Consider the following 113,695-nt stretch of genomic DNA (forward strand, 5'->3'; position numbering starts at 1 on the left):
GCATCGAAGCTGCCGCGCTAATTCTCGGGCGCATTGCTGTTGGGATGGCTATTGCACTGGTTGCCATCGCGGCCATCGATGCACCCATTCAGATTGGATTGCGCAATGCGCGGCTTCGCATGAGCAAACAACAGGTCCGCGATGAGCATCGCGAGTCCGAACACTCTCCCGAGATACGACAGCAAATTCATGCCAAGCGCGCCGCGCTCATGGATCAGTCCGCACGCAAGGCGATCAAAGAAGCCACTGTCATTCTTGTCAATCCGACGTCCTTTGCTGTGGCCTTGCGGTATCGGCCGGGTGAGGATGCCGCGCCCATTGTTGTCGCTCGCGCTCGCGCAGAGGCGGCGGCAGCACTGCGTGAGCTCGCCCGCAACGAAGACGTGCCGATCTTGAGCTATCCCGTACTGACACGTGCTCTTTATTTCACAAGTCGGTCGGGTCAGGTTATCGACGAAAAGCTCTATCGTTCTGTCGCAACCGTCCTTGCGTTCGTCTTCGGCCTCGGCGCAGCGATGGACGCCAGCCGCATCCCGCCCGAGATCGATGTGCCCGATGACCTTCGCTATAGCGCCGATGGTATGCGCTCCACTTAAGAAATCGCCGGGGACGCCGTTATATGCATCAGTGCCTGTGACGCGAGATGTGCGATGCCCCCGATGAACGTCAATAATGTTAATGCCAAGACCGTGTGGAGCGACGCGATCGAGACAACGCTTCACGAGCTCGATGCATTGATGATCGCGATCCGATACTCGGAAGTTTCGCTGGAGGCGCGCGCCGCCCTGGTCGTCGATATCATGGAAATGCGCCACGCGCTCGGGCTTGAGAAGCTCCAACTGATCAGAAAGGATATTTGAGCTATGGCAACGTCACCCTCGATCCTGACCACGCTCGGCGTGGGCTCGGGCATCGACACCAAAGCGCTTGTTGCCAATCTCGCGGCAGCAGCGCGCGCCAATCGCGACACGGTGCTAACCAGCGCAGTCACCAGCAACACGGCCAAGATTTCCTCACTCGCGACGATCACGTCTTCGCTGGCGGCGTTTGCCAGTACGTTTGACGTTGATTCACAGGACGCGACAGTAAGCACGGCGAAAATAGCCCAGGAATTTGTGGCCGGCTTTAACGCGTTACGAGCCATGATTGCGACCGCTACCGTAGTCGGTGCCACGCCTGCAGATTCGGGACCTCTGCTGGGGACAATGGCCTTCGAAGTGCGGCACGAGCGCTTGCCGCACTTCCGCAAACGGTGCTTGCGGGAGGCACGACGGCCAAGTCTCTTAACGATCTGGGGATTGCGACCAACCGCGATGGTTCTCTACGGCTTGATGCAACCAAGCTTAACACTGCAATCGCGACTGATCCGAATGGCGTTCGCGCTATGTTGACCGCTGCGGGGGGCCTCGATCAGGCGCTCGGGACGGTCACGACCGCTCTGACAGCCAATGACGGCGTGTTGGGCATTAGTACGGCACGCTACACGAGGATGGCTGGAACACTGAAAACCCAGCAGGATCAGGTCAACACCGACAATGCAGCGTTGATTGATCGATTGACGGCATCCTTTACCGAAATGGACAAGGCGGTTGCGCTTATCAAATCGAGCCAAGCTTACCTCACGCAGCAGATCGCGTCCTGGAACAGCACGAAGTGAGTGCTCGTGCCATTGAGACTTATCGGGAAATCTCGGCTGCCGGTCGGATCGAGGGTGCTCAGCCGGGTCAGCTTATCATGACCTTATTCGAGGAACTGATCGATTGTATCGATAATATGTATGGTGCAATTTTGTCAGGGCGACCCCTTCGCCGCGACGTAGCTCGAAACCGTGCGGATGTCATTCTCATGTCGATGGAAACCGGGACGAATGCCGATGCAGGCGTCTTGTCGAAGCGCATGGTCTCGATCTACAGCGGTATCCGTGCTTTGCTGCAGCGTGCAGTTGTCGAAAGCAATGTCGAGCATATTGTTGAAGCGCGAAGTAGGTTGCAGCCAATAGTTGAGGCTTGGCGCGCGATTGTCTGATTATCAGATCAAGGCGAACTGAGTCCCATGTTATCGAGTTCAGATGCGGCAATCGCTGCGTTTGGATTAAGACGAGATGCCCCAAAGTGGCCGCTTGGCGGTCGCAAGGCTAATATGCGATAAAATTCAGTATGCGATGTTGAGGTTCCGCCCGTCGATGCCGCCGAACGCCAAATATATGCTCAGGTGCGAAAAAGTGCGGAAAGAGCTTCGATGCCGGCGAGAAGACTGCCGAAACATATGGCGCATCCAAGCGTGATGGCCATGATCAGAAGTAAGCGTTCTCCCACCGTGGCATCAAAAACCTTGACCCCAGTCCCCGCACCTTCGGAACCAACCTGAAGCATGGCCATGTCAAGGTCAAACGGGATATGATCTTCGCGGAGATAGTGCCGTCCCGGGTCGGCCAGCCGCGACAGATCCAGCGAGGAAGCTGGTGCAAAGTCGCGGAGGCTTGCGAGTGATGACGGCGTTGAAAACTCGCGTTCCCGCATCGCGTTGCGGACGATTCTGGCCGCTTGAAGCCGCGAACCAACGCCCAGCTTGGCCTTTCCCGCATCAATGTGGTTCTTGACGGTATTGGGTGCCAACCCCAATGCCCGAGCAATTTCCTTGGTGTCCATATGATCAAGCACAAGCAACAGGCATTCGCGTTGGCGGTCGGTCAGTCGTGTAACGGCGCTTATGGTCACGTACTGCCTGACCATTTCTTTTTGAGCATTAGAAGCGGATCCCAGGCCATGTGATCGCTCACTAGCCAGATCACCCCTGCTGCTGCAATCACTATGCCCGAAGCGGCCACGTTGTTTAGCCAGGACAGGTGAAGGTCGCTCAGTCGTGCGAGCGCGACACTCAGTTCCGCTGTGATAATTGACTGCCAAAATTTCATATAATGTTGCCCAAAAGCCCCCGCTGACACCATTTTGATTAACAGATTTAACAAAGATTAAATAAGAAGGCTATTCATAAAATACTATCGAAAAATTGACGGATGCTCATAGGTAAAGGCTTGACTGTATTCCTAATTTGGAAATCATGATTTCCCAGATTTTTGGGGCGTATCTGATTTCTATCGTTGCTTTAATGTGAGAAAATGATCCAAAATGGATAAAACTGTTGATCATATGGGGTTTATCATCAGATCAGGTTTATACGAGCCCTTACACGCGCACGAACAGAGGGGCCTGCCAAATATCAGGAAATAAACACCGCTAAAAACGATTGCGGATGTTGCAAACTATTGTCGCCGGATCAGTCTGATCGGTGGCGCTTTCCGGAAAGCCGGCTAGTTCAGCCTGACTGAATATTCGAGCGTGATACTCGGTTGACCAAAGGCTGTTGCACCCGCCATCGAACCTGTTGGCGCAATTCGAAGATCGCGAACCGCTGCATCATACCCGTTCGCATCAGGAGCAGGTGCGTACGTGAACGGTGAGCCTCCGCCTGGATGCGCCGAATAGGAAACGTCAGTCGCCGGATTAAAAGCAAGCCCGCTTGACGGCGTTCCATCCATGAATTGAACTTTTGGAGAAGCGACGGACAAAACAACACCTTCCGGAACCGGGTCAGTAATCACAATAGTGCCGCCGTCGATCGGCGTTGTCCCTGTGTTCGTGATGGTAATCGAATAGTGCACGATCGCACCTGGTATTGCCTTGGGATTGTTAGTGCCGTTTACCGGATCCGAAATTACGCGGGCGTTTTTCACTGCCGTCAGTACTGCGGCCGCCGATTTTGGCGTGTTCATGGTTGTACATCCAATGTCATCACCATGGCCTGGGGTGACCAGGGCCGGAAGCGTAGTAGGCGATGTCGTCGGGGATCCGCAGGTGGCCGCCATCGCCGAGATCGCAGGTAGAGCCGTCAAGGCTAAACCGCATTTGCTGATGATTATAAAGCGAGCCAGTGGCGCGCGCCATTCTGCGATAATATGAACGCTGGCTCGAACGGATTTCAAGATGACCGTCAATATCAATGCGATGCCTCCAACTGTTTTACGGTGCTCATGGACAACGGAACAGTAAAGCGGAGCTTCACCCATATCGGACTAGTTGTCTTGCACCGCACGGCACAATGGCCGCGCTATCTAATAACGGCAGCATGGCAGTTCTCTTTAACGCCACGAGCTCCCGCACCTCGGCAGTCAATTGAATATAAGGTGAAATCAACGCGCGAGCGGAGGGCACAGGTTATTTTGCGTATCTATTAGCATAATCGAAGGCGTGCCGTTGATGCCGACTGACTGACATACCGGCGTCAGCATATGGGGGGCTTAGCCGGTGGCGACCAGATTGACACTGGAGACTGGCAGTTGCGCCGACCAACTTCGAGGTGAGGACGTTCGCACGCGAGCAGGGGCTGGCAGGGCCTTGCTGCTGCCAAACATGAGGTCGCCACGGTGGTCGTCATCCAACGATCAACGACGGACGGGTCGATCACGTCACCGCCGCACTCAATGCTGGCGCCAGCAAGGCGTCTGTATGCCGCGCCTGTAAAGTGCTACGTTCTAGGCGCGAGCGCATAGAATGGTCATCCGCTGCGAAGGAAAATTCGTGCCGGTCAGACTCCCACTGCCTTGCGCAGCGCCGACGATCATGAAAGTCATCCGCCAGCCGAACGGTGACCGTTCTATACGCGTGACGGTTCCGATCACCGAGCGTTGATGAGGATCAATGTTCTGATTTGCAGTGCATAGCCATGGGCGTGCCCGTTTCCGAGTTGCAAATTGTCGCTAACTAACGGTTATCAGGGCAAACAGGCGGCAGCTTTGCAATCAATCGCCGTTACGGTCTTGATGTTATTGGCCGCCATTGCGCCTGCAATCGCTGTTGCTCAGTCTACTGGCCTTGAGGACCATGTTGGGTGCATATGCCGGGCAAGACTTCAACGTGGGGAAAAGCATTTTTTGCCTAAATGGTCGGGTCGATTGACAATCGATACCCTAAGCCGGGTTCGGTCAGAATGAACCTGGGATCGCTCGGATCTTCCTCAATCTTTTGTCTCAGCAGACCGATATAGACACGTAAATATTGGGTATCGGCGGCCCCTTCGGGCCAGCCAGCCTCTAAGAGCCGCTTGTGCGTCACGACTTGGCCGCCGCTTCGTGCCAGCGTGACAAGCACATCATATTCTTTTGGCGACAGTTTGATGGGTTGGCCTTCGATTGTGACATGACACGCGGAAAAATCGATCATCAGCGGGCCCGATCGATAGGCGTTACCATCGGTATGGACAGCCGTACGTCTGCGAAAGGATGCCCTGATTCGGGCCATAAGTTCGCCGATCTCAAAGGGTTTATCGACGTAATCGTCTGCACCATCATCGAGCGCCGCGATTTTCTCAGCCTCCTGATGGCGAGCTGAAATCACGATGATCGGAACATCACGGCGCAAGCGAAGGCGCTGGATGACTTTCTTGCCATCAAGATCAGGAAGTCCAAGATCCAGAAGAATAAGGTCGGGTGCGTAAGTGTCGTCGGCGACGAGAGCGGCGCGTCCATTGATGGCGGTCGTGACCTTGTAACCTGCAGCGCACAAGACAGGCTCAAGAACCGCCAGCAGAGAGGGCTCATCGTCGACGATGAGGATGTGACGCCTGTTCACGTGTGTTGTTCTGCCAAGGGAAGGCGAATGACAATTTGAGTGCCGTGTCCCTCGATTCCTGGGATGTGAGCCGATATTCGGCCCCCCATCGCTTCGACAAAGCCATTGGCAATGGCGAGCCCAAGACCACTGCCACGTGGCGATGGCTCGACCCGTGCAACGCGTACGAAGCGTTCGAACACCCGCTTCAGATCGGTCACCGGGATGCCTTTGCCCTCGTCCGTCACGCTTACGACGCAAGCATCATTCTCTTGGGCTGCCGACACATGAATTCGGCTGCCATCGTCACTGTACAAAATTGCATTCTCCATCACATTGATAAGCACCAGTTCGAAAAGTGCCGTGTCAGCAACAACGGTCAGATTTGGATCTGCGGATTTCGTAATGACCCGCGAGCCGGCGCGGGATTTCAGGTGCACGATTGCGGCGCCAATCATATCCGCAACGCTCAGCGTTTGCAGTTGCGTAGAGACATGTCCCGCTTCCAATCGACTCATTTCGAGCAAGTTTGCGGTATAACGATTTAGGCGCTCGCATTCGGCGACAATGCCGCGAAGTAACGTTGAGCGGGTGGCGTCATCCAGCCGGTCACGAAATTCGATCAGGCTGGAGGCCGACGCGCTAATCGCAGTGAGGGGTGTCCGAAAATCATGGCTGACCGACGATAGTAGTGCGGTCTTGAGTTCCTCTGTCCGCTCTGCGGCTCGCCGTTCGGCGAGCCCGCGCGATAGCGCCGCGCGCTCGATTGCGAGCGCTATGATATTCCCCAGCGCCGCAATAAATTCTGGAGCGGGACGATGACTGTCCAGGCCTGTAGCAACCATTACCCCGATAGGCCCATAGCTACCGTTGAGGCGCCGAGCCAGAATAGTCCCGTCTTTGCACTCGCCCTGAACGAGCGCCGACCGCGCGATTGCAGCCGAGTTGTCGATTTCCGTTGGGCCGACGGCGCACAGCGTACCGTCCGCCAACTCAAAAATATCCAACATAACTCCCAACTGATCGGGGGCGACTCGGGTGACGATCGATGCCACGTCCTCGACGCGGACCGCCGATTGCAGCGCCTCGCTTGTTGCCAGCAATCCTGTCAGGTGACCGTTACTGACGCGCGCAGCACGCGCTCGATCATTGAGACGCCCGGCGAGAACCCCGGTAACGACGGCACACAGGTTGAAAACAAGCAGAGTGGCGACATCGCTGCCACTTGCGAGCCTGAAGGTAAGGACTGGCTCAGCAAGGTAAAAATTGAAGAGGAGAAAGGCGGCAATCGACGCCAGAAGAGCCGCGGCCAAACCGCAAACTGCGCCTGCAATGGTAATGCCCAGAACGAATATGAGGGCTGATGCAACTTCGCCAAGATCGGGTTTGGCTGCGATCCCTGCTCCCAAAGAGGCGGCAACGATAAGCAGCGTGGCTAAGAATTCGCTGCCACCCAGATGGAGATTCAACGCGGTCCAGAAGGGTCGTATGGACTTGGTGGCTCCAATCGTCGTGGCGTTCACATCAAATACTTTCTGGTCTGCAGCGGCGAACTAAGGTTGGAAGGCCATAAACCCGCCGCTGCAGTGAGTGTCCAGCGGTATACCTCGGAGCGGAGGTGTTCGGGCCCCGCTGGAACGCCTTCATTCTGGGATCACCGCAGGCGTCAGTCCATGCATATAAAAGCTATAATAACGCCCGTCGTTATCTGGACGTAATCGCTTCCCTGCTGAAAAGGGGAGGTCGTTGGTGCGCATATATATGCTTTGGCTAGTCACGCTCGGGTTTACCATTTCGGGCTGCGCAAAGAAGGCGCATATTGCGATGAACATGGGGCCGCCTGTCACACGGGACAGGCAGGCGACGTCGTCGCTTGGCGTCAGAAAGCTTTGGTTGATGCCGCTGGTGCCGACCGTGTTTTGTTTGAACTCGATTCTACCACGCTAACGGCCCAAGCCAGAGCCATCCTAAGGCGACAGGTTCGCTGGCTTGTAGAAAATCCCGAGGTTGCCTTCACGATCGAGGGCCATGCCGACGAGCACGGTACGCGAAATTACAACCTTGCGCTTGGCGATCGCCGTGCAACCTCGGTTGCCAGCTTTATGTCAGGGCTGGGTATCTCGACCAGCCGCCTGCAAACCGTTTCTTACGGGAAAGAAAGGCCGGAAGCGACGGGGGCTGATGAAGCCTCATTCGCTCAGAACAGACGCGCTGTCAGTGTCGTTCTCAGTTCAGTGGAGTTCTGAATATGGATTTCCGAAACTGGATAGCGATTGGCGCTATGGGAATTTCCGCTGCAGCTTTGGCTGCATGCGGGGGACGACCACAGACGTAGACTCGATTTCGTTCAATAAAAATGCTGAATATGAGGAGGTCACATCAGAGACGAGCTCACTTCAGCCCTTGGTCAAACTTAATCGTCGCTATCTTTGCCGGGACGCTCGCATCGTTCAGGTCAGCTTTATGGATGACGATGTATCCGCCGAACTCGAAACCAAGAACAATACAGAAATCGTCGTGTTGACCGCCGCCGTAAGTGGCGGAATGGATTTTACAGGGCACGGGTATGTCTTGAATGGAAGTGGCGAAGAGATAACGTTTAAACGTCCGGGGCAACCGAGCACCCAGTGCAAGGCCAGTTGATCAAGCCTTTGGGGTTGATATGGTTTCATGTCGGGAAAGCGACGATTGCGTCGCGGTGGCTCGATACGCATCTATGATAACTTAGGAGCAGACCTCACGCTTTCCAAATTGGTGTTGTAGGAGTTGAGTTCTGGAAACGGTGTCTATTGTCTTGATCCTGCTGCTGGCGGTTGTCATCAGCAGTGCTGTTTCGCGCATGCTACCGGTGTCGATCCCGACGCCGCTTGTGCAAATCGCCTTAGGCGCGCTGATCGGACTCGGCGTCAATCAGCGTGTGGAGCTTGATCCAGAGCTGTTCCTTCTCCTTTTCCTGCCGCCGCTGCTGTTTCTGGATGGCTGGCGAATACCCAAGGATGAATTGCTCAAGGATCTTTCAACAGTCGTCGAACTGGCGCTTGGCCTCGTTCTGTTGACGGTCGTGGGTATGGGCTTCCTGATCCACTGGATGATCCCGGCAATGCCGCTGGCAGTCGCATTTGCGCTTGCGGCGGTCATTTCGCCAACGGACCCGATCGCCGTTTCCGCAATCGCCGCACGTGTGCCGATCCCCAAACGGATGATGCATATTCTCGAAGGCGAATCCCTTCTGAACGACGCATCCGGGTTGGTCTGCCTGCGTTTCGCGATTGCTGCTGCCCTTACAGGCAGCTTTTCGGCCTCGCAGGCGGCGCTGAGCTTCCTGTGGATGGCGGTCATTGGAATCGGCGTGGGGGTTGTACTGACGCTGGTCGTCACGCGCGCCAAGGCCTGGGTTTCCGAGCGCTTCGGTGAGGAAACCGGATCGCAGATCCTGATCAGTCTGCTTATTCCATTCGGATCGTACCTGCTCGCCGAACATTTCCATGCTTCGGGGATTCTCGCTGCAGTGGCTGCGGGTGTGACGATGAGTTTTGCCGAAATATCACGACAGGCGCTCGCTATGACGCGGATGGGTCGTAATTCGGTGTGGGACACAATCCAGTTTGCCGCAAACGGGATCATCTTCGTCCTTCTCGGAGAGCAGCTCCCAGGGATACTTTCAGGCCTTGACGAGACGGTGCAGATGACCGGGCACGCCAACCCATGGTGGCTGGCCTTTTACGTCGGCGCGATCATGGTCGGGCTGGCTGTTCTTCGCTTCATCTGGGTCTGGGTGTCGCTGCGGATCACGTTGCTCCGTCAAGCGCAGAACGGAGCAACACCACCGAGAGCGCCGTGGCGTCTGGTGGCCACAATGTCGTTTGCCGGCGTGCGTGGTGCAATCACCTTGGCGGGTGTGCTCACGCTGCCGCTCGTAATGGGTGATGGAACGCCCTTTCCCGGTCGCGAGCTTGCCATATTTTTGGCCACCGGTGTGATATTGCTGTCGCTCGTGATGGCCAGCGTGGTGCTTCCAATATTGCTTTGTGATCTGAAGATGCCGGCCGAACCCTCAAAGCAAGCCGAGGAGAACAAGGCGCGGATTGCGGCCGCTGAAGCTGCGATCAATCTTCGGGCTGATTATGAAGTTCGTGACTGGGGAGCTACGCTTTCTGTTTTTGTGACAAACGCGTTCAATAAACATTATCAAATTGCGGGGATCGCTCAGCCAAATACTGGCGGTATTGCAGCCGGCATTACCGGTGAACCGCGCATGATGGACGTTGGCTTCCGCAAAGCCTTTGGCAGCGAATAGCTTGATTTCGGCAATCCGCGAGCAGCCGAGTGGCGCTCGCGGATTGCCGGCTGCTTACTCCCAGCCAAGGCGGCCGATGACGTTGGTGGTGCCACGCTGGTTCTGCATCACGACGTGTCGCATGCCATCTTCCGTATCGCCTGCCGTACAGGTCAGGATATCGCCCGGATGCGCGATCGCCCTGTAACTAAGATTGATGCGGTTCAGGCGCTTACCTTCAGGAGCGATTTTCTTGCCCAGTCGGGCGATGAAATTCGCGAGGTTCCAGCCCACGATCAGCGTCGAGGGGAGTCCCTCGGAACGGGCGTAGGGGACATCCCAGTGGATACGATGGACCGCCCAAATCGCCGCGTTGAACAGGAACGACTGGATCATGTCGGGCTGGACGATCAGTTGGTCCGGCCCAGCCTGGGGAAGGTTTGCGATGACCTCCGACTGGATGATAGGTCCTGCCGAGCCTGAAGCCTCAATTGCTGGCGGGGGAGGTCGTAAGATCAGGGTGGAAATGAGCGTCTCGATCTTATCGCCGCTGTCATTAATAAATGCCTGCTCGCTGCGGACGATCGCCATGGGGCCCGTCTTGCCCTCGCGCTCCTCCATCGACAGTACCGTGCGGCGCTCCTCGATGACCTCTCCCGCGCGGGCCAATCGGTGGATGGTCCAGTCCTGTCCGCCAAGCATCGTTTGCAGATGACCGAGTCCGGGCGGGGCCGCGTCGTCGTACTGACCGTCGGAAAGAAATCCGGACCGCGGCGGGATTGGTCGCGTCGTCAGCGCGGGAAAGGTTGGTGGCGCGACAATGCTGGCATACCCCAGGGCCCGGGCAGCCGCCTCATCATGATGCTCGGCGCCGACTTCCCCAATTCCCGAACAGAACTTGGCGATGTCGGTCGCGGTGACGATTCCGCGACGCATGCGCACGACGCGGCCGATCGGTGCTCGTGCTTCCTCGGTTAACAAACTATTGACCATAAAACTCTCCCTTAAGAGTTTTTAAGAGCGGAATGTTAGGGTATCCGTCAACAAGGAATTCGATGAACGTCTGCAATCAGATGCAGAGCCGACTGGTGCATGTTGATAGCCGCACTGTAGCAATCCAAGCGCTCCGGCGCCTCGCTTCATTGCTGCTGGCACGTAGGGGCCCAGCGATCGCCGGTCGTCACACCACCTGTCACTGGCGATCGCGCAAAGGCTTATAAATTTTGTGCCTGTTTGCCGGCTGGTTCAATGGTTGCCAAACCAACACACCTTCGTCAGCTTGCCGCCAGTGAAACTTTAGGGTCGGACTGGAAGGTTGCCCATTCCCTAGCAAGCGCCGCTGAACGCATCATCAAGGAAGACGCACATGGCTACCATTGGTTATGTCACCCTGACCGAAACCGGTTCATTCAAGGGCTCAAAACGCTCACCATCACAGCCGACATGTGGCGAACTCCGGCAAGTCCCGTGACGTACAGCCCGACTATAAGGTTCTTGTCGGTGATATCGAAATCGGTGCGGGGTGGCTCCGGCGTTCTGAAACGACGGGCAATGACTATGTCTCGCTGAGCATTGCCGCACCCGAGTTCGGGCCCCGTCGGCTTTATGCCAACCTCGGTCGCGCTCCAGGCGACGATGACAATCGCTTTGCGATTATCTGGAATGCCGGAGACTAAAAGGTGAGTGGCCCGACCTCTTCGGAGGTCGGGCCACTATTCTCGAAGCATCCAAACACGAGAGCTTCGTAATAGGAGCAAGGTGACTGCAATCCCGAACGACTCTGCAGACCCTCTTTACCTGGTAGGGCCGTACCATTGCTTCCGATTTGCGGCCATACAAGGCTCTCTATCGGCTTCCTGCCGCACGACGCGCGCCCGCAGCGGCTTCCACCTGCGGGCGCAGGTCGCGCTTCACCACCTTGCCGGTCGCGTTGACCGGCAGTTCGTCGAGCACCAGTATCGTGCGCGGCACTTTGTTGTTCGCCAGCCGGTCGCGGCACCATGTCTCCAGTTCTTCGGGCGTTGCCGTGGTGCCGGGGCGGAACGAGACTGCGGCCGCGATATCCTCGCCCAGAACGTCGTGCGGCACGCCAAGGACGGCGGCGTCCTTGACCGATGGATGGTCGTGCAGGACGTTTTCGATCTCGATCGGCGTGATGTTATAGCCACCCCGGATGATGAGTTCCTTTGACCGGCCGCTGATAATCAGGTCGCCGTCGCCATCCACGAAACCAAGGTCGCCGGTCTTCGTCCAGCCGCCGGTAAAGCCCTGTGCGGTGGCCGCATCGTCGCGCCAGTATCGGCGGGGGTTGGATTGCAGACCGTAAATTTCGCCGACCACCATCGGCGCAACGACCTGACCGGCGTCGTCGCGTACCTGCATATGGGGTGGCAGTTTGCCGACGCAGCCGGGTTTCAGGACTTCCTTGCCGCGTGTCGAAATACTCGCCCCGCCTTCTGACATGCCGTAACTGTTGCGGATGCTGGCGTTCGGCCATAGTGCCATCGCCCGCACGACCGAGTCATTGGGCAGCGGCGCAGTTCCTGTCATCAGGTAACGCACACTGGAGAAATCGGTGGTCGCGGCGTCGGGATGATCGAGGATCAGGCGCAACATCGTGGGCACGAGATAAACCGTCATCGGCCGCTTTTCCGCGACAAGTTTCAGGAATCCGGCGGGGTCGAAACGTGGCTGCGTGAACGTCGTGGCAGCTCCCCGCAACGGCAGAATCAACACACCCAGATTTCCGCCCGAACCGGTAAACGGCAGCGCATGAAGCGTCGAGGTCGAACGATCGCGCTCAAGCCCGGTGCGGACCGGCCCAAGCAGATCGGGATGAGTAACGACAACGCCCTTGATCTTTCCGGTCGTGCCCGATGTCCCGAGTATCTCTGCATCGGCAGCCGGATCGAAAGCTTGCTGGTCGGGCAATGCGGCGATGTCGCGCGGCATCGCATCGGTCTGCCAGATTGCGTCCAGCGTCACGCCGTCCAACTGTCCCGCCTGATCCGTAATCGCAAAGCGTGGCTCGATCAGCGCGGCATAGTCGGCCACTTCCTGTGGCGACAGACGCGTGTTGACCGGAACGACGATGCCGCCGGCGCGCAAAACCGCCAGCACCGCGACCGCCATCTCAACCGCATTGGCATTGCTGATCGGCAGGAAAACACGGTCGCCGGTGACCAGTCCCGCTGCGACCAGACCGCCGCCGATCTCGTCGGCCTCGCGATCCCATTGCGCAAACGTCAGCACGCGCCTTGTGTCATCATGGGCAACGGCTTCGCCCATCGTTTCGGCACGGACCCGCAGGACATCGGTAATTCGTTTGATTTCAGTAATTATTATTCCTGTCTTGCGGCTCAATCGCGCTTTGCAAAAATTCCGTTCAGCGCAGCGACGAGTCCAACGGGTTGTTCGATCATGATGTGATGGTGGCTGAGTGGTACTGTAACCGCCGCATGGCAGCGGGGCATATTTTCCAGAAACGATGCGATTTCAGCCGGGCCAACGACTTCGCTGTCGGCTGCATGGACGAAGTCGACTGGCAGGTCCAGCCCGCGAATATCGTCACGCAAACGCTCTGTGTGAAACGAACGCAGCGTTTCCGGGTCGAATTTCCAGCGCCAGTCCCCATCGTCTTCGCGCATCGAATTTTCCGCAAGATAACTGACGATGCGCGGCACAGGCCATGTGCCCGGTGGGATCAGACGATAACGGTCGATGGCTTCGGCGCGGCTCGCATAGGTGCGTTCGGATACCTCCAGTTTACCTTTTTCGATCTCGCCGCGAAAAACGTGCGCGTCGATGATGACCGCACGCTCGACCCGTTCGGGGGCAAGCGATGCCGCGTATAATGCCGCGACTGCCCCAAAGCTGTGCGCCGCCAGCGTAACCCGGTCCATTCCGGCCGCCTGTGCCACGGCAAGAATTTCCCGGCCATATTGGCGGCGGAAATATTCAGGTCGCCGGTCACTGTCCCCCATGCCGGTAAAGTCCAGCGCGGCGACACGAAACCGGTCGGTGAAATGCGGCGCGATATGGTCCCACCAGCGCGCGTGGGCGAGGAAGCCGTGGACAAAGATCAATCCCGGCTTGTCGGTCGCATCCAGTCCCCATCCGCGATACCGCACCGTCGCGCCTTCGACTTCGACCTCATGCACATCTGCGGTTTGCGCCCATGCCGCGTCGAGCCAGCGATCGAGCGGCGTGGTATCCGGCATCGGTGAACCGGGCATCAGGCGCGATTCTCGTGCGAAAGGTTGCTGCCCAGCGAACGCCCTGCCTCGATATCCCGCCGGATCGCATCCGACTTGCCCAGCGCCATCGCGATCGCATCGTCACCAAGGGCGATACGGAGTGGAGGATCGGCGGCGTCGGCGAGTTTCAGCATGGCTTGTGCAAACTTTGCGGGGTCGCCCGGCTCGGTGCCGCCCATGCTGCTGATCCGGCTTTGCACTTTACCGACCGAACGTTCGTAATCGGCAATTGTGGAGGTGCTTTTCGAATGTTCGCGGATGAGCAAATTGGTTCGAAATGCACCCGGCTCGACGATCGTTACCGCGATACCCAGCGGGCCGACTTCGGCTGCCAGCGCCTCTGACATACCCTCGAGTGCAAATTTGCTGGCGCTGTACAGGCCGACCCACGGCACGCCAATGATGCCGCCACCCGAACTGATGTTGATGATGCGGCCTTTGCCACGTCCCCGCATCGCGGGCAGGGCGGCCTGAATGACATGCAGAGGACCGAGCAGATTGACCTCGAACAGCGCACGCACTGCTTCAGGGTCGACTTCCTCGACATATGCTTCCAGCGCGTTTCCGGCATTGTTGACGACGATGTCGATCCCGCCGGTTTCACGCTCTGCGGTGGCAACGGCGGCAAACATTGCGTCGCGGTCGCTGACATCGGCGAGAATCGCTTTCGCACGGCCAAGGGCCGATGTTTCAAAGGTGCGTGCGGCTTCGGCGTTCCGCAAAACGCCGACAACACAGTCACCGCGTGCGATGGCTGCTGCGGCAAGTGCCTGTCCAAGGCCGCTGCCGACGCCTGTAATAAACCAGTTCATGCTCATGTCTTTCCAAAGCGGCGCTCAGCCCTTTCAGGTGATTTTGCAATCATGCCAAGAGCATTTTCGAAGCAGGTAGAATTACCTGCTGGCTTGGAAAACGCGTCAAATCTAGTGTTCGCTTTGGAAAATTTTCGGGTCGTCCGTCGCCGGAATGATAAATCGCTCCGGCGACGCCCCCGTTTAGCTCAGCGTCAGTAGTTGAAACCAAGGCTGAGCCCGACCTCGCGTGGCGGGGCATAGCCGGCCAGGAAACCCGCGGAACTGCTCAGACCATTAACGATATACGCCTTGTTGCCGATGTTGCGGCCGTAAATGCCGATGCGAACGCCGTCGATCTTATAGCCGGCCTGCGCCGTAAATATTGCATAGGCGGGCTGGCGGATAATGCCGGTGATGTCGTGAAATACCGAGCTGGAAAAGCTGACGGTGCCGCTGGCATCGAACTTGCCGTCATCATAAGTCAATGTGCCGCTGGCCGTGACCTTTGGCGTGCGGCTCAGCCGTAACCCCGACGCATTGAACACGATTGGCTCGAAACTACCGCAACCGCCGCCGGGTGCGCAATTGAATGGAGGCATGGTGGTATCGAACGGAATGCGCGTGGTCGATGAACCCGAAGCGTTCGGGAAGTCGAGGTATTTGGCAACCGGTATCCACGATGCGGTTCCACGGAACGTCACATGATCGGCGAGTTTTGCGCTGGTGTCGAAATCGAAACCAAAGATGCGAACTGGCCCCGTGTTGGTGACGATGGTGGCAAGCCCGGTGAAGGTCTGTTCCTGCTTGTTCCTGTAATCATAGTAAAAGAACGATCCGTTGAAGGTCAGCCCGGCCGTCGCGTATTTTACACCGGCTTCATAAGAATAGATTTTTTCGGGCTGGACCGGCGCGAATTGCGGGACGCTCGCATTGTTCGAAGCGCCCGTCAGGCCGCTTTTGAAACCGATCGAGAAAGTTCCGTACACGTTCAGCGCGTTGGTCAATTCATAGCGCGCCGAAACCCGCGGCGTCAGGCTGTTGAACGTCTTTTGCAACACTGGGGACACCGGGATGGTCGAGACGTCCTCATGCGGTTCGTGGCTAAAGCGAAGGCCGAGGATGAACGATAGTGGATCGCTGGGCTGGATGGTCGCTTCGCCGTAAGCCGCATAGGATTTCGTCTGGAATGCGAATTGCTGGACGGTGATCGGGAACGTTCCCGGTGGTGCGAATGGTGCCAGATCATTCTGGATTTTCCCGACCGTCGCGCCCTTTGCATTGTAATAATATAGGCCGGTAACAAAGCTCAATATGCCCATCTTTTCCGATGCGAAGTTCAGCTCTTGCGAAATCTCACGGTTGCTGACTGCAAAGTAATAGTCGAGGCATGCAAAATTGAATGAGCAAGGCAGCGTGCCATAAGCACCGGCAATCGACGTTGCCGGATTCAGGGCTTTTGTATTATTATAGCCGGTGAGCGAGGTCAGCGTACCAAAGCCGGTATCGACCTTCACCTGGGCGCTAAACCCATATTGCTTCAGCAGCGCCTTGTCCGCTCCAAGCGGATCGTCTTCGTGCGCCGTATGCCATGGCTGCGTTGGAACGACTGCGCCCGGATAGGCTCCGGCTGCGCTCAGGCCGTTCACAGGCGTTTGCGGCACGGATTCATTGTTATCGACATAATAGGCGCCAAGCGTGATATCGACTTTGTCACTGGGAACGATCAGCAATTTGGCGCGGCCGTTGACCTTGCGGATCGGCGCACTCTGATTGCCGGTCCGGTCGTCGGTCCAATACCCCGGTGTATAGGTATATCCGCCCGAAATGCTGGCAGCGACGACGTCGCTGATGATCGGCCCGCTGACGAAGGCGCGGGCGCTGACACGTTCGGCGGAATGGCTGCCACCGTTGCCGGTGTAATAGCCGGCGTCGAGCGCAAAGCTGGCGGTCGGTTTGAAACTGGGTGCGCGGGTAAAGATCTGGATCGCGCCGCCGGTTGCGTTACGCCCGAAAAGTGTACCTTGCGGTCCTTTCAGCACTTCGATCCGCTCGATATCGGGAAGTTCATTGCCGAGTGCGGCCTGCGTCGCCTGATAAATGCCGTCGATATAAAGCGCGTTGGGGTTTTCCGAACCCGATGTGCTGAGCAAGGTCGATACGCCACGGATCGACGGTTGCGCCACCGTTCCCTGACCTGAGAATGTGAATCCCGAAACGATGTTCTGCACGTCGCGCAGGGTGGTCACGCCTGCTTTGGAAAGCGTGTCGGCGGAAACCGCCGTGATGGTCAGCGGAACATCCTGAAGCCGTTGTTCGCGGCGTTGTGCGGTGACGACGATTTCGTCCAGTCCGGGGCCTGCGGCCTGGGCTGTCTGATCGACGGGCGCTGGTGCGGCAGGCGGGGTTTGCGCATGGGCGGCGGTTGGCATCGCAATCAGACTCGCGGTGGCAAGAGTCTGTGCAGCGGACGTGAATATCCTGTTGGTCATTCGTCTTCCTCTCTCTGATGATACCCGGCTCAAAACCGGTTTTTATTATTCAGTGATGCTGGATGGCCGTTCTGGGCCGCATTCTCCATAAAAGCTAGTTTTATCGCTTGTTTTATACAAGCGTGAACTTCTTATTAAATGCGACCAACGCCATTGTCACTCTCTAAATTTTATCGGTTAAGCGCGTCACTTTACAAAAATAAAACATTGATTGAAAACCGCGATGCCGACACATTGGGTGAAATACAAATTTGGAGAGGTCATGCCGCGCCATCAATTCTATGCCGAAGATCAGCCATCGGCTTTTACGTTCGTTCAGGTCGCATGGGTCGTCGACGACCTGATCGCGACGGCGCATAATTTTGCCCGTATCTGGGGGCGGGGCCGTTCCATGTCATGCGATCGCGTAACCCCGACATGACCTATCGCGGGGTAAAGGTTGAACCCGACGTTACGCTGGCGGTTGCGCAGATGGGGCCGGTCCAGATCGAGCTGATCGAACAGCGGTGCGATACGCCGACAATCTACACGCGTGAGCTAAAGGCTAAGGGCGGCGTGCACCATATGTGCACCTTCGCGGTCGATTATGATGCCGCACTCGCCCATTATGAGTCCAATAACTGCCCGTTAGTCAGCGAAATCCGCATGTCGGATGGCAATCGTGTGGGGTATTTCGACACGCGTGAAACGCTTGGCGTCATTACCGAAGTTTGTGAGGAAAATGCGGGGCTTAGGGCGGCTTTGGCAAAGGTTGCGGCGACCTGCGCAGCATGGGACGGCACCGACCCGGTCCGTATCCTGACGCGTGATGGCTATAAGGTGCCGGCATGACCATCCGCGACCCGGCTGCTGAATGGGAATCCTTCTGCGAACAGCTAAAAAACGCCGGAAAAGCGTTGTTTCGCGCCGATCGCCCCGACGATGCACTGACCGATGCAGAGGGATTGCGACACCTCGCGCGACTGTCCCGGATCGCACTCGAACGCAGTCTTGAACATGTCGATTCCCAGTTTCCCACGATATTCCAGATCGTCGACGAAACCCGAAAATTTGGCTGCGATAATCCCGACACAATTTACCAGGTCGCAAAGCTCGACGGTCGCGGCAGCTATCGACTTTCCGGCACCCGCGGCACCGTCGATTACCTCAGTTTCACCACCTCGAGCGGCAGTCACGCAAAGGAGGGCGCGGTCACGCAGACCGGCTTCCTCGACAACAAGGCGCTGGCGGTCGGGCCCGATGGGCAGTTCGAGATTATTCTGTCGGCTACGCAACCAGCATCAGGCAACTGGCTGGCGATGACGCAAGCAACCAGCAACCTGTCGATCCGCCAGACGTTCCTCGACCGCCGCCGCGAAGTGCGTGCCGACCTGACGATTACGCGCCTCGGGCAGTCGGCGGTTCCGGCACCGATCGACTATGCCGGTACGGTGTCGGCGCTGGGCGAAGCGCATGGCTTTGTGCACTATTGCGCGACACTGTTCCCCGACTGGACGCACAGCTACCTCGGCCACATCAACGCCCTCCCGTCCGCCGATCAGGAGGCATGCCTGCGCGCAGGGGGCGATCCCAATATCTATTTCTATCGCTCGGTCTGGTCACTGGCCGAAGACGAAGCGCTGGTGATCCGAATTCCGCGCCTGCCCGAGTGTGAAAGCTGGAATTTGCAGGTCGATAATTTCTGGCAGGAATCCATGGACTACCGATATTTCCGCAGCCACATCAATAAACACATCGCTCACTACGAACCCGACGGCAGCGTAATCGCGATCATCGCGCATCGGGATCCGGGCAAGCCGAACTGGCTGGACACGGCCCACCACCGGATCGGCCACTTTGCGATGCGCTACATCCGCGCGAACGAGCATATCGACCCGGAAACGCGGCTGTGCACGTTCGATACGATCGACGCGGCCATTGCGGAACTGAGCGCCGACTAATCCGAAATTAGATGCGCAGTCCGGGTCGGGGCGGCGTGAATGGGCCGCCAGCGATGGTCTGCGCAATGGTCATCCACTTCGCCGCGCCGTCGCCTTGCACCACAAGCGACGTGTCCTCGATGTTGCGACGCTGGGTGACCACGAGTGCAAACTGCTCGGCCGTCCCGTAGATGCGTTCGACAGCCTGTGCGTCACCCCAGTGCCAAACTTCACCGCCGGGACTGGACAGGGAAACTTCAGGCGCCGTCGGTACGTCGAGTCCGTTTATATCGAACGCAAAGCGACGGGTGCGGACGCCGAAATCGACGACTTGCCGAATTCGGTCGGCGTTGATGCGCTTCACTCCGAACGTGTCGTAAACGTCCTGACCATAACACCAAACCTCCATCTGTCGTGCCGCGAAGAGGCGACTGATCCGCATGGGTGGACCGAACCAGTCAATCTTTTCATCGGTGTCGAACGTCAGAGCGGCAGTTTCCAAAGCCAGACGCCCAGTGCGCCAGGGGACAGGAGGTCACGGTCAGACGCTATGCCGACGCGCTGGCGTTCATAGGTTTTCAGGCGCGCAAAAACAGGAGCTTCCAACGGTTCGCCGGGAACCGAAGTCGAGGTCGCGCTCATCATCGCTTTGCTCGCCAGATCGAAAGTATCGCGATCGGTCAGGGTGAGCAGCGCGTCGCAATCGACCGATATCAAATGGCGCACGACGTCCGAAGCCGACCAATCGGCAAAGGGCGTCGTGCGTTCCCACTCGCCTTCGCCGAGGTTGGTCAGGAACCCGTCGAGTTCGCTTGCCTCATCGAGAAAGTCGGTAAGCGCATGTTCCACCGCACTCTGATTACTCGCCCTCTCACCCGCAGCGACGAGCACGTCAGGCCTCAAGACCGATGAGGTTCGCTATGTTCGAACGCATGATCCGCCGGGTCATCGCCGTGTCGCCATGCGCGATCAGCTTGTTTGCGAAATCGAGAGGTTCGGCGAGCCCCTCTGGATGCGGCCAGTCCGAACCGAACAACACTTGCCCCTCGCCGATCAGCGCGGCCAGTTCGACCGGATCTTCTTCGAAAAAGGGACAGAAATAGAAGTTCTTCTTCAACACCTCAGCGGGTTTACACGTTACCGGACCTCCAAGCCCTGCTTGTCCACGCGTCTGGAATGCCGCTTTGTTCATCCGTTTCATCAACCCCTTAACCCAATCGGAGCCGTTTTCGACGCTCAGGATCTTGAGTTTCGGAAACCGGTCGAAAAGGTTGTTCAGGATTAAATTGGCAATCGTGTCCTCCATCGCCGGAGAAGCCAGATACACCTGAAATGGTGATGTGTACTGGAGTGGTGGGCGTGGTGCTTCACCCCATTGCGTGCCCCACAACTCGTGGTAACCGGCATCGCCGATATGGAAGGTGAGGGGGACATCTGCCTCCTCGACCATCGCCCAGAAACGGTCGCATGACGGGTCCGCGACCGATGCGCCATAGACCGGCCCGCGTTTCATATGCAGCATTTTCGCGCCGAGTTTCAGGACGCGTTCTAACTCCGCACACGCCTGATCAACGTCGACAAGGGATAGCATCGGCGCGGCATAGATCCGTCCATCGCCGCCAAAGCCCCAGTCTTCCTCAAGCCAGCGATTGAATGCGCGCAGCCCGGCGTAAAGCGCATCGACATCATCGTGCATTTCATGTTCGACGGCGACACCCACGCTCGGGAACAGCAATGTCGCCTCGATACCCTGCTTGTCCATCAGGGCAATCCGCGCATCGCGATTCATCATCGCGGGATGGTCGTGCGCGTTGATGACTTCGGTCTGGTGCCAGCCCTCCTCGTCGTCGATCAGCCCCTGGAAAAAGTCGGCGCGACTGCCGGGCATTCCAGTGAAATCGGTCTGCGTGACCTTCATCATGCCAAGCTTTTTATCACCGTAGAAAAGCCGCCCCAGCCCGTCGCGCTCATCCACGCGGACATTGATTGCGCGATTGCTGAAACGCGATTCCAGATGGCGGGTAAACGCATCGTGCGGTTCATAATAATGACCATCGGAATCAATAGCGCGATAGCCGAGGGTTTCGGCTTGCGGAGCGGTCGTCATAGCATCTGTTCCATTGATAATTGCGGTCATTCGGCTGCTGCCCGCGCTCGTTCGGCGCTATAGGCTTTGCGGGTCGTATCCGGGATGGTCATCGGATTCTCAGCGGTGATGCGACCTTTTTCGGCCGACCACAGATAGTTGAGCTTGAGAAAGCTGTATTTCCAAACCCCGTCGATGCGCCGGTATTTTTCTTCATAAAGCGCGACCAGAAGGAGCGGGTTGGTATGCGCTTCCCGAAGAGTCAGGTCGAGGAGATACCATGTTCCCTCAGCCTCGTTTCCAGTCACCGCCAGGCGTGGATTGGTGACGACGTGCATGGCGGTAAATTGCGGCATATCGCGATAGGCGCGGCCATAGCCTTTTCGGATCGCGTCCTGTCCCTCCATCTTTCCCCATGGGCCGGTATCGATAATGCCATCGGCGCAGAAAAGGTCCGCCAGCGCATCGGGATTCGATGTTTCGAGATTCCATGCAAAGCTGTGCCGCAGTTCGCGAATCTCCTCCTTGGCGAGAAGGGTCTCGATATCCATCACAATAATTCCTCTCCGCCCGTCGATCCGGCTGTTACAAAACTATACAGCGATAGAAACATTGTTTTCAAGATGTTTCAACATGCTATATGCACGGCATCGAAGCTCTTTTTGCAATGCGATGGCGGGGAGGGTAGCAACGCCGCGGCAACAGGGGAGCGCAATGGGCATCGGTCTTGAAGACAAAGGCGCGAGCAAGGGTGATCTTGCACGAAGCAACATAAAAAACACGGCCCGGCATCTGTTCGCACGCTATGGAATCGACACGGTCACCATCCGCGATATCGCAAAGGCGGCGGGGCAGCGAAATGGCGGTTCGGTGAATTATTACTTCCGGTCGAAGGAAGATTTGATCCGAGAAATCATCGACGATGCCGCCCGCTATCGCGATGTTTTGAGTGGGGGTCGGCTGGATGAAATGGAGGCATCGGGCGCACCGATGACGATCCGTGGCCTGTTGAAAGCGAACTTCCTGCCTGCGGATGTTGACGATCTGGAGGAAATGCGGCTGTTCACGATGCTGCAAACCTATCGCCGCGATCTCATGCATACCCAGATTCCCAATCGCTGGGATGGATCATTCCAACGCTGCGTCACCCTGCTGCGACCGCTTCTGCCCGACTATAGTGAAGCCGTACTGCGTCAGCGCCTCTATTTCCTGGTGCCCTATATGTGGACGTTCCTTGCGACGCGTGAGGCGATCGAAGGACAGGCCGAATTCTGGAAAGAGTTTTGGGCCGATCCGGCGGCGATCGAGGGGTTGTTCGACACGGCAGAGGCGATACTCATTGCCCTGCCATCGCAGGAAACACAGGCTGCAATGTCCGCCGTTTGAGTTTCTAGCCGCCGATCCATGCAGCCAGTCGCCGGTGCGTGGCTGCACTGAGTATCTCGATGATGCCGGCATCGGGGAGCAGAAAATAACCCGATCCGCCACCGTCGTTCCCCAGCAGTCTTTTGCCTCCCGTCTTTTCGATGTCGCGACAGAGGCTTTCGTCGTCGTCGCTCCAGTAGCAATAGTGATGTGCCCGTGTTTCGTCGGCATCGCTCCAGATTGTGCCTGGCACCGCTTCGATCAGCTCGACGCGCGGGTTCCCGCCGATCGAATGCGCGATATGAAGATCAAGGGTCTGCGGCTGGCCTTTGAGAACAAGGTCGAGGGTGACGAATCCGGCATCCTTCCAACGTACGTCGCGCCCTGCGGAAAGGGCATGTTTTGCCGATGCCATGTCGGCCACAACCAGTCCGATATGAGCGAATGTCGCGCGCGCCGTCAGCAGGGCGGTGGCTGAAGAAGGAGCCAGTTCTGGCCATTGGATAGCGCATATCGTCACCGGCCATCCTTTAGCGCCACCCCGACGGATTCGTAAAACGCAAATGTGGTGGCGGGTTACTTGACAGTCGGGGCTGCAATCATAGAACAGTAAAACAACGAATTAAAACACTGACTGAGACTCGCGATAAAAGCGTCCGGTTGAATTGGAGACAGGATGGCTGACAATTTCGCGCTCGATACGCTTATGGCGGAGGCGCAATCGCGTTCAGGTTTGGCTGACTTCGGCGACCCTGCATTTCGCGAGCCGGCTGCGATTTTTGCGCACTCGCTCGATGAGGAAGCAAACCTCAGCGCGCAGGGGCGAACGGGGATGCGCGAGACGGTGATTGGCTATCTTTGCGACCGGTTGAAGATGGAAGAATGGTATCGTCGCGTCCCCGAAATTGCCGACGAAGACCTTGGCGACCCGCTGGTCATTGTCGGTCTGCCGCGAACCGGGACCACCATGCTATACCGTATGCTTGCGGCAGCCCCCGGCTTTGCCGTGCCGCTCCATTATGAAGCCGCATCGGTGTCGCCTGCGTTCAACTGGAACTTCGATCGCGCCGCCGACCCGCGCGTGGGCGTTGCTGAAACCCGGATCGCGGGAATGCTGGCAGCGGTGCCGGAAATTGCGTCGATCTATCCCTATGAGGCGCTGGCTCCCGAAGAGGATATCTACCTTTACGGCGCGTCGTTCGTCTCGACTTCGATGCAAAGTGTGGCTCGTGTGCCGAGCTATGAACGCTGGTTCGATACAGCCGACAAGGCTCCCGCCTATCGCTATCTGATCCGCGCACTGAAACTGCTCCAGTGGCAGCGGAAACGGTCAGGCGCTCACCATGCGACACGCTGGCTGTTGAAGACGCCCGATCACATCCACAGTCTGGATGCGTTGTTACAGGCGTTTCCGGGCGCGAAGATTATCCAGACGCACCGCGATCCGGTCGACACGATTCCGTCGATCAGCAGCTTTATTCGCGCGCTCCACCGCCTGAGTGCCGCGACCGTCGATTCAGAGGGGCTGGGCCGCGAATGGTGCCGGATGTTTGCCCGCAGCATGAATCATGCGGTCGAGGTTCGGGCAGCGCATCCCAACCATTTCCTCGATATCCTCTATGCCGACACCGTGGCCGATCCGCGCGGCGTGGCAGAGCGTGTATTCGCGTTTCTGGGCGAGGGTCTGGACGACGACGCATGGGCGGAAATGGGCAAATGGCGGGACGCCAACCAGCGTGAGGCGCGCCCGAGTCACCATTACACGCTCGAGGAGTTCGGCCTTTCGCCAGCCCATGTGAAGCACGCATTCGCCGATTACCGACAGAGCTTTTTAGGACTTGAGCCATGATCCTCGCGAACAAAGTTACAATCATCAGTGGCATCGGTCCGGGCCTTGGCACTGCACTGGCCGAAATCGCGGCAGCCGAAGGGGCAAGCGTTGCAATATGTGCGCGGACACCGGCCAAACTCGCCGCTTGCGAGGCCGCCATCGGTGGCTCGGCACGCGTTCTTTCAGTCCCCACCGATATTACCGACCCGGCGCAATGCGCGGCGTTTGCGGACAAGGTGATGGCTGTCTTCGGGCGCATCGATGTCCTGATCAACAGCGCCTATGTCACCGGCGAATATGGCCCGGTATTGAGTGTCGATCTGGACGAATGGCGAAAGGCGCTCGACGTCAATCTGTTCGGGACGATGAATATGACGCGGGCCGTGGTGCCGCATATGACCGCAGGCGGTGGTGGTTCCATCGTCAACGTCAACACAAAGGTTGCGCGGATGCCGCAGGATACGCTGGGCGGATATGCCGTGTCGAAAGCCGCACTCCGCATGGCAACCACGCAACTTGCAAAGGAACTGCATGGGACGGGGGTACGGATCAATTCGGCATTTCCTGGCTGGATGTGGGGCAAAACCGTCGCCGACGGGCTGCAAGAGGTCGCCGACCAGCGCGGCGTCAGCGTGGAACAGGTCCGTGACGAGATCGCCAAGGCCATCCCGATCGGACGAATGCCTGAGGACCGCGAGGTCGCAAAGGCGATCATCGCGCTCGCCTCCGACTATTTCACCGCGACGACCGGCGCGTGTGTGGATTTGTCCGGCGGTGAGTATATGCCGCTGTGACGGACGCTCTTTTGCGCTGGCAGATCGGTGATGTCCGCATCACGCGCATTGCCGAAGGACAGATTGATTTGCCGAGCCAGATGCTGTTCCCGGCGTCGGATGCCGGTGAGCTGGCTGCGATGGACTGGCTGAAACCGCATTTCCTCAATGCCGACGGGACGTTGACGCTCAGCATTCACGCGCTGCTGATCGAAACCCCGGCACTGCGGATCGTGGTCGATACCTGCATGGGCAACGACAAGCCGCGGGAATATAGCGGCAACCTGCTTTCAACCGATTTTCTGGACCGGTTCCGCGCCTCGGGAGTATCGCCGGATATGGTGGACGTAGTGCTGTGTACGCATTTGCACAGTGATCATGTCGGATGGAATACGATGTGGACCGGCGATCGTTGGGTGCCCACTTTCCCCAACGCCCGTTATCTGTTCGGTGCCAAGGAATATGCGTATTGGAAAGACAATCCGCAGACGGACGACGACCGCGCCTTGTTTGCCGATTCATTGCTTCCCATTGTCGAGGCCGATTTGGCGGACTTCGTGGCGTGCAATCATTGTCTTTGTCCGGAGGTGTCGTTGCTCCCCACCCCCGGCCATACGCCCGGCCATGTCAGCGTGATGATCGAATCGCAGGGCCAGCGCGCGATGATTACCGGCGATGCGACTCATCACCCCTGCCAGTGGACACGGACCGAATGGGCGTCGCTTGTGGATGTGGATGTCGCCGGCTCGACCGCAACGCGCAAACATTTGTGCGAACAGTTCGCGGACGAACCTGTGCTCGTGATCGGCACGCATTATCCCGCACCGACGGCAGGCCATGTCGTGCGCGATGCCAGCGGATTTCGCTTCGTTGCGTAAGCCATTACTGACAACCTGAATTTCGAAAGATGACAGAGGCTTCAGCCAGCGAACCGCGACGACTGCAAAAAAGAGGATGGCCGTCAGTGAATGTATCGAACGACCGCGACAATATAGCCAAAAACGCCGCACTCGCCGGTCTTCGCGTGGTGGATTTCTCCGTTCAGCGCACGGGCTCGCAGGTGAGCCAGTTGCTTGCCGATTTCGGGGCCGAGGTGATTCAGATCGAACCCAAAGGGGGCAGCCCCCTTCGTGCCGAGCGAGCGTGGCCGTTCTGGGGGCGGGGAAAGCGCAGTATAGAGCTTGATCTGAAGGATGCCGCCGACCTCGTAGTCGCGCAATCGCTTGCGGCCAACGCCGATATCGTGGTCGAGACGTTTCGCCCCGGTGTCGCCGACAGGCTCGGTATTGGTTATGCCACCCTGTCTGCACGGAACCCAGACCTCATATTTGCCTCGATCAGCGGTTTTGGCAGCGACGGGCCGCTTGCCGGGCTTCAGGGTTATGAAGCCGTTATCGCTGCAAAACTTGGCGTGTTCTGGGCGTTGACCGACATGGCGCCGATACCAGGACGGCCCGCATTTTGTTCGGCAGCTTATGCGTCCTATCCCGCCAGCCAACTGGCCTTGCAGGGCATTTTCGCGGCACTTCTGGCGCGTGAGAATGGCGGCGGCGGGCAGCATATCGAAACGACGCTGGCGCAGGGTCTGACCGTCCACGACACATTCAACTGGTTCGCGCGCGTCGTGGCGACCCGTTATGGCGACGGCTTCAAACAAATGCCGCGCGTGCATGAAGGCGTGCCGACCGGCGACCTTTCGTTTCGGCTCCTGATTGCGCTGACCAAGGACGGGCGCTGGCTGCAATTCTCGCAGACCACGAACAAGCTGTTCCGGGCGATGATGAAGATGTTTGGCCTCGAATGGATGTTCGAAGATCCCAAATGGGAGAGCGCCCCGGCATTCGATAGCCACGAACAGCGCAAGGAGTTCTGGGAGCTGTTGTTGAATATCGTGCGGGGAAAGACGGCGGCAGAATGGGCTGCGCTATTCGATGACGATCCCAACGTATGGGCAGAGATGTTCAGGCGCGGCAGCGAGTTGCTCGACCATCCGCAAATGGTCTGGAACGATATGGTCGCGTCGGTCGATGTGCCGGATGGACCGCCGGTCCGTAACCTCGGCGCGCTTGTCCGAATGGAGGGCACGCCTGCCGTGGTCGATGGCATCGCTCCGGTTTCGGGTTTGCACGACGCCGCAATCCGCGCCGAGGCTGCATCGCCCACTATGCCCGCGCCTGCTCCGACAAGTGCTGCCAACACCCCGTGCGCCGCGCCGCTCGCGGGTATCACGATCATCGAACTCGGCACTTATTATGCGGCCCCTTATGGTGCGACGCTGCTGGCCGATCTCGGCGCGCGGGTCATCAAGCTCGAACAGCTCGACGGCGATCCGCATCGTTTCATGCTGCCTTTCCCCGAGCTGGCGGGCATGAAAGTCCTGCAGGGCAAGGAAAGCGTGGCGGTCGATCTGTCGAGTGCAGAGGGCCGTGCCGTAGCACACAAGATCATCGCCGAAGCCGATATCGTGCTTCAGTCCTTCCGCGCAGGGGTTGCAAAGCGGCTGGGTCTCGACGCTGACACGTTGATGGCGCTCAATCCCGGCCTGATCTACCTGAACGCGCCCGGCTATGGAGAGGACGGTCCATGCGGTCACCGGCCCGCCTTTGCGCCGACGATCGGCGCGTGTGCGGGCATGGCATGGCGAAATGCCGAAGCAACGATTCCAGATCGCGCGAATTTGACCCTCGACGAGGTCAAGGAGGTCGCGATCCGATTGAGCGCGGCCGTCATGGGCGTCGGCAATTCCGACGGATTGTCGAGCGTATCGACCGCAACCGCCATGCTATTGGGTCTGGTCGCGCGTGCACGCGGGGCGGGTGGACAGCAAATGTTGACCTCTATGCTGTCGAGCACGGCGCACGCATTGTCCGAAGTCATGATCGACTATGACGGTGCCCCGCCCGCGCCAACCGCAGATTCCGGCCTCCTCGGCTTTTCTGCGCTTTACCGGCTGTATCAGGCGTCGGACGACTGGGTGTTCCTGGCTGCGCCCAGCGCGCGTGAATGGGGTCGACTAATAGCGAGCCTGCCTGGTGGCGCAGCTTTGGCGAGCGATGCGCGCTTTGCATCGGTAGAGTCCCGTGCCGCAAACGACAGTCTGTTGTCCGAAGCGCTGGCCGCTATTTTCATCACGCAAACGGCCGACGAATGGGAAACGACATTGCGGGCGGCGGACGTCGCGTGCGTCAAATGCGCGCCCGGCCCGGTCGAGGCCAATTATCTCGATGAAGGCAGCGTCGGGCAGGTTCAGGGCTTCGTCGCCGCTACTACCCATCCGATACTCGATGAAATCCCGCGCCTTGCCGCACTCATCCGGTTTTCGCACTCGACCACCAAAGTCCGGGGCGCTGGCGTTTGCGGACAGGACACCGCCGCTGTCCTCGCCGAATTTGGTTATGCGGAGAACCATGTCTCCGAAATGGTCGGGGCTGGCGTGGTCCTTTGTGCATGAGCAGCACAACCGACCACGCGCCCTGTTCGCATCAATCGTGGAAAATGGTCGCCTGATCCAGCGTCGCACGCACCGTCCGCGCGGCGTTTGCGGGGTGGGTTGTATCTTCATAGCCAAACGACAGGCCGAACAGCAGCAGCATATCCTCTGGCACCGCTAACTGGTCGCGGACCACATCGGCATAGTGACTGAGCGCGCCCTGTGCGCACGACCCGAGACCCTGCGCGGTTATCGCCAGCATCAGCGACTGGGCATACATGCCGCAATCGGCCGCCTCGCGCATTCCGGCCCAGCGTGGCATGAAAATAAAGGCGGCGTGCGGCGCATCGAAGAATCGAAAGTTGCGCAGGAATGAATCGGTGCGGGCCGCCACGTCCTCGCGGGCCACACCGGTCGCCGCGAACAGCGCCTTGGCCGCACCGATCTGGCGGACGCGATATTCGCCGGGATAGCCGCCGGTCAGCGGAAAATCAGGGGACGGCTGAGCGCCGCTTTTCGCACGGTCGTACAATGCGGTCCGCATCCGTTCTGCCGAATCGCCTGAGACGACGTGCACGACCCACGGCTGGACGTTGCAGTTCGATGGAGCCTGTTGCGCGGTTGCAAAGATGCTCTGGAGAGTGGCCGGGTCCACCGGACTTTGATCGAAGCCGCGCACCGACCGGCGCTCGTGCATCAACTGGTCCAGCGTCTCGAATTTACCCGGTGCGGCTTGCATTGCATGTCTCCATTTCATCGTGCGGCGCGTGTTCCGCGAGCATTTGTCACGGGCTCGTTGGTTCATCACGCCATGTTTCGCAACGCCCAATCCGATTTTGGCTTGCATAGATAACGCCATTATCTATGGTGAAACGCGAACTCAATACCGCAACCAGTTCGACTCGGTGGCTGAAACGACGCCGTTGAATTTCGATTACGAAGAAAGTCGCAATAACTCATGTCGATGCCAAAATTGTTCGAAGGTCGCCTGTCCGTACCGGTCATCGCCTCGCCGCTGTTCATCATCTCGCAGCCCGAACTGGTGATCGCCGAATGTCGCGCGGGCGTGGTCGGGTCGTTCCCGTCGCTGAACGCGCGCCCCTCTGGCACGTTTGAGGACTGGCTGAAGCGGTTGCGCAGCGAACTGACCGATCAGGACGCGCCGTTTGCGGTCAATCTGATCGTTCACCGCACGAACGAACGGCTCGAGGAAGATCTGGCGCTCTGCGTCAAATATCAGGTGCCGATGGTCATCACTTCACTCGGGGCGCGGGTCGATCTCAATGAAGCGATCCACAGCTATGGTGGCCTTGTTTTCCATGACGTGATCGACAATTTCTTTGCGCGTAAGGCCATTGAAAAGGGTGCGGACGGGCTTGTCGCAGTCGCAGCGGGAGCAGGGGGCCATGCCGGCACCATCTCACCTTTTGCGCTGGTGCAGGAAATTCGTACCTGGTTCGATGGCCCGCTGGCGCTTTCGGGGTCGATCTCGACCGGCGACGCAGTCGCAGCCGCGCGCGCGCTCGGTGCCGATTTCGGCTATATCGGATCGGCATTCATCGCGACCGAGGAAGCCAATGCCGCGCCCGGTTACAAACAAATGATCGTGGACAGCGCCGCAGACGACATCGTTTACTCCAATCTGTTCACCGGTGTGCATGGCAATTACCTGAAGCCGAGCATCCTCGCCGCCGGTCTCGATCCCGATGCGCTAGCGGTCTCGGACCCGTCGAAAATGGATTTCGGCGCACTCACCGAAGGCACAAAGGCGTGGCGCGATATCTGGGGCTGCGGGCAGGGCATCGGCGCGGTCGAAAAAGTCGTTCCGGCGGCCGAACTCATCGCCCGTCTGGGCCGTGAATATCGCGCGGCGCTGGCACGGCTGGCCGCTTAAGCCCGACGCTCACGCCGCGCTGCCGGTCCCAGCGCACTATGGACGATCCGCCGGACCATATCCCGGCGGATCGTCTCGAACGACGGCGCATCACGCGTGAGTTTTCCCGCCATTTGCAGCGAGATAATCCCATGTAACGCGGCCCAGAACGTATAGGCCAGCAGTTCGGGATCGGTGTCCAGCGCCCCTTCGGCAACCATCGTTTCGACGTAGCGGATCATGTTCGCCCGCCCGCGCGCGTTGGCGGTATCCAGTTCGGGATACTGGCCGAATTCGGCCTGCGACAATTCGAAGATCAGGCGATAGGCTTCGGGGTTCTGAAACGCGAAGTCGACATAAGCATTGCCCACTTCGCGCGATCGTGACCAGATGTCGCCCGGTCCCTCCATCGCCGCCTCCAGACGGTCGGACAGCCGGTCGAACGCCGCCGTCCGCGCCGCCGCAAGGATCGCGTCCTTATTCTCGAAATAGCGGTATAGCGCGGTCGCACTCCACCCCAGAGCGCGCGCAATGCTGTGCATCGACACCCGTTCCATGCCCAGTTCGACGGCCTGCCGCTCGGCAACCCGCACGATCTTGTCGCGCGCTTCATGTATCTGGGTTTCGGTCAGCAGCACGGCCATTATACCGTGATAGATAATGGCGTTATCTCATGAAAGCGAAAACTGCTTTTCCCTCATGCGCCATTGCTAGCCCAGTAACGGTCGCGAACTTCCTTCTTGTGAAGTTTGCCCGTGGCGGCGCGGGGCAGCTCCCCGTCGAAATCAACCGTCTTCGGGCACTTGTAATGCGACAGTCGTCCCCGACACCATTCGATCAATTCGGCCGCCAGTTCCGGGCCTGCGCGGCTTGCGTCGATTGGCTGCACGACGGCCTTCACCGCCTCCCCCATTTCAGCGTCCGGCACGCCGATCACGGCGACATCGGCAACGGCGGGGTGGCCCAATAATATGTTTTCCGCTTCCTGCGGATAGATATTCACGCCGCCCGAGATAATCATGAACGCGCGACGGTCGGTCAGGTACAGATAGCCGCCCTCATCCACATAACCGATGTCGCCATAGGTTCGCCAGGTCGGGTGGCGCGGATTGGCGGCGTCGGCGGTTTTCTGCGAGTCTTTGTGATAATCGAAGGTCACATCGCTCTCGATATAGACGGCCCCAATCTCGCCCGTAGCCACTTCGTCGCCGTCGTCGTCGCAAATATGGAGGATGCCGTGCGTGGCACGGCCGACCGAACCCGGATGATCGAGCCATTCCTGAGACGTGATACAGGTGCGCCCGAACCCTTCCGAACCGCTATAATATTCATCGAGGATCGGGCCGAGCCATTCGATCATCCCGCGCTTAGTGTCCGGCGCGCACGGGCTACCAGCATGGACGATCGTGCGTAGCGACGAGAGGTCGTATTTGGCGCGCGTTTCCACCGGCAGGCGCAGCATCCGAACAAACATCGTCGGTACCATTTGCGCATGGGTGATCCGACAGCGTGCGATCGCCGCAAGCGTCGCTTCTGGATCAAAACGTGACATCAGCACGACGGTGGCCCCGATCCGCTGGCAGGTCAGACTGAACAGCAATGGGGCGGCGTGATAAAGCGGCGCAGGCGAAAAAAAGACACTGTCTTTATCGACGCCATAACTGGTGCTCAGCCAGGCCTCATACGGGTGATCGTCCTGTATCGTGCCCGTGCGGGAGGCATGGCGGATACCCTTTGGTTTGCCGGTTGTGCCTGACGAATAGAGCATCGGCTTGCCGGGCGCTTCGTCGGCAATCGGCGTGTCCGGCATCCGTCCTGCGGCGTCATCCCATACCTCGGCCCCGGCAATCGGACTGCCAAGGACAAGGATTGGCGGACCATCGCGCATGTTCGCCGCCAGAGCGGCAACCTCCGCGCCGATTGCGGTCGAAGCGACCACGGCCCGCGCATCGCTGTCACGAACGATGAACTCAGCTTCGGCGGCCGTAAGCTTGGTCGAAATCGGTGCAAACGAAAGCCCGGCGCGTTCGGCTGCCCAGCTTACCATCAGAAATTCGGGTCGGTTGTCGCACCAAATCGCGACGGTATCGCCGGTCGCCAGTCCCATCGACCGGAACAGTTGCGCGCCCCGGTTGGACTGACGCTCAAGCTCGTCATAGCGCATAGTCTGGCCGGTTTCGGCCATCACAGTGGCGGCATGGTCCGGTCGTCTCGCAGCCCAGATACTCGGATGCATTTTTCTCTCCAGCGTCCCGTCACAGGAATTCTATTTGTTTCGCTGATACCATCATTTATGGGCAGGCGCGCAACAGTGATCGCTACATCGGCGCGACGCGGCAGGATTAGGATTTACATGGCTGACTATCGCAATATTCTGGTCGAAACGCACGGTTCGATAGAGGTATTGACGCTAAATCGGCCGGACGTGCTGAATGCGGTGTCACCTGAAATGGCGACCGAACTGACGGATTATTTCGGTGGCCTGCATGAACGCCTCGACGTCAGAGCGGTCGTGCTGCGCGCCGCTGGCCGCGCATTCTGCGCCGGACTGGATATCAAGGCGTGGCCGCTTCCCGAAGGCGCAACGATGGTCGTCCATATGGCACGCACGCAGAAAATGATGGGCGATATCATGCGGAAAATGCGCAGTTGCCCGCAGCCGATTGTCGCGCTGGGACAGGGGGCTGCGTGTGGTGCAGGCTTTTCGATGATGCTCGCCTCCGATGTGCGGTTCGGTGCGCCCAGCCTCCGCATGAACGCGGCCTATATCAAGATCGGCCTTGGCGGCTGCGATATCGGATCGAGCTATTTCCTGCCGCGTCTGGTCGGCGTTTCGATCGCTTCCGAACTGATCCTGACCGGTCGCTTCATCAATGCCGAGCGCGCGCTGCGGGTTGGTTTGTTGAGCGATGTGGTGGACGAGGACAGATTGCTCGAAACCGGCCTCGAACTGGCCGAAGAGATGGTCGCGAACTCGCCCATCGGCCTGCGCATGTCGAAAGAGGCGCTGAACTTTAACGTCGATGCCCAGAGCCTCGACGCGGCGATGGCGCTCGAGGATCGCCAGCAGATCATGCTGACCGCGACGCAGGATCATATCGAGGCGATGCAGGCTTTCGTTGAAAAGCGCCCGCCAGTTTACACCGGTAACTAGGATCATATCTATGACAGAACGCGTCACAATCTCTGTCGAAAACGGGGTCGCGGACGTCCGGTTCGCACGGCCTGATAAACTGAACGCTCTCGACCAGGCACAGTTTGAGGCTATTGGCGGAGCGATCGACCGGCTGACCGCGATGAAGGACATCCGCTGCGTCGTCCTGTCCGGCGAGGGCAGGGGCTTTTGTGCAGGCGTCGATCTCGAAAGCCTCGCCAGTAACCCTGCGTTGCGCGACTTGATGCCGCGCACCCACGGTGAGGCCAATGTCTTTCAGCATATCGCATGGGGCTGGCGGACGCTGCCGGTGCCGGTGATTGCCGCCGTCCACGGATTCGCGTTCGGCGCGGGGTTCCAGATCATGCTCGGGGCAGACATTCGCATCGCGACGCCCGATGCCCAGCTTTCGATGATGGAGGTGCGCTGGGGCCTTGCTCCCGATGTTGCGGGAATCGCGCTGCTGCGTGGGCTGGTCCGCACCGACGTGGCGCGTGAACTTACTTATACCGCGCGCAAGATGAGCGGCGACGAAGGGTTGGTCCTTGGCATCGTCACTCATGTCCATGCCGACCCATATACGCGGGCCATGACACTGGCGCGCGCGATTGCCGCCAACAGCCCCGACGCGGTCCGTGCGAGCAAACGGCTTTTCAACCTTTCGGTCGAGGCGGGTTCGGGGCCAATTCTGCTTGCCGAATCGGAGGAACAGCAAATCCTTCTGGCTTCCGCCAACCATGCCGAAACCATTGCGGCAGCCAGCGAAAAGCGTGCGCCGGTCTTCAAAGACTGAACAACGCTAACCTGGGTTACCATGTCCCTGTTGCGCATCGCGCGCGACCACGGCAAAGACGCTTTCAACCATCAGCAAGTTTTTCGGAGCGATATCATGAGCAACGTTGGCACATTCACAGTCGAGGACGGCATCGGCGTTATCTCGATCGATTCGCCACCCGTGAACGCGCTCGGCATCAACGTCCGTCGCGCGCTGGATGAGGGGTTCCGCAAATTCACTGCGGACGATTCGATCAAGGCTATCGTCCTGATCTGCGGCGGTCGCACCTTCTTTGCGGGTGCCGACATCAGCGAATTCGGCAAACCGATGCAGGAGCCGGGTCTGGCCGATGTGTTCGACATCATCGAAAACGGCACCAAGCCGGTCGTCGCCGCAATCCACGGCACAGCGCTTGGCGGCGGTTATGAACTGGCACTGATCTGTAACTACCGCATCGCCGTACCTTCGGCGAAAGTCGGCCTGCCCGAGGTCAACCTCGGCCTGCTGCCGGGCGCAGGCGGCACACAGCGCCTGCCACGCATCGTCGGCGTCGAAACCGCGCTCCAGATCATGACGACCGGCGCGCCCGTTCCCGCCAAAAAGGCGTTCGAACTTGGCATGATCGACGCCCTCGCCGAAGAGGGCAAGCTTAAGGAAGACGCCGTCGCCTTCGCACGCAAGCTGGTTGCCGAGGGCAAGAAGCCTGTCCGTGTCCGCGACCGTCAGGACAAGGTTGAGCCATCGCGCGGCCATCCCGAAATCTACGACGCCTTCCGCGCCAAGAACGCACGTGCGTTCCGCGGCTTCAAGGCACCGTGGAACATCATCAAGGCAATCGAAGCATCCGCTGAGCTTGATTTCGATGCGGGCATGGTTCGCGAAGGCGAATTGTTCCGTGACCTGATGGAAGGCACTGAAGCACTCGCCCAGCGCACCTATTTCTTCGCCGAGCGCGAAACCGCAAAAGTCCCGGACGTTCCCGCCGACACGCCGATCATTCCCGTAAAGTCGGTTGGCATCATCGGTGCCGGCACAATGGGCGGCGGCATCACGATGAACTTCCTGAATGCCGGTATTCCCGTCACTTTGGTCGAAATGACGCAGGAAGCGCTCGATCGCGGCGTCGGTGTGATCCGCAAGAATTACGAGAACACCGCCAAAAAGGGTCGCATGACCGCTGAACAGGTCGAGCAGCGCATGGCTCTCGTCACGCCCGTTCTCGGACTGGAGGCACTGGCGAACGTCGATCTGGTGATCGAGGCCGTGTTCGAAGAAATGGGCGTCAAGAAAGACGTTTTCGGCAAGCTCGACAAAATCTGCAAGCAGGGCGCGATCCTCGCATCGAATACATCGTTCCTCGACCTGGACGAAATTGCTGCGGCGACATCGCGTCCGGAATGGGTCGTCGGCCTGCACTTCTTCTCACCCGCCAACGTCATGCGGCTTCTCGAAGTGGTGCGCGGTGCAAAGACGTCTAACAGCGTCGTCTCCACCGCGATGAAACTTGCCAAGACGATTTCCAAGGTTCCCGTCCTCAGCCGCGTGTGCAACGGCTTCATCGCCAATCGGATCATGTCGCAGCGTGGCCGTCAGTCGGACGCGCTGGTATTCGAAGGCCCAACGCCTGCTGAGATCGACAAGGCGATCTATGACTATGGCTTTGCGATGGGACCGTTCCAGATGATCGATCTGGTCGGGCTCGACGTAATCGGCCGGGGCGAAACCGAACGCACCGTGCGCGGCGACCTGGTAAAAATGGACCGCCTCGGCCAGAAGAAGAACGGCGGCTATTACGACTATGACGAAAAGCGTAACGCGACGCCGTCACCGATCGCCGCTGGTTTGATCGCTGACATCGCCAAGTCGAAAGGCATCAACAGCAGCGGCTCGATCCCGGCGGACGAGATCGTCGCGCGCCTGCTTTATCCTGTCGTCAACGAAGGTGCCAAGGTACTGGAAGAGGGCATCGCCATCCGCGCGTCGGATGTCGATGTCGCCGCGATCCTTGGCTATGGCTGGCCCGTCTATACCGGCGGCCCAATGTTCTGGGCCGACACAATTGGCCTGCCAAAGATTGTTGCCGGACTGGAAGCGATGGGTATCGAGCCTTCGAAACTGCTGAAATCGATGGCAGCCGAGGGCAAGACCTTCACGAGGGGCTGACCCCACACCATATCCGTTCCGACGCTTGAAGGCCTGGCGCCAATATTTCAGCGAAGGAACGGATATGCCGATACCCCTGAAAATTGATTTCGTTTCAGATGTCGTCTGCCCCTGGTGTGTGATCGGACTGTTTGGGCTGGAAACGGCGCTGAAAAACGTCGGCGATCTGGTCGATGCGACGATCGCGTTCCAGCCCTTTGAATTGAATCCCGACATGCCATCGGGCGGGCAGGACATTTCCGAACATATCGCTGAGAAATACGGAGCCGACGCCGCGCGTTCGACGGTGAACCGTGACGCTATTCGGGATCGTGCCGCCGCCCTTGGTTTTGCGATGAACTTTCGCAGCGGCGCACGCATCTACAATAGTTTCGACGCCCACCGACTGCTTTATTGGGCTGGGACCAAGGGGCGGCAGGTAGAGGTGCAGCACGCGCTGTTCGCCGCCTATTTCACAAACGGCCGTGATATCGCGGACGCGGACACCCTGGTCGAAGCGGCTTATACAGCGGGCCTCAACCCCATCGCCGCCCGCACCATCCTCAACAACGGCACCTACGCCGACGAAGTGCGTAGCGAAGAGCGCCGCTGGAGGCAGGAGGGTGTTACCGCCGTACCGACCATCGTCATCAACGATCGCTATTTCATTTCGGGCGGGCAGGAATCGGCGACATTCGAGCGCGCGCTCCGTAGCATCGCCGCCGACCTTACGCCGAAATAAGCGTCGCCCGCGCGCGTTTGCGAAGGAGCCATGCGGTCGCGAACGCCGCCAGACCGCCGAGCAGCAACCCCGAATGCGCGATCAGCAGCGAATAGCGCACAGCCCCCTGACCATAAATGGGCTGAAATGCGTCATTCAATGCGCCGACCACCAATGGACCAAGACCGATCCCCATTATCGTCATGCAAAATGCCACGATCGCCATCACCATCGCCCTCATCCGGGGCGGTGCCAATGTGAGTGCGACTGTATAAACGGGCGGCAGCCAGCCGGTCATCAGGAGATGGCCGATGAAAAGTCCCCAGAGCGAACTCGTCGTGTCGGGAGCAAGCGTAAACCAGATGCTGAAAGGTAATGAAACCAGCGCGAAACAGCCTGAGACGATCATATAGGTCGAAAGATTGCCCTTGGCGGTCCGGTCGGACAATTGCCCCGCAAGCAGGTTGCCCAGGAAAAGGCCGGACGCGATGACCAGCCCCATCCATTTGCCGACCTCCAGCGTATTCATGTCGTGGACGCGCATGAAGAATGCCGGGGTCCAGGCCAGCAACGAATAGCCGGTGAAAGCATTGCAGATTGCCACGACGAGCAGCAACAGCATTGCAGGCGTCTGGAAAAAGAACTGGGCAATTTCTTTTGCGGTCGGTGCAACACCGATTTCCTGAAGGACACCATCCGACATGCCGCGCGGGGGTTCGGTGACGGTAAAAATCATCACAACCGCCAGTATCAGCCCTGGGAGTCCTACGACGATAAAGGCCGTTCGCCAGTCGAACGCCTGATTGAGCCAGCCACCGAAAAACAGGCCAAATGCAATCCCGATGGATTGCGCCGCCAGCAGGATGCTGATCACCCGCCCGCGCTGCGACACCGGATAAAGGTCGGCGATCATCGATTGCGATGCCGGATAGGCACCGGCCTCTCCGCCCGCAACGCCCATGCGCGCAAGGATCAGCTGGATATAGGATGTGACTATGCCGCAACATGCGGTCGCCACACTCCATACGGTAAGGCACGCGGCGACCAGCGTCCGCCGGTTCCCGCGATCGGCGATCCGGGCGAGCGGAAAACCGGCGGTGACATAGAAAACGGCAAAGGCAACACCGGACAACAGGCCCATCGCCGTGTCGGTGACTTGCAGATCGTGTTTAATCGGCTCGAGCAGGATCGACAGAATCTGCCGGTCGATAAAATTGAAAACGCCGACAAGGCACAGGATGAAAAGAGTATAATGACGTTTGCGTGCCGTCCAGAACACCGCCTGACCCGGCGTTGTGTTCTTGTCCTGATCGTTCATCCTGCTCTCCCAAGCCGACCTAATTATCGACCTAGGCAACCACGTTAGCGATCTTCAGGCAAGTGTTATCGACGCCGGGAGCTGCCCAGCGTCGATGATTGATAATAACAGTCAGCGTGGCGCCATGCGGATTGCCCCGTCTAGGCGGATGACTTCGCCGTTCAGCATCGGATTCTGGACGATGGATTCGACCAACTGAGCGTATTCTTCGGGCTTGCCGAGGCGGCTTGGATGCGGAACCTGCTGGCCGAGCGAAATCCGCGCGGGCTCGGGCAGGCCCATCAGCAATGGTGTCAGGAACAGGCCGGGTGCAATCGTCATCACGCGAATGTTGCTCTGCGCCAGATCGCGCGCAATCGGCAACGTCATGCCAACGATGCCACCCTTTGATGCCGAATAGGCGGCCTGTCCGACCTGTCCGTCATAGGCGGCGACCGACGCCGTGTTGATGATGACCCCACGTTCTTCGCCGATCACGTCCGCGGTCATCAGGCGGGCGGCAAATTTTGAGATCGTGTTGAAACTGCCGATCAGATTGACTTCGACGACCTTGCGGAAAAGATCGAGCGAATGCGGCACGTTTTCGCGGCCGACGGTCTTCATCGCGCTGCCGATACCGGCACAGTTTATAAGGATGCGCGCGATGCCGTTCACAGCTTCGGCTACTGCGATGCCTTCGTTAACGCTATCCTCGTCGGAGACGTTCACCTTGAAGAAACTGCCGCCGATCTGCGCCGCATGTTCGCGGCCGACGGTTTCGTTCAGGTCGAAAATGGCGACCTTTGCACCCGCCGCAGCAAGGCGCGCAGCCGTCGCGCCGCCAAGGCCCGATGCGCCGCCCGTGACGATCGCCGCAATTCCGTTCAGGTCCATCTATTTTCTCCGCTTAAAATGTGCCGCCGCTGTTAGCGTGGCGGGGGAGGGCGCGCAAACGCCCGTTCGTGATGCATCGGGCTGGGACGAATTCAGCGCCGCCGCCTGGCTACAGGGCGCGTGCGATTACCATGCGCAGGATGTCGGACGTGCCCTCGTAGATCTGGCAGACCCGGACATCGCGATAGATTTTCGCGACACCATATTCCTCGAGATAGCCGTAACCGCCCAACGTCTGAAGCGCGCCGGAACAGACCAGTTCGGCCGTTTCCGACGCGAATAGCTTGGCCATCGACGCTTCGGTCAAACAGGGCAGTCCCGCATCCTTCAGGCTGGCCGCGTGAAGGACGAGCTGACGCGACGCCTCCAGCTTCGCGGCCAGATCAGCGAGTCGGAAACCGACTGCCTGATGCTCGACGATCGCCTTGCCCATCGAACGGCGGTCCTTGGCATAGCCGACCGCGATTTCCAGCGCGGCCTGCGCCATGCCAACGCATTGCGCCGCGATGCCGATGCGCCCGGCTTCGAGATTGGATAGCGCGAGCCGATAGCCTTCGCCCTCGATGCCAAAAAGCAGCGCGTCTTCGAGGAAAACATCTTCGAACCGCAGCGCGCAGGTGTCCGATGCGGCCTGTCCCATCTTATGCTCGACTTTATCGACGAAATAGCCGGGGGCATCGGTGGGCACGAGAAAGGCAGAAATGCCCTTTTTTCCTGCGTCGGGATCGGTCACAGCAATCACCATTGCGACACCTGCGATCCGACCCGACGTGATGAATTGTTTGGTCCCGTTCAGCCGCCAACCACCATCGACCCGCGTGGCGCGCGTGCGGATCGCCGACGCGTCCGACCCGGCATCGGTTTCGGTAAGCGCGAATGCCCCGATCATCTTTCCACTGGTCAGCGAGGGCAGGAAACGCGCCTTTTGCGCGTCGGTGCCGTAGCGCAGGATACCGGAAACCAGCAGGCTGTTCTGGATCGAAACGATGGTGGACAATGCGCCATCGGCAGCCGCTATTTCCATCAGCGCCAGCGCATAAGAGATATAGTCTGCACCTGCGCCGCCTGCTTCTTCGGGCGCGGTCATGCCCATCAGGCCCAGGGCGGCCAGCTCCACGAACAATGCGGGTGGGTAACTGCCCGCCGCTTCGTATGACGCACTGTTGGGACGGATCTGTTCCTGCGCAAAGCTGCGAACGGCGTCTTTGATTGCCAATTGAGTTTCTGAAAGCACCATTTTCGCTACGCCCTGGAATTGTTTTCTCGATTGGCCTTGTCACGCCGCGCGCTTCTGCGTCAACAAAGAGAGCGAGGACAGTTTGCATGAGCAATAAAATTCGAATTGCATTCAATGGGCTGTCGAATCCGCTGCGCGAATGCGCCATGGTCGTTTCGACAGGGAGAAATTGAAATAACCGAGCCATTGAATGCCACCGTGACCACGGCTCCCCGCGTACAGGTGGGATAGGCGAGCCGCTGCGCACGCCGCTTTTCCGACGGATATGGAGCGCCAGCCTGTTGTCCAACCTCGGCCTGATGATTCAGGCGGTCGGCGCGGCATGGTCGATGATCCAGTTGACCACGGACGCATCGATGGTCGCGCTGGTGCAAACCGCGTTGATGTTGCCGATCATGCTGATCTCTATCCCCGCGGGTGCGATTGCCGACATGTACGACCGGCGCAAAGTTGGCCTGTTCGCACTTTCGGTTTCGCTGGCCGGGGCGACGGCATTGTCGGTTGTTACGGCGCTGGGTCTCATCACGCCCTGGGGATTGCTCGGCTTCTGCTTCCTGATCGGAACCGGCATGGCGCTGTTCGGCCCGGCGTGGCAGGCCTCGGTCAGCGAACAGGTGCCGGCACATACGTTGCCGCAAGCCATCGCGCTGAATTCGATCAGCTATAATATCGCGCGCAGCTTTGGTCCGGCGATCGGTGGCATTATCGTTGCTGCGGCGGGGGCGGTGGCTGCGTTTACGGCAAACGCACTTCTCTATGTGCCGCTGCTGATCGTCCTTCTGCTCTGGCGGCGCATCCAGCTTCCGTCGCGCTTGCCACCCGAACGGCTCCATCGTGCGATCTCCTCGGGCTTTCGGTATGTCATCCATTCGCCCTCGATTCGCATCGTTCTCTGGCGCACGCTGGCAACTGGTGTTGCAGGCGGGTCGGTGTCGGCTTTGATGCCGCTGGTTGCCCGCGATCTGCTTCACGGCAACGCGGAAACCTATGGCTTGATCCTCGGCACGTTCGGTATTGGCGCCGTTGCGGGTGCGCTCAATATCGGTCGGCTTCGTCAATCTCTGAGTGGCGAACAGGTCGTCAGCATCAGTGCGCTGGTCATGGCGGCGGCGATCGCGGTCGAAGCGTTTAGCAAATCCGTATTGCTGACCGGCATCGTGCTGATCGCGGCGGGTGCCGCCTGGATGATCAGCGTGACGGTTTTCAACATCGCGATTCAACTGTCCGCGCCTCGCTGGGTTGCCGGGCGTACGCTTGCCGCTTATCAGGCCTCGATCTGCGGTGGGATCGCGTTCGGAAGCTGGCTGTGGGGAACAATCGCACAAAGTCACGGTGCCAGCGTCGCGTTGCTCGCCTCGGCGGGATTGATGGTGCTGACGCCTTTGCTGGGGCGCTGGCTGCCGATGCCGGCCGCCAGTGACGGCGATAAAGAAGCCATCGATATGGGCGCGCCCGATGTCGCGCTCGCCCTGACCGCGCGCAGCGGGCCAATCGTTGTGGAAATCGAATATTGCGTGAAGCCGGATGAAGCCCGTGCATTTTATGGCGTCATGCAAAAGGTGCAGCTGACGCGCCATCGCAACGGCGCGTATAACTGGTCGATCGCGCGCGATATTTCGGAACCGGCGCTATGGACGGAACGGTTTCATTGCCCGACCTGGCTCGATTATCTGCGCCTGCGCAGTCGCCACACCGGCGATGAAATCGAAATCCAGCAGGCCGCCGAGCACTTCCACAGCGGCGATGCACCATTGCGCGTGCGGCGCAGGCTGGAACGGCCATTCGGGTCGGTGCGCTGGAAGGACGAAGCTCCCGATGCGGGTCAGACCGAGGTCTTGCCGATTACGGCCACATAATCGCGGGCGCTGTCACAGGCGCCCGCAATCTGTTTCTTCAGGCGATGCTGACAGTTTTATAACGCAGGAACTCGTCGATCCCGGCGCGTCCGCCTTCCTTGCCGAACCCCGAAACGCCTAGGCCACCGAATGGCGTAAACGGATGGATCTGCTGTGCGCCGTTGACATAGACGCCACCCGATTTCAGGCGCTCGGCCAGCGTCAGGGCGCGCTTCAGATTGTCGGTCTGGATATAGGCGGCCAGGCCATATTTCGTGCTGTTGGCAATGCGCACAGCCTCATCCTCGTCCGAGAATTTCAGGACGAGCAGGACAGGCCCGAAAATCTCGACCTGCGCTATTTCACTGGCTGGGTCGACATCCGTGATGATCGTCGGTTCGATATAGTTCAGCCCTTCGAGCGGCCCGCCGCAACGCTGGCCGCCCAGAACGATCTTGCCCGACCCCTCCGAACGAACCCGATCGAGCATACCCATGATGCGGGTCACGGCCGCGCTGTTGATCAACGGCCCGACGCGCACGCCCTCTGCCATCGGGTCGCCGACCTTATATCCATTGGTGATCGCGATGAGTTTTTGCACGACCTCATCATGGATCGATTCATGCACCATAAGGCGAGTGGGGAGCGAGCATCCCTGCCCGGCCATGACCCCAATCGTCCATTGAATCGCGCGTTCGCAGGCCGCGTCGATGTCGGTGTCGGGGAACAACAGACTGGCCGATTTGCCACCCAGTTCCAGAACGGCGGGCTTCATCTGTTCAGCGCACATCGCGAGGATTTTGCGCGCCGCAATGGGACCGCCAGTGAAGCTGATCTTCTCGACATCCTCATGCCGGACAAGCGCCTCGCCAGCGTCGATACCACCGGGCAACAGCGAGAACACGCCGTCGGGAATGCCTGCTTCACGGACCAGTCGTGCGTAAAAATCGGGAGCAAAGGGCGTCAGTTCGGCAGGCTTCACGATCACGCAATTGCCGGCGGCCAGCGCAGGCGCGACCTTCATGCCGAGTGAGATCAGCGGGCCGTTCCAGGTGATAATGATCCCGATGATGCCATAGGGTTCGGGTGCCGAATAGGAAAACGTCCCACGCGTGTCGAAGGTCGAATACATTTGCCCGTCGAGCTTGTCGCACCAACCGGCATAATAGTCGTGCCAATCGGCGGACAGCGTCGCCATATGCATACCGGACGGCAGCGGCGTGCCCCCATCGAGAGCACCAAGCCGGGCGAACTCAGCAACATTCTCACGCACAAGCCTGCCGAGTTTGGCGATCGCATCGCGGCGGCGTTCGGGGGTCCAGCGGCGCCACTCTTCCTTGACGGCGAGCGCACGTTCGACCGCGAGATCGACCTCTTTTGCACCAGCCAGCGGGATCGTCGCCTGCGCGATGCCGGTCACGGGGTTGAGATGGGTGTACGTACCCCCCGAACCTTCTGAATAATCGTCGTTACCGATACGCAGGAGTGCGCTGGGGGCGGGGGCGTCAGTCATTCTTCTCTCCTAAAGGGGGAGGCCTGCTCTTAACGACGGCGCTCCGTTTGCTCAGGCCAGATTGGCTGCGCACACCAACGATGTCAACAGCCATTTACATATGTCTCGTGGACGCCGGCCGCGCGTGCGCACCTACAGCGGACCACGCTGTTTTGCTTGACTTGAGCGTCCCGCAAAAGGATGCCTTAGCGACAATGACCCAAGCCGTTCAGTCACCTGCGCACCCAGAAGCGACTCCCCGTGTCATGCGGCCTCGCAACGCCGTGGATACCCGCGCACGTATCCTGACAGCGGCGCGACGGGTCTTTGCCATCCGCGATTATACACAGGCCCGGATCAGCGACATCGCTGCCGAAGCCGATGTGAATCAGGCGCTCGTTATCCGTTATTTCGGATCGAAAGAGCAGTTGTTCGAAACGGCGCTGGACTCAGTGCTCAGCGAACTGCCCTCGCATGGGCAATATGAGTTTCCGGGGCTGGCACAGAGTATCGTTGCGCATCTGACCGACGAAAGTGACACTCTCCCCGATCCTTTGCCGATGGTGATCCACGCCACATCCGACCCTCTGGCGCAGGCGATTGCGCGACGGATGATGCAGGAAAAGGTTGTCATGCCATTGGCAAATTGGCTCGGTGGAGACGATGGCGAAGTCCGCGCCGCTGCGATCCTTTCGCTCTGCGCCGGGTTCTTCACTTACCGCCATTTGCTCCCGCTCACACCATTTGTCGGTGCGGTGGACCCAATCGCGCGCCACTGGCTGGAACGCGCGCTCGAAGATGTCCTGAACGGATCGCACCGTGCCCTCATGTCGCAATAGCCGTTATGTAAACCGTCCTTGACTTTGACTTGGGCACCCTTAGCCTGAAACCAGATCGATCCAGACGGACGGCGGGAGAGAGGGTATGTCAGGCGTTACAAATCCCGCAATCCGGGACCGCAGCCGCGTCGGTTTCATCGGACTTGGCAATCAGGGCGCGCCGATTGCGGAGCGCATCGCGCGGGCCGACTATGATTTGACTCTATGGGCACGTCGCCCCGAAAGCCTGCAAATCCTTGCGGGCAAGGCAAAGGTCGCTGGCTCGATCACCGAACTTGCCGCCAGTGTCGATATCCTGTGCATTTGCGTCGTAGACGATGCCGGCGTCCGCGATGTTTGCGACGCGGCGCTGGTGGCGATGACACCGGGCAGCATGATCGCCATCGTGTCGACGGTTCATCCCGATACCTGTCGTTCCATCGGCAAAGCGGCGGCTTTGCGTAGGATCGCTGTCATCGACGCACCCGTCAGCGGCGGGGCCATTGCTGCGCTTGCAGGAACGCTGACGGTGATGATGGGCGGCAGTCAGGCCGACTGCGCGCGCTTTGCTCCCCTTGCCGAAACCTTTGCCTCGCTCGTCGTGCGACTGGGTGAAATCGGATCGGGGCAGGCGGCCAAACTGATTAACAACGCCCTGCTTACGGCGAACCTGATGCTCGCGCACGAAGCAGCATTTTGCGGCAGCGTTCTGGGTCTCGAATCCGCCGCCCTGTCGCGCGTGATTGCGGCAAGCAGCGGCAACAGCGAAGCTCATGCGATTTTGTCGCGCCTGCCCGATCTACAGTCGTTCGCGCACGGTGCCAGACTGCTGGCAAAAGACGTCGATTTGTTCGCGGCACTCCTCACGCGAGAGGGTGGCACCGCTGAACATATCGTCGGCGAAGCATCCGCCTTTCTCTCAATCTTCGACCCGGCATCATCCGATCCAAAGGGAACACCATGACCGATTATAAACCCCCCATCATGACGCCCGAACAGCGCGAACAATATGGACGCGACTGGTTTCAGTACACGATGACCACGCCCGCGCCGCCATCGGACAGCCCTTATCGTCAGGCCGGGATCGCCAATTTCGTGTTCGGCGAAATGTGGTCGCGTCCGGGGCTGGATATGCGCACGCGTCGCTGGATCACGCTCGCTTGCGTCGGTGCCGCCGACACCGTCGTCCCGATCACCGCGCACGTCTATGCGGCAATGAAAAGCGGCGACATCAGCTATGACGAGATGATGGAATTCGTCGTCCACTTTGCGGTCTATTCGGGCTGGCCGAAAGCGTCGATCATGGAACAGGTCATCCGCGACCAATGGGCGCGGATCGAGGGAGAGGGTGGCGTCGTATCGCTGACCAAGCCCGCCGTGCCGGGCGAATGACTTTATTCTCGGGGAATACCGCACTGATAACCGGCGCGGCGAGCGGCATCGGGCGTGGTGCGGCCCATGCTTTCGCCCGGCGGGGTGCACGCCTGATCCTCGCCGATATCGACGAGGCCGGCGTTGCAGCGACGGCGGCAAGCATCGTGGATCTGGGGGGGAGGCGATCGCCGTTGCCGTCGATGTCGGGCGCGACGATGCCATCGACCATGTGCTGGATACTGTTTACGGTCGGTTCGGCGACATCGATATTCTGATGAACAATGTCGGCGTCCTCGCCTCTGGCAAACCAGAAGATATCCCGATCAGCGAATGGGAACGCATTCTGAACCTCAACCTGATGTCGGCCATTCGCGCCATTCATCAACTGATCCCCGGCATGATTGCGCGCGGGCACGGACACATCATCAATACCGCTTCGTTTGCCGGGCTGTTTCCCTATGCGTGGGATCGCCTGCCCTATGTCGCCAGCAAGGCGGCGATGATCGGCGTTTCAGAAGGGCTGTCCCTTTATCTTCAGCCACAGGGTGTCGGTGTGACATGCCTGTGTCCCGGTCCCGTTCGAACCGCGATCGGCAGCACGATCCGTTCATGGACCCCCGGCATCGCGCCGCGCGGGCCGGGTGCGCAATATGCCGTGATGGAACCGGATGCAGTCGGCGATCTGCTTGCCGACGCGGTCGAGGCGAACCGTTTTTTCGTTCCCACCGACGAACAGGTCCGCGAACCGATGCTGCGCCGTGCCGACAATCCCGATCTTTTCCTGACAGGCCAGATCGCGTTGCTTGCAGGATCACCTGGTTAGCTATGTCGTCTGGACACCTGTAGGTTTTGCGGTATCAGGATTTATGACCAGTAATTCCGAAATCGGCGCTGTGGCGCACGCAGAAATCCGTGATGCAGTTCAGCGGCTCGTCGCAGATTTTCCCGGCGAATACTGGCGCAAACTCGACCGTGATCGGGAATATCCCACCGAATTCGTGTCTGCGCTGACGACGGCCGGATATCTCGGAATGTTGATCCCAGAGGAGTTTGGCGGGTCTGGCCTTGGCTTGTCGGCCGCCTGCGCCGTTCTGGAGGAAATCCACCGCGCCGGTGCAAATGGCGGTGCCGCTCATGCCCAAATGTACACGATGGGTGCCATTTTACGCCACGGCAGTCCTGAACAAAAAGCGCGCTATCTTCCCGATATTGCGTCGGGTAAATTGCGGTTGCAGGCTTTCGGCGTCACCGAACCCGGTGCTGGCACCGACACCACGCGGATCAGCACTTCGGCGCGCCGCGATGGCGATGATTATGTCGTAAGCGGCCAGAAAATCTGGATCAGCCGCGCCGAACATTCCGACCTGCTTCTGCTGCTGTGCCGGACATCGCCGCGCGACGCATCGGCCAAGGCTTCGGACGGGATGAGCCTGCTCCTCGTCGACATGCGTGAGGCGATTGGCAATGGACTGACGATTCAGCCCATCCGCACGATGCTGAACCACGCGACGACCGCATTGTTCTTTGACGAGCTTCGCGTACCCGTCGCCAATCGCATCGGTGTCGAGGGCAAGGGCTTCAAATACGTTCTCGACGGCATGAATGCCGAACGGATTTTGATCGCGGCGGAATGTATCGGCGACGGACGGTTTTTCATCGAACGCGCCGCTGCCTATGCCGGAGAACGCGAAGTTTTCGGACGCGCAATCGGCCAGAATCAGGGAATACAGTTCCCGATCGCCCGCGCGCATGTCCAGATCTCGGCTGCGGCACTGATGGTCGACAAGGCGGCTGCCATGTTCGAAGCCGGGCAGCCTTGCGGGAGCGAGGCGAACATGGCGAAAATGCTGGCATCCGAGGCAAGCTGGTATGCCGCCGATATGTGTATTCAAACGCACGGCGGCTTTGGTTTTGCCGAGGAATATGACATCGAACGCAAGTTCCGCGAGACGCGACTTTATCAGGTCGCGCCGATCTCGACCAACCTGATCCTCAGCCATGTCGCAACGCATGTCCTCGGGCTGCCCAAATCGTTTTGACTTAACGCCATGCTGTCCGAATAAAGAAACCGTGGTGAACTTGCGCCAAAGCTTCCGTCAGTCGGCATTATGAAGCGCGCGCTATCGGCTGCGACCCGCTGGGTTGACGAAATTGCGGTCCGAAGCGCGACAATCGGCAATGCCGTGAAAATGGACCCGTCTGCGGTCTTCGACCGGTCGGAAGCCGTTTCCCTGGGAGAACCTGGTGTGCGGTCAGCCAATAACAGCGCACGGATGATCCGGGCGGCCAACGGATGGCTGGCCCTTAATCTGGCGCGCGAAAGTGATTCCGAACTGATGCCCGCATGGCTGGCCGGACGGCGGGCCGTCGAACAAGACGTCGAAGACCTGATCGAGCAAGGCGCGTTGCTGGGTCTGCCCGTGGCGCGGGTCGGTGAAGCATTTCCGGCGACAAATCTGATCAGGAAAATGGCGGCGGGCGGCGTCCCAAACAGGCATCGGTTACGCGTTGTCGATCTGTCGAGCTTGTGGGCAGGACCGCTCTGCGGCAGTGTGTTTGCGGCAATGGGCGCGGATGTCGTCAAGGTCGAAAGCATCACGCGGCCCGACACGACCGCGACCTCTGCGCCTGCGTTCGATGTCCGGTTGAACGGCGGCAAGGAACGTGTCGCACTGGATTTCCACGGCCCCGAATTGCGCGCGCGGCTTCATGGGGCCGACGTGATTATCAGCAGCGCCCGACGGCGGGTTTTCGATAAGGGCGATCTTGCTCCCGAAAGACTGTTTGCACTCAACCCCGCGCTGATCTGGGTCGCGATCAGCGGTTATGGCTGGACGGGTTCACAGACAAACCGCGTTGCATTCGGCGACGACGCGGCTGCTGCGGGCGGACTGGTGCGCTGGACCGCGGGCGGTGCGCCGCGCTTCATTGGCGACGCTCTGGCCGATCCGCTGACGGGACTTGCCGCCGCCACAGCTGCGCTGGATGCAGTCGCACGGGGCGGGGGATTCATGGTCGATGCGGCCATGGCGGGCATCGCCGCATCGGTTGCCGCATGAACAACCTGCTGATCCGCAACGTCGAAATCGAAGGGCGCAACGGGCTGGATGTCCGTATCGAAAACGGACTGATCGCCGCCATCGCCCCTAATCTGTCGGGCCCGGGGAAAATTCTCGACGGGCGGGGCGGGGCACTGATCCCTGGTTTGATCGACCATCATATCCACCTTCTTGCCACCGCAGCGGCTGAATCCTCGCTCGATCTGTCCAATTGTGACAATATTAACGACATAATACGCGCAATAAGGGCCGCTTGCGCGCGTTTAGCCCCCGGCGAATGGCTGCGCGCGATCCGATTGCCCGTAAAAATGGCGGAAACCCTCGACCGCCACACTCTCGACAGCGCCGCTCCCCACCATCCCGCGAGAGCACTCGATCGCACTGGTGCACTCTGGATTCTGAACAGCAAAGCCCTGCAAATCGTCGGCGAAAACAGCCCGGAACTCGAACGCGACCAGTCCGGCCAAGCAACAGGACGCCTCTGGCGCGGCGACGCATGGCTACGCACGCGGATCGGTGTTTCTCCCCCATCACTTGCGGCCCTCGGCCAAAAACTGGCGGCCCTTGGCATCACGGAAGTCACCGACGCCAGCGCGGGAAACGATGCTGCCGTAGCCGAGCTTCTGACGGCCGCGATGCCGCAACGGGTTCTCGCGATGAGCCGCGGCCGGATCGAAGGCGCGACGGCACCCGTGAAAATTCTGCTGGATGAGCGTGACTTGCCGCCCTTCGATCAACTCATTGCGTGGATCAAAGAAGCACGGGCATGGAACCGCCCGGTCGCTGTGCATTGCGTGACGGCGGCCGAACTGGGTCTGGTCCTCGCCGTGTTTCAGGATGCGGGTGCGCTGCCCGGTGATCGTATTGAACATGGCGGTGTTATCCCGGCAGCGGCGATCCCGGAGATCGCGGGGCTTGGACTTCGAGTGGTAACCCAGTCGAATTTCATCAGTGCACACGGCGATCGCTATTTGACCGATGTGGATGCGGCAGATCGGAACGACTTGTATCGTTGCGCGTCATTGATGGCAGCAGGCATTCCTGTCGCTGGCAGTTCGGACGCGCCTTATGGGTCGATCGATTGCTGGGCCGCGATGAAAACGGCGACGACAAGACGGACGCGTGCAGGCATCATTCTGGGTGCCGAGGAGGCCGTGCCGCCCCGGACCGCCCTAAACCTTTATCTGGGTGCGCAGATTGATCCCGGTGGCCTGCCGCGTCGCGTAACGCACGGTGCAATTGCTGACCTGTGCCTGTTACGAACCGGACTTGCGGACGCCTTGTCTATGTTGAGCGCCGCAAACGTCGCGGCCACGATCATTGAGGGGCGCATCGTCTGGCGACCGCAACGTTCTTGAAAGGCACACAGGTGATTGAATTTCCTACAGGGGAGACTTTATCCAACGAAGTAGGACGTGGCGCAGATACTCAGGCTGGAGCGGTTTTTCGGATGTACGGGCTAGGCCGTAGACTCATAAGCGCGGAGCCACAGGCGCATTGAGGCGAGTTTGACCATGGCGATGAAATTGTCGGCGAGCTTGTCGTAGCGGGTGGCGATGCGTCGGAAGTGCTTGAGCTTGCTGAAGAAGCGCTCGACCTGATTGCGCTCGCGATAGAGCGTCTTCGAGAAGCAGGGGCGCCACTTGCGGTTCGACTTTGCCGGGATGTTCGGCACCGCGCCCTGGCTCTCGATCAGGTCGCGGATGGCGTTGCCATCGTAAGCCTTGTCGCCGAGCACGATGGTGCGCGGATCAAGCCGGTCGAGCAGGGTCAGCGCGGCGGGAGCATCGTGCGCTTGCCCCGCGCTCAGGCCGAGCCGGATCGGCAGGCCTTGCCGGTCGACGACCGCGTGGATCTTGGTCGTGAGACCGCCCCGGGAGCGACCGAGACAATGATCTCGACCCCCCTTTTTGCCGTCGCAGCCTGCTGGTGCGCCCGGATGGAAGTGCTGTCGATCATCTGGATGTCGCCATCAAAGGCCGCCGTGATCGCGTCCATCAGCCGGTCCCACACGCCCGCCTTTCGCCAGCGCACAAAGCGATTGTAGCAGGTCGTCCTCGGCCCATAGCGTTCGGGCAGGTCGCGCCACGGCGCACCCGAACGCAGCACCCAAAAAATGCCGTTCAGAACGCGCCGATCATCAACACGCGGCACACCCCTCGGCTTGTTCGGCAACAGCGGTGCGAGTACGCGCCATTCGAAATCGGTCAAATCATAGCGGCTCATGCCGCGACTCTGAATCAGATCAACGCCGCTTTGGGAATCCCGTTTATGGGTTCACGACCTAGTTGCCGTGGCCACCTAGAAACGCCACGATCACCCCATGAAGGGCGCCGCGGCCGGGATAGCGGAAGCCGAGGATGAGACCGATGATGCCACCATCGCTCAAGCCTACCACCGACACTTTGCGGATATGCATAGCGTCGAGGACCGCGATGACGTCGGATGTCATCTGCTCATAACTGAGAGGCGTCGCAGAGATCCCGCTCCGTCCGTGACCACGATTATCCATGACGATCACCTCGTGGTTGTCGGCGAGACGCGGCACTTCGAAGCCCCATGACTCAGATGATGCGAAGCCGCCGTGCAACAGGATGACCGGCGAACCGCCACGGTGGTTGAACGCGGCGTAATAAAGTCGCGCGCCGTTGCTGTTCACAAAGCCGCTTTGCTCTGGCTTCGGGAGCGACAGGACTTCCGGCACGGTTGCCCACAGCGGTGGCATTATGTTGAAGAAATCGGTCTTCATAGCGGCTGGTAAGCTGGTGAGACGAGACGCCATGGGCGTCAGCAGGATTTGGAACCTGTGACCCCTGCCTTCGAAGGGTCCAAAAAAGGCCACTTATACAGGGGAAACCGTGGAAAAGAGGGCGCAAATAACCCCCAAAACATCCAAAAAAGGGGCATTTCCAATCCCAGTGCAATCCCAGAATTACCCAGCGCCGTGGTAAAGGAACGAAGTCCTTGGCGGTATCTGAGTGCTTGATGCTCAAGGGTCCAGTTTCCATGGCCCTTGAGTGCGGCTCTGAGTTTGTCGCCTGCATAAGCCTAACTTCATCAACCAGAGCCGCGGTTACCAATCTTAAATGCTTGGAGTTCAGCCGTCTTGCACACAAATGTGTGATTCCGATTGGTCACCGGCGGGGACATTGCCTCGCCGGTGACCTTGGAACTCACTTAATAGAATTGCGCAACGCCACCATGACGTGAGCATGTTCCCGAGCGATGCGCGGAATGACTGTACGTGTTGTCGCGGCACTTGGCCGTCGCACCATCAGGTCCCCGACCTGCGGTTGCCTGTCCTGTTGGTGCACGTGGCGCAGCTGACGGGGCAGGTGCGGCCGCTGTAGGACGGGGTGAAGGACGTGCGGCTGGAGCTGGCGCTGCAGCTACGCCTTTGCATGCCGCTTTGTTCGCATTGCCGGCTTTCGAACAATCATAGTTCATGGTGCGCGTGGTCTTGGGTGCTACCGCTGGTGTTGATGCGGGCGGAGCTTTTGGTGCTGCCGGAGTGGCACCCTTGCACGCGGCCTTGTTGGCATTTCCTGCCTTCGTGCAATCATAATTGCGCGCGCTGGCTGGCGTAGCGGCAAGGGCAAGCGGTAAAAGAAGGGCGGAAATTGCGCCGAGAATGATCCGTTTCATTATGTTTCTCCCTGAACGACGCAGCGATCATGACTGGTTCGACTGCTCGAAGCAATTGAGAGCTAAAGTCAAAACTATACAAGTAGAACTAAAGCCAGCGAGACACGCCGCCGTGGTGAGAACAGGTGCCGCGGTGGTTCTAGCTAAAACTCCAGCTGTTATCGCGACATTGAGTGCTGGCGCCGCGAGGAGTATTTGCCGCCTTGATTGGGCGATGCACGCGGTGACCGCTGCGCGCGGTGTAATATGCGTTCGCTGAAGATCGGTCGGAGTTTTGACCATGATGATGCGAGACGCGTGCGACGCTGGAAATAGGCGCGAGTACCGTCAGCACTGCAACCAGCGACAGGATAAGCTTCATTCATGAGATCCGTTGAGCCGCACATGTTGTGCAAAAATTTCTGGCAAGCACTGCGCGACCTCTTTCCAGACGATTATATCGCCTGCATTCCCACTCACTTCGGCTTCAGCGAGCCGGATTGCGACCGCCGCCTCAACCCGATCGCCGTGTGTGGAAATCATCATGCTTGCAAGCGAGCGAAACTCCCATTTCGCAACGGCCATTTCAATCTCCGTCGTAATAGATTCGTCTCAGCATTGTCGCTCAGATACGAACTCGACACGATCGTTTGCGATGTAAGATCCCGCGAAATGCAGTTCCTGAGACGTCGCGTATTAGGCGGGTTTGGCGCCTGGCGAACCGCACTTGGCGAACTTGCCCTTGGCATCCCTGCAGCGTGCAGCCTTCACAGGCGCTTTCGGTGGACACTTAACGAACTTTCCGTGATCTCGGCAGGGAGCGGCAAAAGACGGCGTGGATAATAGTGCGACGGCAACAGCAGCAGCAAAAGCAAAACGCATTAAGTTTCTCCCAAGTGAACGATTGGGAGAATGGCGGTGGGTCATTAAAAGCGCAAGCGCATAAGCCCCGTCAGTATTCCGTGGGCAAAAGCACCCCCAATTAGGAACCAACACCATTTAGCTAAAATGGATATGCGGGGACGGATTAAAAAATGATCGGCACGTTCGGATGGAGCGCGAGAAATTCGTTTGGCCCTCTCCGCCGACAACACGATTTTCAATAATCTGATGAATTAAAGCCAATAGACTATGTGGTCAAATATATTGACTGCGCCGCAAAAATGAATAACAGTTTTGCGACAGAGCCCACATGAGTGGGCCGGATAGGGGGAGGTTAACTCGATGAAGTTGATATTTTGCAGTTCGTCGTGCGCGGCGCTTGCCGCCGCACTTTTAGGTCCCGCAACCGCAAAGGCTCAAAATGCGGCAGCCAGTGCGCCAAATTCCGCCGAGACTACTACCGCTTCAACAGCATCTGAAGCTTCACGTACCAGCCTTGACGACATCGTGGTCACAGCTCGAAAGGTGGCCGAAAATCTACAGGACATTCCTGTCGCAGTTACGGCCTATACCGGCGCCGGACTCACCCAGCAAAATGCGGTTCGTATTCCGGATATTGCGAGACTGACGCCCGGCTTCACGCTGAAGATCGCCAGTTCCACGCCGGTCGCAATCAACCTGCAAATTCGAGGCCAGTATCAGAGCGATGTGCTTGCCACCCTTGACCCTTCGGTCGGGACGTATGTCGACGGCCTTTACTGGGGACGAGCCTATGGGCTGACTGCCGATTTGCTCGATGTTCGCAGCGCACAGGTCTTGCGAGGACCACAGGGTACGCTTTTCGGACGCAATACCACCGGTGGCGCGATTTTGATGGAAACGAACAACCCGAATTTCGACGGAATTAGTGGTAAAGTCGCGGCGACTTATGGTCGGTTTAACGAGCGGTCGATAACGGGAATTTTAAATGTACCGCTGATCGATGACCGTCTGGCCATCCGTGGAGCGGTGACCGCGACAAAGCGCGATGGATTCTATCACGAGCTCAACACTGGCACCGATATGGCAAATCGGAACAGCTGGACCGGTCGCTTGAAAATTCTCGGCAAAGTGACCGATAATTTAAGCGTGCTGCTTAGTGGAGAGCATTTTCATACCGATTTTCAAGCCCGTCCTTTCCAGACCGGCTATATCAGTCCAAGTTCCGCCGCCAATCTCGAAGCTTATTTTGAAACGTTCGGGCCCGCAGCGCCCGCCGTTGCTGCCCCCGGCGGATACACGCTCTTTCAGAACTACATTAATTCGGTGGCCGGAACCGATAACGTTCGATTGAATTCCTTGATGCCCGCCTTCGCCACGACGAACACTGTCAGCGCAACGATTAACCTCGACACTTTCTTTGGCGCGGTGAAATTTATTGGCGGATATCGCGGTGTCAAGGCGGCAACGACCAATGACCTTGAAGGGTCGCCCTTCAACATTGTGACATCAACCGGGGCGCAAGATCTGAAGCAATATTCAGGTGAATTGCAGATAACCGGTAAGGCATTTCAGGATTTCCTCGATTTCTCTTCAGGCATTTTTTACTTCAAAGAGAGTGGTATAGATCAATCTCGTGCCATTTTCCTGCCTAGTCTCTCCGCCCAACAAACTGCGACGCTGTATGTCGGAGACGTATCTACAAATAGCATGGGGATTTACGGGCAGGGCACTGCGCACTTCACCGACAAAATTTCCTTCACTGGCGGTCTGCGCTATTCAGTTGAAGACAAGGGCATTGTCCTTACGAATCGAGTTGTTCTTGCTAATGCACCCGGCTCTCTCATTTCTTGTGCAATCACCGGAGCCGATCCGATCACATGCCGAGCTGCCCGGCGCGACAGCTTTGATGGTATCTCTTATACTGCTGGTCTGAATTATCAGTTCAATCCCGCGATTCTGGTTTATGCCAAAACAAGCAAAGGCTTTCGCTCAGGTGGAGAAAATTTGCGCGCTGCGGGCGGTCTGAGCAGCTTTGTGCCTTTTCAACCTGAAACCGCGCGAGAGCACGAGGCAGGTTTTAAAACCGAGTTCTTTGAACGACGCGTACGCCTGAACGTAGCTGCCTTTCTCAGCAATGTGAGCAATATTCAGCGGAATACGATTGTTACTACCGCCGCCGGTACAGCAACGATTGTCGGAAACGCGGGCAAGGCGCGTTTTTATGGTGGAGAGGCCGAACTGACGGCGCTTTTGTTTGACGGTTTTACTCTCTCGGCCAACGGCGCTCACGTCAAACCCGAGTATAAAAGTTACCTTGATCCAGGAACAGGGTTCGATCGTTCGCGCGAACGCTTCGAACAGGTTGCGCAATGGACTTTCAGCGTCGCAGGTACTTATGAAAAGGAATTCGACCTCGGTCGTATGACACTTAATGCCAATTACTCGTGGCAGGGAAAGACTCCGATCGCTGCATTCAACTATTATGTCGATAGCACCGGTATATATCATGATGCCACCGACGGCGCAGTGCTTTCTGCCAGGGACGCCATTGCGACCAAGGCGGCGAGCACGCTGGCAGCAGGTGGAACGCTCAACGCGCGTGCCGCGATTGGGTTGATGGATAACCGGCTGGAACTGGCAATATTTGGCCGCAATGTCCTGAATCGCCGGGTTAATGAGAACGCGCTGCTATTCAGCGCACCGCTTAGCATTGTCAGCGTCCAGCGTAACGACCCAGCCACCTATGGTGTAACAGTGAGCTACAGCTTCGGCGCCAAATAGTCCGGCTTAATACCGTACCTTGTGGCGGTGTCTCCTATCCTGCCGAAGACATCGGACAATGACGGCATATTGCGTGCGGTGTGCCGTCATTGTCCCAATTTCAAAGATGGGCAACGCCGATTTGGTTGTCGAATATCGGCGTCGGAAAACGGTTTATCTGTAGATATTTACGCTGGTTGCGATAGCCGAATGGGCATTAAAAACGGGTTCTCTGCAGTGATGAAAATGATAGTGTCCCTGATTGATCGGCTCAATGCGCCTGATGGCGCAAACATAATATATGCAGACTGCGACACCTATCGGGAGGCGTCTAGGACAGAATATTGCATGCGGGTTGAATCCGTTGCAGCGAAATTTGGTGCAGGCCTCGCGAAAGATTGTCCTTCGCAAAGGCTCGCGGCTCTGGATCGCTAAGTCCGCAGGGCGCCTTGTTAGGACGAAAATCAGTCCGGTATCTTGGCCGATCGGTTGTTACAAGCCATTGGATCGTCGAGAATATAGTCGATAATGTCCGGCCGCTCAGCCTGCCAACCGAGTTCGGCACGCGACCGGGGACTGCGAGATCGACTTGATGCTCCCATAACGATTACGGCCGCGAACTTCCCCCAAAGCTCGATGGCTTCGTCCATCGTGATGCTTCGCGTTTCGCAGCCCAGTCGACGGCCCACGAACTCCGCCATGCACCGATTGTTCAATTCACCACCGACAGCATGATACAAGGCGCCCGCAACACCCTTGTCCACAATCTGACTATAGAGCTTTGCTAGATCATAGACATTAACGTTGGAATAGAGATTAAGGCCCGTCCCAATGTAGCACGCGCTACCCGTTTTTAGCACGGACTGCACGATCAACTCTATATGTGGACTCTGACCATCTCCCCACACCATTGGTGGTCGCGCGACGATTCCACGCACTCCGATAGCCACTGATGCGCGCACCAGATTTTCGGATTCTACGCGCATGGCTATAGATCTGGGTGGGTCGATTGGATCATCTTCGGCAAAGCTGTCTTCGCTCCAGATTCCCTTTGTTCGCTGTCCGAGCACCCCTGTGCCCGACGTCATGATCAAAGTCTTTCCCGAGTTCCGATATCCCTCGATCAACGCACCGATCGTCCGGTATTCTTCTTCGAGCGTGAGCTGGGCCGCGAAAATTGTGGCATCGGCGCTTCTGGCGACATGGATAAGGTCTTCGGTGGCTGCGATGTCGCCAACGAAAGGCTGGTACCCTTCCGCTGAAACTTTCGCCGCAGCTGCATCACTGCGGGCAAAGCCAATGATCTCGTGACCATTGGCCGCCAATTTGCGCGCTACGTGCGAGCCAATATAGCCCGTTGCCCCTATCATGAAAACTCGCATGCAAATTCCCGTACGATAAATGATGCGTCGACTGGGTCGGTGCCGAGCCAGTCGGGCAAATGGATTGCGTTGGATCGGGATCCTGGGGCGTCGTTTCGCTTACCCCAGGATCTTTAACGTCGGTGACTGCGTTGTCTGCGCCAGTCTCGCATCTGCCCGAAAGATTACCCGGTCATCTGCTCGACTGGCAGCGATCGCTCGATCATTCCATAGGCTTCCTCACCGTCCCAAGTGTAGAGGGCGCCGCCCTGATGAAACGGAAGTGCCATTCCAGATACAATGCCGCCGGGTGCCCAGTCGCCAAACATAGGCTTGTCCTTTGCAATGAACGTCGTGTCATGAGTTATGCCATCAATCCGTGTAAGGCCCGCTTCTGTTTCGATAACGAGACCGACGGGGCCGCCATGCGGGATGATGCTTGTCATCCATGGGGCTTCGATCACCTTGCCGTAGGTTTTCTTTTCGCCGTCAAACAGAAATGCCTCGCTATAGGCGGCCGTTCCATCCGACCTTGGCGGGAACGCGAGAATTCCAAACGCCTTCCCGCTTGGAAATAATGCCGACTGCCAGCAATGTCCCGGAAAGGCACCGACATTCCTTACTCCGGTCCGGCGAATCCTGAGACCTGTACCGCTGAAGTCGATTGCATCATCGCCCTCGATCTCCACGCGACCGCTGCAACGGAACAACTGTTCGTGCCGGTGTCCCCCGACAGCCCCAACTGCCAGAGCTGTGGATGTGTCGCCTTGCTGAGCGGCCTGTTCGCCCGGTGTCCAGGGCGGGCAGGCCATTATAGCGTCTATGCTAATCCGGACGCGACGATCGGTGCCGCCGACCACGCCTTCGATCTGACGCGCAACGGTTGATTCATATGCCGACCCATCAAACCGCATTTTCCAGCGCCGCAGAGGCTCGACGATCTCGAACGTTAGCGGACCTGCATTGAGAGTGACAATCTGTCCCTCGACGCGCTTGGGCGTATCCGGGCGGAAGCCGCCTGCACCAATCAGCACTCGGCCGCCGGGAAAGGCTATATTAGCCTCAATGCCTCGGTAATTCCATTCCTCGGCTACCGCTTCAATGACGAACCTGGGCAGGCCAAAACGACCCTGATCATCCGAAATCCACATAGAAACGCTCTCGCGCATCTCCGGATCTTCAGGCTGCGCGATGGGGAAATCGAAAGCGGGTTCGTATCCGCCAGTCAAATCTAAGGTCGGCATACTCGTTCCTATAGTCGTTTATTTTGGACCCAGGCGTCCGCTGGGAAGTCTGAAGATTGTTACAACTTTACTGATCGGTCAAGAGCGACGTGTCGGGCGTCGTCTCGGCGCGTCAGAAAACGTTGGTTCAGTTGTTCTAGACAAGTGCGAAATCTTTCACGAAAGCTTCCCGCATGATCAAGAAAGCTTCAACACGCGATCGCATTCTCGACGCAGCGACCGCTTCGTTCTGGAAGCAAGGTTACCACGCCGTTTCGGTGGATGTGATTTGTGCTGCCGCAGGCGTTCAAAAAGGGAGCTTCTATCACGCATTTCCTTCAAAAGCGGATCTGCTGCTCACGGCATTGGTTAGAGTAAGGGATGCAGATCGTAGCGAAATCGAGCGCATATATGCTACCGACGAGCCCATCATGGATAAATTTCATAAGCATATGGAATGGTTTGGCGCAGCGCAGCGCCGGTTAAAGGCAAAATACGGTTTTGTGCCCGGAACTTTTAATATGGTTCTGGATATCAATGTTCCTGCCTCGGTTCTGGAAACCGTGCGTGCTGGGCACGCGACACATCTACAGCTGGTAGAAGACACTATCAGCGAAATCCTGGTGGCCAAAGAGTCGCGACCTTATTGTAAATGGCTGGCATCGATTATCGACAGTTTGATACACGGATTGATGATCGATAGCCGTCTCAAGAACTCTCTCAGCGGCTTCGACACGTTCCCGGAATCTGTTTTTGCCCTTATTGGAATTGGCGAGGCGCCAGTGGCGGCATACAGCGATGTGACTGCGATATCGACCGTCGTCAGCTAGTTTCCCCGGCCATCGGCCTCCGGCGTTCAAAACGATTGACTAATCAGTAAAGCAATTCGAAACTGACAAAAAGTCAGGCTGAGGAAATCAATATGCTGTCAGGCCATCGCATTCTTATCACTGGGGTAACCGGGCGCATCGGGGGAGCAATCGCCGCCGCCCTGGCCCCCACTAACACAGTCATTGGTCTGGCAAGATACGGTCGCGTAGGCGCGCTGGACGATGTCAAAAGTCTCGGCGTAACGCCCGTGATTGGTGATTTTGCACGCGGTTCGCTTGACGACGTACCGCACAATGTCGATTACGTCCTGCATGTGGCAGCAGATATACGGCCCGCCAGCGCGGTAGACGGTATGATCGACAACGCCGACGGTGCGGCTCGTCTCATGGGTCATTGTCGCGCTGCCCGAGCATTTCTGCACGTATCGGCAAGTAGCGTTTACGCCCAGAATGCTGATCCGTATCATGTGTATCCTGAAAGTTCGGATCTTGGCGGCGGCTTCGGTGGACAATATTCCGCGACCAAGCTGGCTGGGGAAGGGGCAGTTCGCGCCGCTGCCGCGCTGCTCAACTTGCCGACAATAATTTGCCGCCAGAATGTTCAGTATGGGGGATTGGGGGTGGATGCGGGGCTGATCGATCGTTTTCTCGATCATTTCGTAGAAACGGGGGAGGTTTATCTTCCGCTGGAGGGGCCGCTGATTATCGGACCTATTCACGAGGACGATATTGTGAGCCTAGTCGAGCCTTCTCTGGCTGCTGCTGCTGTCCCTGCCCATATCCTAAACTGGGGCGGCGACGAGTTGGTTGATTGGCAGGAGCTTTTCGATTTCGTCGGCGATCTGATTGGTAAGTCGCCAAAGTTCATTCGTAAGGCAGAGTTCAACTTTCCAAACTATTACCCCGATCCAACCGCACGGCGGGCGCTCACTGGTCCCTGCAAAGTATCATGGCGAGACGGCATTCGCCGCACACTTGAATTGCGCCACCCCGGCATCGCACTGACGGCATTGACCGAACAATAAAGGAAAGAGACATGCAGGGCGGACCTAAAATCAAGCATCTTGATGATATTCCATGGGAAGAAATGTTGCGCTTTCGACTGCGGGACGGGACGATCGCTTCGATCTGGGAAAAATGGATCGAACTGTCGCCGCGCTACATTGCATTCTACAATAAATGGGACCCTGGCGCGATGACCGCAAACCATGGGCATCATGGGGATCACATCAACCTTATACTCCAGGGTGAGATTCGTTGTGGCGATATCGTCTGTCGTGAAGGCACGCATATCATGCTCGAATATGGCGATACCTTCGGTCCCTGGGTGGCGGGTCCCGAAGGGTGTACGCTTTATGGTTTCGTGGCCGGAGAAGGTTCATCGTTTCAGGGCGATCCCGAACTTTGGGAGGAGTGCCTCAAAGCTCATGGAGCCGAGATGCTCCCTGTCCCTATGCCAAAGCGGATGCCGCCCTGGTGGACCGCCAAGATGCGGACATCGTCGATGATCAACTGGGTTGAGGACGATCCCACTTAGGCCGAATGTCATCATGATTGGCTTACGCGCCGATGCCGTTATAGATCTGCGCTAGACCGATCAGTCAAATATTGTTATCGGATCGTCAAGCAGGGCGACGATACGTCGACTCTGCCGTCTTGAGTGGAGATGGACGGATGAGCGGAACGGATACCATACAAGCGCTGCCCGAGAACGTGTCTCTTACACATCTCGAACGGCTTGAAGCTGAAAGCATTCATATTCTTCGAGAAGTGGTTGCCGAGTGCGAGCGACCGGTCATGTTATATTCTGTCGGCAAAGACAGCGCCGTCATGCTTCATCTCGCCCGCAAGGCGTTTTACCCATCGCCTCCGCCTTTTCCGTTGCTTCACGTCGATACGACCTGGAAGTTCAAGGCGATGTACGATCTGCGCGACAAGATGGCCGCTGACAGCGGCATGGAATTGCTCGTCTACCATAATCCCGAAGCCGCCGAGAGAGGCATCAACCCATTCGATCATGGCTCACTACATACCGATATGTGGAAAACCGAAGGGCTGAAGCAGGCGCTGGATAAGTTCGGATTTGACGCAGCTTTCGGTGGAGCAAGACGAGACGAGGAAAAGAGTCGGGCGAAAGAACGCGTCTTTTCTTTTCGTTCAGCGAACCACCGCTGGGATCCAAAGAGCCAGCGGCCAGAACTGTGGAATCTCTACAACGCACGCAAGAACAAAGGGGAGAGCATACGGATATTTCCGATCTCGAACTGGACCGAACTCGATATCTGGCAATATATTCACCTCGAGAATATCCCCATCGTACCTCTCTACCTAGCCGCGCCGCGCCCCACGGTGGAACGCGACGGAATGCTTATCATGGTCGATGATGATCGTTTTCCCCTGAATGAAGGGGAACAGCCTGTGATGCGGTCAATCCGTTTTCGCACGCTCGGCTGTTATCCGCTTACCGGTGCCGTCGAAAGTGAGGCCAAAACGCTGCCGCAGATTATCCAGGAAATGCTTCTGACCAAGACGTCGGAGCGGCAGGGCAGGGCGATCGACCGCGACGCAGGCGACGGGTCGATGGAAAAGAAGAAACAGGAAGGATATTTCTGAGATGGCAACCGTGGTCAAATCCTCATCCTACCAAACCCAGGATCTCATCTCCGAAGACATCGACGCGTATCTCGAGCAGCATCAGCACAAAACGCTGCTGCGATTCATCACATGCGGTTCGGTCGACGACGGCAAATCCACGCTGATCGGCCGCTTGCTTTACGACAGCAAAATGATCTTCGAAGATCAACTGGCGGCTCTCGAAAGTGATTCCAAGCGGATCGGAACACAGGGGCAGAATATCGATTTTGCCCTTCTGGTGGATGGCCTGGCGGCAGAGCGCGAACAGGGCATTACGATCGACGTGGCATACCGCTTCTTTGCAACCGAGAAGCGCAAATTCATCGTTGCCGATACACCCGGTCACGAACAATATACGCGCAACATGGTAACCGGAGCGTCTACGGCCGACCTCGCCGTAATCCTGGTTGATGCGCGAAAAGGCTTGCTTACCCAAACGCGGCGTCACAGCTATCTTGCGCACCTGATCGGTATCCGAAATATCGTTCTTGCGGTAAATAAGATGGATCTGATCGATTATGATCAGGCGCGATATGATGCCATCGTCGAGGACTATAAGGCATTTGCAGCATCGATAGGGATCGCTGCGTTCACGCCGATCCCGATCTCCGGATTTGTGGGTGACAACATCACCAGTCGATCAGAAAACACCCCATGGCATTTTGGGCCGGTGCTGATGGATCATCTCGAAACCGTAGAACTTGACCTTACAACCGCGCGTGCGGAACGATTTCGAATGCCAGTACAATGGGTCAACCGCCCGAACCTCGATTTTCGGGGGTTTTCCGGTCTTATCGCCGCCGGTACGATCCGGCCTGGCGATACGGTGCGGGTTTTGCCGTCAGGCCGGACATCCACCGTCGGCCGCATCGTGACCAAAAATGGCGACCTGACCTCCGCCGTTGCCGGGCAGTCGGTAACTCTCACTCTAAATGACGAAATTGATTGTTCTCGCGGCGATGTGCTCAGCATCGCTGATAATCCGCCCGAGGTTGCCGATCAGTTCGAGGCGACGATCGTGTGGATGGCTGACGAGGCGATGCTACCCGGTCGATCTTATTGGCTGAAGCTCGCGACCCAGACGGTGACGGCGAGTGTTCATGCGCCAAAATATCAGGTGAACGTTAACACGATGGAGCACCTGGCGGCCAAGACACTGGAGCTCAACGCAATCGGTGTCGTCAATCTGCAGACCGAGCGGCCCATCATCTTCGAGTCCTACGATGCGAACAGAACGCTCGGTGGGTTTATTCTCGTCGATAAAATGACGAACGCAACCGTGGCGGCGGGGATGATCCATTTCGCATTGCGACGGGCGCAAAATGTCCATTGGCAAGCTCTTGACGTAACCCGGGACAAGCATGCGAGCCTGAAGAATCAGAAGCCTGCCGTACTCTGGTTCACTGGTCTCTCGGGCGCCGGAAAATCGACGATTGCGAACCTCGTCGAGAAAAAGCTTGTTCACATGAATCGTCACACGTTTCTGCTGGATGGTGACAATATCCGTCACGGCCTCAATCGCGATCTGGGCTTCACCGATGCGGATCGCGTTGAAAATATTCGTCGGGTTGGTGAAGTTGCCAAGCTGATGACCGACGCGGGCCTTGTTGTGATAACCGCCTTCATCTCGCCATTCCGTGCCGAGCGCCAGATGGTTCGGGAGATGATGGGATCTGGAGAATTTATCGAGGTACACATTGATACGCCACTCGCCGATGCGGAAGCGCGGGATGTAAAGGGATTGTACAAAAAGGCTCGCAGTGGTGATCTTGCCAACTTCACAGGCATCGATAGTCCCTACGAAGCTCCTGTGCGTCCCGAAATTCGCATCGATACGACGCTTCTAACCGCTGAGCAGGCTGCGGATCTCATCGTCGAGGAGTTATTGAAATGAGCGGTCAAACCGACACGGAGCTTGCGCGTCATATTGCGGAAACAGCCGGGAGACTTTTGCTCGAGTTACAGAAATCCCGATTGTTTGAGGGAAAGACCCTGGGCAAAGCCGGAGACCGTATTGCCAATGCTTTCATTATGGAGGCACTGGCCGTTCAACGGCCCGCAGACGCGGTCCTCTCGGAGGAAGAAGTTAACGATAGCGCGCGCTGCTCGCAGAGCCGCGTATGGATTGTCGACCCACTCGACGGGACGCGCGAATATGGTGAAGGCCGCACCGATTGGGCAGTTCATGTTGCTCTGGCGCTCGACGGTCGCCCGTCGATCGGCGCTGTGGCACTCCCGGGACTCGATCTAACATTGTGTTCAGGTCGCCCTGAGGTTCTTCCAGCAACGCCCTCAAAGCTTCGCATGCTCGTCAGTCGGACACGCCCGGCAGCCGAAGCGCTTGCCGTCGCAAAAACACTCGACGCAGAATTGATCCCGATGGGTTCGGCAGGCGCGAAGGCGATGGCAATCGTCCGCGGCGAAGCCGATATCTATCTTCATTCAGGAGGGCAGTACGAATGGGACAATTGCGCGCCCGCTGCTGTGGCACTCGCCGCCGGTCTGCATGTGTCGAGGATAGATGGCTCACCCTTGTCTTATAACAATCAAAATCCTTATTTGCCGGACTTGCTCGTTTGTCCAAAAGCAATTGCAGTGCAGATTCTTGAGTTACTGACCGAACCCAAGCCAGCGTGAAGATGGCGGTGCTGGCTAAGAGTTTTTAAGCGTCGCGGTCGTAGCAGTGGGATGCAGTGTCGTGAGCAGCTCTTCCGAGGCATCCCAAAGGGATTGCGCCGCATCGTCATCCAGCACCGCCGGGTCAAAACCAGTCCACGGATGAGTATTCGCATCCATCGGATTCGCTAGACGGCAATCTTCGAGAATTAATCCACTGCGCCCTAGAAGTTCGGGAGCAATTGCCGCCCAAACCGATGTTGCGGCAGCCTGTTCGACCGTTTTCATGGCCGGGTTGGGATTGCCATCGGCATCGACGAATCCGATGGCCTTGATCAGGTCTTCACCGTGAAAGCGCTGCAGTCCCGTCAACGCGGAGCCCGGCAGAACGGCGTTGGCGGTAACCTTATTGCCCATACGCCGTTGCCATTCGCGACAAAAGAGAAGGTTCGCGGTTTTGGATTCGCCATAGGCGGCAAGATCATTGCGGTCGCGTTGCTGCCATTGCAGATCGTCCAGTCGTAATGGCCGGTTTTTATGCGCGGCCGAACTCAGCACGATTACGCGGCCCTGACCCCGGACAAGCGTCTTTTCCAGCATCTTGGCGAGAAGAAAATGCCCGAGGTGATTGGTTGCAAACCGGACATCCAAACCGTTCGGAAGATGCCATTGTGGCGTCTTCGAAACGCCAGCATTGGCAACGAATATAGCAAGCTCATTCACTGTCGCGAGAACGTTTCGGGCGAACGCGGCGACCGAATCCATATCTGCAAGATCCAGTGCACCCACCCGCACTTCACAGCCGAAATCGGCGCGCAACGCGCTTGAGAGTGCAGAAGCGGACGATGGATTTCGAACTCCGAGAAACAAATGGCAACCGGCGACGGCGAGCCCTCGAGCGGTTTCAATGCCGAGGCCCGAGGACGCCCCGGTGATGAGCGCCCACTTTCCCGGCAGCGCGCCCGTTTCGCCGACTTGCTTGGCCGTCGTTTCTCGGTCGAAGTGGGACATCATTGTGATTATCGGGCCGGCTCTTCGAGCAGATCCGCAAAACGATGCCGATACTCGGGCATCAATCCCTTAAGCGCTGCCTTGTCGAGCCCGAACTCCTCTGGCGTATATTTGTGAGCGCCATGCTTACCCTGGGGATTATCGCCGATATGGTGCTCGATACGGTTGGCATGCTCCGACGAAAACGGCAGGCCGAAATGATCGTATATGCGCCGCACAGTTCCGACAGGATCAAGCACAGTGTCTCTATAAGCAATGTCGATGACGCGATCATCGATGGCTTTCGTCTCGCGCGCGATCGTCCCGCGTTCAAGGTGGGCGCCAAATAGCTCGAGAGCAATCCGGCCTGTTTCCTTCTTGTCTATCCCGGGGCGCAGCATGGATTGAATGGTCCAGATGAGACTCGCAACTGACGCGATCGTACGAACTGGATCACGATGAGTCTGAACGATACAGGCATCGGGATACACGCCAACAAGCTGTTCGAGATCAAGTAGGTGCTGTGGTTCTTTCAGGATCCAACGGCCCTTGGGACCACGCCATTGGAGTTGCTGGAGCGCGCGCTTATGCGTGCGATAGACGCCATCCGGCTTTGTTACCGAGAGCCAATGTGAATAATCAGGAACAGAAAAGCTGGCGACAAAGCGTGAGCAGACGAAGCTCAACGCCAAAAAGCTCAGACAGTCCGCTGGAAGTGTCGCGCCCCATGGATGCATCGATCGAAGGATGGGCATCGCCTCGAGGCGCGCGTCAATCTCTGCCTGAGTTTGCGCAATCCGGAAATCAGTCGCGTATGTAGCGGCTTCGGGTGCCGGCCATGGGCGAGCAGACTCCCACTCAAGTGGCGCGCGGCCAGCGGGATCGAGCGCGCACAGGTCGTGAAGAATGGTGGTTCCTGTTCGCGGCAATCCTGTAAGGATCAGCGGTCGTTCGATCACCTGTGTGACGATCTCAGGGTATAGTCGTTCATCTTCAACGAAATGGAGACGTGTGCTGAGCAAATCGATGATCTGGGATTCCAGCGCGGCCCTGCCGAATTCGGGCAGTTCGGCTGAAGCGATCGCTTCGATCAATTTCGCCAAACCCACCCGGAAGGCGTCGTCCGTTCCCCAGTTCGATAAATCCGTGGCCGCTTCCGCGCGCGCTAAAGCATCCTCGACGTTTAAGATCATCCTGTCATTCTCCTGCGTGTTATTGCGTGCGGTTGTCATCCCGAGAGCTCGCACATTCCAAAGCCTTCCTCGCCGTCCCAAAGGAACCGAGCACAGGATTGGCTCATGATTTTTTCAGCATCTTTCACCAGCCCGTGACCCGAAGCGAACGCGCCTGTTCCGCCGCCCGCCTTGCGCGTGCCGCCTTTGTCGCTTCCCCAGCCGCCGAGAGGGATCCAGGTGGTGTGAAAGTTCGTGCCCTCGATACGGATCGTTTCGCTAAGCGCGTCCAACTCGACGACATAGCTACGATCGTTCGGGTCGCGTGAAAGCGTCGGTGCCGCTTGAATGGTGGCACGGATTATCTTTCCGCCGTTCGCGATATAGGCCTCGCTAAAATACGCCTCACCGCTGAGCGTATAGAGGATTTTGAGCCCGAAGCCCCGGCCGCTGGAAAAGTGGCCGGTGAGCCACGCGTGAGAGCCCATGCCAGTAGTGTCGCGGGGACCGCGGACATGGCCGCGCAGGCCAACGCCAGCAAAATCGAATGTTTCACCGGCAACCGAAACGCTGCCCAGGCCATGTAATATTTGTTCGTATTTCCCGAGCATCACGCCTTTGGAAATCATCGCGGGACCCTGAAGACTGAACGGGCCAGTCGAGAGGGGGATGATCCACGGTTCGGTAATGGTTTCTGCTTCGATTGCGACTTCGACCCTCACCTCAGGGCCGCCCGCGACGAACCCTGCACGTTCGGCGGTTTCTGTGAGTTCGGATGCTGTGCTTTTCCAGCTAAAATTCCAGCGTTCGAATGGCTTGACGCAATGGTAGCGCAGACTCGAACCGCCGGGATACTCAGCGCGATCGTACGTCCCTTTGGAGTGGGTAATGTAGGTGCGCCCGTCCGGTAGGAACAGGCTCGCACGCTCCCGCGCAATGCCGTCGCGAAGATAATAGAGGTGCATGTTGACGCCGAGACGCCGAGCGCCATCGACGAGCCACACATTATAAGTTTCGAATGTGTCTGGATCCGGGTGGCCCGTTACCAAAGCCAGATCGAGGCTGGGATCAAGTCCGCCATCGTGATGCGATCCAACGTTCATTCACCCAACTCCCTCTGATGCGAAAGCCGCAAACCCGGTGTGTCCCAGTCGGCTGTGAGAACCACGCCGGATTGCAAGCAGGTGACATAGGCTGTTCGCATTTCGTCGCCCCCAAAACAAATGTTTGAGGGGCCGGCCGCGGGGGTTGGAAACCTTTCCAGCAAACCATCGGGCGAAATTCTCACCACCAGGTCATTGTGCGGGCAAGCAATGCAAATGTATCCATTTTCCTGGATAGCCAGCGAATCCATAGCCAGAGTGGCATCTTCGAAAACGATCTCCGAAGCGCCGTCAGGCGATGTGCAAAGGGCGCCGGGTTCTGCGATAGCGAAACTCCACAATCGTCCTCGGCTTGTTTCCGATACATAGAGCCTGTCGCCGCGCGGGCTAAGACCGATGCCATTTGGCCGCTGCAAATCGCGGCCCATGTCCTGGATCGATCGGCCGTCGGTCGTGGCGTAGTAAACCCGTCCAGGCTCAGGCCCCGCCCGCCGCAGACTGCCATAGTCGGTGAAGTAAAATCCGCCATTTTGATCGAAAACGATATCGTTGGGAGCGATAAGCGCTACCCCATCACAATGATCGTAAAGGATCGCGAAACTGCCAGTTTGAAGGTCAACAACCTGAATGCATCCGGAGGGAGGCACATTAAGGTCGCTATCCTTATGAGCGGCAAGACAGACGAGATCTTCCCGGGTTAGTCCGCCATTGTTGGCGACATAACATTGACCGTCCGGCCCAATGGCAGCGCCGTTTGGCCCTCGTCCCAACTGAGCAACAAGATGCAGATTACCCGATCGGGTAATGGCCGTCAGCCGCCCGGCAAGCACCTCGACGCACATCAGGCTGCCATCCGACAGCGCAATAGGGCCCTCGGCAAAGGAAAGCCCTTCAGCGAACGTGCGAAACTGCATCACTAAGGTGTCCGGTGGACGGACAGGAGTTTCGGCATCTCGATCGCTCTCCGCGTGCGCCCTCGATTCAGGACATCTTAACGGCACCCTTCATGATGGTAGACCGATCAGTCAACTTATTTCTGGGAAAATGGTATTCGGACATTCCTCGGCTTTCACCCATTTAACGTTCTGCGAGCATCATTTTGCCGATGTGGCGGCCTGCAGCCATTGCCGGCGCGTTTGTATTGCCGGAGGGAAGCTCGGGAAAAATCGACGTATCGACGACGCGTAGCCCGGAGATGCCACGTACACGTGCCGCTGGATCGGTCACAGCGGCATCGTCCGAGCCCATCCGGCACGTGCCTGATACGTGAAAGGCCGTGCCGCCGTTGTCGTAATAATAATCGAGAATTGCGTCATCGCTCTCGACTGATCGACCGGGAGCCAGTTCCTCGATCACCATTGAGGCGATCGCAGGCTGCGCCATAATCTTGCGAAGGGATCGAACCATCGCCACCGCTGTCGCGCGATCCAGCGGATCGTTGAGATAATTTGCCGTGATCGCCGGTGGGATGTCGGGGTCGGCGGATGCGATCTGAATTTCACCGCGCGAGCGCGGATGCATCGGATATCCGCCGACCGTAAACCCGGGCTCCTTATCCAGCACGAGACCCTTTGGTCCCTTACCCATCGAGTATAGGCCGACCCCAATCTGACAATCCGGGCGGGCAAGCGCGGGATCCGTTTTTATGTAACCGATCAATTCCTGAGCCGCGTGCGTCATCGGTCCCGAATGCGCAACCGCGTACCTTAGAACATTCCAGAGCAGCTTCAGTCCTGCAAACTCGCTGTTCAAACTGCCGCCCGTTACCCGATACTTGGTCTGCAGATAGAAATGTTCCTGCAGATTCTGTCCAACTTCCGGTAAATCGTGCACCACTTCGATGCCGAAGCCTTGAAGGATTTTGGCATTTCCAACGCCGGAAAGTTGGAGCAGCTTGGGCGACTGGATCGCGCCTGCCGACAATATGACTTCTCGGTTCGCCAGTATACGACGTTCACCGCTCTTGTCGCGAACGTCTATCCCAATCGCCTTGCGACCTTCGAACACGATCCGCAGGACGTCTGTATCGGCAGAAACGGTCAGGTTCGGGCGAGACATGGCGGGGTGCAGAAAGGCCTTTGAAGCACTCTGCCGTCGGCCTTGCCAGATATTGCGGGTCTGATAAGCGATGCCGCCAGCGGGCGACGCGTTTGTATCGTCGACGCGCGGAATCCCAGCCTGACCTGCTGCTTCGATCACCGCTTCGCACAGCTCGGCACCGACTGCGTCGCGAGGGTGGGGCGTTAGCCGAAGCGGACCGCCGACACCGCGCTCTGAGGTTGCTCCAAGCTGATGATCTTCCATCGCCAGAAAATGCGGAAAGATATCATCCCATGCCCATCCCGTGCAGCCGAGTTCAGCCCACCGGTCATAGTCCGAGGCAAAGCCGCGTGCGTAAATCATGCCGTTGACCGAACTGGAACCGCCGATTGCGCGACCCTTTACCCAAACCTCGCTGCCTCGGTTGCCGCCACGATTTACGCCATAAGACCAGACATGCGGGTTCCCGGGCATGAGCAGTTTGCCAATCCCACGCGGCATGTCGATCAGAAAACTTCGATCCATGGGGCCGCTCTCGACAACCAGAACCGAATTGGAGGGGGTACTAGACAGTTCGGATGCGAGCACGCAGCCCGAAGAACCTGCACCGACGATGATATAGTCTACTCGATCAATCATTGTGTCGCATCTTGTTGCCGCACAAACACGAGGGCTGCGCGGTGGAGAGGAAATCGGAAGTTCGAAGCAAGATGGTGCAAACCATCAAAAGTGCAGTGCGAGCAAATAAGGGGGCTTTAGGCATCCCATTCAAGGTCGAGACACCTGTTTACCGAAAGCCCGCCTTGAGGCGAGGCGGGACGAACGCGCCAAGGCGGATAGGCGCAGCCCTTCGTGCGGGGCGACGGAATGCTCGCGCTGCAAGAGGGGAGCCTGTGCAACAGCGTGACCAAGCGAATATCTCATCGTCGGCCATCTCGCGTTAGGTGCTTTATAGCCCATTTCTTTTTTGCGCTCTTCAACCGACTGATTCTATCAATCCGAGATCGCGAACCGCGACCGGAAAAGGGACTTTGTTCTTATTCAGCAGGCATTGTATCCCCGCGATGCGCAACTCTGCGCATTTGCAGTGCAGCCCCCATAAATAATGTGCCTGCCAGCGCGGATAACAAGACCATAAGGCCAAGTGCATGAGTTAAGGGGAATGGATCGCCGGCCCCTTTCAGCCAGTCGCTGAGCAGGCCAATCGATAAAGGTCCTAAACCGCCGCCAACAATGTTGCAGAGAATAAAAATCACTGCCAGCGCTCGTGCGCGCACTGACGAGGGCGCAAGGTTGAGGCAGAATCCAAATGCCGGGCCATAATAGCTCGAAAGCAGAATTGAATAGGGAACAAGCGCGATGAGGGTCATGGTGCCGGAACCGCTCATCAGTGCGATGGCCAGACAAGGAGTGCCCGCCAGCGCGGCGAGACCGGCGATCGCAAGCAGGCGTCGATCGTCGCCATCCGCCTGGAAACGAGCAGCGAGGCCGCCCAACAGGGTGCCAATGATTCCGCCGCCGCCAAGCACCAAACCGAGACCCATGCCAGCCTCGGCGATCGGAACAGCCCTCTCCCGAATGAGCAACACCGAGGCCCACGCTCCGACTCCCAGCACCACCATACTGGCCACGACCATAGCGGCGACCGTCATTGCGATCTCAGGCTTTATAAACCATCGAACAATTCTGCGCGCCGGTGCCAGTTCGGTTCCTTGACCACCGCTCTCTACGTGACGCGCAGGATTGCGGAGCGCGACCATCAGAATCAAGGCGAGGAGAATCCCTGGCAGACCGATCGCCATCAGAGCCCATCGCCAGCCCCATATACTGCTTACTTTGCCTGCAATTGCTGATCCAACGAGCACACCGATCGGCGCGCCAATGTAAAAAATTGATACAGCTGTGGGTCGGAGTCTGGGCGGAAATAGATCCGAAATGAGCGACAGGCACGTCGGCGGGGATCCTGCTTCCGACGCTCCCACGATGGCGCGAAGGCCAGTCAGCATGGGGAAGTTCACAGCCCAGCGTGCAAATAGCGTAGCGAGGCTCCAGGTGAAAAGCAGGAGTGCCAGAAGTCGCTTTCGATTGACCCGGTCTGCAAGAGCAGCGACTGGCAATGCTGCCAGCGCGAAAGGGATCGTGTAAACGAAGCCTGCTAGTAAACCGATTTGTCCGTCGCTGAGCGCAAACTCACGACCGATTGGTTGCAGCAGCACGTTGAAGGCGGTTCGGTCGATCGAATGAACGCTGTAGACCAGCATGAGGAGCATTAGCGCGCCCCACCGGGGCTTAATGTCGGCATCACTGGAAAGCTGCATTTCTCTGCTTCTTATTGCCGAATTATTCATCGCAATATTAACCCGGCAACATGAGAAATCTGGAGCGATTGCTGCGCTAAAATTTGCTCGCTGTCGCATGCCTTGCATACTGCGAAGCGCTGCAGGCCGTTCATCTTCTTCTCCCGCGAACTGGTTTGTTTCAGTGCAACCGTGCTCTTAAAATATCAGCTAGCCTTCGCTGGACCATGTGGTCAAGTGACATTGCGCCGCGTCTTTTTGGCCATCCTACGCGCAGCATCTCCGACCAACATCGTTTTTTGTGAGGCCCTTAAATGGTGGACTGGTTCATTCGCCGTCGAATATTGGAGTCTATCGGTAAAAAAGGTAAATACACCCAGCCGACGCAAAAGAACGATATTCTACTATGCTCAACGAGGAACGCATGGCTGCGAAATTTAAACCAGCAGTCTCCGACAGATCCGGCGCGATTCAATCAGCTATTCTGTCGTCACGACAAGATAAACCTTTGTGCTATTGCGGCGTAGATTTTCACCAAGCCAGTCTTAACGTTTCCATTGCCATGATGTTGCCGCCTCGCATTTCGCACTTCTGGGCCTCCACGAGGTGAAAGGGCGGTACGCGGGCTAGCCATTCTTCAAGGAATACCCGGAGCTCGATGCGCGCCATTGGCGCTCCTGCACAATTGTGTGGGCCCGTGTTGAACGCAATATGGCCAGGCCTGGGACGATCCAAATCGACATGCATAGGACATCCAAACGCGCGCTCATCGTTGCAGGCTGCTGGCAGGCTGACGATCACCTTGTCGCCGGCGCGAAGTAATGCGCCATTCAATTCGGTGTCGTGCTTCACGCGTCGCATTACTGTGACGAAGGCGTAACGCCGCAAAAACTCCTCAATCGCGCCCGGAATTTGGTCTGGATTTTCGCGCAGGCGCTGTTGGTCAGCCGGATTTTCCGCCAGGTGACGGGTGATGAAAGTGAGGGCGTTGGTGACAGTGTCCAGCCCGGCGAGAAACAGCAAATTGCAAACTTCCAAGACGCGTTTATCGGTCAATTTCTCGCCATTTACTTCTGCTGCCAAGAGCATGCTTACCGGATCATCAGATGGCGCGCGCTTCCGTATACGGATGAGCGATCTCAGGTAAGCGTTCATTCTTATAAAGGGCAACAATCGCTGCCTTGTGGTTCGCGATGCCAAGATGCCATTTGCCCAGCGCACGAATTCTGCATAACGCGTCAAGTCCATATGCATCATGCCCATAAAGGTCTTGACCGGTAATGGAACTGCGATATCGGCAACAAATTCGGTGCCCCCCTTCGCGAGAACTGCATCGATCAGTTCACTCATCAGGCAACGGATGCCCGGTTCCAACTTATTTACCTCTTTGGGAGCCAGAAATCTCAGAAGCAGCAATCGATATCGCAGATGATCGGGCGCATCCATGTCCTGAGGTGGGAGATTTAGGCGAGGCAGAGGCCACGGCATCTGCGGCAGGACGTCCATACTTGAGTAGTTGTCGAGATCAGTCATCACTTTCTGGGCATCGACCATGCGCGTGACCATCCAATGGCCACCGTTTAGCGGCGTGTAGAACACGTCGGGTGCGCGACCATGAAGCGCTACATGTGCGTCGTGAAGACCGCCCGCCTCGACGTCGTCCACCAGGTCGAACGCGAAGACCCGTTCGGCCGGAATGTGTTTTGGAATGGACATCGATTTCATGACTTGCTTTTTAGTTCGGCAGAGAGGGCTAAGATCCCGCGTAGGAACAACGTGATTGCGCGACCAGGGCTGGTTTTGTCCTGTGCTGGAGATGCCTCAAACATGAGGCCATGAGCTAATGCTCGCAGCGCCATTGCAGCAACTGTCTTGTCAAAACCCCCGCGACCCCCAGGCGATTAAAGAGGGCGGAAAACAAGGCCTCGAGCCCCGTGGTTGTGCGTTCGCTATAGAGGCGGTGTAACTTTCCTACCGTTTCATGGCGTTCAGCCTCAAGCTGCAACTCCGCATGCAACAGCCACCAATCTCGTTGCGCTGCGTATTCGTCGAAACGGCGTTCGAGTTCCGCCAATAACGCATCAAGGTTGTCGCTGTGTGCTACCAGATCGGTCCAAGCGACAACCTCCTGCTCATGGCTTTCGGTCATTAGTTCCAGAAGCAAATCCTGTTTGCTTTCGTAATTGGCGTAAAATGCGCCACGGGAAAATCCGGCCGCCTCGGTAATAACGTCAATCGTCGTCGCGCCGTAGCCACGACGTGAAAACTCTCGCCGGGCAGCCGATCGAATACGTTCGCGGGTCTGAATACGACTTTGTTGTCGAGAAACCCGCACCATAAATTCACCTTCGTCTTCAAATACAATAATGTATTCCAATTCGAATGTGAATGCAACAACTGTATGAGGTGCCTCGTCTGAAGGGCACAAAGACTATGATAGTTTATATTACTTTTGGGGCACTCATCGAAGCTGACGAGTTGCGGACATCTACCAGATCGCCAAGAATTTCGCGCCAGCGTCGAGATGATCGAAAAGTTCTATGCGGCGCATATCAAAAGCACGCTCGATGCCGCGTCGATCAATGTTCGGCGCGCAACGCCGTCTGCCGTTCAGAAGCAATTTATCCCCGTTGATTTGCTTGATGAAGACGCATGAGCAGGAAAACCATCTGGAGCGACATACTCCAGATGCCACTTGTCAACGATCCGGAAAAGGAATCGTCTCAGCGCCGCTCGGGGATAGCGCGCCATCGGACTTGGGCCGACTTACACAAAACCTTACACATTTTGATCAATAAATGGTTGGCTTGGCTGGCCCTCCTTGTAGCCGAAATAGCAATGGCAGAAAACCGTCATTTATCGAGGTAGTCGCGCCAGACTCAAAATCCCGTTCCGCAAGGAGTCTGGGTTCGATTCCCTGCCGCTCCGCCACAGCGCCTTCTAGGCGCTACCCAAGGCCTCCATTTGTTCTCTTTCAAGTGACGGAAAACCGTCTATTATGCCCCGACAGGTGTCCAGCCGGGTCTGACCCAATCGCCAGTTCTGGGGGTAAGATATGGGGGCACAATTCTCTATTTGGGGGTATAGCGATGCTGACCGATACCGCAGCCCGCAAGGCGGTGAAGCGCGACAAGGACTATAAGCTCTTTGATGAGCGAGGACTCTATCTCTTCATCTCAAAGGCCGGCGGGAAAGGCTGGCGCTTCAAATATCGGTTCGGCGGCAAGGAACAGGCGGTCGTGTTCGGTCCTTATCCGGAGATCAGCCTGTCCGAAGCGCGTGAGCTCCGCGACGAGGCCCGGAAGCTGCTGCGCGATAACAAAGATCCCCGCGTCGAGCGCAAGAAGGTGAAGCTATCCAGTATCGCGAGCTCGGAAGTCACGTTCGCGATCGTCGCGAGGGAATGGCACACGAAAAACCTGAAGCGATGGTCGACCGTCCACGCCGATGATGTGATTACCAGCTTGGAGAAGGATGTGTTCCCGTCGCTGGGCGGCATGCCCCTGCGCGAGATCAGCACGCCGATGGTGCTTGAGTGTCTGAGGAAGGTCGAAACCCGCGGTGCCGGCGAAACGTCCCGACGACTGCGCCAGCGCATTTCGTCGATCTACGTTTATGCGATGGGCGCGGGTATTGCGATCTTCAACCCGGCTCCAGCCGAAATGACCAAGGCAATGGAGCCAGTGCGGAAGGCGGGGAAGCAACCTGCGCTCGTCGGCATTGAGCAGCTGCGCGGCGTGCTGCTGGCGGCCGAGGCATCCAGTGCGACGCCGGTGGTCAAGGCAGCATCGAGGCTGCTGGCGCTGACCGCTGTACGTCCCGGCGTCGTAATCGGCGCGACCTGGGGCGAGTTCGAAGGCATCGACTGGGATACGAGGGAGCATACAGCAGATGCGCTATGGCGAATTCCGCCGGCGCGTATGAAGTTGATGCTCGATCGCAAGGACGAGATTGAGTTCGAGCACCTGGTGCCGCTGACGTCGCAGGCGATTGACCTGCTGCGCACGATTCGGCGACTGACCGGCCGCATGGCCTACGTGTTCCCCAGCCAGCGGCACAGCTATAAGTCGATGAGCGCCAACGCGATCGGTTATCTCTATAATCGTGTAGGTTTCCACAGTCGTCACGTCCCGCACGGCTGGCGCGCTGCCTTTTCAACGACGATGAACGAGAGGGCGGTCGCTGAGGGCCGCACCGATGAGAACGGCAATAGTGCAGACCGCGCTATCATCGATCTAATGCTCGCGCACGTGCCGGCGAACAAGGTGGAAGGAGCCTACAACCGGGCCCAATATATGCCGACCCGGCGTAGGATAGCGGAGACGTGGTCTAATCTGATTTCCGAGGGGCTGGTGGATCCTGCCGAGTTCCTGACCGCGAAGACGCGGTAGCCACTGCATAAAGGCTTCTTATCGTCTTGTAGCAACCAATGCGGGGCGTTCGGCGGTGACGAAGAATATGTCAAAAGCCGACGGTAAGCCTCGCTTCGCCCGCCTATCTTGGCGTCCACCTTATCTGGCCCGCCTCCACCAGCTCGTAATCGTAAGGCAAATTATTTTGACGGAGCCAGTTGTTTGCCCAAAACTCGGGTACGGCGAAAGTTGTCGATCCGTCCATAGCTCCCGTATTTTCGGCCAGGTAAGCGGATCTCATTTGCCCATCGATCATAAGGAGTTGACCTGTCGGGCTTCTAAAAAACTCCGGAGGCAATCCCACAGCACCTCCTCCTCCTCCTCCGCCCACCGGACCGCCGCCGGGACCGCCGGAGCCGAGGCCGCCGCCCCCTCCGCCGCCGCCAGCTTGCACGGAGCCGTCTGATTCAATGACTAGACCGCCGCCGCCACCGCCACCGCCACCCCAAAATGTCGCGTTCTGACCTGAGCCCGCCCGCACATATCCTTCAGGGGTGACCATCGCACCGGTCGAGTTCGGATGTTGCTCCATGATCGGCAGTTCCTTGGAGCTATGCAGGCGCTGCCAGAACCACCATAGCACTAGCGTATAGATTATCAGCGCGACCAGCGCCGCAACAGTCCATCCGGCAACTGTCGGCGAAATATGCCTATGGAGCCATATCCCCACTGATCGCGAGAGGGGATCAAGCACGCCCCAAGCCTCAAGTATGATTTTTGCGATATAGCCGACTACGCACGAGGCTATCGCGGTAGCGAATCGGTACCAAAACTTAGATGCATTAGGCGCTGACATTTAGCTAATCCGTGGCGTGGGAAATTCGCTGATGCGATGCTGGCAGAGCATGGCGCTTCGCACAACGGCAGCTGTCGCGCTTGATAACGCCATAGGCGACTTTCGCATCACCGCGAGACTTTGCATTCGTCGGGCTCAGACACCATGCGGCTTGAACGATTGCGGCCCGAAGTTTCGAAACAGCGCTAATTCGAAACTTCGGGCCCAGGTGGTCAGACGTTGCTCACGATCAATTCGGTAACGTGTTTCGCTGTTCCCGTGCTTTTGACTGCCATCGAATAGCGGTTCGGAACGACTGCGATGTTGAAGTCCGCGAAGACCTCGCGCGTTCCGGATGTGTCGTTGATCGAGAGCACGAACCGTCCCGCGATCTTTCCGAGCTGGTGTGCCAGGCGCTCGAAGTCAGCTCGCTCGAAAACGCCGGGACCGTAATCCTTCTCGCAGTTCCAGTACGGAGGATCGAGATAGAACAGCGCGCCCGGGGTGTCATAGCGATCGATGAAGTCGCCATAGGGCAGTCGCTCGATCACCACGCGCGCCAGCCGTTCGTGCACGTCCTCGAGCATAGGGACGAGCTTTGTCAGATCGAACCGGGCGGAAGCGGTGCGACTGACACCGAAGTTTCGGCCGGACACGGTGCCGCCGAACGTGGTGCGTTGCAGATAAAGGAACCGCGCTGCGCGTTCTAGGTCGGTCAGCGTGTCAGGATCGACAGCCAATAGCCGTTCAAATTCGGCGCGGCTGGTCAGCTGCCATTTGATGACATCGAGGAACGCCTGATAGTGACGCTGCAGGATTCGGAACAACGTCGCGACGTCGGCCGATATGTCATTGATGACCTCGGACGTCGGGCGGGTTTTCCGGCGGAAGAATATCCCCCCATCCCCACGAAGGGCTCAGCATAAAGATTGTGTGGGATTGTGCCGATCAGCTCGACCAGCCGGCGCGAAAGATTACGTTTTCCGCCAAGATAAGGCGCGACAGGCAATGCGGGACGCACGGGTAGTAACGACTCCATAACGATTTAGCTCTCAATGGTGCCCGGCCCGGTCGACGGGTGCGGGGCGTTGCGGCAAGGCCTGCCGCTCGTGGCGCGTCCTAGCGCGTCGGTTTCCGTGTTGAAGCACGGAACCCCGCCTCGGCCTTAGCCGGACGGTTGTGTTCGAATATCGAATATTAATTATCTGTAGTTACAGATAATGCTTGCAGCGATGATAATTCGTAGCTACAGATAATGCATGGACATCGAGTTTGACCCCGCGAAGGACGCAGCAAATATCGCCAAGCATGGCGTGTCGCTGGATCGGGCAGTCGAACTCGCGGGGATCGTGGTCGTAGAAGACACCCGGTTCGCTGAACGTCGCCTTCGTCTCTACGGGACCATCGACGGAATTGCCCATTGTGCGGCGGTGACGATGCGCGGCAACGTCGTCCGCGTCATCAATCTACGCCGCGCTCATCGCAAGGAGGTACGTCGCTATGGTTTCTGACAAACATGGTCCTGTCGTTTTCGACAGTGACAACCCCGAATGGACCGCTGAAGATTTCGCGAAGGCCCGCCCAATTGCGGACTTTCCGGAGCTGTCGGCTGCATTTCCGAATGGCAGTAAGCCCCGTGGTCGACCAAAAGGCTCTGTCAGCTCAAGCAAGACGCTGGTGTCGCTGCGGTTGGATAACGATGTCCTGGAGCGTTTCAGGGCAACGGGGCCTGGATGGCAGTCGCGGATCAATGAGGCGCTGCGGTCTGCCACTTAGGGAGGGGTCGGAAGCGCCGCGCTGCCATGTTGTGCAAATCCTGAGCAGGTAGGAACGGTGTCGGAACCAGCCAGTTTGAGACCGGATGCACATTCTGACAGCATTATCATTGGCTCTCAGTGCCGCGTTGATTGGAGCATTCATTCCCTCGAATTCATACGTCGGCGATTGCGTCGGGATCGCTGAGTGAACTCCTCTTGCGTGCCCGATTGCCGTTGCGGATAACATCCAGTCGACTCTGTACACGATCGATGTCGGAGTACGCTGCCGTTGAAAGGGCCACTACAGTGCAGACCTCGCTGGGAGTGATTGAAAGAGCGTTCCAGATCGCGAATGAAGGCGATTGCCAGAACGTGACCGAGATCAGAGCGAAATTGTATCGCGAGGGTTACGAGCAGGTAGCGATGCACTTGAGGGGGAAAGTCATCGTCACGCAGCTCAGGAAGATCATCGCCGATCAGGGGTAGCAGGTCTTGAATGCCTGGCACCATATTGCCGACACCAGCAAAATGGTCGTTGCCCGAATCGCCAAACGAGAACATTATGGGAACATGGCGATCATGCACAAAACCCATTACGGCAAAGCGATGTGCGGCAGTAAGAACCAGCATTGCGATGACGATGCGCTCGTGACCTGCACGTATTGCATCTACACGCGGCACCCTCCAAACCCCGACAATTGGGGCAATATGCTCCTGCGCGAGATGGGCAATCCGACTGCGCTTGATAGGCTGGGCGAGACGACCAAATACCGGACGTTGGGCGAGATGTTGAAGGCGGAGAAGGAATCGGAGGAGTGACGCGTTATCGATACGTCACCCCGATCAGGGCCGGGCAATGGTTCGAGACCGGAGCACTTGCGCGAAATGCGGCGGCAAAAGCGGGCGTGGCGCACAAGGATGATGCCGATCGCGTGTGGCTCGACCCGCTCACCGATATCGAGGTTGAACGGGTTTAGCGGATCGCACTCTTCGTCACGGTAAACCGGTCGGCGCTTTCCGGCCCGAGCAGATCATCAATATCCGCGTCGAGATCCAGCCATCGCGCCCAATCCTGTCCGAACAGCACGACCGGCGCGCGATCGTGGTATGCGTTAAGTGGTGCACCGGCGGGTTGCGTGATTACCGTGAAGCTTTCGACTGCGCCCTGATCAGTCGTTTCGCAGCGATCCCAGATGCCCGCCAGCATGATCGGCTCGCCGTGGCGCGGCTCGAATAGCCACGGCTGTTTCTTTTTTGGGTCGTCTTCGCGCTCGCCCTTCCATTCGTACCAGCCGTCTGCGGCAATGAGGCAGCGGCGACGTGCAAAGCTGTCACGATAAGCGCGAGAGGTCCGCACTGTCTCTGCGCGGGCATTGAAGGTGGTCGCTTTCCAGTCCTTCAGCGCGCCTTTGTGGAACCATGGAACAAGCAACCAGCGCGCCTGCGATACCGACGGTGCAGCATCATGTAACCGCACGATCGTCGCCGCCTGTGTCGGCCGCACTTGTTCGCGCGATTCCAGGTTGAGGGCGGGCTGATCGAACGGGCCGACGAACTCGCGCAATGCCGCGTGAAGCTCAGCCCAAGGGCGTGTGTCTCGGTAGCGTCCGCACATTGGGGTAGGATGATCTTGTCAAAATCGCATGTCCATCGCTCTGACGCAGAAAGTTTTGCCGCGCCCGTAAGCGTCACACTAGCGTTGATAAGGCCTGCAAGGATGCAGCCGACTGTACTGGGTAGAATTCGATACGCTCGATCGTGTGGGTGAACGTACCTTTATAAGATGTTGTCCGAGACAGGTTTAAGCCGAAGGACGTCGCCGAGATGGCTTCTGCCGCCACTTCTGCCGAAACGTTGCCGTTGACACTGTTTAGGATGCTGCCAGTTTTCATCGAGACTGCGGAATGAAACACATTGCCCGCGGTCAGATCTAAAATCTGAGTGTCACCATAGCTGCCGGCGGTGAATTGAATGGATCTATCCGCCTCATTGGCCGTCACATTTAGCTGTGCGTTGTATCGATTGCTGTAATCAACATCGTCATTGGCAAATAGCTCCTGCCGGAAAATATATCCCCATCCGCTCTCGGAGGGGACAAAATCCCATTTTGAATGAATCACAGCGGTGATGCCTTCATCCATGTTGGAGGGATCGAATACGGCGGGGAGCACAATCGGAGACGGAAATTCAACTCCGGATTGACCGGTAGAGGTATTCACCATGCCTGTGCCCGGAATGACGTTGCTCCCAGTCCAGGGATCAAATTCATCCTTGCCCACCCACAGATCGAACAAAGTTTTTGCAACACCGCCGATACTGTATTCTCCCTTTTTGAAATCAGAGATGGCAAGTGGAATAGGGGCAATCGGACTGGATCCACTGAGGTTGTCCAAAGGCACGACGACACCAGCCGACACGCCGACCAGAGCGACCGCGAGCGGCAACACCACGCGAGCAAGGAGTTCCGCATCATGTTGAAGCACGACGGGGGTATCCCAATAGAGCTTCACGCCCACTGTCCATGCCGTGCCGGCGGCCTTGGCCAAGGTGAACGCGCCGACGCGGCAGAATGACACGTCGGCGCCAGGGGCGGCATCTGCAGATGCAACTCCGAAGATAGAGCCAATCAGGGCACCGCCGCCGCTGGCGACCGCGTAAGGAGCAGGAAGCGTGACGTTATCGCCAAGCTGCACATAATTTTTCATGTCAGGGTTTCCTTTTTGACGAGGCGGTCAGCCGATCAAGCTTCGCGATGCGTCCGAATGGCGGCGATAATGTCCGCTTTGCGGGTGGCTTCACCGAGAGGGGCGCCCTCGGTGCCGGCGAGTTCTGTCAGGACGGCGACGGTCAGATCTTCGAGGCCGTCGCCGTCCTCTTCCTCCCGATCGGGCTCCGGAACAGCCTCCGGCTCCCCGACCAACAGGTTATTCTCATAGAGGCGCAAGGCCTCGTCTTCGGTGACAGTGAGCGGCCCTTCGATCGGTTGCCGTAGCACGCTGGCAACGATCGCCGGAAACGCCAGCGCGACAATGTACAATTTCTTCATCTCGGATGTCCTCGTGGCTTACATCGACGGGTGGAAAAGCGCGGTTACGCGCCCGGGTTCTTGTAGAGGCCGCGCCAGTCGAGGACCTTCGACGTGACATCGAGGCGAGCCTTGAACTTGATGCCGTCGACCTCGAACGACAGGTGCGTGTCGGTGAAGAGCTCTTCCTGCCCCTCAAGATGCGCCAGAACGATCGTGTCGAAGGCGTCTGGCGATGCCGACAGATACCAGGCCAGATCGGTGATGCGCGGATCGACAACCAGGATGAGTTTGCCCGAGAACGGGTTTACGTTGCTGGTCTGTTGAGCGGTGACGGCAGTCAGGAACTGCTCAGCGGCAGTTTCCTGCAACGGCCCAACGATCATGAACACAGGGCGGATCGTCAGGTTGTTTCCTTCTGCCGACTTCTGCTGGCTCATAGCCAAACGACCGGCACCGACGCTGGCAACGCTGATTGCTGTGCCGGCGGCCGCGAGGTTCTTATGGATCGCAGTGTCGAACAGCGGGTTGCCGTCATAGACAGTCGGGTTGCCGGTAAGCTGGCTGTAGACCAGGTCGGATTCGAGATCCGCCGCCTTGTTGGCAAACTGCGTCGGAATACGGCCGAAGAGACCCTTGTCGTCGTTGATGATCGCCTGGCGCGAAATCGGGATGATCCGCGCGTAGGTGGCCAGCTTGTAGGTATCGCCTGTGTCGGTCAGCGCGCCATGCTTGATCTCGCCGTTTTCGGTGACGAGCAGCAGAGCTGGAGCATCGCCCATCCCAATGATTGCCGCAGGGCGGAAATCGGGGAGGGAATCAGTCGACACGAAAGCGCGAAACGACTGGGGAGCTGCTTCGAACGCACGACGGACGCGGCGGTTGGCCGCGTTCCCGAGCGCATTGGCAAAGTCACTGGTAGTCAGCGAGCCGCCGCGGAAGCCGAGGGCCTGTCCGGCAATTTCCATCGGGTTCATACCACGGGCACTAATACCCGTGCGGTCGAGATAGTCCCGGGCCATCTCGCGTAGCGACATGCCTCGGAATTCGCGGGAAGCCTCAGCGCGCTCAGGAGTGATGCCAAGATCTTCGGCCCGCGATCCACTGTTTGCGGAAAGGAGTAGAGCGTCTTCGAGCGCTTCGCGGTAACCAGCGCTTTCGGTGCCAGACGACCCGGCGCGGGCATTGATAACAGGCGTTGCACGCGCGGTGATGAGGCGCTCGCTGATCCGGCCGAGCAATTCAGCCTCGGTCATCGGCGTGGCTTCATTCACGCGGATCAGTTCGTCGGCAAAGACGCTGCCGAGATCTGCAGTGCGGGCGCAAAGGTCGAGGATCCGCGAAGCAGGAACAGCGGCGCGCTGCTCAGGGACGACTGGGGCGGGGATCGCGACAGGAGCGGCAGGCTCGATGCGTACAGCCGTAGGGGCTGCGGCAGGTACAGGGATCGTAGTGGCGGCAGCGGCAGGAGCCGCACCAGCTGGGATGTTACGGCGCATTTCATCTTCCTCTTGGGTACCGTGTGGAACAGCCGGGATTGATCGAACCACGGCGTTCGGATCAGCGGGAACAGAAACAAGGCTGGCCTCGAGCAATTCCCAGGCGACAGCGCGCCAAGTCTCGTGGCCAGCGTCATCGACTTCGGAAATCTGCCAGTTGGTGACCCGATAGCCGATCGAGATCGCGCCAAGCTCGCCGCGCGCAACTCGGGCTTCGATGTCGCGGCCATTGGCGGTGTCGGAAAAGTGGAGAAGCCCGACCAACTGGCCGTCTTCGATGCGAACCGACGAAATGCGACCGAGCACTGCGTTAAGTTCATACTGATTATGTGTATCCAGCAGGGGGCAAATGCCCCGCTCCACTCGGTTAAGGTCGATTGCCTCCGGGCTGATTTCCAGCTCTTCGGTGAAGTAGTATCGGCGCACTGGTGTACCCGCCGACAGGACTGCCTCAACGGTGCGGGCGGCAGCATCATAGCTGACCGCCGAAACGGCGAGATCGCGCGTGCCACGACCACCTGATTGGGGCTGCCGACGCTCTTCGGCGTCGATCACGGGGGCTTGAGCTTCACGGGTTAGCGGAACGGTGGCTCCGACCAGCGCGGCGAACCGCGAAGCTTCGACGCGCGGAAGCGAACCGTCGCCCACGATAATCATGGCCGCACGATTCGGGACGCCGTCGGTTACCCGAAGTGCTGCCCGCCTCCTTTGCCAAGCGGCGAAATCTGTCAGCCCATTCCGGAACGCTTATCCTGGGCGGCGGCGTCCAGCCTCTCCGAGCAGATCGGCGTAACCGGTCAGCCTTCGCGTTGGGCCGCGAAGTCAGCGTCGGGTTCGCCGAGATCATCGAGGAGCTGGTGGACATGAGTGGTCAGCGCCTCGACTAACTTGTCCGCGTCGATGCCAAGCTCAGCGGCCAGCAGCGGTCCAACCCTCGTCGGGAAGTTCATCCATGCGTCACGCTGGGAGCGCTGGGTGTCAAAGAGCACCGTCTCCGCGACCTCGATCTCGACAAGAGATCCAGCGTCTCGGCGCGCTGCCAGCAAATGCTTGAGCGCGTCCGCAAACCGAATTCGCGCCCTGCTCCTCGTCGGGCGCGATAGCACCGCTGCGGGAGGTCCTCCCGCTTTCCTTCCGCAGCGGTGTGCCCCTTCATCGTCATTCGACGTCTCTCGCATACGGCACCGGACGCTATCACCCGGAAACATAGGCTGTTTTTCCAATGGTGCAGCGCGATGATGCCCCGCGAACAGAACACACCAGCCAAGCAGGCGGTCAAAGCTGCGAGCAAAGCGCTGGTCCGTGCCGCCGGTGGCCTTGAAGCCGCTGCCGAATTCTCACGCCCCAACAAATCGGTGCTCGGCGAATACGGTCGGCCTGAGGGTGATTGCTTCATGCCCGTCGACGTCGTCGAGGATCTCGAGGCGATCACGCATGGTCAGGCTGGGCACCCGATCGTCACCCGCCATCTCGCCGCGCGCGCCGGATATGCGCTCGTGAAGTTGCCGACCGCATCGGACATCGACAGCGACTGGCTCGCTCAGGTCGGAAGGCTGGTGAGCGACAGTGGCGCCATCATCGCGGGGATCAGCAGCGCCGCTGCCGACAAGGTCATCAACTCCGCCGACGTCGGTGATTTCAATCTCATTGGCGAGTGCGACGATCTTCTCGCGCTGGTCGTGAACATGCGTGCCCATTTCGAACGCATCCAGGCGGGCGGCGACTGAATCGAACCACGGACACCCCGCCGACGGGGAGAGTGAACATTGCTGATCGTGCAGCGGGTCCGTGCCGATGGGTCGGGCCGCGCTGAATAGTTACGCCAATTTTAGAGGGAGAATACCGTTGTCAGATATCATCCAGGCCGACCAGCTGCGGCTCTTCATTGAGCGCATTGAGCGGCTCGAGGAAGAGAAGAAGGGCATCAGCGACGACATTCGCGACGTCTATTCGGAGAGCAAGGGTCAGGGCTACGATACGACGATTATGCGCGCCGTCGTTCGCTTGCGCCGCATGGAGAAGGGCGACCGCGACGAGATGGACGCGCTGCTCGAGACGTACCGCGACGCGCTAGGGTTGGCGTGATGGCAACTCAGCCTGAAGCCGGGAAAATGTTCCTGATTCCGCCGCCCAAGGACAAGTGCCAAGAATGCGCCACTGATCATCCAATCGAGCTGCCCCACAACGCGCAGAGCCTGTTCTATCAGGTTCACTACAAGATGAGCACGGGCGAGGAGCCTAGCTGGCTTACCGCAATGGCGCATTGCGATGACGATATGAAGGCTCTGTGGACGGCTGAGGCGCTCGCCATTCCCAAGGATCCCGCAAAGTGACGAAATATGCTGCCTCGACCGAGGTATCGTCCAGCCGCAGCCGCGACGAGATCGAGCGCACCCTGCAACGCTATGGCGCTGACCAGTTCATGTATGGCTGGCAGGAGGCGGATGCCGTCATCGGCTTCCGCATGGCAGACCGTCAGGTGCGTTTCATCGTGCCGCTCCCGGCGCGCGACGACAAGCAATTCACGACATACGAGTCCCGTGGGAAGCTGTGGAGGCGCGAGGATCACGTCGCGCTCAAGCACTACGAACAGGCAGTCCGCCAAAAGTGGCGCGCGCTGGCGCTGGTGATCAAAGCCAAGCTCGAGGCCGTCGAGGCGGGCATCAGCGAATTCGAGAGCGAGTTTCTCGCCAACATCGTGCTGCCCGGCACCAACGGCCAGACCGCTGGCGACTGGCTGCGCCCCCAAGTGGCGGAGGCCTACCGCATTGGCACGATGCCGACGCTGCTTCCTATGCTTCCTGCGCCGGAGAAGAAATCATGAGCGTTCGCTTCCCAGACCTGCCATCGTGTATGCGCGATCTACCGGTCGATCATCGCGGATTTCCGGTGCCGTGGTTTGTTGCCTGGGTAGATGGCGAGCCGCAATTCCCCGTCGCTGACGGTCGCAAGTTCGGCCTCGCGCAACGTCAGGACCGCTGCTGGGTCTGCGGCGGCAAGCTCGGTCGCATCAAAGCGTTTGTGATTGGCCCAATGTGCGCCGTGAACCGCGTTAGTTCGGAGCCGCCGTCGCACCTTGAATGTGCACGGTTCTCGGCGCGACGCTGCCCGTTCCTTTCCCAGCCGCGGATGAAGCGCGTCGGCGAGAAAAACTTGCCGCACGGAATTAATCAGCCTGCGGGCACGATGATCAAACGCAATCCGGGCGTTGCTCTTGTTTACCTGTCACTCGGTTATTCGTCGTTCGGCGATGGCCGAGGCGGTACGCTGTTCGATATCGGCAAGCCGCATGCAGTGGAATGGTATGCCGAGGGCCGCGAAGCAACGCGCGCGGAGGTTCTGGCCAGCATTGATAGCGGTATGCCATTATTGGCAAGCCAATGCGATCGTGACAGTGACCCCGCCGCGGCGCGCGCCCAGCTGGGCCGCATGCACGTTGCAGCACTTACGTTGGTGCCAGCTGACCAGGTGGCGGCATGACGGACCTGTCGATCCTTCAACACTCGCTCGGCGTCGATCAGTTCGGACAGGGCAACCAGTACCGCAATCGCTATTGCGCGGGCCCGGGCTGCGACGGCTGGGACAACCTGGTCGACATGGTCGAACGCGGGCTGATGACACGTCGCGACGACGGGCCATGGGGTGGTGACAGCATGTTCTACGTTACCGATGCAGGCAGGGCCTACGTCGCTGAACAAAGCCCCGCGCCCCCTAAGCTGACCCGCTCGCAGCAGCGGTACCGCCGATATCTCGATGCCGACAGCCACCACACGTTCCGTGAGTGGCTCGCGTCGCCCTTTGCCAATCTCAATTACGTCGCTTGATAGGAGCACGCACATGAACGCCGATAACGACCGCTTTATGCGGCTTCCCGAGGTCATGCGCGTAACGGGCATGTGCCGGTCCACGATCTACGCCAAGATGGCTGACGGCGCATTTCCCGCGCAGGTTAAGCTCTCGATCAACTGCGTCGCCTGGCGCGGGTCGGACATCTCTGGCTGGATGGAAAACCCGATGGCCTGGGCGCACGCGGCGTGAACGACATGCGACAAGGCGTCACCCAGATCCAGCACACCGTCCTCGACCTGTTGGAAAGTGTGCGAAACGATGGGCACGGACACGATACCCAGCTGTTTCTGGGCGAAAAACTGGCGAACCATGCCCGGGTCAATGTCGGTCTGCGCTTCAAGCGCGATCATGCGATTCAGGCGGCAGCGCGGCTGATCGACGTTGCTGAGCAGCTTGACGTCATGATTTCAGCAGGTGACGCGTGAATGACCTGGCTTTACGTCCCCTCAATATCATCAGCCTCTGCGCCGGCGTCGGCGGACTGGAATGCGGCATCCGAATTGCCGAACCCGGAGCGCGCGGAATCGCTTATGTGGAGAGGGAAGCCGCAGCAGCCGCAAGCTTGGTCGCGTCGATGGAAGCTGGGTGGTTTCATCCGGCTCCTGTCTGGTCTGACCTTGCCACTTTCGACGCTCGACCGTGGCGTGGCCGCGTTCATTGCGTCGCTTCCGGAGATCCCTGCCAGCCGAACAGCGTTGCCGGCAAGCGAGGCGGAGCCAGCGACGACCGCTTCCTCATCGATCAGGTCGTCAGGATTGTGGACGAGTGCCGGCCTGATCGTGTCTTTCGCGAAAACGTCGCGGGGAACGCTGACGGGCAGCTCGCAGCCCTCGTCCCTGCACTGGAGCGACTGGGCTATCGCGTTGCGGCAGGAATATTCTCAGCGGCCGGCGTTGGCGCCAGCCACCGGCGGGAGCGACTGTTCATCATGGCAGACCGAGATCTGGCGGACGCCACAGGCGGGAGATTCTACCCGAGGAGAGAAAACCCAGCGGGGCTCTGGCACGGGTTACGTGGACAAGGCGGGGAAGCATTCGCTGGTGACCGAGGTTGCCACGTGGGCGACACCCTGCACACGCGATCATTTTCCGCCTCACACAACGGAATATATAGCGGAGAAGAAGGCGCAGGGACACGGAATGCGCAATCTGAACGACGAAGCCGCCAATTGGCCGACACCTTGTACGAGGGATCACAAGGGCTCGGGCCCGGTAACGATCAGAGCCGACGGCAAATCGCGAATGGATATGCTGGATTACGCCGCGGAGCGGGGCTTTGCGCCGTTCGCCAGCGTCGACCTTTTGCTCCCGGACCGGCCGACCCCTTCTGGCATGAAGTCAGCCGAGACGCGCCGGACCTTGAACCCGCTCTTTGTCGAGTGGCTCATGGGGTGGCCGGAAGGATTGAGCGGCTTCGAGCGGCAGGAAACGGAGTTTGCCCGCTGGCTGCAGCAGATGCGTGGATGTCTCTCAGCGCTACGCTCCAGCAGGACCGTCTCGCAAGGAACGCTGTTTTGAGTGCGGTGGCGTGAGTGCGCTCTTGCCCGGCGACGTGCCAGAAACCCGATACGGCATCTTGAACCGAGACCGCAAAATCGCCCTCTGGCTTGTTGGTCAGGGCCGATGGAAGTTCGTCCCGGGGTCAATGCGCCAGACCCTCATACAGGCAAGCTGGGGAACGCACTGGCTGCTTAAGCGGATGAAGGCTCGGCAGATCATCACCGACGCCCATCACGCGCCGATGTGCCCTGCAGATCATTGGCACAGGGCGCGTCTCGTCTTCAGCTCCTGTACCTGTGGTGCCCAATATTATCTTGATCAGGACAACGCCAAATGAGCGCCTCCACCTGCCATCCGTGGAATGCGAACGAAGGCCGGTTCGACCAGCCGAGCTCAGGAAAGCATGTCAGCAAGTTCCAGACGCAGGCTAAGGCGGCCCCGAGTAAATATATCGCGCAGCGGCTAGCTAATGCCGCGCGAGGCGGACTAGCAGCCTCCGACGCCGGCACCATCTGCGCGCGGATAGACGAGGCCCTGACAAAGCTGAAAACCGAAGCGCTCGGGGTGGCGGCGTACATCTGTCTCGCCGACGCTGACATGATGGCATTTCGCGATGCCGTCGGCGGCGACCATTGGAAAGGAGTTCGGGTCACCAGCTGCGCGGCAAGCAAAGTGCACGCCAGCGGCGGTAAGGCCCGGGCGGTTCGTAAGCGACTGGGCGGGCGGGCATGACGTGGCCCTTCGGCGACCTTATTCCCCTCCGCTACGGGGTGATCCTCGCGGATCCTGCATGGCAATTCGAAAACTGGTCCGACAAAGGCGACGCGAAATCGCCGCAGGGCCAGTATGACTGCATGACGGTCGATGACATGGCCAAGCTGCCCGTTTCGCACCTCGCCGGCGGCGACTGCGCACTTGTCATGTGGGCGACGGCGCCGATGCTTCCGCAGGCGCTGGATCTGATGAATCGCTGGGGCTTCACCTTCAAAACGGCTGGAGCGTGGGGCAAGCAGTCGTCGACGGGGAAGAAGCTCGCGTTCGGCACCGGGCATATCTTCCGCAGCGCAGCCGAGTTCTATCTGGTGGGCACGATCGGCAATCCGCAGCTTCGGTCGAAGTCTGTGCGCAATTTCATCCTGTCGCCTGTGCGCGGCCACAGCAGAAAGCCCGAACAGCTGCACGTCGACATCGAGCGTCTTTACGATGGGCCGTATGTAGAGCTATTTTCCCGTCAGCGACGGGCGGGCTGGGATGCCTGGGGGAATGAGGTGGGCAAATTTGATGAGCCGGATTTCGGAATTAGCATTTCGTGAACTTATTACGGACTAGAACATTTCACTTCACACCTGCTTCACACTGTCCTAGGCGTGATTTCGGTTTTGGGGAGATGTAATGGCCAACCCGCTGCTCGACGCGGCTTTGGAAGCGATTCCGCTGCAAACGCCACCATTAAAGCGCGCGGTATTAGCAGTAGCGTTTTCCACCGTCCTCAAGATTGTCGATACGAGCGGCGCCGGAATCGCCGGATTCCAGGATCGGATCCGTCACGAATATCCGATCATGGTTCAGGAGCAGTCCCAAAGTTTGCAATTTCAGTTAAGCGAAGACGGCCAAGTGCAGCCTCCGCTGGTGCTGGTTCAACCCGTCTGGCGCTTTTCCAGCAAGCGTCATTCCTGGCGCTTCTCCCTTACACGAGAGCAAATTGCGATTGAGGTCGATGAATATACACATCGCGACGACCTACTTTCGCGCGCCTCGCTCGTTCTTGCGGCGTTAAGCGAAGAACTCGCACCGGATGAAGTTACTCGGATTGGTGTGCGTTACGTAAATTTTCTTGAGGGCCGCCGACTGGAAAATATTGGTGCCTTCATAAATCCGCAGTTCAATGCGTTTGAAGAGGCCCCCTATTCAAGAGCTCTCAGGATAAGTCAGCATCACATCGAGTTTGATGTTCCCGAGGGAAGATTTATTAGCAGATGGGGTATCCTCCCACCCGGGGCCACTTACGATCCGATAATGGCGCCGCCGGTGAATACTAGAAGATATTTTTTGGATTTGGACGCTGTTGACGAGGAGAGTGCGGGCTTTAGTTCGGATGAAATCGTAAATAAGGTTCGCGCTTTGACCGATCGCGTCTACAATATTTTTCGCTCGGTCGTGACCGAGGATCTTTTGAAAGATTGCAATGCCTAATACTGGGACATTTACTGTAGTGAGCAGCAGTTTTTCTCAGCAAGGAAGGTCGATCCTTTGTATCGATCTAGGCACAAAGCCAGGGCGTTATGTAGTACCGGGTCTGGCAATCCTTGCGGCAGCTTGCATGGGGACGAGCGTACCAACGTCCGGGGCCGCCGTTCATCTAACTGGGGAAAGCTACAGTCCGTTCGTTAATGTTCAAGCTCGAGATGAAGAGGTGCGCCAATCGCCTCAAGACGTCCTTCAAGAAATTCGAAAAAGGACGTTGCTCACTTGGGATCAGTTGGCGCAAATCTTTAGGGTCTCGCGCCGCGCAGTGCATCATTGGGCAGCTGGCCAGTCGCTCAGCGTGGGCAAGTTGGGTCAGCTCCACGAACTTTACAAATGCGTCCAAAGTTTTGGGAAGCTAGAGCCATATCAGGTGCGTTTAGCCGTGCTCGACGAGTATGGGATTCACGCCGAGCAAAATGCGAATCAGGCTCTCGATCAACTTGGACCGATCGTGGAAACCAGCGCTGACCCTTTTAACGCTGATCCAAACACTTTTACGCGAACCCGGCTACGGGTAGTCCGGGCCTGAAATAAGTTAGATGGGCGCATCCGAGGCAGGCAAAATTCTGGATGAATGGCGACAAGGCGATTTTACGCTTTTCGAGGTGCCATTTCCTGTGCTCGCGCATGATGATGGTGGAATGTACATCATTGAACGCATGTCACCGGGCGCAGTAGTAATTTCTCAAACATGCGACATTGTACAGGACTTATCGCGCAAGCAATTTGTCCAGATAGCAGCGCTGGAAAAGGTTGACGCTGAAGCGCTGGGCGCAGCATCGCGCCTTGAACGACCGAGATATGCATATCTTGACGCACTTGTTCATCATAGTCTGATTGTCGATCTCGACCGGGTTGCAACCGTGGACAAGCGTCTGGTGGCATCATGGCATCGAGAAGAAGGGTGTCAGAACGACATCAGTCGCCGTGCGTTTAGCCAAGCAACGGGTCGCCATAAGAATAGGTTTGCGTTTCCTGACGCATTCGTCGACGCAATCGTGGGTGTCAGGACTTGGGTGCAGAAACATCGGTCCAAAGTCGCAACGCCCAGAGGTCAGTTTATCCAGGCGCTGGCGGAGATCCGCGTTAAGACAGACAAGTGGCAAGACGAGCCGCCCTTTTCTGAGCATCTGGAGTTCATCGGCATTTTGAAGGGCGATCCCTCATCTGCCTGCCGCAAACTCTGGGAAGAGCCGATAAAACAACTGGCCGGTCTAATAACTGACAAATTTTCCAATGCGGTTTTCTCGCTGACTACTTATCAAGATTTATCGACCTTCGAGTACATCACCAGCGACCGGTTAGATTACGATGGCTTAAGCCCAAAATAGCGATCGTCATCTGACCCTTGAGGAATGACTTAGACAGCAAATGCGCGGCTCCGAACGTCCTCGAAAAACTTCGCCTTTGCCGCATATCAAGCAGGCTCGACAGGCAACCTCGGCGAGTGCAGCAAATGCGGAGATGAGTAGGGTGAACGTTCCAGCCGCTGCATTCAAAAGTTCGAATCCCGCCCCGGTAATAGAACCTCTCACCAGACGTCCCATAACTAAGAGCTGTAAGACTCTCCAAATCTCTTGGGGGTATAAACGGGGTAATCTTCTCGCGCGTCTCAACAGAGTCTGGCGGTTTTCTGCCAGTTTTCGGCAAACATGTGCCTGCCTGCCGCCCGCACCAATTAAGATAGCAGGCTCTGTAAAGTCCACCGCACGGGGACAGGAGCCTGCATCAGCGGACGCCCAGGGGTCGCACGTCCCAAATCGACGGCGCGAAGCGTCAATCTGCCTTTTATGATGGATTGACCATCGCTTTATCAATCATAATTGGGCAATATCGTGATTGATAGAAAGGTATCCTATCGATCATGCGCTGGAATTGGCAACTTCCCGACTGGCCTGATTTCCGCTTCGACGCGGAACGAATTCGCGCGTCCGAAGAGCAATTCCTGAAAGGCTCTGGCGTCGTCATTGGCGCGCTCCACCATCTGGACGCCGATGAGCGCGATGGCCTGACCATCGAACTCATCTCGCAGGAGGTTGTCGATAGTTCTGCCATTGAGGGCGAGATCCTTGACCGTGCCAGCGTCCAGTCGTCGCTCGCGCGGCATCTGGGCTTTGCCGCAGACCAGCGCCGCGCAAGCGCGGCAGAGGCGGGGGCCGCCGAACTCATGGCCGATGTTTATCGTAGCCATGCTGCGTCGCTTGACGATCGGACTCTTTTTGCGTGGCACGCCATGCTGATGAACGGACGCCGCGACATTGCCGATGTCGGGCGCTATCGGACGCATGAAGATGCAATGCAGATCGTTTCGGGAGCACTCCATGCGCCGCGTGTGCATTTCGAGGCACCGCCGTCAGATACCATCCCGATGGAAATGTCCCGATTCATCGCGTGGTTCAATGGCAGCGCGCCGTCATCACCAAACCCGCTTCCCGTGATCACTCGGGCCGCAATCTCGCACCTGTGGTTCGAGAGCATCCATCCCTTTGAAGACGGCAATGGCCGGATCGGTCGCGCGATTGCTGAGAAGGCATTGGCCCAAAACCTCGCAGCGCCGACGCTGACGGCACTCGCGGAGACGATCCATCGCCACTGCAAAGCCTATTACGTTGCGCTTCAGCTTGGCAGCCAGAGCAACGACATCAATGCCTGGCTGACATGGTTTGCCGATATTGTGATGGAGGCGCAGGCGCGAACGATTACCCGAATCCGATTCCTGATCGACAAGACGCGGCTGCTCGATCGCTTGCGCGGCGCGATTAACGAACGTCAGGAAAAGGCGCTGCTCCGTATGTTCCGCGAAGGGCCCGATGGTTTTGCGGGCGGTTTGAGCGCAGAGAATTATCGGACGATCACAGATGCCAGTCTCGCCACTACGACGCGCGATTTGAACGACCTGGTTGAAAAGGGGGCGCTGATCCGCAGCGGCGAGCGTCGCTATGCACGGTATCGACTTGCTGCTGGAATATCGGTCGATCACAGTGCAAGTGAAGAATGAAATGATTACAGATTATCACTCAAAATACTTGGCTAGCGATCTTGTACGGCGTCGATCATCGGACAGCAGCGACAAGTTGGCCGTAGCCGTCGCTGGCGCGCAGGTGGACATGAACCCACACCAAGTTGACGCCGCACGGGCACCACCGCGCTAAAGGTCGTACCCGAACTCGCTGCAGCCGCAAGGAACTGACAGTTTTCCAGCGAACCCCTACGGCCGTCGGCGTCCGGGATAATGCCCCTTACAGATACCGCTTGGTTTACGTCGCAGCCAAAAAGGTGGCATCGTCAGCGCGCATCAAGAGTTTCAACGCCCTGTCGAACGGGGAACCCGTAGAGTGCGGCGTGGACCAACTTGGCTAGTCTTGAGTCGCCGGCCCATTATGGCATCTAGCTATTGCTTCCCGACCCACGACTCTCCGGTTTCATGCTCACGGTCACCGCCTCGATCGGCACATCCATTGTGTAGATAAATCCGGTGGAGTGGTACTTAAGTTCAACCTGGCCATGCAACTGCTGGCCCAGCGACACCATCATACGCGTACCGAAACTCGTACGTGTCGGTTCACATACGAGCGGTCCACCGATCTCAGCCCATTCAAAATGAAGACGTTCCCCGTCGAGGCGCCAGGCAAGACGAACCTGACCTTCTGCAACGGACAAGGCACCGAATTTGGTTGTGTTGGTGCAAAGCTCGTTCAGAGTCATCGCGAAGGCGATCACAGAACTCGAAGTAATCCGGATATCGTCACCGGAGATGATAAAGCGGCCACTTCCTTGGTCGAAGGGTTCGATTGCACTACGAATGGTGCTGTCGATCGTCGCATTTTCCCAACTCACTCGAGTGAGAAGATCATGCGCGCGCGCAAGGGCCGCAAACCGCCCATCGATCGCGGCACCCGCGTGGGCCATACTCGTTGCAGTGCGTAGGCTCTGATGGGTAATCGCGCCTACGGTGGCGAGCATATTCTTGATCCGATGGTGCAGCTCCGCGTGAATGAGATGCTGCAACTTGTCAGCAGCCTCGCGTTCTTCAGCTTCAATTCCTGACTGGACGAGCAACGCGCTGGCGTCGATACCTGCCTGCTCCAGCGCGAGTTTGAGACTGTCGTTCTCGGTAGTGAGTGCATCCTTGAATGGCTGGTTTTCGTCAATGATCAGCTGCTGTTTCTCGGTATCGAGTGCGGTCTTCAGGAGCAGAGCTTTGGCATCCATTCCCGCCTGCTGAAGTCGATGCCGGAGCTCCTTGTTCTCCGCGGTCAGTGTGTCGTCCGCAGCAATTAGTGATGGTACTACTTTCAGGATCCCCTCGCCGATCATTTTTTGGAGCTCGAGAACCATCTGCTGGATTTCGAGCGGCTTCGGGAAGAACCGGCTATCAGCAGGCTTTTCCGCATCCGTGACCGCGATTTGCCCAGAAACCAGAATGATCTTGATGTGCGGCCAGCGTAAGTGCACCGCATGGGCAAGCTTCAGACCGTCCATGCTCCCTGGCATTTGAATATCGGTGAACAGCAGCGATATGTCATCGCGCGATTCGAGGACCCGCATGGCCTCGTCGGCGCTCACGGCCTCAACTGGTGTGAACCCGGCATCTTCAACGATATCGACAGCGCGCATCCGAAGGACCATCTCGTCTTCGACGATCAAGACGATAGGCGTAGGGCGAGGCCGGGTCATGGTTAATACCTTTGAGATGCCTCGCTCTTCCCGACGGAGGGCGGAAGTTCGGCGAGGCATGGGGTGCGGTACGTTGACTGTCAAGCGAAGCGGGACCCTCTTAATCATCGGGCCTTTGGCTAGAGCCCAAGTGCATTGGACTTGTAACGGTTTTGCGCCGGTCACTTGAGAGTTTAAAACTCGTTCAAGGAGATCGACGAGATGATGAAGCTTAGCTAAGAGTTCAAGCGGGAGGCGGTGCGTATTGCGCTGACCAGGGGGCTGCCGCGTGACCGGATCGCGTCGGATTTGGGGGTTGGCAAATCGACGCTGGGCAAATGGCTGTCGCAGCATCGTTCGGCTGATCTAGTGCCAGCGCCGCAGGCAGATCTGGTGCGTGATGATGAACGCCTTCGCCCTGAGAATCGTGTGCTCCGGGAGGAGAGGGAAGTATTAAAAAACCGTCCCGGGCTGGGCCCGCCTGTGTGCGGTAGAAACGGGCCGTGCTACTGTATTGGCGGAAGGGTCGCGGCCGATGGCTTATTGGTGGCATGATCCCCGTTAAAAAACGTGGCCCGTGGGTGTTTGCGAACTTGAGAGTGGTGACGCCGTATTGCGACGATCCCGGTTAGGAAGATGACGTTTAGCATCACCCATACCCTTCTGCTTTGAAGGAGAAATGGAATGGCTAAAGCAAAATCCAAAGACATTGATGCGTTGTCGATGGTCAACCCTGGTGCCGCCGCAATCGACATCGGTTCGACCATGCACATGGCGGCCATAAATCCCGAGGCTGACATAAACCGGTACGAGCATTCGGCACATTCACCGGCGACCTGCACGATATGGCCCGCTGGTTCAAAGAATGTGGCGTCACGAGTGTGGCAATGGAATCCACCGGCGTTTACTGGATCCCGGCCTATGAGATCCTGGAGGGACACGGTTTTCACGTGATCCTGGTCAATGCGCGCTACGCCAAGAACGTACCCGGCCGCAAAACCGATGTCAGCGATGCTGCATGGTTACAGCGGCTTCACAGCTACGGGTTATTACGCGGCAGCTTCCGTCCGGAGGCCGAGGTGGCGACGTTACGTGCCTATTTGCGCCAGCGCGAGCGACTGATCGAATATGCGGCTTCTCATATCCAGCATATGCAAAAAGCGCTGATGGAGATGAACGTACAGCTCCACCATGTCGTCTCTGATATCACCGGTGTGACGGGCATGCGGATTATCAGGGCCATTGTCGCGGGAGAACGCAAACCCGGCGTCCTTGCCGAAATGCGCGATATCCGTTGTCACGCCAGCGTCGAGACAATCTGTGCAGCGTTGTCGGGGAACTGGCGGGATGAGCACATCTTCGCACTTTGCCAGTCGCTGGCTCTGTATGATTTTTATCAGACCAAAATCGTTGAATGTGACCGAAAGCTGGAAATCGCGCTTCAGAACCTTGCAGTCGAACAAGGTCACGATATCGGAAACCTACCCAAGGTGCGGACCAAGACAAAGCAGCCGAACACGCCAGACTTCGAGGTCCGTTCGGCGCTTTACCGTGTCCTCGGCGTCGACCTGACACAGATCCACGGGATCGGCCCATCATTGGCGCTTAAGCTTGTCGGTGAATGCGGGACAGACCTTGCCGCATGGCCCAGCGCCAAGCATTTTACATCGTGGTTATGCCTGGCACCGGGGAACAAGATATCGGGAGGTAAGCTGCTCTCGTCGAAAACACGTAGGTCATCAAGTCGAGCTGCGGCGCTGTTACGCTTGGCCGCCACGACTATTGGCCGTAGCGACACTGCCCTTGGTGCCTTTTACCGCAGACTGTCAGCACGCGCCGGAAAGGCCAAAGCGGTGACCGCGACGGCGCGCAAAATCGCAGTCCTGTTTTATAACAGCCTGCGTTACGGCATGAAGTATCATGATCCCGGTGCCACCCAATATGAGGAACGCTATCGCTCGCGGGTAATCGGCAATCTCCAGCGTCGCGCCAAGGCGTTCGGCTTTGCCTTGCACGAGTTACCGGCAGCACCTGAAATGGCTGTTTCTTAGGAAGGCCACGCAGTTCTTCGCGAGTCAGCGGCCATGAGGTTCGCATTCGTGGAGAGCTGGCGTCCTATATGGTCTGTGGAGACCATCTGCCGGGTGATGCGGGTCAGCCCTCGCGGCCGATCAGTCGTCGGGAGCGGACTGACATGAGGGTGCTGGCCCATATTCGGGAGCAGTATAACCTGAGCCTTGGCAGTTACGGTCGTCCGAGGATGACGATGGAGCTGAAGGAGGTTGGTGGACGTTGGCGAGCGCCGGGTCGGGCGAATAATGAGGATTAACGGGATCAAGCCAGTTCGCACGCGCAAACACCAGGTGACGACGGACAGCAACCACCGCCTGGGTGTTGCGGCCAACTGGTTGGACGGTGACTTTGCCGCCGACATGCCCAATCATAAATGGGCGGGCGACATCACCTATATCTGGACGGCGGAAGGCTGGCTTTACCTTGCATCCACCCCGATTGTCGTATCTGAGGAAAAGCTGGCGGTGGACTTCGCCAAACCTGTGCCCATGTGTGTCCACCGAAAGGTGAGACTGATGGATCAGGATACGCGCGCATTGATCGTGCAATTATGCTCTCACGCCGGTGCGATGATGGAAGGTGCGAGCGTCCCGGCGGTGACTGCGGGTGGCATGGCTGAGTAGGAACTTCTTTCGGTGCTCGGGAATCTAATGATGCAAGCCCGTCAGATCGGCACATTGCTGGCCGCTGCAGCGGCGCTGGCGGGCATAGCTCCATCATAGAGTAGAGAATGGGTGATTTCTCACATTACGTGCCGCGAAGATCAGTGACGAATGGGCCCAGCGACCTGACTGCTCCAGACAATGTGCAGCATGGACCACGAGCCAATGCAGCGGCATAACGACCGCTAAACAGCTGGAGCAGGATTATGCCGTTTTCCCTTTATGACGCCGTAGTGCCGTCCAACCTCCAGATTCTGGAAGCGATCGACGCATTGCTCAACAAGGCGGAGGCGTTCTGCGTGGAGCAAGGCAGGGAGGAGTCGGATCTGATCGACGTGCGTCTCGCGCCCGACATGCTGCCGTTCGGCTATCAGATAAAATCCTGTGCCGCGCATTCCGTCGGCGGGATTGAGGGCGTGCGTGCAGGCAGCTTCTCTCCCGACATGTCGCCATGGCCGACGGACTTTGCTGGCCTTCATGGCGTGGTTCAGGCGGCGGTCGCCAGCCTGAAGGAAATTGACCGCGATACCTTCGATGCGCTGGCGGACAATGATACGCAATTCGCATTCGGCGAGACCAGACTGCCCTTTACGGGCGCAAACTTTCTGCTCTCGTTCTCGCAGCCCAACTTCTACTTCCACGCTACCACAGCGTATGCGATTCTACGGGCGCAGGGCGTGAAGCTGGGCAAGCGCGATTTCATAGGCATGCCACGGATCAAGAGCTGATTTAGACCCGAACTACAAAAAGGTCACATCATGAAGGCTGCAATCGTCGAGAAAATTGGGTGTTCCCCGATATATGGCGACTTCACCGAACCGATTCCCCAATCTGGAGAGCGGATCGTGAATGTGACCGCTTCGGCACTGAGCCCGCTTGCGCGTGGTCGCGCCGCGGGCACGCATTACAGCGCGACTGGAAAGCTCCCGTTCGTCGTCGGTGTCGATGGCGTAGGTCGTCTCGATGACGGGACGCGGGTGTATTTTCTGCTGCCCCGCGCGCCGTTTGGTGCGATGAGCGAGCGCACTGTCGTTGCGGACGGACAGTGGTTGCCGTTGCCCGACGATCTCGACGATACGACGGCTGCTGTCATTGCCAATCCGGGCATGTCATCATGGGCAGCGCTTGTTGACAGAGCCATGTTGCGAGCAGGTGAAACCGTGCTCATCAACGGGGCGACCGGTGCGGCAGGAATATTGGCAGTTAAAATCGCACGATACCTGGGAGCCGCCCGTGTGATTGCAACTGGTCGCAACGAGGCGGTGCTCCGCAAGGTCGGTGCTGACGCGGTGATTCCGATCGGCGATGACGAAGAAGCGTTTGAAGCCGCGCTCCAAAAGCACTTTGCCGACGGAATTGATATCGTGCTCGACTATCTCTGGGGACGAAGCGCGCGCTCGATACTCGTCGCTGGTGCAAAGGGGGCCGCCGACGGCGTTCCTGTTCGTTTCGTCCAGATAGGCTCTGCCGGAGGGGACGAAATAGCGATGCCGGCGGCCGTCCTGCGCTCGTCGGCCATCGAGATAAAGGGAAGCGGTCTCGGAAGCGTTAGCCTCCCAAGGCTCGTCGCCGCAATCAGTGGCGTCTTCAAAGCATCTGCGGAAGCAGGAATGGCGCTTGAATATCAGTCGATGGCCCTCGCTGACGTGGCCGCGACCTGGGGCGATAAAGGGCAGCGGATTGTATATTCAATACGCTAAGCTTTTGGCAGCTGCGCGCCCGATTTTCGTTGCTAAGCGCGAAATGGGCTTTGCCCGGAAGCTGCCCTTCGTTTTATGGTTTACGGTTGTCGCCATACGACTGGGTCTGGGACTTTGCGGTCGTTCCGGCCCAGTGCCGAGAACGACCGTCGTCGTCAGGAGCGGATGAAATGTCTTCGGTAAGCGCTACCGCCTGCCGAGGTGTGAAATTGACCTGCAGTTCAGGCGCCATTCCGAGTATGCGTCCGCTTTCGGCCGCCTACTCCTTGCCGAGGAATGGCGATATCTAGGCCGGTCAGCAGCTCGATAAGGATATTTGCGGATCCACTCTGTAGCACGGACGCTGAGAGTGTCCCGTCCCGAGGCTCGCTTGTACGCGCCGACCATTAACTGGGTGCGCGCAGGACGCGAATAATATGAGCGACGGCTTCTTCATCTGCGAGCTCTTCATCGCCGGTGACCGCCAGGGCCGCGCGAATCTCAAGCTGGCTGTCGAGCCAGAACTGCACCAACGCACCGCTCATGATCGCGGCGAAGCCCGGCGGGAGGTCATTGCGGATAAAGCCGGCGTCTTGAGCGCGTTGCATGAGGGCGACGACTGGCCACGTCATTTGTTCGGAGCGCGACACGCGTTCTTCCTGCAAGCCGTCCAGCCGTCGCCAAAGATTGAAGCGGAACGCTAGGGGCCGGGCCTTCCAGAACGCCAAATAGGCTCGCAGCATCGTCGTGACTGCGTCACCCGACGGAAGTGTCAAGTTTACGGCGTCAGCCATGAAGGCCATAAAATCGGCAGTGATTTGCTCCCCGACCACACGCCACAATGCCTTCTTGCCTCCGAAATGGTGATTGAGCAGCGGCTGGGAAACAGCTGCCGCCTGGGCGATCTGGCGGGTTCCGGCGCCATGGAATCCCTCAGCCGCGAACACCGCGAGCGCGGCTTCGACAATGGCGTTGCGGGCGTCGCCTTGCGGAAAGGTGGGGCGCAGTTCCGACATCTGGTCTCCAGTCAAATTCATCCGCTGATCGCACGATCAGCGTTGACTGATCAAGCGATTAGTCTTAGTTGGCGGCCTTCAGGAGGTGCCCGTGTCCACTCTGCCCCAGCCCGCTAGAACATTCGTTCTCGTCCACGGCGCAGGTCACGGCGGCTGGTGCTATGATCGGGTCGCCGCAATCCTGCGATCGCAAGGGCATCGGGTGTTTGCCCCGACGCTTTCCGGGTTGGCAGAGCGCGCTTCGATGGACGCTCGCCGGATCAACCTGACCACCCACATTGATGAAATCGTCGCGCTGTTCGAACGCGAAGACCTTGGCGACGTGATCCTTTGCGGCCATTCCTATGGCGGTATGGTGATAGGCGGCGTCGCAGACCGAATCCCGGACCGCATCAGCAATCTCGTCTTCCTCGACGCCGTCGTGCCCGAGAATGGGAAATGCATGAACGACTATGTCTTTCCGGGTTGGCGGCTGCTGCCGATCCTGATCTCGGTCTGGCTATTCGGTCGCGGCTACAAACTGACACCTCCGCCACCGGCCTGGTTTTTCAAGGTGAACAAGGCGGATCGCGCGATGGTGAACAGACGTCTTACAGGGCATCCCTTCAAAACGCTCACCGAGAAAATTCACATCGGGAACAACGCCGACCGCATCGCAAACCACATTTATATCCATGCCGCGAACTGGGGAAATCCTCAGATCGCCAAGCAGTACGAACTCGCGAAGGAGCGCGAAGGCTGGAAGGTGTTCGAGGTCGCATGTGGCCACGACATCATGATCGACGCGCCGAATGAACTGGCTGGAATTCTTTCAGCGAGCTAGACGATCTTGCAGACGACTACTCCGTATTTGCCTCCTGTGAGTTCAGCGGAGGATCAGCTTTCGGGATTGGCGCGACCGCCTGGTTCACGATGAGCGAACGACGGCTTCTGTCGGGAGCAGACCTTCGAGCCTCGATCCCGGAACGACCGTGTGTGTGAAGGGTTTCGGCCGCTTGCGTACAAAAGCCTCCAATGCAGGAATACGAGACATGAGACGCAACTCCTTTGAACCTATGTCTTTATTACGGTCTGCCAAACGATCCGGTTACGCCTGATGCCAGCCGATGAAACGTCTCCAGCGGAAATGCGAATACGCGCTATTGTAGGGATCGGGCTTGTGGCGACGGACGCCGACATTTGGAGCGCTTGCGTAGCGTCAGGTTCGGATTGAGGCGATGACGGGACCGCCGTGGCCAGATTGCAACAACAATGCGGTCTCCAACCCCGCAATCGCATTGGGGAGCAAGAAAGTTTTGGCATTTCCGTTCCAACCGCCGATAGCCGACAGTTCGCGGACCACATTTCGGTGGGGAATCGTCCGGCCGCCATTTTCTCCCGCACGGATGGCGACCTGGATCGTGCGTGGATCATAGCGCACCAGCCATAGCGTGGCAGGACCAGCGGTCTTTGCCGCTGCGACGGTGACAGTGTTGCCCGATATTACCATCGCTGGCCCACTGTCGAAACTTCTGGCGCGGAGGATCGCCACATCGACTTCGGCTGGCCGACTTCCGAGGACTGCAATACGTCCCCCGACGATCATTTGTGGAGTCCCTACATTCCCGCGCCCGGCGGCGCGAGCATAGTCCCATTGGCGGTTGGTGTAGGCTGGTTTTGCGAACGTATCTTTCCAGCCCAGTTGGTCCCAATAGGTCACGGCAAAGTTCAGCGCGATGACATCGGGGCGCGTGGCGAGGGTGTTCAGAACGGCATTGGCCGGCGGACATGAGGAGCACCCCTGGCTCTGGAACAGTTCCACGACGACCGGCTTTTGCGTTGGGGATGCAGCCAACGAAGCCGATGAGGCGAGCACAACGCAAAGCATGAGAGAGGGAATCAGGCGCATGGGAAATCCTTTGTATCAGCGTTGTAGACTAGCCCATCGGCAAACCACTGGCCCAGCATTGTGCCGGCAAGCATAAGGCCTTCGGTTTCGCCCCGCGCCTCCACCAGCATCTCGCACAGCGTTGCGAAGTCGGCGCCTGCTGCCATCATCTTGATCGCTTCGTGCTCGGTCGTTTCGATCGTCCGGAAGCACGGCGTGAATTCCTGTCGCCAGACTAGCGTCGTCGCAGGCGCGGGGAGCATTTCCGCAGCGGGCGGCTGTTCATCGGTGGCAAGCGCGACCAGGATTGCGCTGGCGTTGGTAAGCGTCGGTGTTGTCCGCAAACTCGGCACGAAGGTCAGCGTTGCAGTCTCCCAGTGGATGCTGGAGATGGCATTGGAGACAATCGCATCGGCATTCTCGCTCTCGAAAGCGCGTGACAGCATCCATTCGATCTGCGCCAGTTCGGCGATTTCGGGATCGTCGGGGTAAAGGGTGGCCAGCGTGGCGTCGAACCCAGCGCCATAGTCGCCGAGCGTCCAGCCATCAGGGGGCGTTCGCTCGATTTGATTTCGCGCTGCGTCGGCGAACGCTTCGCCACCGATCCATGCCAGCGTCCGCGCGAATGTTTCAGCGAGGCAGTCGCTTAGCTGCACGCGATATGCGTTCTGATAGATTGCGAGGCCACCGTCATCGGGCGTGACAGTGTCCACAAGGCTCCTGTGGAAATCGCGCTGCAGGGTGAGCAGGCTCATGCGGCAATCCGATGCTGAGCTGCAGCAATCATGCGCGCGGTTTCGAGTTCGGCGAGCAAATCGGCCAGTGGCGGAATATCATCGTCGCGCTCGATCATCGTGGCGACCGGGCCGACGCGCGCGATGACCGCTTCGTACAAACCCCAGACCGATGCCGGAACAAGACGGTCGTGTGTGTCGATCAGCAATTCCTTGCCCTGACTGTGCCCGGCGAGATGGATCTGGCGGACGCGGTCGGCGGGGATACCTGCGATGTATTCAAGCGCGTCGAAACCGTGATTGGTCGCGCTGACGAAGATATTGTTGACGTCGAGCAACAGGTCGCAGCCGGTGCGTGCGCACATCTCGGCCAGGAAATGCCATTCGGTCGCGTCGGCATTTTCGAAGACGATGTAGCTCGATGGGTTCTCGATCAGCATCGCGCGACCGAGCATATCCTGGGCGCGGGAAATGTTGGCGCAGACGACATCCATGGCCTCCTGCGTGTAGGGCAACGGGAGCAGATCGTGTGAATTGAACTCGTCGATCCGCGTCCAACACAAATGGTCGGATACGAATAACGGTTGAATATGATCGACCAGTTTTTTCAGCTTTGCGAGGTGGTCGGGATTGAGTCCATCGGCGGACCCAATCGACATCGACACGCCGTGCAGCGCGACGGGATGCCGCTCACGAATGCGGTCGAGGATATCGAGTGGACGACCGCCATCGATCATGAAATTCTCGGAAATGACCTCGACGAAATCGACCGGCACCATAGTCTCGAGGAAATCCGGATAGTGCAGCGGCCGCAGGCCGAGGCCGAAACTGTGGAAGGCGGGGTTGAGCTTGAGCGTCGATGGCGTGGTCATGGCAGTGTTCCTCGCAAGGAACGGACCCGGCCGTTGTCGACCGGGTCCGCAAAGGGCTTACTTTGGTGCGGTCAGGCTACCGCCGGCCTTGGCGCATGCCTTGCCCGAAATGGCCTTGAAACCCTGGCCCTTGCACTCGTTCTGGCCTTTGCACTCATGCGCGCCCGACTTGCAGTCCGACGTACCCTTGCAGGTGTTGATGCCGTAGCAATGGACGACGCTTGCGCCCTTGGCGAAAGCGGGCGTTGCGGTTGCAACGCTGGCGACGGCGATGATGGCGGCGGTGGCGGCAAAGCTGCCGGCGATGATACGTGCGGTCATGGTTGGTTTCCTGAATTGATCATTGCCGGAAGCGGCATTGATCAGTTCGGGGCGGCCTCCGGATCGGTTACATCACCAGCGTAAAAACTTTGGCCCGACCAGCGCGCCGAGTCCTGCGGCCATTGAAATGCCGAGCGAATACCACAGGAAAACGAACAGCGCGGAGGCTTCGGGGCAGTGCAGGCCGTAGAGCGTGCTTGCAAAGCCGCCTGCTGCGAGACCCGCAACAGCTCCAGTCAGCCGCAGGCGTGTCGGTGCAAAACTGCGGAAAGCGATCATCAGCCCGGCAAAGATTGGCAGCGAAAATCCGAACACGAGCAACGAGCAGACGCGCCAGCTTTGGCCCATCCACAGCCCGGTCCAGCCGCCGGGCGGGGCGTTGGTCATTTCGCCAGCTGCGAGGCTTGCAAGGATCAGCGCCGGTACAGCCAGCCACCAGAGCCAGCGTGGCCGGTCGGCATCGGGCCGCGCCAGATGGATCGTGGCGCGGATCGCGACCGCGAAGATCGAGATCGTGTAGCCCCATTTCATCCAGAACGGGAAACCGTGCATGATATGGTCGAGGTTGGGGCGCAGTCCAAGCAAGGCGACGATTAGCGTCATCGTCACGACGCCACCGCCCATAAGGCCTATCGTGATGCGCCGTGGCACCGAGCCGCGAGTGACCGGGCGAATGTTGTCGGCCAGCGACAGGATCAGGTCTTCGGTCCGCATCAGCCGTCGCCCTTGAGACGTTTGGCGAGTGTCAGCAAGCCGCGATGCACTGACACCTTCACGGCGGATTCACTGATCGCACCGCGTTCGGCGGCTTCGGCGGTGCTAAGCCCTTCGATCTTTGTCTGCCTGATGACCTGCGCCTGTTTTGCGGGGAGATCGTCAAGCAAACGATCGACGTCCACTCGCGCAGAGGTCGCATTCTCGAATCCTTCGGCGATCAAAATGTTTTCGAGCCCTTCCATCGGAACGGTAACGCGGCTCCGGCGGAAATGGTCGATCATCTTGTAGCGCGCAATCGCGTAGGCCCAAGCCGTGAACAGCCGGTCCCTGTCATAGCTTGCGCGACGGGTGTGAATGGCAATCATCGTATCTTGCACCAGATCCTCGACATCATCGACGGCACCACGCAGGCGTCGCCCGAAAAAGGATCGCAGCATCGGCACGAGCGCATCGAGCAGGGCGGTGTAGGCGGCGGAGTCTCCATCGAGACCGCCGATCATCCATATCCTGAGCTGGTCTTCGCTCGCCCTCACATGCTCTCCCACAAGGTCATTCGTTTGGAGGCGCGGAAAAGTTACAACGACAGCATCGCAGCCATGAAAATAATTCTTGCGGATCCAGTGTAACCGATCCCGTTGTTTTCGCGAAACAGTGTCGTGACCCGGCCCGATGGCCTCCCAGGGTCACCGTGCGACGGGGACTCTTCGTCGCACGTCCTGGGCCACACACTTTGAAAGGATCATTCTCATGTTAAAGACCCACGCCACGATCGCCGCCGCTCTGGCCGTCAGCATCGCCCTCGGCTGCGCCGCCAACGCGCAGGCCGCAAAAAAACCGATGGAGAAATGCTATGGCGTCTCGCTTGCCGGCAAGAACGACTGCAAGGCCGGTGCCGGAACCAGCTGCGCCGGTACGTCGAAAATCGCTTATCAGGGCAATGCTTGGAAACTCGTGCCCTCTGGCACCTGCACGACCATCAAGACTCCCAAGGGCCACGGCTCGCTCAACCCAAACGCCTGATCGCTTGTAGCGGCCCGATGGATGGAGACGACCATGACGCAAAATTCTGAAACCCCGACCAATCCTTATGCCCGGATTTCCGCCCGGATCGATCGGGCAGTCCCGAGCAACCTGCTGTTGCTCGTCGCCCGGCTCGGCATCGCGTCGATCTTCTTCCTGTCGGGCCGCACTAAGGTCGAGGGGTTGCTGACGATTACCGACTCGGCCCGGAGCCTGTTCGAGACCGAATATGTGCTGCCGCTGGTGCCGCCCCACATCGCCGTTTATGTAGCGACCTATTCCGAACATCTGTTCCCGATTCTGCTCGTTTTCGGCTTGTTCACGCGGGGTGCTGCAGCGACGTTGCTCGGCATGACGCTGGTGATCGAAGTGTTTGTTTATCCTGATGCTTGGCCTACGCACCTGAGCTGGGCTGCTATCCTGCTGCCCCTGATTGCGCGGGGGGCAGGGCGCTGGTCGCTTGATTTTCTGCTAGGCATCGATTGACAGTAGGTTGAAGCGGGTGCCGAATTCAGTTTGCCGCCAATGGAGACAGATATGGCTTTCACACTCTACAGCGCCACTATTCCGTCCTATCTCCAAATCCTCGCATCGATGGCGCGACTGATCGACAAGGCCGAAAGCTTTTGTGAAGTTCATTCGCTGCAACCCGACGCACTTATCGAGGCACGGCTCGTCGACGATATGCTGCCGTTTGCATATCAGATCAAATCGACAGCGGTTCACTCGATCGGCGCGATTGAGGGCGTCAGGAAAGGCAGGTTTGCCCCCGATAACACGGTGCCCCCTGCCACCTTTGCTGAATTGCGAGCAAAGATAGCGGGAACGGTTACCGCGATCGAGACACTCGATCCCGACGAGATCGAAACATTCATCGGACGTGCCATGCGTTTCGAATTCGGAGACCAGCATATCGATTTTCTGGCCGAGGATTTCCTTCTCTCCTTTGCCCAGCCCAACTTCTATTTTCATGCAACGACCGCTTACAATATCCTGCGCCTGAAGGGGGTCGAACTTGGCAAGCGCGACTTCAATGGAAGGGTGAGAAAGCTCAAGTGATCGCATACGTGACGGAAACCCGGAACTTCTGCGTTTAACGAACGCATGGCGCATCGAACGTGCCTGTTGAAGAGCGGGTTATACGAAAGAGCTTTTATTGCTCGCATTGGTCGCCGTATCTCCTCTCGAAGCGGGGGCCGTGGCGTTGGCTTTCATCGTGGTTGCCGCCCAAATCGCGGCGATGTCGTAGTCGCACGCGGCGTCTCGACGAGCGGCGATAACAAATCGTCCAAAGTCGGTCCTCCGAAAGAGGATTAGAATTCGCAGCTGTTAGGGAGTCCGCCGCTTCCCTACAATTACCGCAGATGTTCGAACATACTGTGGGACTGAGTGTGGGGTTGTGGGGGAGAAAGATATATTTGCCGCTTCCGTTGCTTCCTCTGGCGTTTCTGGATTAATCGCGACAGTCGTTGTCGGACCGAAGCGGGCCAGTATTGCCTCACCGTCCAGTCAGCCCTTACTTCGAATTCCCACCATTCGGATCTACCGCCGCTCGCGCGAGTTTGTGAAGCAAAGATCGAAAGCTCGCGAGAGACTTCGGGTCTGCGGCAGCATAGCTGCGTCCATCACCGAGTTGCCGACTATTGCAAACGTAAAAAAGCGAACTTGATCCTACCGCGTTGACGACATGCATCGGCGGCATGGGGCGGAAATCGCCTGAAGCAATTCCGTCCGTAACAATTGCGTCGATATCGCTTAATACCAAGTTCGAATACCGTGTCGGATCGCCGTGGCGCGGTGTGGTATCTGCAACCAACCGCATGATAATACGCGCCGCTGTTGGACGGCCGACGAGGAAATCGAGCCACCCGTCGAGCAACGCCAGGAGGTTATCAATTGGATGCTCTCCCGCGGGCCCCGGTGCCATTGCATGCATGCTCTCGAAGATGTCGTGCTCGACCGCATCGTACAAATCCTGCTTGTTCGCAAAATAGTAGATGATCGACGGTCGACGGATCCCCACCGCGAGCGCGACATCCTCCAGCCGTGCGGTCGCGAACCCGACATCGGCGAAAATTCTTTCGGCGGCGACGAGGATAGAGTGCCTCGTGGCCTCCCCTTGGTTGTGCTTGATTGGCTTCATCTTGATTGCTTGTCTCACCTCTCAACTCCTGTGTGAAGACCGTCAATTCCGCACAGTTTAAGAATTCGAAGGGCTTGCCATCTACCTACATGTAGGTAGAACTTCATTTCAGAGTCACCATTAAGGTGGCCGGGATGGGCGCGGTCACGCGCTAGGGAAGGGATAGAAATGAAAATTCGGAAGGCTTTTTTCCACTCAGCTTTGGGCGTCGCCGCCTTGTCGGGCGTGGTCCCTGCAGCCGCACATGATACTGCAGCGCAGACCGCGCAGGACGACGGTGCGCTTCAGGATATCGTGGTAACGGCGCAAAAACGCAGAGAATCACTGCAAGCGGCACCGATCTCCATTTCCGCCTTCACTGCAGAAGATCTCGAGCGCAAGAACATCACTGGGCTCGCCGACTTGCGAGCCAATGTTCCTAATTTGCAATTGACGCCTCATCCAAACAATGCAGCCACCACCCAGATATTCCTGCGCGGCGTCGGGCTATCGGATGATCAAATAACCCAGGATGGCAGTGTCGCTGTATATGTGGACGGCGTCTATGTAGCCCGCAGCCAGGGCCAAGCCCTAGAGGTCGCGGATCTCGAGCGGATTGAGGTGCTGCGCGGACCGCAAGGAACGCTTTATGGTCGTAACGCGACAGGTGGCGCAATCAACTTTATCACTCGCAAGCCGACACTCGATGAATTCAGGGCGAAGGCCCAGATCACGGTCGGCAATTATAGCCGGCGCACGTTCAAGGGGTCGGTGAACGTGCCGATCGGCAATTCACTCGCGGCGACACTGTCCTATGCAACGACCAAGCAGGATGGCTTTGTTCGCAATCTGGGCACCGGCGTAGAGCGTTTCGGCGACAAGGACCGTCAAGCAATGCGCGGTGACGTGTTGTGGCAGCCTTCATCCAGTTTCAACCTGCGCTACGCCTATGATCGGTCGCAGATCAACGACACGCCAGTATACGTCGCTGCATCCCCGCTGTTTCCGCTAAAATTGCCGCGTCCGACTGCAGGCAGTCCATTAGTACATGATCTTTTGCCGAACGACATCACGACACAGGGTCACAGCTTGACGGCAGAATGGAGTCCATCACGCGCAGTGACGGTGCGCTCAATTACCGCCTATCGCAAGCTCGATAACTTCCAGAACCAGGATTATCTGACGGGAGTACTCGGCCCTTTTCCCCTACAGAAGAACAGCAGTCGTGCATTGCAGGACCAATGGAGCCAAGAACTTCAGTTGGTCGGGGAAACATCCGACCGAACCCTTCAATATGTGGGGGGCCTTTACTATTTTTCCGAGAGTGGCAGCAACTTTAGCAATAGCTACAGCCCGCCGACGCTAACGCGCAGCTTCACCACTGCAACGATCAACAACAGCTCTTATGCAATTTACGGCCAGGTAACGCTGTCTCCTGGGTTTCTTGATCGGCGGCTGCACCTTACCGTGGGAGCACGTCAATCTTGGGATAAACGCGCAGCGACACTGGCGCGCCAGGTGCAAATCAACAACGGACCGATCACCGATGTCCCCGGCCTTGGTAACGGCCGCCGCAATTTCGATGATTTCAGTCCCTCAATCGTGGTCGCGTTCGATGCCACGCGCGACATCAATCTCTATGCCAAGGCGGTCAAGGGTTACAAAGCAGGCGGCTTCAATGTGCGAGCCAGTTCGATCTCGCGCTTTAACCAAGGGTTCGATCCCGAGGTGTTGTGGTCTTATGAAGTTGGGATGAAGAGCGAATTTCTCGACAGGCGGCTGCGTTTTAACGTTGCGCTATTCGATTCAAAATATCGCGATATTCAAATAAATGTCCAGTCGGACCCTACCAACGTACGTATTACCGACGTACTGAATGCCGGTCGTGCGACTGTGAAGGGGATCGAGGCGGACCTGACGCTGGCACCCTCGCGATCCCTGCGTTTCACGGCGAACTACGGGTATCTTGATGCCCGATATAATGAGATACTCGATGCACGCGGTGTGGACATCGCCTCAAGCTATCGTTTCAGCAATGCCCCGAAGCATTCCTTGGCGCTCAGCGCCAACTATGAGCTTCCCCGGCTGCCGATTGGCAAATTGTCTGCTGACGTCAACTATACCATGCAGAGCAAGTCCTACTCATCATCGACAATTGCCAGTGGGAGCTACATCATTGGGGATTACGGGTTGCTCAATGCCCGGTTGGGACTGGGAGAAATTCCAGGACTCGATGGCGTTCGCGTCGGCCTGTGGGGCCGCAACCTGACAGATCAAAGCTACTATATCTATCAGTTCAATATCGGTCGCCCCGGGGCGATATTCGGTGAGCCGCGAACTTATGGTTTCGATCTGATCGCCGAATTCTGAGGGAAGTGGTTCGATGAACAAGACAGCTTTAACCCTTGCGGCGCTTTCGCTCACACTGCCGTCGAGTGGCGGTCCTTCACTGAGTTATGTTCGAGCGGATTGCTTGAGGAAATCGCGATGCGCGTTGGTGTCACCAAGAAGGTGATCCACCATAATGACGGCGATAAGGAGACTATGGTTGCCGAATGCTATCGCCGGTCGTTCCGGATCTGGCAGGATATTGCCCAGCGCAGGCCGAATTTCTCCCAACGTGGAAACGACTGCCATTCAACCGGACAATTGCATCAAAATTGAGTCAGAGCCAGTTTTGGATGCCGATCTGGGGTCGATATCCTAGGCCGATTGACACGCTTCGACTTTTGCGCCGATCTTAGTTGGATGCGTTTCAATAACCCAGGAGGTATCCGTATCGGCGACGCTAAGTCCGACTTTCTCGACTATCTGCCGATCGCTCGGCCAATTGTCTGAAATCATCCGGAAACGAGCCGCAAGATACTGAACATCTGCCCGCTCAACATTCAGGGCATCATAGGAATGGATGACGCGGCGAGTGAAGCACTGATAAAGACCCTGATCGACGCTGTGACCCAGCCGCAGTTCATTTATGAGCATGCGTGGGAAGACAACGACATCGTACTTTGGGACGATTACCGGATGATGCACAGTGCCGTGGGTCATCGGGTGCATGTGACCCGCGTAGTGCATCGGACCACGCTACGGGGCCAGACGACCGTTGGTCGGATTATGGAGCCGACAAATGGGAGGGATGGGTGTGAGCGCGTCCGACGACTGTCCAATCTTGATGCACTCAGCCTTAGAAATAGCGCGGAAATGTCGAGTAAGAAGCACAAGACGGAGGAGATTGTCGGCAGCTGCGCGAAGTTGAGATTGTGCTGCACTATTCAGGCAACGGCAGATCGGTGCACGGCTGGTTACAGAAAAGTGCATCGTTCACATTGGATGAATCCTCCCGCGAAGATCCATCATGCGCGGCTGCTGCCTACTGCGAAGACGACTTTATCACGTTAGTCTGGTCGGATGCATGTCTTCATGGCATGCTCTTTGTCCGCAGAGGTCGACGGACTTATATTTTTATACCTCACGTTTACTCTCTGCTTACCCTGTTCGGTGCTGAATTCATCGAACGAAACGGAGGACAAACCGATGGCAGAAGATTGGTCCGTTGACGTCAGGAAATATGTTCCGGACGCAGATCCAGGCATTATTGCCGGAATAGTTCGACACTGCGGCATAGCACTCCAGAGCCGTGACGCCTCTCTGGTTTCTTTCACCGACAAAACGGAAACTGGGCGTGTCCGCGAAAGTTTCCTGAAAAAGAAGCTCGGTTTGACCGCTTCCGATGCAGATCTCGATAGTGCGATAGCTTCAGTCGGAGAGCAGATGAAGGCAGACCGGACGAAGAATCGCGTTACGGTTTACTATCTGCTTGCCGAGCGATTCGGGAAACTTGCGATGTTTGGCAAACCCTTGGCGGCAGGTGCTGAGTTACCTG

At 58.1% G+C, this 113,695-nt stretch carries 114 protein-coding genes and 8 pseudogenes (2 of these 122 running past the window's edge); 70 read left to right on the forward strand and 52 right to left on the reverse strand.

Features of this window, described 5'->3' with window-relative positions; translation table 11 throughout:
- From D3Y57_RS04230 to D3Y57_RS04250, 5 genes and pseudogenes are all read left to right on the forward strand, one after another.
- Positions 1-596, forward strand: partial view of an EscU/YscU/HrcU family type III secretion system export apparatus switch protein gene (locus tag D3Y57_RS04230; RefSeq protein ID WP_121151639.1) — the 3' portion only. The gene continues 538 nt to the left of window position 1, outside the view; the window shows 596 of its 1,134 coding nt (coding positions 539-1,134); its start codon lies beyond the left edge, outside the window; its stop codon occupies positions 594-596.
- 63 nt (positions 597-659) lie between these two features.
- A complete protein-coding gene (locus tag D3Y57_RS04235) occupies positions 660-860 on the forward strand; it encodes a hypothetical protein (protein WP_162986943.1) in 201 nt (66 codons plus the stop codon).
- Between the two features lie 3 nt (positions 861-863).
- A pseudogene (locus D3Y57_RS20700) lies at positions 864-1,115 on the forward strand (flagellar cap protein FliD N-terminal domain-containing protein); the annotation flags it as partial.
- A gap of 137 nt (positions 1,116-1,252) precedes the next feature.
- Positions 1,253-1,657 (forward strand): flagellar filament capping protein FliD, encoded by a 405-nt coding sequence (gene fliD, locus D3Y57_RS20365; RefSeq protein ID WP_121151643.1) that lies wholly within the window; start codon positions 1,253-1,255, stop codon positions 1,655-1,657.
- On the forward strand, positions 1,654-2,025 hold the full coding sequence (locus D3Y57_RS04250) for a flagellar export chaperone FliS (protein WP_162986945.1): 372 nt from the start codon (positions 1,654-1,656) through the stop codon (positions 2,023-2,025). The genes fliD and D3Y57_RS04250 overlap by 4 nt, the downstream gene beginning before the upstream one ends.
- 182 nt (positions 2,026-2,207) lie before the next feature.
- Here D3Y57_RS04250 and D3Y57_RS20705 read toward each other — a convergent pair whose 3' ends face one another.
- From D3Y57_RS20705 to D3Y57_RS04275, 5 genes are all read right to left on the reverse strand, one after another.
- Positions 2,208-2,648 carry a helix-turn-helix domain-containing protein gene (locus D3Y57_RS20705; protein WP_239025732.1) on the reverse strand — a complete coding sequence of 147 codons (441 nt, stop codon included), beginning with the start codon at positions 2,646-2,648 and terminating at the stop codon, positions 2,208-2,210.
- Positions 2,649-2,713: 65 nt separating this feature from the next.
- Positions 2,714-2,914: a hypothetical protein gene (locus D3Y57_RS20710; protein WP_239025733.1), complete on the reverse strand. Its 201-nt coding sequence runs from the start codon at positions 2,912-2,914 to the stop codon at positions 2,714-2,716.
- Positions 2,915-3,310: 396 nt separating this feature from the next.
- On the reverse strand, positions 3,311-4,066 hold the full coding sequence (locus D3Y57_RS04265; RefSeq protein ID WP_121151651.1) for a DUF11 domain-containing protein: 756 nt from the start codon (positions 4,064-4,066) through the stop codon (positions 3,311-3,313).
- An 868-nt stretch (positions 4,067-4,934) separates the two neighbouring features.
- On the reverse strand, positions 4,935-5,627 hold the full coding sequence (locus tag D3Y57_RS04270; RefSeq protein WP_121151653.1) for a response regulator transcription factor: 693 nt from the start codon (positions 5,625-5,627) through the stop codon (positions 4,935-4,937).
- Positions 5,624-7,129 (reverse strand): sensor histidine kinase, encoded by a 1,506-nt coding sequence (locus D3Y57_RS04275; protein ID WP_121151655.1) that lies wholly within the window; start codon positions 7,127-7,129, stop codon positions 5,624-5,626. The genes D3Y57_RS04270 and D3Y57_RS04275 overlap by 4 nt, the downstream gene beginning before the upstream one ends.
- 243 nt (positions 7,130-7,372) lie before the next feature.
- Between D3Y57_RS04275 and pal the strand changes: the two genes are divergently transcribed.
- From pal to D3Y57_RS04290, 3 genes are all read left to right on the forward strand, one after another.
- Positions 7,373-7,852, forward strand: a complete 480-nt coding sequence (gene pal / locus D3Y57_RS04280; protein WP_162986947.1) for a peptidoglycan-associated lipoprotein Pal — start codon at positions 7,373-7,375, stop codon at positions 7,850-7,852.
- Between the two features lie 64 nt (positions 7,853-7,916).
- A complete protein-coding gene (locus D3Y57_RS04285; protein ID WP_121151659.1) occupies positions 7,917-8,249 on the forward strand; it encodes a hypothetical protein in 333 nt (110 codons plus the stop codon).
- A 130-nt stretch (positions 8,250-8,379) separates the two neighbouring features.
- Positions 8,380-9,903 carry a Na+/H+ antiporter gene (locus tag D3Y57_RS04290; RefSeq protein WP_121151661.1) on the forward strand — a complete coding sequence of 508 codons (1,524 nt, stop codon included), beginning with the start codon at positions 8,380-8,382 and terminating at the stop codon, positions 9,901-9,903.
- Positions 9,904-9,957: 54 nt separating this feature from the next.
- Here D3Y57_RS04290 and D3Y57_RS04295 read toward each other — a convergent pair whose 3' ends face one another.
- Entirely contained in the window at positions 9,958-10,875 is a 918-nt protein-coding gene (locus D3Y57_RS04295) for an FAS1-like dehydratase domain-containing protein (RefSeq protein ID WP_121151663.1), read from the reverse strand.
- A gap of 373 nt (positions 10,876-11,248) precedes the next feature.
- Between D3Y57_RS04295 and D3Y57_RS04300 the strand changes: the two are divergent.
- Positions 11,249-11,558 (forward strand): annotated as a pseudogene (locus tag D3Y57_RS04300) (DUF736 domain-containing protein).
- A gap of 169 nt (positions 11,559-11,727) precedes the next feature.
- On the opposite strand, the gene D3Y57_RS04305 reads toward D3Y57_RS04300, so the two are convergent.
- The 4 genes from D3Y57_RS04305 to D3Y57_RS04320 all read right to left on the reverse strand — a co-directional run bounded on the left by D3Y57_RS04305 (position 11,728) and on the right by D3Y57_RS04320 (position 17,421).
- Positions 11,728-13,245, reverse strand: coding sequence for a class I adenylate-forming enzyme family protein (locus D3Y57_RS04305; protein ID WP_239025734.1), 1,518 nt, complete (start codon positions 13,243-13,245; stop codon positions 11,728-11,730).
- Positions 13,242-14,117 carry an alpha/beta fold hydrolase gene (locus D3Y57_RS04310; protein ID WP_121151665.1) on the reverse strand — a complete coding sequence of 292 codons (876 nt, stop codon included), beginning with the start codon at positions 14,115-14,117 and terminating at the stop codon, positions 13,242-13,244. The genes D3Y57_RS04305 and D3Y57_RS04310 overlap by 4 nt, the downstream gene beginning before the upstream one ends.
- A complete protein-coding gene (locus D3Y57_RS04315) occupies positions 14,117-14,950 on the reverse strand; it encodes an SDR family NAD(P)-dependent oxidoreductase (RefSeq protein WP_162986948.1) in 834 nt (277 codons plus the stop codon). The genes D3Y57_RS04310 and D3Y57_RS04315 overlap by 1 nt, the downstream gene beginning before the upstream one ends.
- 194 nt (positions 14,951-15,144) lie before the next feature.
- The gene (locus D3Y57_RS04320; RefSeq protein ID WP_121151669.1) at positions 15,145-17,421 is read right to left on the reverse strand and encodes a TonB-dependent receptor; all 2,277 of its coding nucleotides are present in this window, start codon (positions 17,419-17,421) and stop codon (positions 15,145-15,147) included.
- Positions 17,422-17,644: 223 nt separating this feature from the next.
- On the opposite strand from D3Y57_RS04320, the gene D3Y57_RS04325 reads away from it, so the two are divergent.
- Genes D3Y57_RS04325 through D3Y57_RS04335 form a run of 3 tightly spaced genes read left to right on the forward strand, consistent with a single transcriptional unit; the run spans position 17,645 to position 19,361 of the window.
- Complete coding sequence (locus D3Y57_RS04325) at positions 17,645-17,842, forward strand: hypothetical protein (RefSeq protein ID WP_121151671.1); 198 nt, start codon at positions 17,645-17,647, stop codon at positions 17,840-17,842.
- Positions 17,818-18,252, forward strand: coding sequence for a VOC family protein (locus tag D3Y57_RS04330; RefSeq protein ID WP_121151673.1), 435 nt, complete (start codon positions 17,818-17,820; stop codon positions 18,250-18,252). Before D3Y57_RS04325 ends, D3Y57_RS04330 begins: the two co-directional genes overlap by 25 nt.
- Positions 18,249-19,361: a DUF1214 domain-containing protein gene (locus D3Y57_RS04335; protein ID WP_121151675.1), complete on the forward strand. Its 1,113-nt coding sequence runs from the start codon at positions 18,249-18,251 to the stop codon at positions 19,359-19,361. The genes D3Y57_RS04330 and D3Y57_RS04335 overlap by 4 nt, the downstream gene beginning before the upstream one ends.
- Before the next feature lie 7 nt (positions 19,362-19,368).
- Here D3Y57_RS04335 and D3Y57_RS04340 read toward each other — a convergent pair whose 3' ends face one another.
- Genes D3Y57_RS04340 through D3Y57_RS04355 form a run of 4 tightly spaced genes read right to left on the reverse strand, consistent with a single transcriptional unit; the run spans position 19,369 to position 21,977 of the window.
- The gene (locus D3Y57_RS04340) at positions 19,369-19,842 is read right to left on the reverse strand and encodes a maleylpyruvate isomerase family mycothiol-dependent enzyme (RefSeq protein WP_162986949.1); all 474 of its coding nucleotides are present in this window, start codon (positions 19,840-19,842) and stop codon (positions 19,369-19,371) included.
- Positions 19,824-20,231 (reverse strand): maleylpyruvate isomerase N-terminal domain-containing protein, encoded by a 408-nt coding sequence (locus tag D3Y57_RS04345; RefSeq protein WP_162986950.1) that lies wholly within the window; start codon positions 20,229-20,231, stop codon positions 19,824-19,826. Before D3Y57_RS04345 ends, D3Y57_RS04340 begins: the two co-directional genes overlap by 19 nt.
- A gap of 1 nt (position 20,232) precedes the next feature.
- Positions 20,233-21,447, reverse strand: coding sequence for an amidohydrolase family protein (locus D3Y57_RS04350; protein WP_162986951.1), 1,215 nt, complete (start codon positions 21,445-21,447; stop codon positions 20,233-20,235).
- 26 nt (positions 21,448-21,473) lie between these two features.
- Positions 21,474-21,977, reverse strand: coding sequence for a nuclear transport factor 2 family protein (locus D3Y57_RS04355; protein ID WP_121152112.1), 504 nt, complete (start codon positions 21,975-21,977; stop codon positions 21,474-21,476).
- Positions 21,978-22,140: 163 nt separating this feature from the next.
- Here D3Y57_RS04355 and D3Y57_RS04360 point away from each other — a divergent pair, with 163 nt between their 5' ends.
- A complete protein-coding gene (locus D3Y57_RS04360) occupies positions 22,141-22,812 on the forward strand; it encodes a TetR/AcrR family transcriptional regulator (protein WP_162986952.1) in 672 nt (223 codons plus the stop codon).
- A 4-nt stretch (positions 22,813-22,816) separates the two neighbouring features.
- Here D3Y57_RS04360 and D3Y57_RS04365 read toward each other — a convergent pair whose 3' ends face one another.
- A complete protein-coding gene (locus D3Y57_RS04365) occupies positions 22,817-23,311 on the reverse strand; it encodes a VOC family protein (RefSeq protein ID WP_121151685.1) in 495 nt (164 codons plus the stop codon).
- A 156-nt stretch (positions 23,312-23,467) separates the two neighbouring features.
- Between D3Y57_RS04365 and D3Y57_RS04370 the strand changes: the two genes are divergently transcribed.
- From D3Y57_RS04370 to D3Y57_RS04385, 4 genes are all read left to right on the forward strand, one after another.
- Positions 23,468-24,640, forward strand: a complete 1,173-nt coding sequence (locus D3Y57_RS04370) for a sulfotransferase family protein (RefSeq protein WP_121151687.1) — start codon at positions 23,468-23,470, stop codon at positions 24,638-24,640.
- Positions 24,637-25,416 carry an SDR family oxidoreductase gene (locus D3Y57_RS04375; RefSeq protein ID WP_121151689.1) on the forward strand — a complete coding sequence of 260 codons (780 nt, stop codon included), beginning with the start codon at positions 24,637-24,639 and terminating at the stop codon, positions 25,414-25,416. Before D3Y57_RS04370 ends, D3Y57_RS04375 begins: the two co-directional genes overlap by 4 nt.
- Positions 25,413-26,273 (forward strand): MBL fold metallo-hydrolase, encoded by an 861-nt coding sequence (locus tag D3Y57_RS04380; protein WP_239025735.1) that lies wholly within the window; start codon positions 25,413-25,415, stop codon positions 26,271-26,273. The genes D3Y57_RS04375 and D3Y57_RS04380 overlap by 4 nt, the downstream gene beginning before the upstream one ends.
- Positions 26,274-26,359: 86 nt before the next feature.
- Positions 26,360-28,846, forward strand: a complete 2,487-nt coding sequence (locus tag D3Y57_RS04385) for a CaiB/BaiF CoA transferase family protein (RefSeq protein ID WP_162986953.1) — start codon at positions 26,360-26,362, stop codon at positions 28,844-28,846.
- Positions 28,847-28,877: 31 nt separating this feature from the next.
- Here D3Y57_RS04385 and D3Y57_RS04390 read toward each other — a convergent pair whose 3' ends face one another.
- A complete protein-coding gene (locus tag D3Y57_RS04390; protein WP_239025736.1) occupies positions 28,878-29,564 on the reverse strand; it encodes a nitroreductase in 687 nt (228 codons plus the stop codon).
- 219 nt (positions 29,565-29,783) lie between these two features.
- Between D3Y57_RS04390 and D3Y57_RS04395 the strand changes: the two genes are divergently transcribed.
- A complete protein-coding gene (locus D3Y57_RS04395) occupies positions 29,784-30,719 on the forward strand; it encodes an NAD(P)H-dependent flavin oxidoreductase (RefSeq protein WP_121151693.1) in 936 nt (311 codons plus the stop codon).
- On the opposite strand, the gene D3Y57_RS04400 is transcribed toward D3Y57_RS04395, so the two are convergent.
- Positions 30,716-31,342, reverse strand: a complete 627-nt coding sequence (locus D3Y57_RS04400; protein ID WP_121151695.1) for a TetR/AcrR family transcriptional regulator — start codon at positions 31,340-31,342, stop codon at positions 30,716-30,718. The two genes, D3Y57_RS04395 and D3Y57_RS04400, sit on opposite strands and share 4 nt — an antisense overlap.
- A 53-nt stretch (positions 31,343-31,395) precedes the next feature.
- Positions 31,396-32,934 carry an acyl-CoA synthetase gene (locus tag D3Y57_RS04405; RefSeq protein ID WP_121151697.1) on the reverse strand — a complete coding sequence of 513 codons (1,539 nt, stop codon included), beginning with the start codon at positions 32,932-32,934 and terminating at the stop codon, positions 31,396-31,398.
- 117 nt (positions 32,935-33,051) lie between these two features.
- Here D3Y57_RS04405 and D3Y57_RS04410 point away from each other — a divergent pair, with 117 nt between their 5' ends.
- From D3Y57_RS04410 to D3Y57_RS04425, 4 genes are all read left to right on the forward strand, one after another.
- Positions 33,052-33,852: an enoyl-CoA hydratase/isomerase family protein gene (locus D3Y57_RS04410; protein WP_121151699.1), complete on the forward strand. Its 801-nt coding sequence runs from the start codon at positions 33,052-33,054 to the stop codon at positions 33,850-33,852.
- Positions 33,853-33,862: 10 nt separating this feature from the next.
- Complete coding sequence (locus D3Y57_RS04415; RefSeq protein ID WP_121151701.1) at positions 33,863-34,645, forward strand: crotonase/enoyl-CoA hydratase family protein; 783 nt, start codon at positions 33,863-33,865, stop codon at positions 34,643-34,645.
- Between the two features lie 96 nt (positions 34,646-34,741).
- A complete protein-coding gene (locus D3Y57_RS04420; RefSeq protein ID WP_121152115.1) occupies positions 34,742-36,790 on the forward strand; it encodes a 3-hydroxyacyl-CoA dehydrogenase NAD-binding domain-containing protein in 2,049 nt (682 codons plus the stop codon).
- Positions 36,791-36,854: 64 nt separating this feature from the next.
- Positions 36,855-37,511, forward strand: a complete 657-nt coding sequence (locus D3Y57_RS04425; protein WP_121151703.1) for a DsbA family oxidoreductase — start codon at positions 36,855-36,857, stop codon at positions 37,509-37,511.
- Here D3Y57_RS04425 and D3Y57_RS04430 read toward each other — a convergent pair.
- The 3 genes from D3Y57_RS04430 to D3Y57_RS04440 all read right to left on the reverse strand — a co-directional run bounded on the left by D3Y57_RS04430 (position 37,498) and on the right by D3Y57_RS04440 (position 40,918).
- A complete protein-coding gene (locus D3Y57_RS04430) occupies positions 37,498-38,808 on the reverse strand; it encodes a spinster family MFS transporter (protein WP_121151705.1) in 1,311 nt (436 codons plus the stop codon). The genes D3Y57_RS04425 and D3Y57_RS04430 overlap by 14 nt on opposite strands.
- A gap of 111 nt (positions 38,809-38,919) precedes the next feature.
- Positions 38,920-39,681, reverse strand: coding sequence for an SDR family NAD(P)-dependent oxidoreductase (locus D3Y57_RS04435; protein ID WP_121151708.1), 762 nt, complete (start codon positions 39,679-39,681; stop codon positions 38,920-38,922).
- 109 nt (positions 39,682-39,790) lie between these two features.
- Complete coding sequence (locus D3Y57_RS04440) at positions 39,791-40,918, reverse strand: acyl-CoA dehydrogenase family protein (protein WP_121151710.1); 1,128 nt, start codon at positions 40,916-40,918, stop codon at positions 39,791-39,793.
- 185 nt (positions 40,919-41,103) lie between these two features.
- Between D3Y57_RS04440 and D3Y57_RS04445 the strand changes: the two genes are divergently transcribed.
- A complete protein-coding gene (locus D3Y57_RS04445; RefSeq protein ID WP_121151711.1) occupies positions 41,104-42,774 on the forward strand; it encodes an MFS transporter in 1,671 nt (556 codons plus the stop codon).
- A gap of 37 nt (positions 42,775-42,811) precedes the next feature.
- Here the strand turns inward: D3Y57_RS04445 and D3Y57_RS04450 are convergent, their stop codons facing one another.
- Complete coding sequence (locus D3Y57_RS04450; protein ID WP_121151713.1) at positions 42,812-44,266, reverse strand: aldehyde dehydrogenase family protein; 1,455 nt, start codon at positions 44,264-44,266, stop codon at positions 42,812-42,814.
- A 194-nt stretch (positions 44,267-44,460) separates the two neighbouring features.
- Between D3Y57_RS04450 and D3Y57_RS04455 the strand changes: the two genes are divergently transcribed.
- The 7 genes and pseudogenes from D3Y57_RS04455 (at position 44,461) to D3Y57_RS04490 (ending at position 50,854) form a co-directional block, all read left to right on the forward strand.
- Positions 44,461-45,084, forward strand: coding sequence for a TetR/AcrR family transcriptional regulator (locus D3Y57_RS04455; RefSeq protein WP_162986954.1), 624 nt, complete (start codon positions 44,461-44,463; stop codon positions 45,082-45,084).
- An 85-nt stretch (positions 45,085-45,169) separates the two neighbouring features.
- Complete coding sequence (locus tag D3Y57_RS04460; protein ID WP_121151717.1) at positions 45,170-46,027, forward strand: NAD(P)-dependent oxidoreductase; 858 nt, start codon at positions 45,170-45,172, stop codon at positions 46,025-46,027.
- The gene (locus D3Y57_RS04465; protein ID WP_430738985.1) at positions 46,024-46,455 is read left to right on the forward strand and encodes a carboxymuconolactone decarboxylase family protein; all 432 of its coding nucleotides are present in this window, start codon (positions 46,024-46,026) and stop codon (positions 46,453-46,455) included. The genes D3Y57_RS04460 and D3Y57_RS04465 overlap by 4 nt, the downstream gene beginning before the upstream one ends.
- Positions 46,452-47,260 (forward strand): annotated as a pseudogene (locus D3Y57_RS04475) (SDR family NAD(P)-dependent oxidoreductase). The gene D3Y57_RS04465 and the pseudogene D3Y57_RS04475 overlap by 4 nt, the downstream one beginning before the upstream one ends.
- Positions 47,261-47,303: 43 nt before the next feature.
- A complete protein-coding gene (locus tag D3Y57_RS04480) occupies positions 47,304-48,476 on the forward strand; it encodes an acyl-CoA dehydrogenase family protein (RefSeq protein WP_121151721.1) in 1,173 nt (390 codons plus the stop codon).
- Between the two features lie 69 nt (positions 48,477-48,545).
- A complete protein-coding gene (locus tag D3Y57_RS04485) occupies positions 48,546-49,496 on the forward strand; it encodes a CoA transferase (protein WP_121151723.1) in 951 nt (316 codons plus the stop codon).
- A complete protein-coding gene (locus tag D3Y57_RS04490) occupies positions 49,493-50,854 on the forward strand; it encodes an amidohydrolase family protein (RefSeq protein WP_121151726.1) in 1,362 nt (453 codons plus the stop codon). Before D3Y57_RS04485 ends, D3Y57_RS04490 begins: the two co-directional genes overlap by 4 nt.
- A gap of 101 nt (positions 50,855-50,955) precedes the next feature.
- On the opposite strand, the gene D3Y57_RS04495 is transcribed toward D3Y57_RS04490, so the two are convergent.
- The 4 genes from D3Y57_RS04495 to D3Y57_RS04520 form a co-directional block, all read right to left on the reverse strand.
- Positions 50,956-51,722, reverse strand: a protein-coding gene (locus tag D3Y57_RS04495) for an IS5 family transposase (protein WP_121151729.1) whose coding sequence is annotated in 2 segments (ribosomal slippage) — positions 50,956-51,398 and positions 51,398-51,722 — 768 coding nt in all. Because the reading frame shifts where the segments join, the coding sequence is not laid out codon by codon here.
- A gap of 58 nt (positions 51,723-51,780) precedes the next feature.
- Positions 51,781-52,245: an alpha/beta fold hydrolase gene (locus D3Y57_RS04500; protein ID WP_162986956.1), complete on the reverse strand. Its 465-nt coding sequence runs from the start codon at positions 52,243-52,245 to the stop codon at positions 51,781-51,783.
- 428 nt (positions 52,246-52,673) lie between these two features.
- Positions 52,674-53,141: a DUF3761 domain-containing protein gene (locus D3Y57_RS20715; RefSeq protein WP_239025737.1), complete on the reverse strand. Its 468-nt coding sequence runs from the start codon at positions 53,139-53,141 to the stop codon at positions 52,674-52,676.
- Positions 53,142-53,498: 357 nt separating this feature from the next.
- Positions 53,499-53,705 (reverse strand): hypothetical protein, encoded by a 207-nt coding sequence (locus D3Y57_RS04520; RefSeq protein ID WP_121151734.1) that lies wholly within the window; start codon positions 53,703-53,705, stop codon positions 53,499-53,501.
- A gap of 639 nt (positions 53,706-54,344) precedes the next feature.
- Here D3Y57_RS04520 and D3Y57_RS04530 point away from each other — a divergent pair.
- Complete coding sequence (locus tag D3Y57_RS04530) at positions 54,345-56,765, forward strand: TonB-dependent receptor (protein ID WP_121151738.1); 2,421 nt, start codon at positions 54,345-54,347, stop codon at positions 56,763-56,765.
- A 443-nt stretch (positions 56,766-57,208) separates the two neighbouring features.
- Here D3Y57_RS04530 and D3Y57_RS04540 read toward each other — a convergent pair whose 3' ends face one another.
- Positions 57,209-58,126 (reverse strand): NAD-dependent epimerase/dehydratase family protein, encoded by a 918-nt coding sequence (locus D3Y57_RS04540; protein ID WP_121151742.1) that lies wholly within the window; start codon positions 58,124-58,126, stop codon positions 57,209-57,211.
- A gap of 164 nt (positions 58,127-58,290) precedes the next feature.
- Positions 58,291-59,349, reverse strand: a complete 1,059-nt coding sequence (locus D3Y57_RS04545; protein WP_121151744.1) for a DUF7064 domain-containing protein — start codon at positions 59,347-59,349, stop codon at positions 58,291-58,293.
- 173 nt (positions 59,350-59,522) lie between these two features.
- On the opposite strand from D3Y57_RS04545, the gene D3Y57_RS04550 reads away from it, so the two are divergent.
- The 6 genes from D3Y57_RS04550 to D3Y57_RS04575 all read left to right on the forward strand — a co-directional run bounded on the left by D3Y57_RS04550 (position 59,523) and on the right by D3Y57_RS04575 (position 65,429).
- Positions 59,523-60,158 (forward strand): TetR/AcrR family transcriptional regulator, encoded by a 636-nt coding sequence (locus D3Y57_RS04550; RefSeq protein WP_121151746.1) that lies wholly within the window; start codon positions 59,523-59,525, stop codon positions 60,156-60,158.
- A 92-nt stretch (positions 60,159-60,250) separates the two neighbouring features.
- A complete protein-coding gene (locus D3Y57_RS04555) occupies positions 60,251-61,183 on the forward strand; it encodes an NAD-dependent epimerase/dehydratase family protein (RefSeq protein WP_121151748.1) in 933 nt (310 codons plus the stop codon).
- Positions 61,184-61,194: 11 nt separating this feature from the next.
- Positions 61,195-61,695 (forward strand): hypothetical protein, encoded by a 501-nt coding sequence (locus D3Y57_RS04560; RefSeq protein WP_121151750.1) that lies wholly within the window; start codon positions 61,195-61,197, stop codon positions 61,693-61,695.
- Positions 61,696-61,832: 137 nt separating this feature from the next.
- Positions 61,833-62,771 (forward strand): sulfate adenylyltransferase subunit CysD, encoded by a 939-nt coding sequence (gene cysD / locus D3Y57_RS04565; RefSeq protein WP_121151752.1) that lies wholly within the window; start codon positions 61,833-61,835, stop codon positions 62,769-62,771.
- Between the two features lies 1 nt (position 62,772).
- Positions 62,773-64,686 carry a sulfate adenylyltransferase subunit CysN gene (gene cysN / locus D3Y57_RS04570; protein ID WP_121151754.1) on the forward strand — a complete coding sequence of 638 codons (1,914 nt, stop codon included), beginning with the start codon at positions 62,773-62,775 and terminating at the stop codon, positions 64,684-64,686.
- Positions 64,683-65,429, forward strand: a complete 747-nt coding sequence (locus tag D3Y57_RS04575; protein ID WP_121151756.1) for a 3'(2'),5'-bisphosphate nucleotidase CysQ — start codon at positions 64,683-64,685, stop codon at positions 65,427-65,429. The genes cysN and D3Y57_RS04575 overlap by 4 nt, the downstream gene beginning before the upstream one ends.
- 15 nt (positions 65,430-65,444) lie before the next feature.
- On the opposite strand, the gene D3Y57_RS04580 is transcribed toward D3Y57_RS04575, so the two are convergent.
- From D3Y57_RS04580 to D3Y57_RS04615, 8 genes are all read right to left on the reverse strand, one after another.
- Positions 65,445-66,422, reverse strand: a complete 978-nt coding sequence (locus tag D3Y57_RS04580; protein WP_121151758.1) for an SDR family NAD(P)-dependent oxidoreductase — start codon at positions 66,420-66,422, stop codon at positions 65,445-65,447.
- A 5-nt stretch (positions 66,423-66,427) separates the two neighbouring features.
- Positions 66,428-67,591, reverse strand: a complete 1,164-nt coding sequence (locus tag D3Y57_RS04585) for a sulfotransferase family protein (RefSeq protein WP_162986957.1) — start codon at positions 67,589-67,591, stop codon at positions 66,428-66,430.
- A 35-nt stretch (positions 67,592-67,626) separates the two neighbouring features.
- Entirely contained in the window at positions 67,627-68,673 is a 1,047-nt protein-coding gene (locus D3Y57_RS04590; protein ID WP_121151762.1) for a DUF7064 domain-containing protein, read from the reverse strand.
- On the reverse strand, positions 68,670-69,587 hold the full coding sequence (locus D3Y57_RS04595; protein WP_121151764.1) for an SMP-30/gluconolactonase/LRE family protein: 918 nt from the start codon (positions 69,585-69,587) through the stop codon (positions 68,670-68,672). The genes D3Y57_RS04590 and D3Y57_RS04595 overlap by 4 nt, the downstream gene beginning before the upstream one ends.
- Before the next feature lie 163 nt (positions 69,588-69,750).
- A complete protein-coding gene (locus D3Y57_RS04600; protein ID WP_121151766.1) occupies positions 69,751-71,352 on the reverse strand; it encodes a GMC family oxidoreductase in 1,602 nt (533 codons plus the stop codon).
- Between the two features lie 398 nt (positions 71,353-71,750).
- A complete protein-coding gene (locus D3Y57_RS04605) occupies positions 71,751-73,031 on the reverse strand; it encodes an MFS transporter (protein ID WP_162986959.1) in 1,281 nt (426 codons plus the stop codon).
- Positions 73,032-73,541: 510 nt separating this feature from the next.
- The gene (locus tag D3Y57_RS04610) at positions 73,542-74,735 is read right to left on the reverse strand and encodes a cytochrome P450 (RefSeq protein ID WP_121151770.1); all 1,194 of its coding nucleotides are present in this window, start codon (positions 74,733-74,735) and stop codon (positions 73,542-73,544) included.
- A gap of 115 nt (positions 74,736-74,850) precedes the next feature.
- Positions 74,851-75,387, reverse strand: a complete 537-nt coding sequence (locus D3Y57_RS04615) for a TetR/AcrR family transcriptional regulator (RefSeq protein ID WP_121151772.1) — start codon at positions 75,385-75,387, stop codon at positions 74,851-74,853.
- A gap of 103 nt (positions 75,388-75,490) precedes the next feature.
- Between D3Y57_RS04615 and D3Y57_RS04620 the strand changes: the two are divergent.
- Positions 75,491-75,666, forward strand: a pseudogene (locus D3Y57_RS04620) (site-specific integrase); the annotation flags it as partial.
- Between the two features lie 433 nt (positions 75,667-76,099).
- Positions 76,100-77,401: a tyrosine-type recombinase/integrase gene (locus tag D3Y57_RS04630; RefSeq protein WP_121151776.1), complete on the forward strand. Its 1,302-nt coding sequence runs from the start codon at positions 76,100-76,102 to the stop codon at positions 77,399-77,401.
- A gap of 103 nt (positions 77,402-77,504) precedes the next feature.
- Here the strand turns inward: D3Y57_RS04630 and D3Y57_RS04635 are convergent, their stop codons facing one another.
- Both D3Y57_RS04635 and D3Y57_RS04640 read right to left on the reverse strand, forming a co-directional pair.
- Entirely contained in the window at positions 77,505-78,116 is a 612-nt protein-coding gene (locus tag D3Y57_RS04635; RefSeq protein ID WP_162986960.1) for a hypothetical protein, read from the reverse strand.
- Between the two features lie 314 nt (positions 78,117-78,430).
- A pseudogene (locus tag D3Y57_RS04640) lies at positions 78,431-79,236 on the reverse strand (DNA adenine methylase).
- A gap of 220 nt (positions 79,237-79,456) precedes the next feature.
- On the opposite strand from D3Y57_RS04640, the gene D3Y57_RS04645 reads away from it, so the two are divergent.
- The 5 genes from D3Y57_RS04645 to D3Y57_RS20030 all read left to right on the forward strand — a co-directional run bounded on the left by D3Y57_RS04645 (position 79,457) and on the right by D3Y57_RS20030 (position 80,931).
- On the forward strand, positions 79,457-79,708 hold the full coding sequence (locus tag D3Y57_RS04645; protein ID WP_121151780.1) for a BrnT family toxin: 252 nt from the start codon (positions 79,457-79,459) through the stop codon (positions 79,706-79,708).
- The gene (locus tag D3Y57_RS04650) at positions 79,698-79,973 is read left to right on the forward strand and encodes a BrnA antitoxin family protein (RefSeq protein ID WP_121151782.1); all 276 of its coding nucleotides are present in this window, start codon (positions 79,698-79,700) and stop codon (positions 79,971-79,973) included. Before D3Y57_RS04645 ends, D3Y57_RS04650 begins: the two co-directional genes overlap by 11 nt.
- Before the next feature lie 287 nt (positions 79,974-80,260).
- Complete coding sequence (locus D3Y57_RS04655) at positions 80,261-80,440, forward strand: hypothetical protein (RefSeq protein ID WP_162986961.1); 180 nt, start codon at positions 80,261-80,263, stop codon at positions 80,438-80,440.
- 6 nt (positions 80,441-80,446) lie between these two features.
- On the forward strand, positions 80,447-80,773 hold the full coding sequence (locus D3Y57_RS04660; RefSeq protein WP_121151786.1) for a hypothetical protein: 327 nt from the start codon (positions 80,447-80,449) through the stop codon (positions 80,771-80,773).
- Positions 80,770-80,931 carry a hypothetical protein gene (locus D3Y57_RS20030; RefSeq protein ID WP_162986962.1) on the forward strand — a complete coding sequence of 54 codons (162 nt, stop codon included), beginning with the start codon at positions 80,770-80,772 and terminating at the stop codon, positions 80,929-80,931. Before D3Y57_RS04660 ends, D3Y57_RS20030 begins: the two co-directional genes overlap by 4 nt.
- Here the strand turns inward: D3Y57_RS20030 and D3Y57_RS04665 are convergent.
- The 5 genes from D3Y57_RS04665 to D3Y57_RS20035 form a co-directional block, all read right to left on the reverse strand.
- On the reverse strand, positions 80,928-81,569 hold the full coding sequence (locus D3Y57_RS04665) for an SOS response-associated peptidase (protein WP_121151788.1): 642 nt from the start codon (positions 81,567-81,569) through the stop codon (positions 80,928-80,930). The two genes, D3Y57_RS20030 and D3Y57_RS04665, sit on opposite strands and share 4 nt — an antisense overlap.
- A gap of 73 nt (positions 81,570-81,642) precedes the next feature.
- Positions 81,643-82,659: a DUF2190 family protein gene (locus D3Y57_RS04670; RefSeq protein WP_121151790.1), complete on the reverse strand. Its 1,017-nt coding sequence runs from the start codon at positions 82,657-82,659 to the stop codon at positions 81,643-81,645.
- Positions 82,660-82,694: 35 nt separating this feature from the next.
- The gene (locus D3Y57_RS04675) at positions 82,695-83,000 is read right to left on the reverse strand and encodes a hypothetical protein (protein ID WP_121151792.1); all 306 of its coding nucleotides are present in this window, start codon (positions 82,998-83,000) and stop codon (positions 82,695-82,697) included.
- Between the two features lie 44 nt (positions 83,001-83,044).
- Positions 83,045-85,135, reverse strand: a complete 2,091-nt coding sequence (locus D3Y57_RS04680) for a prohead protease/major capsid protein fusion protein (protein WP_121151794.1) — start codon at positions 85,133-85,135, stop codon at positions 83,045-83,047.
- 140 nt (positions 85,136-85,275) lie between these two features.
- A complete protein-coding gene (locus D3Y57_RS20035; protein ID WP_162986963.1) occupies positions 85,276-85,524 on the reverse strand; it encodes a hypothetical protein in 249 nt (82 codons plus the stop codon).
- Positions 85,525-85,713: 189 nt separating this feature from the next.
- On the opposite strand from D3Y57_RS20035, the gene D3Y57_RS04690 reads away from it, so the two are divergent.
- The 14 genes from D3Y57_RS04690 (at position 85,714) to D3Y57_RS04765 (ending at position 95,071) form a co-directional block, all read left to right on the forward strand.
- Positions 85,714-86,205: a hypothetical protein gene (locus D3Y57_RS04690; RefSeq protein WP_121151796.1), complete on the forward strand. Its 492-nt coding sequence runs from the start codon at positions 85,714-85,716 to the stop codon at positions 86,203-86,205.
- 118 nt (positions 86,206-86,323) lie between these two features.
- Positions 86,324-86,563 carry a DUF2312 domain-containing protein gene (locus D3Y57_RS04695; RefSeq protein WP_121152119.1) on the forward strand — a complete coding sequence of 80 codons (240 nt, stop codon included), beginning with the start codon at positions 86,324-86,326 and terminating at the stop codon, positions 86,561-86,563.
- A complete protein-coding gene (locus D3Y57_RS04700) occupies positions 86,563-86,811 on the forward strand; it encodes a hypothetical protein (protein WP_121151798.1) in 249 nt (82 codons plus the stop codon). The genes D3Y57_RS04695 and D3Y57_RS04700 overlap by 1 nt, the downstream gene beginning before the upstream one ends.
- Positions 86,808-87,302 carry a hypothetical protein gene (locus tag D3Y57_RS04705; RefSeq protein WP_121151800.1) on the forward strand — a complete coding sequence of 165 codons (495 nt, stop codon included), beginning with the start codon at positions 86,808-86,810 and terminating at the stop codon, positions 87,300-87,302. The genes D3Y57_RS04700 and D3Y57_RS04705 overlap by 4 nt, the downstream gene beginning before the upstream one ends.
- On the forward strand, positions 87,299-87,958 hold the full coding sequence (locus D3Y57_RS04710; RefSeq protein ID WP_162986964.1) for a hypothetical protein: 660 nt from the start codon (positions 87,299-87,301) through the stop codon (positions 87,956-87,958). Before D3Y57_RS04705 ends, D3Y57_RS04710 begins: the two co-directional genes overlap by 4 nt.
- The gene (locus D3Y57_RS04715) at positions 87,955-88,302 is read left to right on the forward strand and encodes a hypothetical protein (RefSeq protein WP_121151804.1); all 348 of its coding nucleotides are present in this window, start codon (positions 87,955-87,957) and stop codon (positions 88,300-88,302) included. The genes D3Y57_RS04710 and D3Y57_RS04715 overlap by 4 nt, the downstream gene beginning before the upstream one ends.
- A gap of 13 nt (positions 88,303-88,315) precedes the next feature.
- Positions 88,316-88,516, forward strand: coding sequence for a helix-turn-helix transcriptional regulator (locus tag D3Y57_RS04720; protein ID WP_121151806.1), 201 nt, complete (start codon positions 88,316-88,318; stop codon positions 88,514-88,516).
- On the forward strand, positions 88,513-88,752 hold the full coding sequence (locus tag D3Y57_RS04725) for a hypothetical protein (protein WP_121151808.1): 240 nt from the start codon (positions 88,513-88,515) through the stop codon (positions 88,750-88,752). The genes D3Y57_RS04720 and D3Y57_RS04725 overlap by 4 nt, the downstream gene beginning before the upstream one ends.
- A complete protein-coding gene (locus D3Y57_RS04730; RefSeq protein ID WP_121151810.1) occupies positions 88,749-89,858 on the forward strand; it encodes a DNA cytosine methyltransferase in 1,110 nt (369 codons plus the stop codon). The genes D3Y57_RS04725 and D3Y57_RS04730 overlap by 4 nt, the downstream gene beginning before the upstream one ends.
- A gap of 301 nt (positions 89,859-90,159) precedes the next feature.
- Positions 90,160-90,558, forward strand: a complete 399-nt coding sequence (locus D3Y57_RS04740; protein WP_121151814.1) for a hypothetical protein — start codon at positions 90,160-90,162, stop codon at positions 90,556-90,558.
- Positions 90,555-91,139: an MT-A70 family methyltransferase gene (locus D3Y57_RS04745; RefSeq protein WP_121151816.1), complete on the forward strand. Its 585-nt coding sequence runs from the start codon at positions 90,555-90,557 to the stop codon at positions 91,137-91,139. The genes D3Y57_RS04740 and D3Y57_RS04745 overlap by 4 nt, the downstream gene beginning before the upstream one ends.
- Positions 91,140-91,218: 79 nt before the next feature.
- The gene (locus D3Y57_RS04750) at positions 91,219-92,019 is read left to right on the forward strand and encodes a TIGR04255 family protein (RefSeq protein ID WP_121151818.1); all 801 of its coding nucleotides are present in this window, start codon (positions 91,219-91,221) and stop codon (positions 92,017-92,019) included.
- 593 nt (positions 92,020-92,612) lie between these two features.
- A complete protein-coding gene (locus tag D3Y57_RS04760) occupies positions 92,613-93,404 on the forward strand; it encodes a hypothetical protein (RefSeq protein ID WP_121151822.1) in 792 nt (263 codons plus the stop codon).
- Positions 93,405-93,937: 533 nt separating this feature from the next.
- Entirely contained in the window at positions 93,938-95,071 is a 1,134-nt protein-coding gene (locus tag D3Y57_RS04765) for a Fic family protein (RefSeq protein ID WP_121151824.1), read from the forward strand.
- Positions 95,072-95,460: 389 nt separating this feature from the next.
- Here D3Y57_RS04765 and D3Y57_RS04770 read toward each other — a convergent pair whose 3' ends face one another.
- Positions 95,461-96,720 (reverse strand): HWE histidine kinase domain-containing protein, encoded by a 1,260-nt coding sequence (locus tag D3Y57_RS04770; protein WP_239025739.1) that lies wholly within the window; start codon positions 96,718-96,720, stop codon positions 95,461-95,463.
- A gap of 267 nt (positions 96,721-96,987) precedes the next feature.
- Here D3Y57_RS04770 and D3Y57_RS21295 point away from each other — a divergent pair.
- The 5 genes and pseudogenes from D3Y57_RS21295 to D3Y57_RS04795 form a co-directional block, all read left to right on the forward strand.
- A pseudogene (locus D3Y57_RS21295) lies at positions 96,988-97,188 on the forward strand (transposase); the annotation flags it as partial.
- 225 nt (positions 97,189-97,413) lie between these two features.
- A pseudogene (locus tag D3Y57_RS04780) lies at positions 97,414-98,780 on the forward strand (IS110 family RNA-guided transposase).
- Between the two features lie 315 nt (positions 98,781-99,095).
- Positions 99,096-99,230 (forward strand): annotated as a pseudogene (locus tag D3Y57_RS21530) (IS3 family transposase); the annotation flags it as partial.
- Between the two features lie 440 nt (positions 99,231-99,670).
- Positions 99,671-100,192: a DUF1993 domain-containing protein gene (locus D3Y57_RS04790; protein WP_121151828.1), complete on the forward strand. Its 522-nt coding sequence runs from the start codon at positions 99,671-99,673 to the stop codon at positions 100,190-100,192.
- Between the two features lie 30 nt (positions 100,193-100,222).
- A complete protein-coding gene (locus D3Y57_RS04795) occupies positions 100,223-101,164 on the forward strand; it encodes a quinone oxidoreductase family protein (RefSeq protein ID WP_121151829.1) in 942 nt (313 codons plus the stop codon).
- A 386-nt stretch (positions 101,165-101,550) separates the two neighbouring features.
- Here D3Y57_RS04795 and D3Y57_RS04800 read toward each other — a convergent pair whose 3' ends face one another.
- The gene (locus D3Y57_RS04800) at positions 101,551-102,159 is read right to left on the reverse strand and encodes a TetR/AcrR family transcriptional regulator (protein WP_162986965.1); all 609 of its coding nucleotides are present in this window, start codon (positions 102,157-102,159) and stop codon (positions 101,551-101,553) included.
- Between the two features lie 91 nt (positions 102,160-102,250).
- Here D3Y57_RS04800 and D3Y57_RS04805 point away from each other — a divergent pair, with 91 nt between their 5' ends.
- On the forward strand, positions 102,251-102,982 hold the full coding sequence (locus tag D3Y57_RS04805) for an alpha/beta hydrolase (protein ID WP_162986966.1): 732 nt from the start codon (positions 102,251-102,253) through the stop codon (positions 102,980-102,982).
- 375 nt (positions 102,983-103,357) lie between these two features.
- Here the strand turns inward: D3Y57_RS04805 and D3Y57_RS04810 are convergent, their stop codons facing one another.
- The 6 genes from D3Y57_RS04810 to D3Y57_RS04835 form a co-directional block, all read right to left on the reverse strand.
- Positions 103,358-104,047 carry a DUF1223 domain-containing protein gene (locus D3Y57_RS04810; protein WP_239025740.1) on the reverse strand — a complete coding sequence of 230 codons (690 nt, stop codon included), beginning with the start codon at positions 104,045-104,047 and terminating at the stop codon, positions 103,358-103,360.
- Positions 104,038-104,781, reverse strand: a complete 744-nt coding sequence (locus D3Y57_RS04815; protein ID WP_121151836.1) for an HvfC/BufC N-terminal domain-containing protein — start codon at positions 104,779-104,781, stop codon at positions 104,038-104,040. Before D3Y57_RS04815 ends, D3Y57_RS04810 begins: the two co-directional genes overlap by 10 nt.
- Positions 104,778-105,632: an MNIO family bufferin maturase gene (bufB, locus tag D3Y57_RS04820; protein ID WP_121151838.1), complete on the reverse strand. Its 855-nt coding sequence runs from the start codon at positions 105,630-105,632 to the stop codon at positions 104,778-104,780. Before bufB ends, D3Y57_RS04815 begins: the two co-directional genes overlap by 4 nt.
- Positions 105,633-105,689: 57 nt before the next feature.
- On the reverse strand, positions 105,690-105,953 hold the full coding sequence (bufA2, locus tag D3Y57_RS04825) for a BufA2 family periplasmic bufferin-type metallophore (protein ID WP_121151840.1): 264 nt from the start codon (positions 105,951-105,953) through the stop codon (positions 105,690-105,692).
- Between the two features lie 72 nt (positions 105,954-106,025).
- Positions 106,026-106,667: a DUF1109 domain-containing protein gene (locus tag D3Y57_RS04830; RefSeq protein WP_121151842.1), complete on the reverse strand. Its 642-nt coding sequence runs from the start codon at positions 106,665-106,667 to the stop codon at positions 106,026-106,028.
- The gene (locus D3Y57_RS04835) at positions 106,667-107,203 is read right to left on the reverse strand and encodes a sigma-70 family RNA polymerase sigma factor (protein ID WP_121151844.1); all 537 of its coding nucleotides are present in this window, start codon (positions 107,201-107,203) and stop codon (positions 106,667-106,669) included. The genes D3Y57_RS04830 and D3Y57_RS04835 overlap by 1 nt, the downstream gene beginning before the upstream one ends.
- A gap of 214 nt (positions 107,204-107,417) precedes the next feature.
- Here D3Y57_RS04835 and D3Y57_RS04840 point away from each other — a divergent pair, with 214 nt between their 5' ends.
- The 3 genes from D3Y57_RS04840 to D3Y57_RS04850 are packed head-to-tail and all read left to right on the forward strand — an operon-like array spanning position 107,418 to position 108,749.
- On the forward strand, positions 107,418-107,690 hold the full coding sequence (locus D3Y57_RS04840; protein WP_121151846.1) for a BufA1 family periplasmic bufferin-type metallophore: 273 nt from the start codon (positions 107,418-107,420) through the stop codon (positions 107,688-107,690).
- 33 nt (positions 107,691-107,723) lie between these two features.
- Positions 107,724-108,176 (forward strand): DoxX family protein, encoded by a 453-nt coding sequence (locus tag D3Y57_RS04845; protein WP_121152121.1) that lies wholly within the window; start codon positions 107,724-107,726, stop codon positions 108,174-108,176.
- Positions 108,177-108,227: 51 nt separating this feature from the next.
- The gene (locus tag D3Y57_RS04850) at positions 108,228-108,749 is read left to right on the forward strand and encodes a DUF1993 domain-containing protein (RefSeq protein ID WP_121151849.1); all 522 of its coding nucleotides are present in this window, start codon (positions 108,228-108,230) and stop codon (positions 108,747-108,749) included.
- Between the two features lie 457 nt (positions 108,750-109,206).
- Here the strand turns inward: D3Y57_RS04850 and D3Y57_RS04855 are convergent, their stop codons facing one another.
- Positions 109,207-109,851 carry a TetR/AcrR family transcriptional regulator gene (locus D3Y57_RS04855; RefSeq protein WP_239025741.1) on the reverse strand — a complete coding sequence of 215 codons (645 nt, stop codon included), beginning with the start codon at positions 109,849-109,851 and terminating at the stop codon, positions 109,207-109,209.
- Positions 109,852-110,001: 150 nt separating this feature from the next.
- Here D3Y57_RS04855 and D3Y57_RS04860 point away from each other — a divergent pair, with 150 nt between their 5' ends.
- From D3Y57_RS04860 to D3Y57_RS20040, 3 genes are all read left to right on the forward strand, one after another.
- A complete protein-coding gene (locus D3Y57_RS04860; protein ID WP_121151853.1) occupies positions 110,002-112,182 on the forward strand; it encodes a TonB-dependent receptor in 2,181 nt (726 codons plus the stop codon).
- 528 nt (positions 112,183-112,710) lie between these two features.
- On the forward strand, positions 112,711-113,211 hold the full coding sequence (locus D3Y57_RS21535) for a TauD/TfdA dioxygenase family protein (protein ID WP_430739000.1): 501 nt from the start codon (positions 112,711-112,713) through the stop codon (positions 113,209-113,211).
- Positions 113,212-113,346: 135 nt separating this feature from the next.
- Positions 113,347-113,695 carry the start of a DUF2853 family protein gene (locus D3Y57_RS20040; RefSeq protein ID WP_162986967.1) on the forward strand. Its footprint extends 734 nt past the window's final position, so only the first 349 of its 1,083 coding nucleotides appear in the window; the start codon lies at positions 113,347-113,349; its stop codon lies off the right edge, out of view.

This window comes from Sphingomonas paeninsulae, from assembly GCF_003660165.1.
Classification (GTDB): domain Bacteria; phylum Pseudomonadota; class Alphaproteobacteria; order Sphingomonadales; family Sphingomonadaceae; genus Sphingomonas_O; species Sphingomonas_O paeninsulae.

Coding starts and splice junctions, on each gene's coding strand:
- D3Y57_RS04415 (WP_121151701.1), top strand. CDS start 33,863: ATGACAGAACGCGTCACAATCTCTGTCGAAAACGGGGTCGCGGACGTC.
- D3Y57_RS04235 (WP_162986943.1), top strand. CDS start 660: ATGAACGTCAATAATGTTAATGCCAAGACCGTGTGGAGCGACGCGATC.
- D3Y57_RS04745 (WP_121151816.1), top strand. CDS start 90,555: ATGACGTGGCCCTTCGGCGACCTTATTCCCCTCCGCTACGGGGTGATC.
- D3Y57_RS04265 (WP_121151651.1), bottom strand. CDS start 4,066: ATGGGTGAAGCTCCGCTTTACTGTTCCGTTGTCCATGAGCACCGTAAA.
- D3Y57_RS04405 (WP_121151697.1), bottom strand. CDS start 32,934: ATGCATCCGAGTATCTGGGCTGCGAGACGACCGGACCATGCCGCCACT.
- D3Y57_RS04485 (WP_121151723.1), top strand. CDS start 48,546: ATGAAGCGCGCGCTATCGGCTGCGACCCGCTGGGTTGACGAAATTGCG.
- D3Y57_RS04465 (WP_430738985.1), top strand. CDS start 46,024: ATGACCGATTATAAACCCCCCATCATGACGCCCGAACAGCGCGAACAA.
- D3Y57_RS04450 (WP_121151713.1), bottom strand. CDS start 44,266: ATGACTGACGCCCCCGCCCCCAGCGCACTCCTGCGTATCGGTAACGAC.
- D3Y57_RS04680 (WP_121151794.1), bottom strand. CDS start 85,135: ATGATTATCGTGGGCGACGGTTCGCTTCCGCGCGTCGAAGCTTCGCGG.
- D3Y57_RS04590 (WP_121151762.1), bottom strand. CDS start 68,673: ATGAACGTTGGATCGCATCACGATGGCGGACTTGATCCCAGCCTCGAT.
- D3Y57_RS04395 (WP_121151693.1), top strand. CDS start 29,784: ATGTCGATGCCAAAATTGTTCGAAGGTCGCCTGTCCGTACCGGTCATC.
- D3Y57_RS04580 (WP_121151758.1), bottom strand. CDS start 66,422: ATGATGTCCCACTTCGACCGAGAAACGACGGCCAAGCAAGTCGGCGAA.
- bufA2 (WP_121151840.1), bottom strand. CDS start 105,953: ATGACCGCACGTATCATCGCCGGCAGCTTTGCCGCCACCGCCGCCATC.
- D3Y57_RS04665 (WP_121151788.1), bottom strand. CDS start 81,569: ATGTGCGGACGCTACCGAGACACACGCCCTTGGGCTGAGCTTCACGCG.
- D3Y57_RS04790 (WP_121151828.1), top strand. CDS start 99,671: ATGCCGTTTTCCCTTTATGACGCCGTAGTGCCGTCCAACCTCCAGATT.
- D3Y57_RS04815 (WP_121151836.1), bottom strand. CDS start 104,781: ATGAGCCTGCTCACCCTGCAGCGCGATTTCCACAGGAGCCTTGTGGAC.
- D3Y57_RS04800 (WP_162986965.1), bottom strand. CDS start 102,159: ATGTCGGAACTGCGCCCCACCTTTCCGCAAGGCGACGCCCGCAACGCC.
- D3Y57_RS04370 (WP_121151687.1), top strand. CDS start 23,468: ATGGCTGACAATTTCGCGCTCGATACGCTTATGGCGGAGGCGCAATCG.
- D3Y57_RS04585 (WP_162986957.1), bottom strand. CDS start 67,591: ATGATCTTAAACGTCGAGGATGCTTTAGCGCGCGCGGAAGCGGCCACG.
- D3Y57_RS04605 (WP_162986959.1), bottom strand. CDS start 73,031: ATGCAGCTTTCCAGTGATGCCGACATTAAGCCCCGGTGGGGCGCGCTA.
- D3Y57_RS04490 (WP_121151726.1), top strand. CDS start 49,493: ATGAACAACCTGCTGATCCGCAACGTCGAAATCGAAGGGCGCAACGGG.
- D3Y57_RS04355 (WP_121152112.1), bottom strand. CDS start 21,977: ATGGATATCGAGACCCTTCTCGCCAAGGAGGAGATTCGCGAACTGCGG.
- D3Y57_RS04540 (WP_121151742.1), bottom strand. CDS start 58,126: ATGCGAGTTTTCATGATAGGGGCAACGGGCTATATTGGCTCGCACGTA.
- cysD (WP_121151752.1), top strand. CDS start 61,833: ATGAGCGGAACGGATACCATACAAGCGCTGCCCGAGAACGTGTCTCTT.
- D3Y57_RS04810 (WP_239025740.1), bottom strand. CDS start 104,047: ATGCGCCTGATTCCCTCTCTCATGCTTTGCGTTGTGCTCGCCTCATCG.
- D3Y57_RS04440 (WP_121151710.1), bottom strand. CDS start 40,918: ATGGTGCTTTCAGAAACTCAATTGGCAATCAAAGACGCCGTTCGCAGC.
- D3Y57_RS04325 (WP_121151671.1), top strand. CDS start 17,645: ATGCCGACACATTGGGTGAAATACAAATTTGGAGAGGTCATGCCGCGC.
- bufB (WP_121151838.1), bottom strand. CDS start 105,632: ATGACCACGCCATCGACGCTCAAGCTCAACCCCGCCTTCCACAGTTTC.
- cysN (WP_121151754.1), top strand. CDS start 62,773: ATGGCAACCGTGGTCAAATCCTCATCCTACCAAACCCAGGATCTCATC.
- D3Y57_RS04845 (WP_121152121.1), top strand. CDS start 107,724: ATGACGCAAAATTCTGAAACCCCGACCAATCCTTATGCCCGGATTTCC.
- D3Y57_RS04520 (WP_121151734.1), bottom strand. CDS start 53,705: ATGGCCGTTGCGAAATGGGAGTTTCGCTCGCTTGCAAGCATGATGATT.
- D3Y57_RS04595 (WP_121151764.1), bottom strand. CDS start 69,587: ATGCAGTTTCGCACGTTCGCTGAAGGGCTTTCCTTTGCCGAGGGCCCT.
- D3Y57_RS04710 (WP_162986964.1), top strand. CDS start 87,299: ATGAGCGTTCGCTTCCCAGACCTGCCATCGTGTATGCGCGATCTACCG.
- D3Y57_RS20715 (WP_239025737.1), bottom strand. CDS start 53,141: ATGAAACGGATCATTCTCGGCGCAATTTCCGCCCTTCTTTTACCGCTT.
- D3Y57_RS04840 (WP_121151846.1), top strand. CDS start 107,418: ATGTTAAAGACCCACGCCACGATCGCCGCCGCTCTGGCCGTCAGCATC.
- D3Y57_RS04750 (WP_121151818.1), top strand. CDS start 91,219: ATGGCCAACCCGCTGCTCGACGCGGCTTTGGAAGCGATTCCGCTGCAA.
- D3Y57_RS04295 (WP_121151663.1), bottom strand. CDS start 10,875: ATGGTCAATAGTTTGTTAACCGAGGAAGCACGAGCACCGATCGGCCGC.
- D3Y57_RS04500 (WP_162986956.1), bottom strand. CDS start 52,245: ATGAAGACCGATTTCTTCAACATAATGCCACCGCTGTGGGCAACCGTG.
- D3Y57_RS04830 (WP_121151842.1), bottom strand. CDS start 106,667: ATGCGGACCGAAGACCTGATCCTGTCGCTGGCCGACAACATTCGCCCG.
- D3Y57_RS04795 (WP_121151829.1), top strand. CDS start 100,223: ATGAAGGCTGCAATCGTCGAGAAAATTGGGTGTTCCCCGATATATGGC.
- D3Y57_RS04315 (WP_162986948.1), bottom strand. CDS start 14,950: ATGAACTGGTTTATTACAGGCGTCGGCAGCGGCCTTGGACAGGCACTT.
- D3Y57_RS04630 (WP_121151776.1), top strand. CDS start 76,100: ATGCTGACCGATACCGCAGCCCGCAAGGCGGTGAAGCGCGACAAGGAC.
- D3Y57_RS04650 (WP_121151782.1), top strand. CDS start 79,698: ATGGTTTCTGACAAACATGGTCCTGTCGTTTTCGACAGTGACAACCCC.
- D3Y57_RS04530 (WP_121151738.1), top strand. CDS start 54,345: ATGAAGTTGATATTTTGCAGTTCGTCGTGCGCGGCGCTTGCCGCCGCA.
- D3Y57_RS04480 (WP_121151721.1), top strand. CDS start 47,304: ATGACCAGTAATTCCGAAATCGGCGCTGTGGCGCACGCAGAAATCCGT.
- D3Y57_RS04320 (WP_121151669.1), bottom strand. CDS start 17,421: ATGACCAACAGGATATTCACGTCCGCTGCACAGACTCTTGCCACCGCG.
- D3Y57_RS04555 (WP_121151748.1), top strand. CDS start 60,251: ATGCTGTCAGGCCATCGCATTCTTATCACTGGGGTAACCGGGCGCATC.
- D3Y57_RS04740 (WP_121151814.1), top strand. CDS start 90,160: ATGAGCGCCTCCACCTGCCATCCGTGGAATGCGAACGAAGGCCGGTTC.
- D3Y57_RS04285 (WP_121151659.1), top strand. CDS start 7,917: ATGCGGGGGACGACCACAGACGTAGACTCGATTTCGTTCAATAAAAAT.
- D3Y57_RS04435 (WP_121151708.1), bottom strand. CDS start 39,681: ATGGACCTGAACGGAATTGCGGCGATCGTCACGGGCGGCGCATCGGGC.
- D3Y57_RS04560 (WP_121151750.1), top strand. CDS start 61,195: ATGCAGGGCGGACCTAAAATCAAGCATCTTGATGATATTCCATGGGAA.
- D3Y57_RS04700 (WP_121151798.1), top strand. CDS start 86,563: ATGGCAACTCAGCCTGAAGCCGGGAAAATGTTCCTGATTCCGCCGCCC.
- D3Y57_RS04675 (WP_121151792.1), bottom strand. CDS start 83,000: ATGAAGAAATTGTACATTGTCGCGCTGGCGTTTCCGGCGATCGTTGCC.
- D3Y57_RS04410 (WP_121151699.1), top strand. CDS start 33,052: ATGGCTGACTATCGCAATATTCTGGTCGAAACGCACGGTTCGATAGAG.
- D3Y57_RS20705 (WP_239025732.1), bottom strand. CDS start 2,648: ATGGACACCAAGGAAATTGCTCGGGCATTGGGGTTGGCACCCAATACC.
- D3Y57_RS04670 (WP_121151790.1), bottom strand. CDS start 82,659: ATGAAAAATTATGTGCAGCTTGGCGATAACGTCACGCTTCCTGCTCCT.
- D3Y57_RS04455 (WP_162986954.1), top strand. CDS start 44,461: ATGACCCAAGCCGTTCAGTCACCTGCGCACCCAGAAGCGACTCCCCGT.
- D3Y57_RS04610 (WP_121151770.1), bottom strand. CDS start 74,735: ATGAAATCGATGTCCATTCCAAAACACATTCCGGCCGAACGGGTCTTC.
- D3Y57_RS04390 (WP_239025736.1), bottom strand. CDS start 29,564: ATGCAAGCCGCACCGGGTAAATTCGAGACGCTGGACCAGTTGATGCAC.
- D3Y57_RS04720 (WP_121151806.1), top strand. CDS start 88,316: ATGAACGCCGATAACGACCGCTTTATGCGGCTTCCCGAGGTCATGCGC.
- D3Y57_RS04375 (WP_121151689.1), top strand. CDS start 24,637: ATGATCCTCGCGAACAAAGTTACAATCATCAGTGGCATCGGTCCGGGC.
- D3Y57_RS04850 (WP_121151849.1), top strand. CDS start 108,228: ATGGCTTTCACACTCTACAGCGCCACTATTCCGTCCTATCTCCAAATC.
- D3Y57_RS04575 (WP_121151756.1), top strand. CDS start 64,683: ATGAGCGGTCAAACCGACACGGAGCTTGCGCGTCATATTGCGGAAACA.
- D3Y57_RS04765 (WP_121151824.1), top strand. CDS start 93,938: ATGCGCTGGAATTGGCAACTTCCCGACTGGCCTGATTTCCGCTTCGAC.
- D3Y57_RS04335 (WP_121151675.1), top strand. CDS start 18,249: ATGACCATCCGCGACCCGGCTGCTGAATGGGAATCCTTCTGCGAACAG.
- D3Y57_RS04760 (WP_121151822.1), top strand. CDS start 92,613: ATGGGCGCATCCGAGGCAGGCAAAATTCTGGATGAATGGCGACAAGGC.
- D3Y57_RS04460 (WP_121151717.1), top strand. CDS start 45,170: ATGTCAGGCGTTACAAATCCCGCAATCCGGGACCGCAGCCGCGTCGGT.
- D3Y57_RS04645 (WP_121151780.1), top strand. CDS start 79,457: ATGGACATCGAGTTTGACCCCGCGAAGGACGCAGCAAATATCGCCAAG.
- D3Y57_RS04860 (WP_121151853.1), top strand. CDS start 110,002: ATGAAAATTCGGAAGGCTTTTTTCCACTCAGCTTTGGGCGTCGCCGCC.
- D3Y57_RS04420 (WP_121152115.1), top strand. CDS start 34,742: ATGAGCAACGTTGGCACATTCACAGTCGAGGACGGCATCGGCGTTATC.
- D3Y57_RS04690 (WP_121151796.1), top strand. CDS start 85,714: ATGATGCCCCGCGAACAGAACACACCAGCCAAGCAGGCGGTCAAAGCT.
- D3Y57_RS04550 (WP_121151746.1), top strand. CDS start 59,523: ATGATCAAGAAAGCTTCAACACGCGATCGCATTCTCGACGCAGCGACC.
- D3Y57_RS04350 (WP_162986951.1), bottom strand. CDS start 21,447: ATGACGACCGCTCCGCAAGCCGAAACCCTCGGCTATCGCGCTATTGAT.
- D3Y57_RS04360 (WP_162986952.1), top strand. CDS start 22,141: ATGGGCATCGGTCTTGAAGACAAAGGCGCGAGCAAGGGTGATCTTGCA.
- D3Y57_RS20710 (WP_239025733.1), bottom strand. CDS start 2,914: ATGAAATTTTGGCAGTCAATTATCACAGCGGAACTGAGTGTCGCGCTC.
- D3Y57_RS04425 (WP_121151703.1), top strand. CDS start 36,855: ATGCCGATACCCCTGAAAATTGATTTCGTTTCAGATGTCGTCTGCCCC.
- D3Y57_RS04430 (WP_121151705.1), bottom strand. CDS start 38,808: ATGAACGATCAGGACAAGAACACAACGCCGGGTCAGGCGGTGTTCTGG.
- D3Y57_RS04715 (WP_121151804.1), top strand. CDS start 87,955: ATGACGGACCTGTCGATCCTTCAACACTCGCTCGGCGTCGATCAGTTC.
- D3Y57_RS04310 (WP_121151665.1), bottom strand. CDS start 14,117: ATGCCCGGTTCACCGATGCCGGATACCACGCCGCTCGATCGCTGGCTC.
- D3Y57_RS04545 (WP_121151744.1), bottom strand. CDS start 59,349: ATGCCGACCTTAGATTTGACTGGCGGATACGAACCCGCTTTCGATTTC.
- D3Y57_RS04330 (WP_121151673.1), top strand. CDS start 17,818: ATGCGATCGCGTAACCCCGACATGACCTATCGCGGGGTAAAGGTTGAA.
- D3Y57_RS04400 (WP_121151695.1), bottom strand. CDS start 31,342: ATGGCCGTGCTGCTGACCGAAACCCAGATACATGAAGCGCGCGACAAG.
- D3Y57_RS04600 (WP_121151766.1), bottom strand. CDS start 71,352: ATGATTGATCGAGTAGACTATATCATCGTCGGTGCAGGTTCTTCGGGC.